The sequence below is a fragment of the Streptomyces sp. NPDC012510 genome (assembly GCF_042955065.1).
GTDB lineage: Bacteria > Actinomycetota > Actinomycetes > Streptomycetales > Streptomycetaceae > Streptomyces.
Genome location: NZ_JBIBEN010000007.1, coordinates 57,425 through 151,295, shown reverse-complemented (window position 1 = coordinate 151,295; position 93,871 = coordinate 57,425). Strand labels below are relative to the sequence as shown.

The window sequence follows — 93,871 nt, the reverse complement described above, 5'->3', positions numbered from 1 at the left end:
GTTGCCGACGGCCGTGTTGCCGACGCCGACCACGTTGACGCTGTTGCCGCAGGCGTTGACCGGCACGTTCACCGGAGCCTGGACGACGTTGCCGGAGGCCACACCCGGGGAGTCGCCGGTGTGGCCGTCGGCCTGGGAGCCGCCGCCGTGCGACGCACCGGAGCCGCCGCCGTGGTGGTAGCCGCCTCCGCCGTTGGAGCATTCGTTGCCGACGGCCGTGTTGCCGACGCCGACCACGTTGACGCTGTTGCCGCAGGCGTTGACCGGCACGTTCACCGGAGCCTGGACGACGTTGCCGGAAGCCACACCCGGGGAGTCACCGGCGTGTCCACGGGCCTGGGAACCGTCGTGGGACGAGCCGTGGCCGTGGCCGGCGTGCTTGCCGCCCCCACCGCCGTTGGAACACTTGTTGCCGGCGGCCGGGTTGAGCAGTCCGACCACGTTGACGGTGTTGCCGCAGACGTTGACCTCGGCCTCCACCGGCGCCTGCACGGTGTTGCCGGACAGCACGCCGGGCGAGTTGGTGGCGGAGCCCTGCGCGCCGGAGTCGGCGTGCGCGTAACCGCCCGCCGCGGCGAACACGCCGGACGCGGCCGCCACCGTCATGAGGCCTTTGCGGGTGACCTGTCGCATTACTGAATTACCTGCCTTAGCCCTATGTTCTGATCTTCTGCACCTTGTCGGGAGACCGATCGGCCCCGGAGTGCATGGCGCGCACTCCGGGGCCGACGGTTTTTCAGACCCTCACCGGGTGAGGCACAACGTCACTTGTTGATGCAGGTGTTGCCGAAGGCGGGGTTCAGCAGCCCGATCACCGAGATCGTGTTGCCGCACACGTTCACGGGGACGTGAACCGGCACCTGGACGACGTTGCCGGACGCGACACCCGGGGAGTGGACGGCGGCACCCTGGGCGCCGGCGTCGGCGACGGCCAGACCCGCACCCGCGAGAACCAGACCACCGGTGGCAGCCGCAGTGGCGACGACCTTCTTGAGCATTGTTCCTCCTTGTTGGCAAAGCGACCCCAAGTAGCGAGTCGCATCACCTGTAACGAGGAGGGAGTAATGGAGCTACGAGCTTATGGTCCGATTCACTCGACACGGTCGACCTTCGTACGCGTGGCCGAATAAGTCGGAACGCGATACGGAGGACGTGAATACGTCAGAGCCCCGATACGTCAGGACGCGTCGATGAAACGGTCGAGGACGCGCACGCCGAACTTCAGACCCTCCACCGGCACCCTCTCGTCGACGCCGTGGAACATGCCCGCGAAGTCCAGCTCCGGCGGCAGCTTGAGCGGCGCGAAGCCGAAGCCGCGGATGCCGAGGTCGTCGAAGGACTTGGCGTCCGTACCACCGGAGAGCATGTACGGGACCGCCTTCGCGGCCGGGTCCTCGGCGAGCAGCGCGGACTGCATGGCGTCCACGATCGCTCCGTCGAAGGAGGTCTCCAGCGCCTTGTCGGAGTGCACGTCCTCGCGCCGCACCTTGGGGCCGAGGATCTTGTCGAGGTCGGCGAGGAACTCCTCCTCGAAGCCGGGCAGGAACCGCCCGTCGACGTGCGCGGTGGCCTCGCCCGGGATGACGTTGACCTTGTAGCCGGCACCGAGCTGGGTGGGGTTGGCGGTGTTGCTGAGGGTCGCGCCGATGAGCTTGGCGATGCCGCCGAGCCTGGCGAGGGTGCCCTCCATGTTCTCCGGGTCCAGCTCGATGCCGAGCGCGTCGCCGAGCTCGTCGAGGAAGGCCCGGGTGGTCTTGGTGACCCGCACCGGGAAGGTGTGGCGGCCGAGGCGTGCGACGGCCTCCGACAGCTCCGTGATGGCATTGTCCCGGTGGATCATCGACCCGTGGCCCGCCGTGCCGGCCACGGTGAGCTTCATCCAGTGCATGCCCTTCTCGGCCGTCTGGATCAGATACAGCCGCCGCTGCTCGCTCACGGTGAACGAGAACCCGCCGACCTCGCTGATCGCCTCGGTGACGCCCTCGAAGAGATCGGCGTGGTTCTTGACGAGGTGCTTGGCCCCGTACGTGCCGCCGGCCTCCTCGTCGGCGAGGAAGGCGAGCACGATGTCGCGCGGGGGCTTGCGGCCGCTGCGCAGCCGGTCGCGGACGACCGCCAGCGTCATCGCGTCCATGTCCTTCATGTCGACCGCGCCCCGGCCCCACACACAGCCGTCCGCGACCTCGCCGGAGAACGGGTGGTGGGTCCAGTCCGCGGCGTTGGCCGGTACGACGTCGGTGTGGCCGTGGATGAGCAGCGCCGGCCGGGACGGGTCCTCGCCCTCGATGCGGGCCACCGTGGAGGCGCGGCCCGGGTGCGACTCGAAGATTCTCGGCTCCAGCCCCACCTCGGCGAGCTTCTCGGCGACATATTCCGCGGCCTTGCGCTCCCCCGGCCCCGAGTGGTCGCCGAAGTTGCTGGTGTCGATCTGGATCAGCTCTCGGCAGAGGTCGACGACCTCGTCCTCGCCGGTCACGCGCCTGCCCGTGTCCGTCTCGCTCACGCTGCTTCCTCCCGCTGTCGCTGCTGGTGGTTCCCCCCTCATCCTCCTCCTGCCCCACCGCTCGTCCCAAGACCGGGACCCACTGCTCACAAGCCGTTCACGCCCGGCCGCCCCGGGGACGGGGGTGATCGGGGGCCTCGGAAAGCCTGGTAATGTTTCCTTCGTCGCCGCGAGGGAAACCCCGCACGACAGACACCTTGTCCGGGTGGCGGAATGGCAGACGCGCTAGCTTGAGGTGCTAGTGCCCTTTATCGGGCGTGGGGGTTCAAGTCCCCCCTCGGACACATCGGCGAAGGCCGCGACCAACTGGTCGCGGCCTTCCGGCGTTTCGGGCGACAAAACGTGGGCGACATCTCTCCCGTTCGGCAAAAGACCAGGTCACAGGGTTCAGGTTCACGCCCCCGCGTCGCCCGGTGGATGCCTCCGCTTGGCCGACACGACAGGCCGTAGCCACCCGAGCACTACAGTATTGGGCTTGTTCGGCGCCATGACGGAACATCCCCAGGCAGACCTGGCGGCCCGTCGGTGCCCCCGGCTGGTCCGGGTTCGAGAGGCGAGGATCCGATGGCCGCCGTGTACGAGAGTCCCGACCTGGCGCTGCTCGACGGAGAGCTGACCGAGGGATTCGACGGGTCGGCGCGCTTCACCGCCGGTCCGGCCGCCTCGCCGCGCACGCTCGTGGACGTCTTCGAGGCGTCCGTGCGGTCGTATCCGGACGAGCCCGCGCTGGACGACGGAAAGCGGCGTCTCACCTACCGTGCCCTGGCCGCCGAGGTGGAGAACCTGAGGCGGAGGCTCGGGACCGCCGGGGTCGGCCGCGGCGACCGGGTCGGCGTGCGCGTGCCGTCCGGGACCAATGAGTTGTATGTGGCCATCCTGGCCGTCCTGGCGGCCGGCGCCGCCTACGTGCCCGTCGACGCCGAGGACCCCGACGAGCGGGCCGAGCTGGTGTTCGGGGAGGCGGAGGTGCGGGCGGTCATCGGAGCCGGGCACCGGCTGACCGTCGAGGGCGCGTCCGACCGGCCCGCCGCGCGCCCCGGGCTCGAACACGACGCGTGGATCATCTTCACCTCCGGGTCGACCGGGAAACCCAAGGGCGTGGCCGTGAGCCACCGCAGCGCCGCCGCGTTCGTGGACGCCGAGGCCGAGCTGTTCCTCGCCGAGGAACCCATCGGACCCGGCGACCGGGTGATGGCCGGTCTTTCCGTGGCCTTCGACGCGTCCTGCGAGGAGATGTGGCTGGCCTGGCGGTACGGGGCCTGTCTGGTGCCGGTGCCGCGCTCGCAGGTCAGGAGCGGCGCGGATCTGGGGCCCTGGCTGGTCGAGCAGGAGATCACGGTCGTGTCGACCGTGCCGACGCTGGCCGCGCTGTGGGAGCCCGAGACCCTCAACGACGTACGGCTGCTGATCTTCGGCGGTGAGGCTTGCCCGCCTGAGCTGGCGCAGCGGCTGGTGACGGAGGGGCGGGAGGTCTGGAACACGTACGGGCCGACCGAGGCGACCGTCGTCGCCTGTGCCTCGCTCATGTCGGGTGAGGAGCCCGTCCGGATCGGGCTGCCGCTCAACGGGTGGGAGCTGGCGGTGGTCGACGAGGCCGGAGTGCCCGTGCCGATGGGTGGCAGTGGGCAGTTGGTGATCGGTGGGGTCGGGCTCGCGCGGTATCTCGACGCCGAGAAGGACGCGGAGAAGTACGCGCCGCTGGAGTCGCTGGGCTGGGAGCGCGCCTATCGCAGTGGTGACCTGGTGAAGGCCGAGCCGGAGGGGCTGGTCTTCCTCGGGCGGGCCGATGAGCAGATCAAGCTCGGGGGCCGGCGGATCGAGCTGGGCGAGGTCGACGCCGCGTTGCAGGCCCTGCCCGGCGTCGCGGGGGCCGCGGCGGCCGTACGGACCGCGCGGAGCGGGAACCAACTGCTCGTCGGGTATGTGGTCACCCAGGACGGGTGGGACCGGGCGGCGGCCGTCGAGAGGCTGCGGGCGGAACTGCCGGCCGCGCTGGTTCCGCTGCTGGCGCCGGTGGCGCAGCTGCCGACCCGGACGTCCGGGAAGGTCGACCGGAACGCCCTGCCGTGGCCGCTCGCGGATCTGGACACCGCCGGGCCGGCCGAGGAGCTGTACGGGACCGAGGCGTGGCTGGCCGAGCAGTGGGCGGAGGTGCTGGGCGTCCCGGTCGGCGGCGCGGACGACGACTTCTTCGCGATCGGCGGCGGCAGCCTCGCCGCCGCCAGGCTGACGACCCGGTTGCGGAGCCGGTACCCGAGCGTCGCCGTGCTGGACATCTACCAGCGGCCGACCTTGCGGTCGCTGGCGCGGTATCTGGAGGAGTCGGGCGGGGAGGACGGCCCACGGCGGGCCGTGGCACCGGTGCCGGTGCGGGCGCGGCTGGTTCAGCTGGTGCTGCTCGTCCCGCTGTTCACGCTGCTCGGGCTGCGGTGGGTCGTTCCGCTGGCCGCGCTCGGGAATCTGCTCGGGCCGTACGCCTGGCTGCCGACCGCGCCCTGGTGGGCCGTGGCGGCCGGGGCGGTGCTGTTCTTCACCCCACCGGGGCGGCTCGCGGTCGCGGCCGGCGGTGCGCGGCTGCTGTTGCGCGGTGTCGAGCCGGGCCGGTACGCGCGGGGTGGAAGCGTGCATCTGCGGCTGTGGGCGGCCGAGCGGCTGGCCCAGTTCAGCGGGGCGACCTCGCTGACCGGCGTGTGGCTGGAGCGGTACGCCCGCGCCCTGGGCGCCAAGGTGGGCGCCGACGTGGATCTGCACACGCTGCCGCCGGTGACCGGGATGCTGAAGCTCGGGCGGGGTGCGGCCGTCGAGTCGGAGGTGGATCTGTCCGGGTACTGGCTGGACGGGGACCGGCTGGAGATCGCGCCCGTGAAGGTGGGCGCCGGTGCGGTCGTCGGGACGCGGAGCATGCTGCTGCCGGGGGCCAGGGTCGGCAAGCGGGCCGAGGTGGCGCCGGGGTCGGCGGTCGCCGGGCAGATCCCGACCGGCCAGCGCTGGGCGGGGGCGCCGGCGGTCAAGCTGGGCAAGGCCAAGCGGAACTGGCCCAAGGAGCGGCCGCGGCGGAGCCTGTTCTGGCGGGCGTCGTACGGCGTCACCGGGGTCGGGCTGACGGCGCTGCCGGTGCTCGCCGGGGTCGCCGCGCTGGCCGTGCTGAGTCTGTTCGTGGATCCGGACGCCGGGCTCGGCGGGGCGCTCGGGGGCGCGGTGGTCGGGCTGGTGCCGGCCACGCTCGCGTTCGGGGCGGCGTACGCGCTGCTGCTGCTCGTCGCCGTACGGCTGCTGAGCCTCGGGCTGTGGGAGGGCACGCATCCGACGCACAGCCGGGTCGGGTGGCAGGCGTGGACGGTGACGCAGTTGATGGACCGGTCCCGGGAGACGCTGTTCCCGCTGTACGCCGGGCTGGTGACGCCGGTGTGGCTGCGGTTGCTCGGGATGCGGATCGGCAAGGGTGCCGAGGTGTCGACCGTCCTCGCGCTGCCGAGTCTGACGACGGTCGGGGACGGGGCGTTCCTCGCGGACGACACGCTGACCGCACCGTACGAGCTGGGCGGCGGCTGGATGCGGATCGGGCGGGCGGAGATCGGGCGGCGGGCGTTCCTGGGGAACTCCGGGATGACCGCGCCGGGGCGTTCCGTGCCGGACGGCGGCCTCGTGGGTGTGCTGTCGGCGACGCCCAAGAAGGCGAAGAAGGGCAGCTCGTACCTGGGGCTGCCGCCGGTGAGGCTGCCCCGGTCGGCGTCCGGCGGTGACCGGAGCCGGACGTACGAGCCGCCCGCGCGGCTGCTGTGGGCGCGGGCGTTGGTGGAGCTGTGCCGGATCGTGCCGGTGTTCTGCTCGGCGGGGCTCGCGCTGTCGACGGTCGCGGCGCTGAGCCTGCTGGGCGGCTGGGCGTGGTTGCTGGGCGGGGTGGTGCTGCTGGGTGCCGGGGCCATGGGGTGTGTGCTCTCGATCGTCGCGAAGTGGCTGCTCGTGGGGCGGCACCGCGGGGGTGAGCATCCGCTGTGGAGCGGTTTCGTGTGGCGCAACGAGCTGGCGGACACCTTCGTGGAGGTGCTGGCCGTGCCGTGGCTGGCCGGAGCGGTGCCGGGGACGCCGGTGCTAAACCTGTGGCTGCGCGGCCTGGGGGCGCGGATCGGCAGGGGCGTGTGGATGGAGAGCTACTGGCTGCCCGAGACCGATCTGGTCACCCTCGGTGACGGGGCCACGGTGAACCGGGGGTGCGTCCTGCAGACCCACCTCTTCCACGACCGGATCTTGCGGACGGATACTGTGGAGCTCCGTGAGGGTGCCACCTTGGGCCCCGGCGGAATCGTCCTGCCCGGCAGTGTGGTCGGGGCCCGCACCACGTTGGGGCCGGCGTCGCTGGTCATGGCCGCGGAGTCCGTCCCGGACGACACCCGGTGGCTGGGCAACCCGATCGAGGCATGGCGCCGTTGAGGGCGGCTCGTGCGACGTCGGGGGGCGAGGGAGATCGTACGAGCGCGCAGCGGGGAGCAGAAGCGGCGGTGGCGGTGCAGCAGTCAGGTGGTCCGGACCCGTACTTCCCGGCGAACGGTGATTCCCGTTACCGGGTGCATCGGTACGAGCTGGCCGTGGACTACCGGCCGGGGCCGAACCGGCTGTCGGGCACCGCGCGGCTCAACGCCATAGCGGGCCGTGCCCCGCTCACCGAGTTCCAGTTGAATCTCGCCGACTTCAAGATCGGCCGGGTACGGGTCGACGGTCGGGCGCCGCACTACACGCACCGGGGTGGCCGGCTGCGTGTCCGGCCGGCGAAGCCGGTCCGGGCGGGGGCCGCGTTCACCGTCGAGGTCCACTGGGCGGGCAATCCCAAACCGGTGAACAGCCCGTGGGGCGGGCTCGGTTGGGAGGAGCTGACCGACGGGGCGCTGGTGGCGAGCCAGCCGGTCGGGGCGCCGTCCTGGTATCCGTGCAACGACCGGCCCGCCGACAAGGCCTCGTACCAGATCTCGGTCACGGCGCCGTCCGCGTACCAGGTGGTGGCGGGCGGGCGGCTGCTCACCCGTACGGCGAAGGCGTCCACGACGACCTGGGTTTACGAGCAGTCGGCGCCGACGTCCAGCTATCTGGTCGGACTGTCGATCGGCAAGTACCAGACGGTGCTGCTGGGTGATCCGGGGCCCGGTGGTGTGCCGCAGCACGGGCACATCCCCGCGCACCTGCTCACCGAGTTCGCGCGGGACTTCGCGCGTCAGCCGGCCATGATGGAGCTGTTCGAGGGGCTCTTCGGGCCGTACCCGTTCGGGGAGTACGCGGTGGTGGTGACCGAGGAGGAGCTCGATGTCCCGGTCGAGGCACAGGGGTTGTCGCTGTTCGGGGCCAACCACGTGGACGGGGCGCGGGGTTGGGAGCGGCTGGTCGCGCACGAGCTGGCCCACCAGTGGTTCGGCAACAGTGTGTCCATCGCGGACTGGCGGCACATCTGGCTGAACGAGGGGTTCGCCAAGTACGCCGAGTGGTTGTGGTCGGAGCGTTCCGGTGGACGTACGGCGCACCAACTGGCCGCCGCCGCCCACCAGAAGCTCTCGGCGCTGCCTCAGGACCTGCGGCTGGCCGACCCGGGCCGCAAGCTGATGTTCGACGACCGGCTCTACGAGCGCGGCGGCCTCACGGTCCACGCCGTGCGCTGTGCCCTGGGCGACGACGCGTTCTTCCGAATGCTGCGCGGCTGGGCGACAGTCCACCGCGGTGGCGCCGCGACGACGGCGGCCTTCACCGCACACGCCGCGCGGTACGCGGACGGGCCGCTGGACGCGCTGTTCACGGCGTGGCTGCACGAGGCCGCGCTGCCGCCGTTGCCGTCACCGAGGGACCCCGGGGTGCCGGCGCGCCCTCCGTATCCGCCCACCAACGCGGGTTTTGCGTAGGACCATGACGGGCGGCGGGCAGAATGACTGCATGTCATCGCGCCGCAGCAGCTCCAGGGCCAGGTCGAAGAGCTCGTCCAAGGGTTCTTCGACGGCTTCCTCCCAGGTCTCCTCGTCGGTCGCTCGCACCTGTCCCTGCGGGCTCCCCGAGGTGTACGAGTCCTGCTGCGGGCGCTATCACTCCGGGAGCGCGGCCGCTCCGACCGCCGAGGCCCTGATGCGGTCCCGCTACAGCGCCTTCGTCGTACGCGACGAGGGTTACCTCCTGCGCACCTGGCATCCCCGCACGCGGCCGGCCGAGGTCTCCTTCGACACGACCATGCGCTGGACCGGCCTCCAGGTGCTGGACACCCACGACGGCTCCCCCTTCCACACCACCGGCACGGTCACCTTCCGGGCCTCGTTCCGGGGCGGCGCGATGCATGAGCGCAGCCGGTTCGAGCGGGTGGACGGGGCCTGGGTGTACGTGGACGGGGAGTTCCTGGCCTAGGGAGAACTGGGGGCTGGTGAGGGGCTGTTGGGCGCCAGGATGTCGAGTTCCTGGAGGGCGCCGACGGTGATCTCCCGGGTGAGTCGTTCGGCGCGGGGGGCGTCGTGTTCGCGGATGGCCTCGGCGACCTGGACGTGGAGGGTGACGGCGGCTGGGTCGGGGTCGTCGAACATCACGTCGTGGTGGGTGCGGCCGGCGAGGACTTCCTCGACGACGTCGCCGAGGCGGGCGAACATCTCGTTGCCGGAGGCGTCGAGGATCAGGCGGTGGAAGGCGACGTCGTGGTGGAGGTACCCCTCCAGTTTGTGTCCGCGTGAGTGGGCGACCATGCCGATCGCACACTCGGTGAGTGCGGCGCACTGCTCGGCGGTGGCGTTGTGGGCGGCGAGGCCCGCCGCGACCGGTTCGACGGCCGAGCGCAGGACCGTGAGCGAGCGGAGCTGACGCGGGCGGTCGGCGCCGGCCAGCCGCCAGCGGATGACCTGGGGGTCGTAGACGTTCCACGCGGCGGACGGCCGGACGATCACACCGACCCGGCGGCGGGACTCGACCAGGTGCATGGACTCCAGGACACGGACGGCCTCGCGCATCACCGAACGGGACACCTCGAAGCTCTGGGCGAGTTCGTCCGTGCGCAGCACGCTTCCCGGCGGATACTCGCCCGCCGTGATCGCCGGTCCGAGGGTGTCCAGTACTCGGCCGTGCAGCCCTCGGCCCGGTGTGGTCATGGGGATCAGGGTACGAGGAGAACGGAGCGGGGAAAAAGTCAGACTTATTTGGGTCAGGGGCTTGAATTCATCGTATCTAATGGGTTTCAGTGTCGTCGGCGTCGGGTGACGTCTCAATGTCGACGTAGACGGTGAGGTAGCGATGCGTACCCCTCATGTCGTCGTGGTGATGGGCGTGGCGGGCACCGGGAAGACCACGATCGGCCCTCTGCTCGCGGCCCGGCTCGGCGTTCCGTACGCCGAGGGCGACGACTTCCACCCCCCGGCCAACATCGACAAGATGTCGGCCGGGACTCCGCTGGACGACGCGGACCGGTGGCCGTGGCTGGACGCCATCGGCGCCTGGGCCCACGACCGGGCCGGGCTCGGCGGGGTGGTCAGCTGCTCGGCACTCAAGCGCACCTACCGGGACCGGCTGCGGACGGCCGCGCCCGGACTCGTCTTCGTCCACCTCGTCGGTGACCGGGCGCTCATCGAGGACCGGATGTCCCATCGGCAGGGGCACTTCATGCCGACGGCGCTGCTCGACTCGCAGTTCGCCACGTTGCAGCCGCTGGAGGCGGACGAGGCGGGCGTCCCGGTCGACGTCTCGGGCGAGCCCGAGGAGATCGCCGAGCGGGCGGTCGCGGCGCTGCGGGACTGCGATCCGGCGTCGACGTAGGACCGCGCGTCGCCGTACGACTGCGGGTCCCTCGCCGTACGCCTGCGGGTGTCTCGCCGTACAACTGCGGTCTCGCCGTAGGACGGCGGGCCTTGCCGTAGGCCTGCTGCCCTCGTCCCTCCCTTCCCCTCCCCTCCACACAAGGATTCCTTCACCGTGACCAGACTCAATGTCGAGCTGCTGGCAGCGGACCCCGTCGAGCCGATCACCTCGGCGGGACACGCTCAACTGGGCATCGCCGTACTGGCGGGCATCGCCGTCATCGTCGTGCTCATCACCAAGTTCAAGGTGCACGCTTTCCTGGCGCTGACCATCGGCTCGCTCGCGCTCGGCGCGTTCGCCGGGGCGCCGCTGGACAAGGCGATCGCGAGCTTCACCACCGGGCTCGGGTCGACCGTGGCCGGGGTGGGCGTACTCATCGCGCTGGGTGCGATCCTGGGCAAGCTGCTGGCCGACTCCGGGGGCGCCGACCAGGTCGTCGACACCATCCTCGCCAGGGCCGGCGGGCGGGCGATGCCGTGGGCGATGGTGCTGATCGCCTCCGTGATCGGATTGCCGCTGTTCTTCGAGGTCGGGATCGTGCTGCTGATCCCGGTGGTGCTGATGGTCGCCAAGCGCGGGGGCTACTCGCTGATGCGTATCGGTGTCCCCGCCCTCGCCGGTCTGTCCGTCATGCACGGGCTGATCCCGCCGCATCCCGGGCCGCTGGTCGCGATCGACGCGGTGAAGGCCAACCTGGGGGTCACGCTGGCGCTGGGGCTGGTGGTCGCGATACCGACCGTGATCATCGCCGGGCCGCTGTTCTCGAAGTACGCGGCGCGCTGGGTGGACGTTCCGGTGCCCGAGCGCATGATCCCCGTGCGGGCCTCGGAGGAACTCGAGAAGCGGCCCGGGTTCGGCGCGACCATCGCGACCGTGCTGCTGCCGGTGGTGCTGATGCTGGCCAAGGCGCTGGTGGACATCATCGTGGACGACCCGGAGAACTTGGTCCAGCGGGTCTTCGACGTCGTCGGCTCGCCGCTGATCGCCCTGCTCGCGGCCGTGATCGTGGGCATGTTCACGCTGGGGCGGGCGGCCGGGTTCGCCAAGGGGCGGCTGTCCTCGACCGTGGAGACGTCTCTGGCGCCGATCGCCGGGATCCTGCTGATCGTCGGTGCGGGCGGCGGCTTCAAGCAGACGCTCATCGACTCCGGGGTCGGTCAGATGATCCTGGACATCTCCGAGGACTGGTCGATCCCCGCGCTCGTCCTGGCCTGGCTGATCGCGGTGGCGATACGCCTGGCGACGGGATCGGCCACGGTCGCCACGATCTCGGCGGCGGGACTGGTGGCCCCCCTCGCGGCGGACATGTCCACCACCCACACGGCCCTGCTGGTCCTCGCCATCGGTGCCGGCTCCCTCTTCTTCAGCCATGTCAACGACGCCGGGTTCTGGATGGTGAAGGAGTACTTCGGCATGAGCGTCGGGCAGACCATCAAGACCTGGTCCGTGATGGAGACGATCATCTCGGTGGTGGCAGGGGCGATCGTGTTGCTGCTGTCACTGGTCATCTAGTGCCCTGCCGCATGGGTTCGCCGGGTTGGCGGTGGAAGCGGGGCTACATCAGAGGCGATGGGTCTGAGCATCCCACGCAGGGTCAGGAAGAGATCGGAGCAGAGCCGGTGCGAGTGCGCTTGTAGCGCGCGGGTGTGGTGCCCACGTGGCGTGTGAAGTGTCGGTTCAGGTGGGCTTGGTCGTGGAATCCCACGGTTGTGGCGACCTCGGCGGGCCGGTGGCCGTCAAGGAGAAGTCGACGTGCCAGGTCGATGCGCTTGCCGGTGAGGTAGGTGTGTGGCGGCAGGCCGTATGCCTGTTTGAAGCAGCGGATCAGGTGGGTGGGGTGGGCGTGCAGTATGGAGGCGGCCTCGCGCAGGGATATACCGACGTGGATCCGTGAGTCCAGTAGCTCCCGCAGCTCGGTGGCGATTCGGCTTGCCTCACGCCCAGGTGCGCGGGGCTGGAACGCGTCGAGGTGGAAGTGGAGCCGTTCACGGACTCCTGTTGTTCGAACCGACGGGAACGCTCAACACCGGTGACGCAGGAGGGCCGATGACCAAGGCGGCCGAGACCCTCAGCTGACATGCAGGGCGCGTGGTGTCAGGCTGCGGCCTTGAGGGGGCGTCGGCCGCAGCGGATGCCCTTCTCACTGCGGATCCGGGCGCGTTCGCGGCGTTCGGCGGCCAAGACATCTCGGTGGCGGGCGTTGGCGTGGCGCCAGCGCAGTAGGCATGCAGGTTGTCCAGGATCACGTAGATGGGTGCGCCGTCGGGCCGGGCGGCGCGGATCGACCTCAGTGCCGCCGTCAGGGCTGAGCAGGCGGGGACGGCCTCCCGCCCACTGAGGGTCCAAGTAGGACAGGCCGATCCCGTTGCACCGGTGGATCACATCCCGGACGGTGTCTTTGTCGGCCTGCACCAGCTGGGCGATCACCGGCACGCGGTTCCCGCCGGCCGAGGCCAGCAGCATCATCACGCGTAGGTAGCGCACCGACCTCGTGCTGCCGTGGCGCACGATCTGCTGCCGCCCTTGCACCTCCTGGTCAGTCAGTCTGCGTACCCGCACAGGCTCGGCCACCCCACCTCCCAGCGGTCGGAACGGACGTCACCGCCCGTACAACCGCCCCAACCTCCAGCCCGGCGAACCTGTGCGGTCGCAGCACTGGAGACGAGCTCGGTACGACGGCGGATCCGGTGGTGGCGGGAGTCCGGCACGGAACGGATCCGTCGTCGTGGCTGAGCGCCGGGGCGCGGGGCTGACGGCGGGGCCGGGGCCCGCCCCCTGCCCGTCGTACGACGGCTCGTCGCCTCGTCCGCGCTACGGCCGCCACAGCGGGTGTTCGCGGTCCGCCCACCTCCGGCTCACCAGGCCCGTACGGAGACCTCGGCGGGCCTCCGGGTCGCCCAGCGCCATTCCGATGTGGCCTGCCAGGACGATGCCGATGGTCAGGGCCAGCCAGTCGTGGACAAAGGTGGCGCTGGTGCGCCAGACCAGGGGGGTGAGGTGGGTGAACCACATCATCAGGCCCGTGGCGAGCATGACGAGGGTGGCCCCGGCGATCCAGGCGGCGTAGAACTTCTGGCCGGCGTTGAACTTGGCGGCGGGGCGCGGGCCGGAGGCGCGGCGGCGGGCGGCGCGCAGCCAGAGGCGGTCGTGGGGGCCCCAGCGGTTCAGGTGACCCAGGTCGGCGCGGAACGCGCGGGAGAGGAGGCCCGCGAGGACCGGGAGGGGCAGGAGCAGGCCGGTCCACTGGTGGACCGCCACCACCAGGGCCCGGCGGCCGACCAGTTCGGCGAGGGCGGGGACGTAGAGGCAGGCCGCCGTCGCCACGCAGACGCCCATCAGGGCGGCCGTGGTGCGGTGGATCCAGCGTTCGGCGGGGGTGAAGCGGCGGACGCGAGTGCCGTCGACGGCGTCGACCGGCTGCGCTTCGAGTCGTGAGTTCATCGCCCCGCCCGTCCCCGTCGGACCGGCCGCGCTTCAGCTCGCGGATTCATCGCCCCATCGTCTCCGATCGGCCGCGCCGCGCGTCGCCGGTTCCTCGCCGTCCCTTTGACGGGCAGCGTCTCACGTCGCCGGTTCATCGTCCGGGCCCTCTCGACCGGCGGCCCTTCAGGGCATCGACTCAGCACGCCGGCCGTCTCCTTTGGCAGAACAGCACGGCATCGACTCACCACGCCGGCCCTCTCGACCGCCAGAACAGCACGGCATCGACTCACCACGCCGGCCCTCTTGGCCGGTGGCGCCCCACATCGCCGGTCCACCGTCCAATCCCCCGACCGGCGGCGCCCCACGACCCCGGCCCGCCGTCCCAACACCTCCACCGGCTGCGCTTCACGTCGTCGGTTCATCGTCGCGTCCGTTCGATCGGCCGACCCATGCGTCGATGTCGTAGCCGCGTTCCTCCCAGTAGCCGGGCTCGACCTTCTCCGTGAGTTCGATGCCGGAGAGCCACTTGGCGGACTTGTAGAAGTACATGGGGGCGACGTAAAGGCGTACCGGGCCGCCGTGGTTGTGGCCGAGGTCCTTGTCCTGCATGCGCAGGGCCACCAGGACGTCGGCTCGGCGGGCCTGCTCCAGGGTGAGGCTCTCGCTGTAGGCCCCGTCGAAGCAGGTGAAGCGGACCGCGCCCGCCGAGGAGCGCACCCCGGCCGCGTCCAGCAGCGCGGCCAGGCGTACGCCCTCGAACGGGGTGTCCGGCACCCGCCAGCCGGTCACGCACTGGACGTCGCGCACCATCCGGGTCTGGGGCAGGGCTCGCAGGTCGGCGAGGGTGTACGACCTGGGCCTGTCGACCAGGCCGTCCACAGTGAGCCGGTAGTTCTTCGCGGTCCTGCGGGGGACGGACGACGTCACCGAGTAGTAGCGGAAGCCTCCACCGTTGGGGAGCAGCCCGGTCAGGCCGGTGGGGTCCTTCTGGGCCGCCTCGCCGAGGAACGACTCCATGCCGCGTTGGAGGACGGGAGCGGAGACCACACCGAGGGCGCCGAGTCCGAGGGTGCCGAGGAGGATCCGGCGGCCGATGGGCGCACCGTGCCCCGTTTCCGTGCCGTCGGGGGTCTCCGGCGGCGCTTCCCTCGCTTCGGGATGTTCAGGGTTCACTCATCGATTCGAACATCCGCGAGCCCCGTCGGGCCAGGGTTCGCGGACGTCCGTCAGAAATCGGTAATCGTCGGCCCCTCGGGGCGGCCCCACCCCTCGGGTCAGCTGACCGCCTTCGCCGCCGCCCGGCCCGCCGTACGGCCGGAGAAGAGACACCCGCCGAGGAACGTGCCCTCCAGGGAGCGGTAGCCGTGGACGCCGCCACCGCCGAAGCCGGCGGCCTCGCCCGCCGCGTACACGCCCTCCAGCGGGTCACCGCCCTCGGTCAGGACGCGGGAGGAGAGGTCGGTCTCCAGGCCTCCAAGGGTCTTGCGGGTGAGGATGTTGAGACGGACGGCGATCAGCGGGCCCGCCTTGGGGTCGAGGATGCGGTGCGGGGTGGCGGTGCGGATGAGCTTGTCGCCGAGGTAGTTGCGGGCGCCCCGGATCGCCATGACCTGCAGGTCCTTGGTGAAGGGGTTGGCGACCTCACGGTCCCGGGAGACGATCTCGCGGCGCAGCTCCGTCTCGTCGATCAGCGGTTCCTCGGTGAGCGCGTTCATGCCGCGTACCAGGGAGCCGAGGTCCTTCTCGACGACGAAGTCGACCCCGTGGTCCATGAATGCCTTCACCGGGCCGGGGACGTCCGCGCGGGCCCGGATGAAGACGTCCTTGATGGACTTGCCGGTCAGGTCGGGGTTCTGCTCGGAGCCGGAGAGGGCGAACTCCTTGCCGATGATCTTCTGGTCGAGCACGAACCACGTGTAGTCGTAGCCGGTCTTCATGATGTGCTCAAGGGTTCCGAGTGTGTCGAAGCCGGGGAAGAGCGGGACCGGGAGCCGCTTGCCGCGTGCGTCCAGCCAGAGCGAGGACGGGCCGGGGAGGACGCGGATGCCGTGGTTCTCCCAGATGGGGTTCCAGTTCTGGATGCCCTCGGTGTAGTGCCACATGCGGTCGCGGTTGATGAGGTGCGCGCCCGTCTCCTCGGCGATGGCGAGCATCCTGCCGTCGACGTGCGCGGGCACGCCGGAGATCATCTTCTCCGGGGGGTTGCCGAGCCGCTGCGGCCAGTTGGCGCGGACGAGGTCGTGGTTGCCGCCGATGCCGCCGGAGGTGACGATCACGGCTTGGGCCTTGAGTTCGAAGGCGCCGGTGACGTTGCGGCTGCTGGCCTGGCCGCGTTCGATCTTCGAGGGCTCGAGGATCTCGCCGGTGACAGTGTCCACGGCCCCGGCGCTGCGCGACAGACCCGTCACGCGGTGCCGGAACCTGAGCTGGACCAGCCCCCGCGCCACGCCCTCCCGCACGCGCCGCTCGAAGGGTGCGACGAGGCCGGGTCCGGTGCCCCAGGTGATGTGGAAGCGGGGCACGGAGTTGCCGTGGCCGTTGGCGTCGTAGCCGCCACGCTCGGCCCAGCCGACCACCGGGAAGAAGCGGACGCCCTGCCGGTACAGCCAGGACCGCTTCTCACCGGCCGCGAAGTCGACGTAGGCCTCGGCCCACTTGCGCGGCCAGTGGTCCTCCTCACGGTCGAAGGCTGCCGTGCCCATCCAGTCCTGGAGGGCGAGGGCGTGGCTGTCCTTGATCCGCAGACGGCGCTGCTCGGGGGAGTCGACGAAGAAGAGGCCGCCGAAGGACCAGTGCGCCTGGCCGCCGATCGACTGCTCCGGTTCCTGGTCGAGGAGGATCACCTTGCGCCCCCTGTCGACGAGCTCCGCGGTCGCCGCGAGCCCGGCGAGGCCCGCCCCGATCACGATCACATCTGCGTCGTACGACATGGAGGACGTCCTCTCGGAACGGGTCAGGCAAGCGGGGGGTCGGGCCGCGGCCAGGGCAGGCCGGGCACCGCCCAGCGCTTTGTTACTGGCCGGTCAGCAGCTTGGGCATCTGATCCTTCGGCACGGGAGTGACCTAGTCAACTGCCCGGATGTGTCTCCTCTTACGGACAGCCTCCGGCCGGGTCATTAGAGTCCCGCGAACGAACACCTTGTCCGTTATGCCCCCTGTTGATCCCCTGAGGTACCCCAGCGTGTCGGTTCTCGTCCTGATCCTGGCCATGAGCGCCGCGTGCTGTCTGGGCTTCGGCTTCGTCCTTCAGCAACAGGCCGCCGCGCACGCCCCGCTGGGCGACTTCCTCTCGCCCCGGCTGCTCCTCGACCTGATCCGGGTGCCGGGCTGGCTCGGCGGGATCGGCCTGATGGTGTGCGGCATGGCGCTGGGCGCGGTCGCGCTCGGCGAGGGCGAGATCAGCCTCGTGGAACCACTTCTCGCCACCCACCTCGTCTTCGCGCTCGCCCTCTCGCGCCGGCGGACCCGGCAGCCGTTGGGACGCCAGGGCTGGGCCGGGCTGCTGCTGCTCGCCGGCGGGGTCGCCGCCTTCATCGTCGCCGGGCGGCCGGAGGGTGGTGCCGCGGTCGGCGGCTCCTTCCGGCAGTGGCTGATCATCGGCGTCATGCTGGGTCTGGCGCTGCTGTTCGCGGGCTGTGCCAAGCGGTCCCGGCGCAGTGCCGCGCCGGCGCTCCTGGCGGTCGCGGCCGGGCTGCTGTACGGCGTCCAGGACGCGCTCACCCGGGTCAGTGGGCAGCGGTTCACCGAGGCCGGGTGGGGCGGGCTGTTCACGGCGTGGCAGCCGTACGGGATCGTGCTCCTCGGTGTGAGCGGGCTGCTGCTGGTGCAGAGCGCGTTCGAGGCGGCGCCGCTGCGGATGTCGCTGCCGGCGCTGACCGCCGCGCAGCCGCTGGCCGGAATCGTGTGCGGGGTGGGATTCCTCGGGGACCGGTTGCGCATGGACGCCGGGGCGCTCGCCTGGGAGACGGCGGGGCTCGCGGGCATCGTCGTGGGGGTGGTGCTGCTCGGGATGCATCCGGCGATGCCGTGCGGCTCCGCCGGGGGGACGCGGGAGAACTCGGGGGTAGGGGCCGCCCAGCAGGTGCGGGTGAGTGGGGGCTGGTCGCGCACTTCCCCGCGCCCCTGAGCGTCGGGGCCGCGCGCACTTTTGCTTGGATGGGGACATGAGTGCTGCCGACGAGATCCTCGACATCGTGGATGAGAACGACCAGGTCATCGGGCAGGCCCCGCGTGGGGAGGTGTATGCGCGCGGGATGCGGCACCGGGCCGTGTTCGTACTGGTCCGGGACGGCGAGGGGCGGATCTTCGTCCACCGCCGGACGGAGACCAAGCTGGTCTTTCCGTCGCTGTACGACATGTTCGTGGGTGGGGTCGTCGGGGCGGGCGAGTCCTACGACGACGCGGCGTCGCGTGAGGCCGAGGAGGAGTTGGGGGTCGTCGGGTTGCCGCGGCCCGTTCCGCTGTTCAAGTTCCTGTACGACGACGGGGGCGGGCGGACATGGTGGTCGGCCGTGTACGAGGTGCGCTGGGCGGGGGCGGTGGATCCTCAGCTGGAGGAGGTCGCCTGGTATGGGTTTCTGGGGGAGGACGAGATGGAGCGGCGGTTGCGTGAGTGGGAGTGGGTGCCGGACGGGAGGGCGGCGTGGGAGCGGGTGCGGGGGCGGAGGCCTGGTGACGCCTAGAACCTCCAGGGGGAGGCTGTTCGGCGGGTGCGGGTGCGGGTGCGGGTGAGTGGGGGTTCTCGCGCGGTTCCCCGCGCCCCTGGAAAGCTGGGCTGCGCCCGCGCATTTCGGGCCGCGGGGCCGTGTCTGTGAGGGCCGCAGGGCCGTGACCGGGAGGGGCGCGGGGAACCGCGCGAGCAGGGCCCGCCCCTCCGCACCCGCCCTACGGCCTGCCCCCGCCCGCATGGGCGACTGAAGCCGACCGGTAGTGTCCGACACGTGAGCGAATTCATGCGGAACGTCCGGTTGTGGTTCGCCCCGGCGGAGATCCGGGAGGAAGGCCGTACACCCGACTACCGGTTCTCACTGGCGAACGAGCGGACCTTTCTGGCCTGGCTGCGGACCTCCCTCGCCCTGATCGGCGGCGGGTTCGCGGTGGATCAGTTTCTGCCGGACCTGCGCTGGGGCTGGCGCGTCGGGCTCGCTCTCGCCCTGTTGGCGGCCGGAGTGCTGTGCGCGTTCCGGGCGGTCAATCACTGGGTGCGGTGCGAGCGGGCGATGCGGCGCGGGGAGGATCTGCCGACGTCACGCTTCCCGGCGGTGCTCGGCCTGGTCGTCGCCGTCGTCGCCCTCGCAATGGTCGTGGTCGTCCTGCTCGGGTGGGTGGGGTGACCCCGGGCACCCGGACCGTCGAGCGGGACCCGGGGCTGCAGCCCGAGCGCACGCGCCTCGCGTGGCGCCGTACGACCCTCACGGGCGCCGCGGTCGCCGTGCTCGCCGCGAAGTCCGCGCTGCACGCAGGGCCGTCGGCGCCCGGCGTGATGGCCGGCGCCCTGTGCGCGGTGCTGTGGCTGGGCTTGTTGGGGCTCGCCCATCGGCGGATCGGCGCCCTGGCGGGGCCCCGACCCGCCGCGCTCACCCCCCGTATGGCGGGCGCGGCCGTTCTGTGCGCGGTCGCGCTCGCGGTGTGCGGCGCGGCGCTGGTGCTCTGAGACCCAGGCACTGGTTCCGGGGGTCCGGGTTCCGGGGGTCCGGGTTCCGCGGTTCCTGGGCAGCGGAGCAAGGGGGTTCCGGGATACCGAACCGAGGGCAAGGCTTGGTGCGCGCATGAGGCTTCGAATAGGTACGAGTGGGGTTTCTGTGACTAGCCTGGATAAGTCACCCCCGCACCACCGAAGGTGAGCACCATGACCACCCTGCACCAGGAACACCCCGTCCACGACCACGCCCATGGCCCGTCCTGCGGACACACCGCCGTGCGGCACGGCGACCACACCGACTACGCGCACGACGGGCATCTGCACCGTGAGCACTCCGGACACTGGGACGAGTGCGAGCCCAGCGGGCACACGGCGCACGACGAGCACGCCCACGAGCACGGCGAGGACTGCGGACACCAGGCGGTCACCCACGGGGACCACGTGGACTATGTGCACGACGGTCATCGGCACGCCGCCCACGACGGGCACTGGGACGACCACTGACGCGGGCCTCCGGCATCGACCGCTGACGGCCGACCACCGGCTCCGGCGCCCCACCTGCGCCGATTCCCCACACCCCGGATTCCCCCGGCTCATCGCCGACTGGCAGTCTCTGACCACCAGTCGGGGACGAGGCGGGGGATGAAGGGATCACGATGACCGCAGGAGAGCCGTACACCGTCGAGCTCGCGAGCGACGTGTACGCCTATGTGCAGCCGGACGGCGGATGGTGCCTGAACAACGCCGGATGGGTGAGCGACGGCACCGGCACACTGCTCGTGGACACGGCGGCGACCGAACGGCGCGCCCGTGCGCTGCACCGGGCCCTCGAGGAGACGACGGTTCCGGCGCCGATGCTCGTGGTCAACACCCACCACCACGGTGACCACACGTACGGCAACAAGCAGTTCATGCCGGCCACGATCGTCTCGCACACCGCCTGCCGCCGTGAGGCCATCGCCAGCGGACAGCATCTGCATCTGCTGTGGCCGCAGACCGACTTCGGGGACGTCCCCGTCCTGGCCGCGGACATCACGTTCACGGACCGTACAACCCTGCACGTGGGAGACATCGAGGCCGAGGTGATCCACCCGGGCATTTCGCACACCGTGGGCGACTCGTTCGTCTGGCTGCCGCACCGCCGGATCGTGTTCACGGGGGACCTGGTCTTCGAGGGCGGGACCCCGTTCTTCCTGATGGGTTCGCTCAGCGGTTCACTGCGGGCGCTGGAGATGCTGCGGGCGCTGGGCGCCGAGACCGTCGTACCGGGGCACGGGCCGGTCACCGACCCCGCGGCGTTCGACCGGGCCGAGCGGTACATCCGGTTCGTGGCCGATGTCGCCGAGACGTCCCACGCGGCCGGCCTCACCCCGCTGGAGGCGGCGCGCAGGACCGACCTCGGGGAGTTCGGCGAGCTGCGCGAGAGCGAGCGGCTGGTGGCGAACCTGCGCCGGGCCTACGCCGAGCTGGACGGGCACCCCGAGGGCGAGGGCGTGGACCCGTTCGCCGGGTTCATGGACATGGCGACCATCAACGGGGGCGAGATGATGACCTGTCACGCCTGACCGCCCGCATGCCGCGAGCATGACCACACGTCCGGAGCCTGATCGGACGTCCCGAGCAGGACCACACGTCCGGACCATGATCGGACGTCCGAGCGTGCCCACGCGTGACCCCGGAGCGATCGGCGGGCGGGTGCGGTGGTTCGGCCGCCCGTCGCGGGATCCGGCCTCGGCACGCACCGCGGTGCGGCCGGATCCTGTCGGGACTCGATCATTTCGGTGTTGCCCACTGGACGGCATACCGACCGGTCGGCATCATGAGTCGGGTCCCGGTAAACCGCGCGCGTAGGAGCGATGATGCACCCAGACCACCCGCCAGGTCTCGATCCCGACCGGCTCCGCGCCCTGCTCGACGCCGAGCGGCCCGGACTCGTGGGCGGTCCGCTCACCGGCCGGCTGATCGAGGGCGGACGGTCGAACCTGACGTACCAGGTCACCGACGGCACGGCCAAGTGGGTCGTACGTCGGCCGCCGCTGGGCCATGTGCTGGCGACCGCGCACGACATGAAGCGCGAGCACCGGGTGATCAGCGCACTGCACCCGACGAACGTGCCGGTGCCGCGCCCCTTGCTGCTGTGCGAGGACGAGGAGGTGCTCGGCGCCCCCTTCTACGTCATGGACTTCGTCGAGGGCACCCCGTACCGCACCGCCGAGCAGTTGGCCCCGCTCGGCGCGGAACGCACCCGGGCCGCCGTACTGGGGCTGGTCGACACCCTCGTCGAACTGCACGCGGTGGACCCCGCCGAGGTGGGCCTGGCCGACTTCGGGCGCCCGGAGGGCTTTCTGGACCGGCAACTGCGGCGCTGGGGCAAGCAGTTGGACGCGTCTCGCAACCGCGAGCTGGCCGGCATCGACGAGCTGCACGCTGCCCTGGGACGTCATCTGCCGCACTCCCCCGCCCCGGCCGTCGTGCACGGCGACTACCGGCTCGACAACGTGCTCCTGGGCGACGACGACCGGATCAAGGCCATCCTCGACTGGGAGATGTCCACGCTCGGTGATCCGCTCACCGACCTGGGCCTGCTGGTGATGTACAGCGTGCCGCTCGCCATGCCCGACTCGCCCGTCTCCACGACCGCGGCGGCCGCCGGGCACCCGGATCCGGCCGAGATCGTCGAGCGGTACGCGGCGCGCTCGGGCCGGAACGTCTCCTCGGTGTCCTGGTACACGGCGTTCGCGTGGTTCAAGCTCGCCGTGATCCTGGAGGGCATCCACTACCGCTACACACTCGGCCAGACGGTCGGCGACGGCTTCGACCGCATCGGCGACCTGGTCCCCGTCTTCATCGAACACGGCCTGACGACTCTCCGCGCCGGCTCCCAGGAAGGCTGACCCAGCATGGACTTCGCATTCGACGCCCGTACGGAGGAGCTGCGCGCCAAGCTCCTCGCCTTCATGGACGAGTACGTCTACCCGGCGGAAACCGTGGCCGAGGAGCAGCGGGCGGAGCTGCCCTCGCCGTGGGACGCGCCGGCCGTGGTGGAGGAGCTGAAGGCCGAGGCCCGCAGGCAGGGCCTGTGGAACCTGTTCCTGCCCGACTCCGAGTACGGGGCCGGGCTCACCAACCTGCAGTACGCGCCGCTCGCCGAGATCACCGGGCGTTCCCCGCAGCTCGCGCCGACCGCGCTGAACTGCGCGGCGCCCGACACGGGCAACATGGAGGTGCTGACCCAGTTCGGCGACGAGGCGCAGAAGAAGCAGTGGCTTCAGCCGCTGCTCGCCGGTGAGATCCGGTCGGCCTTCGCGATGACCGAGCCGGAGGTGGCCTCGTCGGACGCCACCAACATCACCACGTTGATCGAGCGGGACGGTGACGAGTACGTCATCACCGGGCGCAAGTGGTACATCTCCGGGGCGATGAACCCCGACTGCCAGATCTTCATCGTGATGGGCAAGACGGATCCCGGTGGGGCCGATGTCCGTCGTCAGCAGTCGATGGTCCTGGTTCCGCGTGACACTCCGGGTGTCACCGTGAGGCGGGCTATGCGGGTGTTCGGGTACGAGGACCACTACCACGGCGGACATGCCGAGGTGATCTTCGAGGGTGCGCGGGTGCCGGCGTCGAACCTGATCGGCGAGGAGGGCGGCGGTTTCGCCATCGCGCAGGCGCGGCTCGGGCCCGGGCGGATCCACCACTGCATGCGGCTGATCGGGATGGCGGAGCGGGCCATCGAGCTGATGTGCCGGCGGGCCGTGGCGCGGGAGGCGTTCGGCAAGTCGCTGGCCCAGCAGGGTGTGGTGCACAACTGGATCGCGGACGCGCGGGTGGCTGTCGAGCAGTTGCGGCTGCTGGTGCTGAAGACGGCGTGGATGATGGACACGGTGGGCAACAAGGGGGCGCACACCGAGATCCAGGCGATCAAGATCGCGACACCTAGGACAGTGGTGGACATCATCGACCGGGCGATCCAGCTGCACGGTGCGGGGGGTGTGAGCCAGGACTTCCCGTTGGCCGAGTTGTACGCGGGGGCGCGGACGTTGATGATCGCGGACGGGCCGGACGAGGTGCATCAGCGGTCGTTGGCTCGGCGGGAGTTGAAGCGGTACGTGTGAGGCCGGGGGCGCCTGAGAGCTCGGGGGTGCCTGTGGGCTGGCGGGTGCTGGTGCGTGGGGCTGGTCGCGCAGTTCCCCGCGCCCCTGAAAAGCAGGGGCTGCCGCCCCATGCTTTTCGGCCTGCGGCGGCCGTGGCTTTCAGGCCCGCCGGGGCCTGGCTTTCAGGGGCGCGGGGAACTGCGCGAGAAGCCCCACTCACCCGCAGTCGCCCATACACCCGCACCCCGAGCTATTGGGCGCCCGGGGCCTGAACGCGCCCTACGGCCGCAGCGCGCGCAGCAGGAGGTCGGCCAAATGGTCCGCGACCTCCTGGGGGGTCATCGGCCCGCCGGGGCGGTACCACGTCGACAGGTGGTGGACCGAGCCGAAGTGGTAGTCGACGACCAGGTCCGCCGGGGTCGCCTCGGAGAAGACCCCGGTCTCCTGGCCCTCTTCCACGAGCGCTCGGAAGCGTTCGTGGTAGCGGCGGCGCTCCGCTCGGACCTGCTTGTTCTTCTCCGGGCTCAGATGGTGCATGGAGCGGAAGAAGATCATCGCGTCGTCGAGGTTGTCGATGGTGGTGACGACGACATCGGCGGCCGCGCCCCGCAGCCGTTCCTCCACCGGCGCGTCGGCCCCCGCGAACGCGTCGAGCCGCTCCTGCTGGATGCGGAGCACACGCGCGTACACCTCGTGCAGCAGGTCGTCCTTGGAACCGAAGTAGTGGTAGAGCGCGCCCTTGGTGACACCGGCCGCCTCGACGATCTCCTGCACGGAGGTGCGGTCGTAGCCCTGCTCGGCGAAGAGCCGGGTGGCGGCGGCCAGCAGCCGCTGTGGGACGGGAGTACCGTCCGCGTCCGTCGTCCTGGGCACTGCCGCCACCTGCTTCCGGGTTTCTGTTGTGGCCTGGTGGTCGTCCGCCGGCCGCCGGTCGTTTCCCGACCGGCCGGGATCGGGGGCTCCCATCGAAGGATCATCCCACTCTCCCGCCCCCGCCCGCCGGGCAGGGCGCTCAGCCGGTCGTCTCCCACTTCTGCTGGATGTGGTTCATGTTCGTCAGCCAGCGGTCGGGGTCGGCGGCCCGCGCCTGGTAGAAACCGGCCACCTCGGGGTGCGGCAGGATCAGGAAGCGGTCCTGTTCGATGCCCTCGAAGAGCGCGTCGGCCACATCCTCCGGCTCGATCGCGGTCGGCGCGAGCACCAGGTCGCCCGCGCTGCCAGAGGCGGTCAGCATGTCGGTGCGCACTCCCTGGGGGCAGATCGCGTGGACCTTGATCCCCCGGTGCCGGTAGGTGAGGGACAACCATTCGGCGAAGGCGTACGCCCCGTGCTTGGTGACGCTGTACGGCGCAGCCCCGATCATCGTGAGCAGCCCCGCCGCCGACACCGTGGACACGAAACGCCCGCTGCCCCGTTCCAGCCACGCCGGCAGCAACGCGTGGGCCGCCCGGACGTGTGCCATCACGTTGACGTCCCAGGCGAGCGCCCAGACCTTCTCGTCGGCCGCTTCCGTGCCGCCGGAGGCGAGTCCGGCGTTCGCGCAGTACACGTCCACGGTCCCGCCGAGCGCGTCCCGCGCCGCCGGAACGATCGCCGAGGCGTCCCCGGGCACCGCGATCCCGCCGATCTCGTCGGCCACGGCCTTCGCCCGGTCCCCGTCCAGGTCGTTCACGACGACACGGGCCCCCTCCGCCGCGAACCGCCGCGCCAGCGCGGCCCCGATCCCGCCACCGGCCCCCGTGACGACCACGCCAGCACCCTGCACGGCTCCCACGATCGGTCTCCTTCGACGCGACGCACCAAGAACAGCCCATCAAGACAGCCAGACTAACCAGTCGGTATGTCACTGAGGAAGGGTGCCACCCACCCGAGGGGCACGCACGGCGTACCTGTTGTGCCGGTAGCCGGAGCAAGGCATACGTACGTGGCGTATGGCCATCATTCGCCGTTGGCAGGACCATGCGCCTGAGCGCACCACCAACGGGGCCGAAGGGGGCTCGTCATGGCGGATCCGGAAATGAGCGTGACTCCCTACTGGGAACTGACCTTCGACGCGGACGGCGACGTGGACACCGGTCAGCGGGACCGGCTGCTGGACGGTGTCGCCGGGCGCGGGGTCGTGGATCTGGTCGTCTTCGCGCACGGCTGGAACAACGACCGGTCCGGCGCGACCCGGCTCTACGGCCGCTTCCTCGAACCGTTCCCGGCGCTCGCCCCGGACGCGAGGCTCGGGTACGTCGGGGTGATGTGGCCCTCGATGCGGTTCTCGGACGAGCCGATCCCGGACTTCAAGCCGGTGCCCGCCCTCGCGCCCAGCCGTCCGGCGCTCGACAAGAACACCCGGCACGCGCTGTCGGAGGTCTTCCCCGGTCGGACCACCGTCGTCGAACAGCTCGCCCGGCTGCTGGAGCAACGACCGGACGACGGCGCCTCGCTGGAGATGTTCGGGCGGCTCGTGCGGTTGCTGGTGGAGATGGAACCGCAGGGACCGCAGGGCGCGTTCACCTCGGACACGATCGCAGAGGGGGTGCCGGAGGGCGCGCCCGGGATGCTGTGCCAGAACGCGGTGACGGTGTGCGCGGACTTCGCGGTGGCGCTGGCGGAGGTCGAGACCCCGGGGGTGCCGACCGGGGCCGCCGTCACCCCGCCCCAGGCATGGGACGGCGCCCACGAACTCCTGCGCCAGGCCACCTACTTCGCGATGAAGCGCCGGGCGGGGGCGGTCGGTGAGCGAGGGCTCGGGCGGCTGCTGGGACAGCTCGCGCGGACCTCGCCGGACGTGCGGGTGCACCTCGTCGGGCACAGCTTCGGCGCCCGTCTGGTGTCGTTCGCACTGCGCGGGCTGCCGGAAGGCGTGCGCTGTGTGAAGTCGGTGACGCTTCTTCAGGCAGCGTTCTCGCACTACGCGTTCGCGGCCCGGCTGCCGCACGACGACCGGGCGAGCGGAGTGCTGAACGGTCAACAGAGGCGGATCGACGGCCCGTTGGTGTGCTGCCACTCGAAACACGACTCGGCGCTCGGCACGATCTACCCGTTGGCCTCCCGGATGGCGGGCGACGCGCGCACGGTGCTGGGCCTGAGCGTGAACAGCCTGCTGGGCAGGAGATGGGGCGCCCTCGGCTACAGCGGGGTGCAGGCGGTCAAGGGCACCCGGTCGTTCAAGCTGGCCGACGCGCTCAAGGCCCAGCTGCCGACGGCGGGGTGCGTGAACATCGACGCCTCGGCCGTGGTCAGGCGGGGCGGCGCACCCTCCGGCGCCCACAGCGACATCTGCCACCGCGAGCTGGCCCGGGTGGTGCTGGCGGCGGGCCGTATCGCCTGATCCCGGCCCGCCGCCGTCACGCCTTCACCGGCTCTCACCGGCGTTCACACCGCCCCGCACCGGTGATCACCGGTGCGGGGCGTCGCTCACCGGTGCGAGGTGAACTCCACGACCTGCTGGTACGTCGGCCTGTTCTGCCAGCTGATCTTGTTGTGCTTGATGCCTCCCAGGGACTGGTGAATGATCGAGTCGGCGCACCACTGGTCGCCGGCCGAGCAGGAGGCATCGCCGGGATAGACCTGTGCGGCGGTCTTGCCGGCCGCCTCCTTGAGGGTGTCGATCAGGAGGCTGCGGCAGGCGCTGAGGCTGCCGCCGCCGCAGTACTCGTTCGCCAGCGGGCCCCGCACCGTCTCGCCCAGCACCGAGCGGAGGTCCTTGTCGACGTAGCTCCACCAGCCGTACTGGAAGGAGCTGCCGGCGTGCGAGCCGGTCGGGCCGTGCGCTGCCGACGGGGACTCGTCGATGGGCAGGTTGGCGGTCATGGCGGTGTACAGGTCGGTGCCGAGGCCGGGTTCGAACTGGGCCTTCACCAGCAGCGGCCACCAGGCGTCGAGGATGCGGATCGCCTCGGCGTTGGCATAGGTCTTGGAACCGGCGGACGTCTCCGTGCGCTTCGATCCGGAGGTGACCCAGGTCTGGAGCTTGTTGACGGCTGCCGCCGCCGTGGAGTCGGTGACCGTGCTGCTGTTGATCACCTTCAGCAGGTCGGGGACGACGTCCTCGGCCCGCAGGTCGGCCAGGCCCGCCTCAGCCATGGCCTTGGTCAGCGAGGCCCTGGTGACCCCACCGGCCGCGACCAGCCGCTTGACCCGGTCGTCGAGGAGGTTGCCCCGGTGGACGGAGCCGTTGCCCCAGGGGGCGGAGGGGTAGTCCTTGGCCTGCTTGTTGTTCCAGGAGACGTAGTAGTCCTGGTCGATGGAGTTGGGATGCTGGGAGGGCGGGGTGTAGTCGGCGACATTGGTCGTCGGATTCCAGTTGCGCCACTCGTACGCCGACCGCGCCCACGCCGGGAACTCGGGGTCGACGTTCGCGGCGCGGACCGGGTTGTCGCCGCTGTTGTAGTACGCGGTGTGAGCGGAGTCGGCGTAGAACCAGTTGAAGGTGTAGTTGATGTTCTGGACGGCCTTCTGGAAGGTCTCCGGGCCCGTGACGTAGTCAGGGTCGTTCAGCATCTGGAAGCCGATGATCGACTCGGCCTCGTTCATGTACGAGGAGCGCAGGGTGGTGTAGGCGACCTTCTTGCCGCCGACCGTGGCGCGGTGGGTGACGGGGCCGTACTTGGTGCGCCAGACCTGCATGCGGTAGGAGCCGGCCGGGGTGGAATCGGCCGTGGTGGGCTTCCAGGCGTTGGTCTGCTCGACCTTCTCCATCGGCGTGCAGGTGCCGTGGTACAGGTAGTGGACGTCGTCCTGGCACAGCTCGACGGCGTAGGCGTCGATGATGTCCTGGCCGGAGGTGGTGGCGCTCCAGGCGTAGTCCTGGCCCCGGCCGAGTTCGACGTACATGCTCAGGCCCGCGAAGGAGGCGCCGCGGGCGCTGATGCCCGGCCCCTGGATCTCCTGGAGCATCAGGAGCTGGGGTGCGAAGTAGCCGGTCTGGGGGCCGAAGACGGCGATGGGGTGGCCGCTCGCGGTGTGCTCGCCGCCGACGACGAGGGCGTTGGACATCCCGCGCCGGGCGGAGCTGAGGGCGCGGTCGGTGGCGACGGAGGAGAGGCCGGTGGAGGCCTTCGTGGCCGCGCTGCCGGTGCGGTCGTACACCAGGGGTTCCTCGGTGACGGCGCCGCTGTCGGGCAGGGCCATGCCCTGCGGATCGGCCGGCTTGGCGGCGTACGGGAAGCTGCCCTCATGGACGGTCAGGGCCGCCTCGGGGTCGTTGCGCTCACGGAAGGACTCCCAGACCTTGGTGCCCTCGGTGACGCCGTACTTCTCCTGGGCGGCCAGCAGGGACAGCGCGTTGTTGACCTCGCCGCCGCCTCCGGAGCCGAAGAGAGCGCCGATGACGGAGGCCAGGGCGACCAGGTCGGTGGGCTTGAACTTCTCGATGGTGCCGGCGTTGGTGACGGAGTCCTTGTGGCCGGTCAGGACGTACTCGCCGGGGAAGTAACGGCCGCTGTCGGAGGCGTCGATGTAGGCGTTGATGCCGGCGACGTAGGCGTTGACGTCGGCGAGGGCCAGTTGCCCGCGCTCACCGTTGGCGGCCACCGCCTTGTCGATCTGGGCCTGCAGGTCGGCCTCGGTGTAGGGGGCGTGACGCCAGAACTCCTGCTCCAGGCCCTGGTTGGACGGGGCGCCGCCCGCGAACGGGGTCAGCTTGCCGCGGCCGACGTGCCGGAAGACGTCCATCAGCCACAGCCGGTCCTGGGCGGCGGCGTAGCCCGCGCCGAACTCGGTGCCGTAGCGGGTGGTGCCCGTGATGTGCGGCACACCGGTCTTCTTGTCGCGGACGATCGTGACGTCGGTACGGCCGGCCGGCTTCAGGGTGGAGGCGACCTGGTCGGAGGCGACGCCGAAGGAGGCGTCGTTGAAGAAGGTGCTGATGGTGGAGTTGGTGAGGCCCGAATAGCCGGTGGCCAGGTTGTTGTAGGGCCCGAGTTGGTTGCTCGCGTTCTCCGGCATGGAGCCGAAGGCCTGGTTGAGCAGGATCTGGGCGAGGGTGGCGTTGCCGTTCTGGCCGGGCGGCAGGATGTCGGAGCACTGTCCGCCGCAGTGGTCGGTCACCGCTGCCGCCGTGACGGCGTCGGTGTCGGCGGCCGCCGCCGGGGAAGCCGGGGAAAGAGGCGACAAAAGACCGGCAACGAGTGCGCATATGGAGGCGGCCTTGAGGAACTCCGGGAATCTGTGGGGAGTTCTCAGTCTGTCGAGTGCGGTACGTGCGGTGCGTGAGGTGCGTGGGGTGCGCCAGGGCATGGCAGCTCCTCCTGAACGGGGGGTGGGCGGGATGTTACCGCCGGTATCCCCGAGTTTGAAGATGAACATGCGTCACGTTTCCGGGATCACCGCCGCACAGCCGTCGCACAGATGACGGACAGCGTGAACAGGTACTCAGAAGCAGTCGTAAGCACACAAGAAGAAGGCAAGAAGAGGCAGACGTAGGCAGGAACGGTTCGTGAACGGCTCAGCAGACGACTTATGGAGGTCATCGGAAATCGGATGGAGCCGAATCGCATGTCGATACGTCTATTCGGCGACGTCCCGACGACGACGCCGAAGTGACCGAAGTACAGGTGCAGGTGTGACGGAGGTGCAGGGCGATGGCCGGTTTCCGGAGTCTGGCAAGACAGGTGCGAGATCCCAGGTGTGACCTGGCACTGCGGCGTTATTCGCTGCGCAAGTGCCTCGAGCGGTTCGCCCCCTACGGGCATCGGGCGACCTGGGACCACTTGTGCTCGCGGGCCGGGTTCGGCCCCGAGGACCGCAACCCCGACCCGGCGCGGCTCGTGGCCGCACTGGAGGAGTTGGAGGAGGCCCGCTCCGTCTGGCTCGACTACGAGGTGGAGTTCGCGCAGCGCCGCAAGAAGGAGAAGCACGACGGGCTGCGCAGGCCGGGCAGTGTCGACGACTGGCACCGGCTGACCTGGGGCGGGTTCGGCGTCGCGTGGTGCGACGATCCCAAGGTCCATCCCCGGGAACCGATGGCGGAGGTGCTGCGCCGGCTCATCGCCGCGCTGGAGCGCGAACCGGGTTCGACCTGCCCGGTGTGCGAGGGCGAGCGCCTCGTATGGATGTACGACCTGGCCCACGAACCGTCCTCGGGCCCGGTCTGCACGGAGTGCGGAATCGTGGTGCCACGACCGGTGCTCACGCCCGAGGCCCTGGCGGAGTCCAGGCGCGGACGGCTGCTGGTCTCGGCGTAGCGCGGCGGGGGTGCGCCGGGGATGCCGCACCCCCGTGCATGTGTGTACGCAGGGCTCAGGGCCGCTTGACGTCCGTGTGGATGGCCAGCTTGAACTCGGCGAGGATGAGCGGTGTGGCCCGCTTGGTGTCCCCTCGGCCCCGCGCCGATGTCTTCAGGCCGAGCGGCATGCCCTTGTGCACGAACATCTGCCACATGTAGGTGCGGTACTGGCCGCCCCGGGTGGGCGCGGTGTCCGTGGTGCCCGTGGAGTTGTACTTGCTCGGCGTCATGCTCAGCGGATCACGCACGAAGCGGGCCCGGTACTCCAGTGTCCGCGCGTCCGCTTCCCAGAACACCATCGCGGACAGCAGGCCCCAGCCGTCGTGGCTGGGCCAGATCAGTCCGGAGCGCGGATCGGGGAACTTCGACGCGGTGGCGCCGCCGTGCGCCGGGTCGTGCATCTTCCAGGGGTCGTACGACTCCTCGGTCCTGTCGTACGGGAAGCGCACCAGGTGGTAGCCGTCCGGGTCATAGGTGATCCGCTGCACCCCCGAGTGCGCCTTCTCCCACTTCAGCGAACAGATGACGACGCTCATCCATGCTCCTTCCCTCGGTGGAGGGCATACCGCTCGGGCGGCCCCGGCAAAAGGCCGGCGTCCATACCAGGCGCAAAACCGCTCGCTCCACCCCTTTCCCGTACGGACAGTTGGGGGCGATGAAACAGCTCTGAGAGCACCCAGGACCGAGGAGAGAACCCGATGTCGACGCTGCGCGTCACCGCCGAAGTGCTGACGATCCACGACCACCCGAACGCCGACGCGCTCGAGCTGGCCCAGGTGGGTCTGTACCGAGCCGTCGTGGCGAAGGGCGCCTTCCGCACCGGTGACACCGCCGTCTACATCCCCGAGCAGTCCGTGCTCCCGCCCGCGCTGATCGAGGAACTGGGGCTGACCGGACGACTGGCGGGCGGCAAGTCCGACCGGGTGAAGGCGGTGCGGCTGCGGGGCGAGCTGTCGCAGGGCATCGTCTGCCGCCCCCGGGCGCTGGCGGACGTGGATCTGCCGGCCGCCGTCACGGCCGGCACGGACTTCGCGGAGCGCCTCGGCATCGTGAAATGGGTGCCGCCGATCCCGCCGACGATGAACGGTGACGTGGAGTCGGCGCCGGATCTGCTGCCCTGGGTCGACATCGAGAACATCCAGCGCTATCCCGACATCTTCACGCCCGGCGAGCCGGTCGTCCTGACCGAGAAGCTGCACGGGACGGCGTGCCTGGTGACGTACTTCGCCGAGGCCGGTCGCGTCCAGGTCTCCTCCAAGGGCTTCGGCGCCAAGCACCTGGCACTGCGGGAGGATCCTCGGAACCTGTACTGGCGTGCCGTGCGCGGACACCAGGTGGCCGAGGCCGCCTCCCGGCTCGCCGAGCGGCTCGGGGCACGCCGGGTCGGGATCTTCGGCGAGGTGTACGGAGCGGGGGTGCAGGACCTGACGTACGGCGCCGACGGGCGTCGCGACACGCTCGGATACGCCGTGTTCGACGTCTCGGCGGAGATCGACGGCCGGGTCCGCTGGCTGGACGCCACGGAGCTGTCCGAACTGCTCGACGGCGAACTGCCGCTGGTGCCCGTGCTCCACGAGGGGCCGTACACCGTCGACCGGGTCCTGGAGGTGGCCACCGGCCGGGAGACGGTCTCCGGCCGTGACCTGCATCTGCGCGAGGGTGTCGTGATCCGCCCGGCCGCCGAGCGGTACAGCCCGGTGACCGGCGGACGGGCCATCGCCAAGGCGGTCAGCCCGGCGTACCTGACGCGTAAGGGCGGCACCGAGTACGAGTAGGAGACGGGACGGACAGGCCGAAGACCCCCACGGGAACGTCGGGGGACCCGTGGGGCCCGGGAGCCCGGGAGCTGCTCAACGGCGGTTCCCGGGCTCCTCCCGTTCCTCCTCCCGCCGCGACGGCTCGCGGGTCCTCTGCCGTGCGCCGGGGGCCCTGCGCTCGACCATGAGGCGCGAGCCGCTCTGCCGTTCGCCGAAGACGTCGTCGGGGTTGGAGAGCACACAGGTGTCCAGGGACAGACAGCCGCAGCCGATGCAGTCGGTGAGGTGGTCGCGCAACCGGTTGAGCTGCTTGATCCGCTCGTCCAGCTCGGACCGCCAGACCTCGGAGAGATGGGCCCAGTCCTCATGGGTGGGCGTACGCTCCTCGGGCAGCTCGGCGAGCGCGTCGCGGATCGTGGCGAGCGGGATGCCGACACGCTGCGCGGCCCGTACGAAGGCGACGCGGCGCAGGGTGTCACGACTGTAGCGGCGCTGGTTGCCCGTGGTGCGGCGGCTGCTGATCAGCCCCTTGGACTCGTAGAAGTGCAGGGCGGAGACGGCGGCGCCACTACGGGCCGACAGCTGACCTACGGTCAACTCGTGGATCTTCTCAGGGATCTGGGGCACCCCTCCGACCCTACCCACACCCGGAAGGGTCGTGGTCCGTTGACAGGGACCGCACGGCCGACCATGCTAAGCAGTCGCTTAGACACTTGGGACCAGGGAGGCCTTAGACATGGCAGAGCCGAGGATCTTCACGTCCGCCGAGGAGCTGAAGGCGGCGGTGGGTGAGCAGCTGGGCCACAGCGACTGGCTGGAGGTCGACCAGAAGCGGATCGACCTCTTCGCCGAGGCGACCGGTGACCACCAGTGGATCCACGTGGACCCGGAGAAGGCCGCCGCGGGCCCCTTCGGCACGACCATCGCCCACGGTTATCTGACCCTGTCGCTGCTGCCGTTGTTCGTTCCGCAGGTGCTCAAGGTCGACAACGTGAAGATGGGCGTCAACTACGGCACCAACAAGGTCCGTTTCCCGGCGCCGGTACCGGTCGGCTCGCGACTGCGCGCCACGGCGACCCTCCAGGAGGTCACGGAGGCCGGCGGGGGCGTCCAGGTCACGGCCGCGGTCGTGGTGGAGCGCGAGGGCGGGGACAAGCCGGTGTGTGTGGCGGAGTCGGTGTCCCGGTACTACTTCTGAGCCGATGGCGCTCGGAGCTGTGGCGCGGCGTTCGCGACCGCCGCGCCACGGGTGCGCGCCCTTCCCCGGTGCTCGGACCTCCCCCTCCGACGTCGGCTGCGCCCTTACCCGGGTGCCACGGCGCGGCCGGTCTGCGGCGAGATCATTCCCGCGCACAGGCCACGGGCCGTCAGGCCCTGTGCGATACGCGGGATCGCCGCGCGCGCGTTCGCGGACCAGTCGTGCATGAGGATGATCTGACCGTTGGTGAGCCGGGCGGCGGCCTGCACGATCGCGTCCGCGCCGGCGCCGTTCCAGTCCTGGGAGTCGACGTTCCAGAGGATCTCGGTCAGGCCGTACCTGGTCGCGACCGACCTCACCGTCGCGTTGGTCTCGCCGTACGGCGGCCGGAACAGCTTCGGGGTACCGCCGCCCGATCCCGCGACGGCCTGCTGGGTGCGGGAGATCTCCGAGTCGATCTGCGCCTGGGTCAGCCGGGTCATGTGCGGGTGGGTGTAGCTGTGGTTGGCCACCCACATGCCGGCGGCGACCTGGGCCCTGACCAGGGACGGATTGGCGGCGGCGTACTGGCCCTGGTTGAACATCGTCGCCCGCAGCCCGTTCTGCCTCAGCGTGGAGAGCAGGGCCGAGGTGCTCCCGGAGGGGCCGTCGTCGAAGGTCAGGCCGACGTATCCGTTACAGGCGGCGGCCTGCTCCGGTGCCGCCGCGGCGGCCGTGAGCGTGAGGGGGACGGTGCAGGCCAAGGCCGTCGTGACGACGGCCCACCGTTTCCCCCGGTGAGGGAACGAGCGGCGCGGCACCGTGCTCACGGGGCCACCGTGATGCTGGAGTTGCCGCTGCTCCGGTACCCCTCGGTGGCCATGATCATGTAGTACCTGAAGCTGCCGAGGGGCATCCCGGCACGGGCCCAGGCGTCGAAGTGATTGCCGGTGGTGATGCTCCCGCCGGTCCGCTTCGACTGACGGACGCTCCAGTACTGGTCGAAGGTGCGAACGCCCTCGACGGACGGGGCGTTGTACCGCGTCGTCCGGTAGATGTCGTACGTGCCGCCGTCGCTGGTGACCGTGCCCTTGTACGCTCCCGTGGGCCGGTAGGTGCCCCAGTTGTCGACGATGTAGTACTCGACGAGCGGACTGGCCGTCCAGCCGTAGAGGGTCAGGTAGGCGTTGCCGGACGGGTTGAACGTGCCGGAGTACCTCACGGTCCTGCGGGAGCCGTTGCTCCATCCCTTGCCGGCGACGAAGTTCCCGGTGTTGCGCCAGGAGGTCCGGTAACTGCCGCCGGAGGCCAGGGTCATGGAGACGGTGCCGGGGGCGTCGGTCCAGAACGAGAAGTAGAAGCCGTTGTCGATGCCGGTCCGGTTGCTGGTGACGACCGTGTCCGCGTGGGCGGTGCCGGGCAGGGCCACCGTGGTCGCGGCGGCCAGCGCGGTCGTACACAGACCGCCCAGGAAGAGCCTGCGGCTCGGGGGCGGAGTGGGAGTGGGAGCGGGTGCGGGTGTGTCGTTCATCGCGCGCGTCCTCCTCGGGGCTCGCGGGGGTTCGCCCTGTCATCCCGGAGTGTTGGCCTGCCCCTGTCAACTGTCAATGCATTCGGCATCACATCCGAAACATTCGCCGACTACACCAGCGACAACCCGCCAAGACCCCCGGGAAGAGGATCCGACGCACGGCCTCCATCTCCGAATGTTTCGAAGTGCGAGCCGATCGCCGGAATCACTTGCTCGCGCCCACCATCCGCAGGACGAGATCCGCGTACAGCGCGCCGACCTCGTCGGGGGTGCGCGGACCGTTGACGTTGAACCAGCGGGCCACGTCGATGCAGAGGGAGAGGATGGCGACCGTGGTACCACGGACATCGGGGACGTCGAAGTCGCCGGTGGCGACGCCGTCCTCGATGATGCCGCGTACGGCCGCGTCGTTCTCTCGGCGGAGGGTGACGATCTCGGCGCGGGCGTCGGGGCCGAGCGCGTCGAGTTCGTACTGGACCACGCGGGCGACCGTGTGCTGCCCGGCGTGCCAGCGGACGAAGGAGCGGACGGCCTCGGCGAGGCGGTCGGCCGGAGTGCCCTCGGACTCGGCCGCCGTGCGCAGCACGTCGAGGGCCTTCTCGTGGCCGATGCGGCTGATCCGGTGGAGCAGCTCTTCCTTGGTCTTGTAGTGGATGTACAGCGCGGCGGGGCTCATGCCCGCGCGGCCCGCGATGTCACGGGTCGTGGTGGCGTGGTAGCCACGCTCGGCGAAGGCCTCCACGGCGGCCACCAACAGCCGCCGGGCCGCGTCCGGATTGACCTCGCCCCACGGCTGCGGTTCGCCGCCGGCCGTCTCCTCCGCCGTACTCATCGCTCGCCCGTCCCTTCCGATGGCTGGACTCCACCATACCGCCGATAGGTGAGCGAGCGCTTAGAAGGCCCGCTCAGAGCCATGGAGGGCCGGGGTGCTGCCCCGCTCAGAGCCATGGAGGGCCAGGATGCTGCCCGCACAGGGGGCTCGAGGCCTGTCAGAGCTTCTCGAAGGGGTCGTGGTCCGCGAGGAGCTTCTCCAGCCTGGCCTGGTCCACCCGGCTGACGATCTGCCCGGCCTCCTGCCGGTCGCGGATCACCTTGGCCAGGGTGAAGGACGAGGTCACCAGGTAGAGGACCGCGATGGCCAGGAACGCACGGACCCAGGTGTCGGCGTCGAGGTTGTAGATGCCGACGGTGGTGGCCGCCATGGCGACGGCGAAGGACGCGACGGCCTGGCCGTAGAAGGCCGCCGTGCTCTGCTGCTTGACCGGTGTCTCACTCATGGGGACATGGTCGGGCGGATGTGGTTCGGGCCACATCCGTTCGGATACTCAGATCCGCGCCCGGGGTGCGCCCGCGTACTCAGAAGGCCGACACGCCGGTCAGCGCGCGCCCGATGAGCAGTTTCTGTATCTGGCTGGTGCCCTCGTAGAGGGTCATCACGCGGGCGTCGCGCAGCAGTTTTCCGACCGGGTACTCGTCGATATAGCCGTAGCCGCCGAAGACCTGGAGGGCGTTGTTCGCGGCGCGTACGGCGGCCTCGGAGGCGAAGAGCTTGGCCTTGCTCGCCTCGGTGGCGAAGGGCCGGCCCCGGTCGACGAGGTCGGCCACCCGCCAGGTGAGCAGCCGGGCGGCGTCGACGTCGACCGCGATGTCGCTGAGGAGCTCCTGGACGAGCTGGTGATGGGCGATGGTCTTGCCGAACTGCTCGCGTTCCCCGGCGTGCCGGACCGCCGCGTCGAGCGCGGCCTGGGCGATGCCGACACAGCCGGCGGCCACCGACATCCGGCCCTTGGCGAGCGCGGACATGGCGACGGTGAAGCCCTTGCCCTCCGGGCCGAGCAGAGCGGAGGCAGGGACGCGGACCTCGTCCAGGACCAGTTCGGCGGTGGCCTGGCCGCGCAGCCCGAGCTTGCCGTGGATGGGGCGACGGGTCAGGCCGGGGGTGTCGGTGGGGACGAGGAAGGCGGAGACACCCCGGTGGCCGGGGGCGTCGGTGGAGCGGGCGAAGAGGAGGACGACATCGGCCCAGGTGCCGTTGGTGATGAACATCTTGGTGCCGCTGATGACGTAGTCGTCGCCCTCGCGGACGGCGCGGGTGGTCAGGTTGCCCGCGTCGGAACCGGTACCGGGTTCGGTGAGGCCGAAGCAGCCGACGTACTCCCCGGCCGTGAGCCCCGGCAGCCAGCGGCGCTTCTGCTCCTCGTCGCCCCAGGCGGCGATGGTCTTGGCGACGAGACCGAGGGAGACGGAGACGATGCCGCGCACGGAGGAGTCGCCCCGGCCGAGCTCCTCGGTGACCAGGCAGTACGCGAGATGGTCACCGCCACAGCCGCCGTACTCCTCGTCGACGGTCAGGCCCAGGAAGCCGACCTCGCCCAGCTTCCTCACGAGGGACCGGTCGACGTTCTCGGCGCGGTCCCAGGCGATGACGTGCGGGGCGATCTCGCGCTCCACGAAGTCCCGCGCGAGTCGGCGCACTGCGGTCTGCTCCTCGCTGAGCTCCAGATTCACGTCGGCCCACCCCCTACGAGATCATGCACGGGCATATCCGTTAACGTTTGAATTAGCACTGCTAGTTTTATGTCACAGCCCTACTATGTGCGCCATGGCCCGACCGCGCAAGCCTTTGTTGAGCACCGACCGCATCGTGGAGACGGCGCGGGAACTGATCGACGCGGAAGGGCTGGCGGCGGTCTCCACGCGACGGCTCGCCGCCGAGCTGGGTGTGAGCGGGCCCTCCCTCTACAACCACTTCCGCACCATGGACCAGATCCTCGAGGCCGTGGCCGACTCGGTGAGCGCCCAGGTGGACCTGTCGATGTTCGAGGACGGACGGGACTGGCGCACCGCGCTGCACGACTGGGCCGTCTCCTACCGGGCCGCCCTGCGGGACCATCCGAACATCGTGCCCGTCCTCGCGCGCGGACCCGGGCGACGGCCGGCGGGCCTGCGGGTCGCCGACGTCGTGTTCGGGGCCATGGTGGAGGCGGGGTGGCCTGCGGCGCAGGCCACGTCCATCGGGGCGTTGATGCGGTACTTCATCATGGGGTCGGCCATCGGGTCGTTCGCCGGGGGGTTCGTGGGCGACGAGAGCGCGTACGACCCGGCCGACTATCCACACCTCGGGCAGGCGCATCTGCTGGCGGAGCACCAGGAGAAGGTGGACGAGCGGGCCTTCGAGGTGGGGTTGCTCGCGCTGCTGGACGGGCTGACGGTGCAGTACGAGGCGGCGGTGCGGCGGGGGTCCTAGGGGGTGGCTGCGCCGCTGCCGGGTGAGGCCGAGTACGCCTGCCGCGCGATGCGGGGGTGGGTGCGGGTCCGAAAACCGCGAGCGTTCGTCGCCCTCCCCCACCTAGCCTCGATGTCATGTCGAACACTTCGTCCAGCTCACCGGTGTCGTCCACCCGCAAGGTCGAACTGCTCGCGGCGGGGGCGGCCGTCGTCACGGTCGTCCTGTGGGCGTCGGCGTTCGTGTCGATCCGGAGTGCCGGGGAGGCGTACTCGCCGGGGGCGTTGGCGCTGGGGCGGTTGCTGGCCGGGGCCCTGGCGCTGGGGGCGATCTGGATGGTGCGCCGGGAGGGAATGCCACCGCGTGCCGCGTGGCGGGGGATCGCCGTGTCCGGGGTCCTGTGGTTCGGGTTCTACATGGTCGCGCTGAACTGGGGCGAGCAGCAGGTCGACGCGGGCACGGCGGCGCTCGTGGTCAACATCGGGCCGATCCTCATCGCCCTGCTCGGCGCCCGGCTGCTGGGCGACGCCATGCCGCCCAGGCTGCTCGTCGGCATGGCGGTGTCGTTCGCGGGCGCGGTCGCCGTGGGCCTGTCGATGTCCGGCGAGGGCGGGGCCTCGGTGCTGGGCGTCGCCCTGTGTGTGCTCGCCGCCGTCGCCTACGCGGCCGGGGTGGTCGCCCAGAAGCCCGCACTCGGATCGGCGAGCCCGCTCCAGGTGACCACCTTCGGCTGTCTCGTCGGGGCGGTGGTGTGTCTGCCGTTCGCCGGGCAACTGGTGCGGGAGGCGGCCGACGCACCGGTCTCCGCGACCCTCAACATGGTGTATCTGGGCGTGTTCCCGACCGCGCTGGCCTTCACCACCTGGGCCTACGCTCTGGCCCGTACGACCGCGAGCCGGATGGGCGCGACCACGTACGCCGTGCCCGCGCTGGTCGTCCTGATGTCCTGGCTGGCTCTGGACGAGGTCCCGGGCCTGCTCACGCTGGCCGGGGGCGCGCTGTGCCTGGCGGGTGTGGCGGTGTCCCGGTCCCGGGCACGTGGGAAGGGAACGGCCGACGCGACGGCGACCGGGGCGGAGGCCGGGACGGAGGCCGGGGCCGGGCCCAGGGGTGCGGTCCAGGGGGCGCGGACCGGGCGACCGACGACTGAGGACTGAGGGGGCTAGCCTGCCCTCGGTTCCAGAGGCTGTTCCTCGGTTCGCGAATCCGCCCTCCTCGCGAGGATCCTGATCGACACCAGGGCGATCAGCGAGAGTCCGATGATGTAGGCCGACACCGCCATGGACGTGCCGGTGGCCTCCAGCAGGAGGACCATCAGGAACGGGGCGAGGCCGCCGCCGAACACGGCCGCGATCTGGTAGCCGAGGGAGGCGCCCGTGTAGCGCATCTCGGGGGTGAACAGCTCGGCGAACAGGGCGGCTTGGGGTCCGTACATGATGCTGAGGAAGCAACTGGCGACGAAGGTGCCGACGGCGAGCCACAGCAGGGAGCGGGTGTCGATCAGCAGGAAGAGCGGGACCGCCCACAGGGCGATGCCGGCCGCGCCGATCGCGTAGATCCGGATCCTGCCGACACGGTCGGAGAGGGCCGCCGCGGCGGGGATCAGCACCAGCTGGGTGAGGCTGACGCAGAGGGAGACCGCGAGGACCGCGCTGCGCTTCATGTCGAGTTCGCGGGTGGTGTAGTCGAGGACGCCGGTGATGAGGATGTAGAAGGTCGCGGTGTTCACGGCGAAGGAGCCGCCGGCCAGGAAGACCGTGCCGAGATGTCCGCGCAGGATCGTCTTGAGCGGGGAACTCTTCTCTCCCTTCGCCTTCTGCGCCAACTCCCGTTCCGCCGCCCGGAACTCGGGGGTCTCCTCGACGTGACGGTGGATGTACCAGGCGAGGCCGAGGACGAACAGGCCGACCAGGAAGGGCACGCGCCAGCCCCAGGCGGAGAAGGCCGAGTCGCTGGTGGCCGCGCCCACGACGAGGAACATCGTGTTGGCGCTCACCACGCCGATGGGGACGCCGAGTTGGACGAAGCTGCCGTACACCCCGCGCTTTCCCTCGGGGGCGTACTCGGTGGCCAGCAGCATCGCGCCGCCCCACTGGGCTCCGACGGCGACCCCCTGGGCGACCCGGAGGAGGACGAGCAGGACCGGAGCGGCGATCCCGATCGTCTCGTACGTGGGGAGGAGGCCTATGCCGGTGGTGGCCAGGCCCATCAGGGTGAGGGCGAGGACCAGCATGGGCTTGCGGCCCCGTTTGTCACCGAGGTGACCGGCGACGACTCCCCCCAGGGGGCGGGCGAGGAAGCCGACGGCGAACGCGGCGAACGCGGCGAGGACCCCTGCGGAGGAGCTGCCCGCCGGGAAGTAGAGATCGCCCAGGACCAGGGCCGCGGCTATGCCGAAGACGAAGTAGTCGTACCACTCCACCGCCGAGGCGAGCGCCGCGGCGGTGGCCACCTTGCGGTGGCTCTGAGGGCGGGAGGTGGTGGCGGGAGCGGAAACGGGAGCTGTGTCCATGCGAGCACACTCCGGTGGGTGCGGGGACGTTCCCGGGAACATACTGACCGGACGGTATGCCGGTCAACGGTCGTGCGTGGTTCAGTTCGGGGGGTTCTTCATCCGCGGGTGGGTGGGGGCTACGGGACCGACCCCCGCCCACCCGCAGCCGAATCAGAACGTCACCAAAGCCCTGCCGCCCTTGCCCGCCCGCATGTTGTCGAAGGCCGCCGGGATGTCAGAGAGGGAGATACGGTCGGTGACCAGGGCGGGGAGGTCCAGGCGGCCGGCGTTGACGTGGTCCGCGAGGACGGGCACGTCGCGCGCCGGGTCGGAGTTGCCGTAGACGCAGCCTGCGAGGGTGCGGCCCCAGTGGAAGATCTCCAGCGCGTTGAAGGTGACCTGCTGGTCCTTGCCGCCGATGCCGACGACGGTCGTCCGGCCGCCGCGGCGGGTCGACTCCCAGGCCGTGCGGATGGTGACCGCCCGTCCGACGCACTCCACGGCGACGTCCACGCCCTGTTTGCCGGTGAGCGCGCGGATCTCCCGGGCGGTGTTCTCGGAGGCGACCACGTACTCCGTGGCCCCCGCCGCGCGGGCCAGTTCCTCCTTCGCCGGGGAGACGTCCACGGCCACGATCCGGGACGCGCCGGCGATCCGCGCGGCCTGGAGCGCGGCCAGTCCGACGCCGCCCGCCCCGAACACGGCGACGGTCTCGCCCTCCCGGACCCGCGCCGAGTGGTGGACCGCGCCGTAGCCGGTGAGGACGGCGCAGCCGAGCAGTGCCGCGTCGGTGAGCGGAACCCCGTCCGGCGCGGGGAGCACACACCCGGCGGAAACGACCGTCTCCTCCGCGAACGCGGCCACGTTCAGACCGGGGTGGAGGTCGGCGCCGTCGGAGGCGCGCCGGGCGTAGACGTTCCCGGAGCCGAGCAGCGCGTTCGCGCACAGCCAGACCTCGCCGAGCGAACAGGCATGGCAACTCCCGCAGGAGGGCGCCCAGTTGAGGACGACGCCGTCGCCGGGCGAGACATGGGTGACCCCGTCGCCGACCGCCACGACGGTGCCCGCGCCCTCGTGGCCGAGTACGGCGGGCACCGGCACCCGCATGGTGCCGTCGGACAGCGACAGGTCGGAGTGGCAGACCCCGGCGGCGGCGAGCCGCACTCGGACCTGGCCGGGCCCGGGGTCCGGCAGCTCGATCTCGGTGATCTCCAACGGGGCACCGACGGCGGGCAGTACGGCGGCTCGAACGGCCATGGGGACGACTCTCCTACTGGTTCGCCTGGAACCCGGTCAGAACTGAAGGGACTTGGTCTGCAGGTACTCGGCCAGGCCGTGCGTGCCCAGCTCGCGCCCCACTCCCGACTGCTTGTAACCCCCGAACGGGGCCAGCGGGTTGAAGCGGCCGCCGTTGATGTCGACCTGACCGGTGTCCATGCGGCGGGCGAAGGCCACGGCCTCGCTCTCGTCGCCGGCCCAGACCGCCCCGGCCAGTCCGTAGACCGTGCCGTTGGCGATCCGCAGGGCGTCGGCCTCGTCCTCGTAGCGGAGGATCGACAGGACCGGGCCGAAGATCTCCTCCTGGGCGATGGTCATGTCCCAGGTCACGTCGGCGAACACGGTGGGGCTGACGTAGTAGCCCCGCTCGCGGGGGGACTCGGGGCCGCCGGCGACCAGGCGGGCTCCCTCGGCCACGCCCTTGTCGATGTACCCCCGCACCCGTTCCCGCTGCTTGGCGTTGACCAGCGGGCCGATGCGGTCGCCGTACTTCGCTGCGGCGGCCTCGGCCAGGGCGACGGCCTCGTCGTACTGGGAGGTGTGGACGAGCATGCGGGTCCAGGCGCTGCACGTCTGGCCGGAGTTGGACATGACGTTGGCGACGCCGACGCCCACCGCCTTGGTCAGGTCGGCGCTCGGGAGGATCACGTTGGCGGACTTGCCGCCGAGTTCCAGGGCCACCTTCTTGATGGCGGCGCCGGCGGTCGCGGCGATGCGCCGGCCCACCGCCGTGGAACCGGTGAAGGACACCAGGTCGACGCCGTCGTGCTCGGCGAGCGCCTGCCCGGCGACCGGGCCCAGGCCGGTGACCAGGTTGAACACTCCGGCGGGCACGCCCGCCTCGTGCACGGCCTCCGCGAAGAGCTGGGCGGTCAGCGGGGTGTCCTCGGCCGGCTTCAGGACGACCGTGCAGCCCGCGGCGAGGGCGGGGGCGACCTTGGCGACGATCTGGTGGAGCGGGTAGTTCCAGGGGGTGATCGCGCCGACGACACCGATGGGCTCGTGATGGACGGTGGAGTTGCCCACCCGCTCCTCGAACGCGTGCTTCGCGGCCAGTTCGGCATAGGAGCCGGCGACCGCGATCGGCAGGTCCGCGTGCACCTTCTGGGAGAACGGCAACGGTGAGCCGAGCTCCGCCGTCACCGTCTCGGCGATCTCCTCACGGCGCGCGGCGAGCACGTCGCGCAGCGCCCCGATGAGCGCGCCCCGCTCGGCGGGCGGGGTGGCGGCCCAGCCCGGGAGGGCCGCACGGGCGGCGCGCACGGCGGCGTCGACATCCTCGGCGGTGCCCGCAGGCACCCGGTCGATCACCTGCTCGTCGGCCGGGTTCACGACCTCGATCGTGTCGGTACCCGCTGAGGGTCGCCAGGTACCACCGATGTACATGCCGTCGTGTGCCTTCATCGCGCTGCCTCCCGGGCGGAGCCGTTTCGTCCGCCCCAAAAACTAGCCCTGATAGTTTTCCGGCACCAGGCCTCCGGGGAGTGAGGCAGGACTCGTCGGCGGCGCCGGGGGTCGGGAGCCGCCTCGCCTCAGAAGTCGACCCGCTTCCTGTCGTCGACCCGCGCCACGGCCTCCTGCGCGAACTCCTTGCGATAGTCGCCGCGAATCTCCTCGATCTTCCGGTCGCTCGCGACGGCCGCCGACACCGGATACAGCAAGATCAGTTCGTACGACCGCTCCTTCTGGATGGTCCCGCTCGCGTCCCGCCACTGTCCGCGCCCCTCCTGCACGGTCAGCCCGTCGGGGAACCCGGGCGTGACCTCCCGGTCGACGAAGTCCGTGAACTGCTCGTCGGTGACGTCCGGACCGCCGTCGGGCCGCTCGGTGCCGAAGAAGAGCCGGGTCTCGGTGTACGGCGTGCCGCGCGCCGGGGCGGCCATGGAAGAGGCGGGGTGGGCGGCACCGGTCCTCCCGGTGACGGCGTCCCCGGTGAAGGTGGCGTACGCGGTGGGGGCGACACCGACCGCCAGCAGACAGGCGGCCACCGCGACGGCGACTCGGGGGCCGAAGCCGGTGCGGACGCGGGTGCGGAGGCGGGTGCCGAAGCCGGTGCGGACGCGGGTGCCGAAGCCGGTGCGGGGGCGGGGGCCGGGGAGCGTGTGACCGCGGGGCTCCGGGCGTGGGCGGGTGCGGGTGCGATTGCGGCTGCTGGGGTGGGTGGGACGGTGCGGGCGGGTGGAGTGCGAGGTCATGCCTCCATCCCTAACGGGATCACCGGCTCCCGATCCGTGGGCCTCGCCGGGGACGGGCGGCGCGTGCGTCCGTACGCCCCCGGGGCCCGCCGGGACGCGGGTCACGCGCCCCTGACGCCTGTTCACGGCTTGCGCGCGGGCTCCCGGGTGGTGGTGAGGTGGGCGAAGACGACGACGTTGCTCGCGTAGCCCTTCCGCCGGTCGTACACCCCGCCGCAGGTGATCAGGCGCAGCTCGGGACGGTCACGGGGGCCGTACACCACCTGGCTGGGGAAGCGGTCCTTCTCGTACGTCTGCACGGCGTCCACCGTGTAGACGGCGGTGCGGCCGTCGGCTCGCAGGACCTCGACGATGCGGCCGGGTTTGATCATCCCCAGCGCGGCGAAGACGGCCGGACCCCTCCGGGTGTCCCGGTGGCCGACGACGACCGCGGTGCCCGGACCGCCGGGTGCGGGTCCTTCCGCGTACCAGCCGACCAGCTTGGGCTTGTCGTGCGGAGGCGCGGGCAGCCGGCGCCGGCCGTCGAGGTGGAGCTCCGTGACCGGGGCCTTGATGCCCAGATAGGGGATGGAGACGGTTTTCGCCGGTGAGGGCGGGAGTGTGCGGGGCTTGGCCGGCAGTGGTGGCTCGACCGGTGCGGCGGGGTCGGGTCGCGCGGGCCGGGCCGGGGCCGGCAGCGCGGGTTCGGTGGGCGTCGGCCCGTCGGGGGCGGTGGGCGCCGGTCCCGTGGGCTCGGTGGGGGGCGGCACCATGGCTGTGGTGCGGGCGGGCCACGTCGGCTCGCCGGGCCACGGGCTCAGCCGCGCGGTCGGCTCCGCCCGCTCGGTCGGCTCCGTCCGCTCGGTCGGCTCCGCCCGCTCGGTCCGGCCCGTCCGCTCGGTGGGTGTGGTCCCCGGGGTTCCGGCACGGGAGGGCGGGGGTGAGGGGTACAGGGGTGCCCGGTCGCGCGGCGCACCCGCACCGCGCGACCCGGTGTCGGCCCGGGCGGTGCCGGCCTCCGCGGGGTCGGGCCGCTCCCGCTCTTCCGCCAGGTGGATGCCGCCCACCACCAGCGCGACGGCCATCACGGCCGTGCGCGTCAGGCGGTAGGCGCGCGTCCGGTACCAGGGCCTCGGTCGGCGTCTACGCCGCGCCATCGGCGCGACGCCGGCGCAGCCGCAGATAGCCCACCCCGCCGACCGCGGCGAGACCCACGGCGGCGGCACCCGCGACCGGCGTGAAGTCCTGGGTCATGGCGAGGCCCCCTCCTCCGGCCGGGACCGCGCCGTCGGGGCCGGCCGGGACGGCGCCGTCGGGGCCGGCGAGCGGGCATTCGACCCGGAAGGTCTTGCGCCCCTCCTCGACCGGCGCGACGAGGGTCCTCCAGGTCAGCACGTACTCCCCGTCGGGGAGCCGCACGGCATTCTCGGGCGCCACGGGAGTGCTGTGCCCGGCGCCGTCGGCCGCGAGTGTGATCTCACCCGTGGCGATGGGGTCGGTGGCCTGGTTGGGAGGCTGTCTGTCGATCGTCCAGCTGATGCGCTGCGACGGGGTGACGTCCGTGGGGAAGTTGAAGGCGGCGAGATAGAAGTCGCAGACCAGCGGCTGGTTGCGCTGGTTGTCGAACGGGAAGCCCACCTTGTGGATCACGACGTCGGGGTCGCCCGGGGCGGCGACGGCGGCCGGTGCCGTGATCAGGCTGGCTCCCGTGACGGTGAGTGCCGCGAGGACGGCGGCGGCACTCACGCGCACTCCGGCGGGGCGCGGGCGGGACGAGGTGGACATGCAGAACCTCCGAGTCAGACGATTTTCACACAAATCGCTCTTTCGCCTGACTCTCTGTCACATCACACCGGGCACGGGGGGAGCCGCGCCCGACGCACCGTCAGATATCCCCCTTCCGGCCCAGGCGGGCACCGGGCTGCGCACCCTTCGCCCTCGCTTTCGCCCTCGCCTTCGCCTTCGCTCTCCCCTCCCGCTTCGCCGGCTCGGGCCGCCCCCGCCCGGGCTGCGCGGGCGAGCGCAGGGCGATGACCGACGACACCAGCAGCAACGCGCCGAGCATCACGAACGGCGCGGCCACACCCGCGACACCGGCGACGAGCCCCGCGGCGGCGGGCGCCCCGGCCTGCCCCAGCCGGTTTCCGGTCAGCCGCAGCGCGAGGGCGGTGGAACGGGCGTCGTCCGGCGCGGCCTGCACCACCGTCGTCATCGACAGCGGCTGCCCGACCCCGAGGCAGAAGCCGAGGGCGGCGAGGATCAGGGCCAGCGCCCACACCGGCACCGGCAAGGCGATCCCTGCGCACAGCACGGCCCCGAGGACGCAGGTGACGGTGAGCAGCGCCGTCCGGCCGAGCAGCCGCAGCATGGGCGTCATCACGAGGCGGCACGCTATGGTCGCCGCCGCGCGCAGGCTCAGCAGGAGGCCTATCACCGAGGGCGCGATGCCCCGGTGCTCCCCGACCACCGGCAGATACGCGGTGAGGATGTCGGTCGCCGACAGCACGGCGAGGCTGATGAAGATGCCTCCCGGTACTCCCCTGGTGCGCAGGATGCGGTGCACGGGGACCTGTTCGCCCCGCGCCGTACGGGACTTGGGCTCGACCGGACGCTCTATCCGCCACAGCGACGTGAACGCTACGGCCGCCCCCGCACCCGCGACCACCAGCGCCAGGGCGCTCGTGCGGGCCATGTCCGTGCCACCGATCAGGGCACCGGCGGCGATCGGGCCGATGAGCTGGCCGAGGGAGGCGCCGATGGTGAAGTGACCGAAGTTGCGGTCGTGTTCGCGCGGTGCGGACTGGCGGGCGACCAGTGACTGGGCGCCGATCACGAAGGAGAGGTGGCCGAGACCCATCACACCGCTCCATACCGCCATCGCCGGCAGCGAGTTCGCCAGACCGCTCATCGCGCAGCCGCCGGCTATGAGGACGACGCCCACGGGGAGCAGGGGCGCGCAGCGGCCCTGGTCGGTACGGCGGCCGAGCGGGACGGCGGCGAACAGCGGGAGCAGGGCGTAGACCCCCGCGATCACACCGACCGCCCGCTCGTCGGCGCCCAACGCGAGGGCCCGGTAGGACACGGCGGGCCGGGCCATCGACACCGCCCCCTGCGCGAAGCTGAAGGCGATGACGAGGCGGAGCAGCCAGCCGCGGTTCCTACCGGGCCTCACGATGAGGTCCTCCTACAAGGATGAGCGCTCCGGTGCGAACGGGTCGGGTTCCACGGTCAGATGATGCCGAAGAGGATGCCCGCGGCGAGGATGATCAGCGAGGTCACGGCCGCCCACTTCACCACGAACCTGGTGTGGTCGCCGAACTCGACCTTGGCCATACCCACCAGCACGTACACGGCCGGCACGAGCGGGCTCGACATGTGCAGCGGCTGGCCGACGAGCGAGGCGCGGGCGATCTCCAGCGGCGAGACACCGTGGGCGGCGCCGGCCTCGGCGAGGACCGGCAGGACGCCGAAGTAGAAACCGTCGTTGGACATGAAGTAGGTGAGCGGCAGGCTCAGGAAACCGGTGACCAGAGCCATGTGCGGGCCCATGCCGGAGGGGATGCCGTCGACGATCCACTTGGCCATCGAGTCGACCATGCCGGTGCCCTGGAGGACGCCGGTGAAGACGGCGGCGGCGAAGACCATGCCGGAGACGTTCAGGACATTGTCGGCGTGGGCGGCGAGGCGGGCCTTCTGGTCGGGGATGTGGGGGAAGTTGACGGTCAGCGCGAGCGCGGCACCGAGGATGAACAGCACCGGGATCGGCAGCCACTCCATGATCATGGCGGTGAGCAGCGCGACCGTGAGCAGCGCGTTGAACCAGTACAGCTTGGGGCGCAGCGTCGGGCGGTTGGGGTCCAGGCCCTGGAGGCGGACGTCGTCCGCGTCGTCGTCCTCGGCGTCGGTGCCGGAGCCCGCGCCACCCGTGGTCTTCGTCGTACGGCCCTTGTCGTCGCCGGAGCCGGCGGCGGCGGACGAAGCGCCCGCGCCGACCAGCACGGTCTCCTCCGACTCGGACTTCTCCTCGTCCTTGACGATCTTCTCCTGCTCCAGCACCTCGTCGAGGCTGAGCACCCCGAGGCGCTTGCGCTCCCGCAGGCCGAGGCCGTAGGCGAGGATGAAGACGAAGAGCAGGCCGACGAGGAGCGCCGGGATCATCGGGACGAAGATGTCGGCGGCGTCGAGCTTGAGCGCGGTGGCGGCGCGGGCGGTCGGGCCGCCCCAAGGCAGGGTGTTCATCACGCCGTTGGCGGTGGCGGCGACACCGGTCATCACGACCAGGCTCATCTTCAGGCGCTTGTACAGCGGGTACATCGCCGAGACCGTGATCATGAAGGTGGTCGAGCCGTCGCCGTCCAGCGAGACGATCGCGGCCAGCAGGGCCGTACCGACGACGATGCGCAGCGGGTCGGCCTTGCAGAACTTCAGGATGCCTCGCACGATCGGGTCGAAGAGACCGACGTCGATCATGAGGCCGAAGTAGACGATGGCGAACATCAGCATCGCGGCGGTGGGCGCGAGGTTGCCCACCCCTTCGATGACGTAGTCGCCGAGGTGGGCACCCTTTCCGACGAACACACAGAAAAGTGCCGGGATCAGTACGAGCGCCGCGATCGGCGACATCTTCTTCATCATGATCAGGACCAGGAAGGTCGCGATCATGGTGAAGCCGAGGATGGTCAACATGTGGATACCTAACGTTCGCCCTTGAACTCCCACCAGGGCACCGGCGGTGCGACGACGTTAGGGCGGCTCCACAAGCGTTAACAAGACGTTGACATGCGAGCAATAAGCGCAGAACTCCTGGTCACAGCGTTGCGCCTGCTCGGGACAGCTCCACGGATATGCCATTGAGGACCGCGTTGCCGGACAGCGGGTCGAGCAGGGAGCCGTCGAGGAGCTGGTTGACGTTCACCCCGGGGTCGATCGCGGCGTGGCTCATCCGGGTGCCGGGACGGTCGTGTCCCCAGCCGTGCGGAAGGCTCACGACGCCCTGTCGTACGGCGTCGGTGACCTCGACGGGAGCGGTGACCTCTCCCCCGGCGCCCTTGATGCGTACGGCGTCCCCGTCGGCGATTCCTAGGCGTTCGGCGTCGTCGGGGTGGAGGTGCAGGGTGCAGCGGTTGCTGCCGCCGGTGAGGGCGGGGATGTTGTGCAACCAGCTGTTGTTGGAGCGCAGATGGCGGCGGCCGATGAGGACCAGACCGTCCGGGCGCTCCCGCAGGGCGGCGCGCAGTCTCGGCAGATCGTCGACGATCGGCTGCGGCAGCAGTTCGATTCTGCCGCTGACCGTCTTCAGCGGCTGCGGCAGACGCGGCTTCAGCGGCCCGAGATCGATGCCGTGCGGGTGGGCGAGGAGCTTGTGCAGGGTCAGGCCGTCCGGGTCGGCGCCGAAGCCGTCGCCGTACGGGCCGAGGCGCAGCATCATGTCGAGCCGGCGCTCGGGGCCGCTCTCGCCCGTGAGTTGGGCCGCGAGCTCCTGCGGGTCCCTGCCGTGGACGGGTGAGTGGGCCTCCTTGACGGCCTTGCCCAGGGTCTGGCCGATGACCAGGTCGTCGACGGCGGAGGGGTCGGCGCCGTGCATACCGGTGGCGGCGAGGGTCAGCCGGGCGAGGATCTCCGTCTCGGCCATGCGGCCGGCTTCCAGAGGAACGGCCGCCCGGTTGTAGCGGACCTGGTTGTGCACGGCGAAGGAGTTGAAGGCGAAGTCGAAGTGCGGGGCCTGCGAGGGTGGCGGCGGGGGCAGTACGACATCGGCGTGGCGGGCGGTCTCGCCGAGGTACGGGTCGACACTGACCATGAAGTCCAGGGAGCCGAGGGCCTTGTCGAGGCGGTCGCCGTCGGGGGCGGAGAGCACGGGGTTGGCGGCGACGGTGATGAGGGCGCGGACGGGGCTGCCCTCGGGCGTGGCGGTGTCGATCTCCTCGGCGAGCGCGGACAGCGGCAGTTCGCCCTTGGCCTCGGGGTGGCCGCTGACCCGGCTGTGCCAGCGACCGAGGGCGAAGCCGCGGCCGGGTCCGGCGGGCCGGGGGGTCCTGTCCGTCGCGGAGTGCGGGAACAGGGCGCCGCCGGGCCGGTCGAGGTTGCCGGTGAGGATGTTGAGCACGTCGACCAGCCAGCTCGCGAGGGTGCCGTGCGGGACGGTGCAGCTTCCGATGCGACCGTATACGGCGGCGGTGGGCGCGGCGGCCAGTTCCCGGGCGAGCGCGCGGACGGTGCCGGCGTCGACGTCACAGGCTCCGGCGACGGCCTCGGGGCTGAACTCCCGTACAGCGTCGGAGAGTTCCTCGACCCCCTGCACATGCGCGGCGAGGCCCTTCAGGTCGACGAGGTCCTCCTCGAAGAGGACGTACGTCATCGCCGCGAGCAGCATCGCGTCCGTGCCGGGGCGGATCGCCACGTGCCGGTCGGCGAGCTTGGCCGTCCGCGTCAGGCGCGGGTCGACGACGGTGAGGGTGCCGCCGCGCGCCTTGAGGGCCTTGAGCTTGCCGGGGAAGTCGGGGGCGGTGCACAGACTGCCGTTGGACTCCAGGGGGTTGGCGCCGAGGAGCAGCAGATGGTCGGTGCGGTCGAGGTCAGGCACGGGGATGGCGTGGGCGTCGCCGTAGAGCAGTCCGCTGGAGACGTGCTTGGGCATCTGGTCGACGGTGGAGGCGGTGAACAGGCTGCGGGTGCCGAGGCCGGCGAGAAGGACCGGCGGGTAGAGGGCGCCGGCCATGGTGTGGACGTTCGGGTTACCGAGAACGACGCCGACGGCGTGCGGCCCGTGCGCCTCGACGACGGGCCTGAGGCCGGCGGCGACGGCGTCGAAGGCCTCCTCCCAGGTGGCCTCCCGCAGTTCCCCGTCCTGGCGGACCAGCGGGGTGCGCAGCCGGTCGGGGTCCGCGTCGGCGGCCCCGAACGAGGCGCCCTTGGGGCAGATGAACCCCTTGCTGAACACGTCGTCGCGGTCCCCGCGGGCATGGGTGACGCGGGTGCCCTCGATGGTGAGGGTCAGCCCGCAGGTCGCCTCACAGAGGGGGCAGACGCGCAGGGCGGTGTGGGAGTCGGTGGTGGTGGACACGGGTCCTCCCGGAGGGGGCGGCGGCGGTGACGCTCGGACGGTCGCCGCGAGGAAGGCACGCGACGCCGAGGCCGAGCATACCGAGCGGTATGCGACTCCGGGAGGCCCCACCGCGAGTCGGCCGGGAAACGGCGGGACCTCCGGCACGCGCGCCGCCGGCAAGCACACCGGCCCAGGAACACGCCGGCCCCGAAGCGTGCCGAACAAGGACGCGTGCCGACCCAGGAACGCACGAGGCCATGACGCACACCGGCCCAAGACGCACGCCGCTCCAAGACGCGTGCCGGTCCAGGAGCGAGTCAGTCCAGGAGCGGGTCAGTCCAGCACGCGCGCCAGATACGCCCGCAGCAGTTCACGCATCTCCTGGATGATCCGCTCGTCGCCACCCGGGGAAACCCGGAAGGCGAGATGGATGAGGGTGTCGGCGGTCTCGACGGCGATGAGGAAGGTACGGCGGAGATCCTCGTCGGGGGCCCGGTCGATGAACGCGGAGAGCAGTTCGGACAGGCGGTCGGCGACCCGGTGGTTGGGCTCCTGACGGCCGCCGCCTACCGGGATCTGGTTGCCGAAGTCGATGAGGGCGAAGCCTGGGGCGTTGCGCTTCATGTCGAGGTACTCGTCGAGGACGGCGTCCATCGCGGTGCGCCAGTCCCGCCCGCCCGTCGCCTGGAGGCGGCGGGTGACACCGTCGGTGAAGCGGTCCAGGTTGCGTTCGGCGAGCGCGTCGGCCATCGCGCGCTTGTTGCCGAAGAAGCGGTAGACGGAGCCGATGGGCACACCCGCGCGCAGCGCCACCGCGCGCGTGCTCAGCGCGTCGTAGCCCACCTCGTCGAGGAGATCGGCGCAGGCGTCGAGGATCCTGGTCAGTCGTTCGGCACTGCGCCGCTGCACGGGTGCGCGGCGCAGGGAGGTCGCCTGGGACACGGGCTTCATGATGCCTTTCCGCCTAGGTCCGATGAGCTGTTCCGATGAGCTGTCCGAATATCAGTACGGCCGGTACCGCCGATCCCGCTCAGCAGTGGAGCGACATGGACGACGAACATCCGCACGCCCACAGCCTGCCCGGAGACTAGAGCACCGCACTGACAGGACGGATCCCCTCCCGGTCCGGTTCTCCCGCTCCGCCCGATGCACCCGATCTGTCGACGCCCCGTGGATGTCCGGTTGCCGCCCTGCCCCCGACTCCGGTTGCCGCCCTGCCCCCGACGTCCGGTGCCGCCCTGTCCCCTTGCGCCCGCACCGGCCGAATCCTACGGTGAAGCATAGGAATCAGGAGCGCGAGGGAGCGGGCATGAGCGGGGACGCGAGGAAGACGGCCGAGGGGCTGCGGTACCTCTCCGGTTTCGGGAACGAACACGCCTCGGAGGCCGTGCCGGGCGCATTGCCGCAGGGCCGCAACTCCCCGCAGCGCGCCCCGCTCGGCCTGTACGCGGAGCAGCTCAGCGGCACCGCGTTCACCGAGCCGAGGGCGCACAACCGCCGCTCCTGGCTCTACCGGATCCGCCCCTCGGCCGCGCATCCCGCGTTCACCCGCACGGACAACGGCACGCTCCGCTCGGCCCCCTTCACCGAGACGGTCCCCGACCCCAACCGCCTCCGCTGGAGCCCGCTCCCCGAGCCTCCGGCGGGCACCGACTTCCTGCGAGGGCTGTGGACGCTCGGCGGCAACGGCGACGCGGCGCAGCGCGCGGGCATGGCCGTGCACCTGTATCACGCCAATTCCGCCATGGAGCGTGTCTTCAGCGACGCGGACGGCGAACTGCTGATCGTCCCCGAGGACGGCGGCCTCCTCCTGCGCACGGAGTTCGGACTGCTGCACGCGGAGCCCGGCGAGATCGCCCTGATCCCCCGGGGCGTCCGTTTCCGCGTCGACCTCCTGGACGCCTCCGCCCGGGGTTATGTCTGCGAGAACTACGGTGCCGCCTTCCGCCTCCCCGACCTCGGCCCGATCGGCGCCAACGGCCTGGCGAACCCGCGTGACTTCCGAGCACCGGTGGCCGCGTACGAGGAGGCCGAGGGCCCGGTGCAGGTGGTCAACAAGTTCTGCGGGAACCTGTGGAGCGCCACATACGACCACTCGCCCCTCGATGTCGTCGCCTGGCACGGGAACCTCACGCCGTACGTCTACGACCTGCGCCGTTTCAACGTCATCGGGACGATCTCGTACGACCACCCGGATCCGTCGATCTTCACGGTGCTGACGTCGCCGTCGGACACCCCGGGCCTCGCCGGGGTGGACTTCGTGGTCTTCGCACCGCGCTGGCTGGTCGGCGAGGACACGTTCCGGCCGCCGTACTTCCACCGGAACGTGATGAGCGAGTACATGGGCCTGATCGAGGGCGCGTACGACGCCAAGGCGGAGGGGTTCGTGCCCGGTGGCGGCTCGCTGCACACCATGATGTCGGCGCACGGACCGGACCGGGAGACCTTCGACAGGGCGAGCGCGGCGGAGCTGGCGCCGCAACGGGTCGACGACGGGCTGGCCTTCATGTTCGAGACGCGCTGGCCGATCCTCACGACCGCGCAGGCGGCTCGGGCGGAGCACCTCCAGCAGGGGTACGACGAGGTGTGGTCCGGACTCCAGCGCCACTTCGGCCCGTTGCACTGAACCTGTCCCGCCGGGTACGGATACCGTCGTGACCTCATTCGCTCCGGACTCGATCGTCCTGAACCGCAAACTGCCGCTCTGGTATCAGGTGTCGCAGTCCCTGCGCGCCTCGATACTCGGCCGCTCGCCCCAGGCTCCCCTGCGGCTGCCCACCGAGGAGCAGTTGGCCGGGCACTACGGGGTGAGCGTGCTGACCATGCGGCAGGCGCTGAAGGAGCTGGAGGACGAGGGGCTGATCACCCGGCACCGCCGGCGCGGCACGTTCATCGAGCCGAGCGCGCGGCGGGGCTCGCCCGTACGGCTCCTCGGTTCGGTGGACGCGATCGTGGCCCAGCAGTCGGGCATGACGACGGAGCTGCTGGACCAGGGCAGCCTCCCCCTGCCGGGTGAACTCTCGCAGTACTTCCCGGACTTGACCGAGGTGGCCACCTTTCACCGGCTGCGCGGCGACGAGAGGACGGGCGAGCCCACCAACCACGCCCGCAACTACGTCCGCCCCGAGCTGGCCGAACGCATCGACAGCGACGATCTGCTCCGCTGGCCGATGACCAAGGTCCTGCGCGATGTCGTGGGTGTGGACATCGCCCGGATCACCGACACCGTCGAGGCCCGCATCGCAGACCCGGAGACGGCCCGGCTCCTGCGGGTCCCGCTGCTCAGCCCGATCCTCCACTACACGGGCGTCACCTACGACGAGTCAGGCAGCGTCCTCGACGTGGCGGTCATCCACTACCGCGGCGACCGCTTCTCGTTCACCGTGACCCTCGACGCCCACTGACGAGGTCGTACGATGCCCAGCGTGACGCACGACGACGCTCCGCCGCTCGCGGACCTCATGCCGTGGTCCGTCGCACCGCCACGGCTGGGCCGGGGCTGGCCGACGGCCCCCGACGCGGCCTCCCTGAAGGCCCGCTGGGACACCCTGGTGAAGGCAGAGGGACCGGACCGCGAGGCCCTGTTCCTCCCCACCCGCTCCCGTACTCTCACCTCGGCGGTGACCCAGTTGCCGGGCCAGTCCAGCGCCACCGGCAGGCTGGCCCGCGAGTCGGGCCCCTGCCCCGAGCCCGTACGGGTCCTGGCCGCCCCGTACGACGAGCAGTGGCTCATCCCCGACCACCGTCTGATCGACTCCGCCCGCCCCGAGCTGTGGCGGGTGGCGGACGAGCGGCAGGTCTTCGTGGTCGAGCAGACTGTCGCTCCGGGTACCTCCGGCCCCCTGCTCCTCGCGTCGTCCCTCCTCCCGCTCGCCCCGGTCCGCGGCCCACGCGTCGGCCGCGTCCGCCCGCTGTACCGCCGACCCGGCGGCCTGGAGCCGAACCTGGCCCCGGGGCTCGCGGAGTACGTCGGCGAGCGGCTCGGCGGCGCCCCCGTCGAGGCGCTCGATATCCTCGCCTGGACCCTGGTGGCCGCACGCCCCGGTCCGAACCGCGTCGAGGTCCCCCTCACCGCGGACCCGGAGGTCTGGTCCCGGGGCGTCGGACTGGGCCGCCGTGCCCTCTGGCTGATGCGCCGGAACGGCGACCGCCCGAAACTCCCCGGTGGCCGCCGCCCCTACGTCCGTGCCCCGCTCCCCTCCCGCCCCGTGGAGCTGGTCCACGACCGCGACGAGGAGGCCCTTCTCATCGACGAGGGCCGCATCTCCCCCGTCCCCGCCGAGGCCTGGGACTTCCAGGTGGGCGGCGTGCGCGTCCTGGAGGAATGGTTCACCCGCAGAACGGGGCAGGCGGAGCCGGGCACGCTGGAGGCGATCCGCCCACCGACCTGGCCGCAGAGCTGGACGTCGGAGCTGCTGGAGCTGATCACCGTGCTCACGTTGCTGGCGGAACTGGAGTCGACCCAGGCCGAGTTGACGGTCGAGCAGCCGATCACGACGGCTGATCTGCGCCGGGCGGGCGTACTCCCGGTCCCGGAAACCGCCCGCAGACCCGCCTCCGTACTGGACCACCACGAGGAGGGCCCGGAGGGCCAGGGCACGCTTCTCTGAGGAGCCCGGGCACGAGGCTTCTGCTTGCCTCTACGGCGCGAACGAATCCAGCACCCTCCCCAGCATCCACTCGAAGGCGGCCTCCATGTCGATCGGCCCCGAGTCCTCCATGAACGCCGCCGCCATACGCGGGTACGCCCCGGAAGCGATCTGACTCCCGAGGTAGGCGATCCGCACCTCGTTCTCCCGCTCCTGCGACCACGGCAGTGAACGCACCCGCTCCGCCGCCGCCAGCTCGGTCGAGACATAGGTCGTCACACACCCGTTGAGCATCCCCAGAAGCTGCATCTTGGTCCCGTACGGCGCCTCCAGCGGGTCCATGCAGGCCAGACAGTGCTCCAGATACCGCAGCGCGTTGGGGCTGAACCCGTAGACCGGTGACATCAGCCGCGGCATCCAGGGGTGCCGGCGCAGCAGGGCCCGCGTCTGATGGGCCACCCGCCGCAGGTCGGCCCGCCAGTCCCCGCTCGGCTCCCACAGCTCGTGCTCACCGCCGACCGCGTCGACCATCAGCTCGTGCAGGTCCTCCTTGCGCGGCACGTAGTTGTACAGCGACATCGTGCCGCAGCCCAGCTCGGCCGCGACGTGCCGCATGGACACCGCGTCGAGGCCTCCCACATCGGCGAGGCGCACGGCCGCCGCCGCGATGTCCGCGCGGGTGAACGCGGGCCTCGGGCCTCGGCCGGTGCGTTCGGGGCGCGCCCAGATCACTTCGGGTCGGGCCGCTCGGCCAGCCATCGATCATCACCTCGGCCACCATCCTAGTTACGTACAGCGTACGTAATGCGCTATGGTCACCCTCATGACTACTACGTACGCTGTACTTAGTGAGGGTCTAGAGAAGCGTTTCGGGGACGTCCATGCCGTGCGCGGTCTCGATCTGGCCGTGGAGGAGGGCACGGTGGTCGGGATGCTGGGCCCGAACGGGGCGGGCAAGACGACGGCCGTACGGTTGCTGGCGACGCTGCTGCGGCCGGACGCGGGGTCGGCGCGGATCGCCGGGCACGATCTGGTGCGGGAGCCGGGGGCGGTGCGCGCGGCGATCGGGGTGACCGGGCAGTACGCGTCGGTGGACGGAGACCTCACCGGACGGCAGAACCTTCGGCTGTTCGCGCGGCTGCACCGGGTCCGTGACACGGCGGGCCGCGCGGCCGAACTCCTCGACCGCTTCGACCTGACCGAGGCCGCCGACCGGCCGGCCTCCACCTACTCGGGCGGCATGCGCCGCCGGCTGGACCTCGCGGCCAGTCTCATCCGGAATCCGGCGGTGCTCTTCCTCGACGAGCCCACCACCGGCCTCGACCCGGTCAGCCGCAACCAGACCTGGGACGCCGTGCGCGCCCTGAAGGCGGAGGGGACGACCGTGCTGCTGACCACGCAGTACCTGGAGGAGGCCGACCAACTCGCCGACCGGATCGTGCTGATGGACCGGGGCCGGATCGCGCACAGCGGCTCTCCGCCCCGACTCAAGGCGCTCATCGGATCGTACGCGGAGGTCGTCGTGGCCCACCCGGACGCGATGACCGCCGCGGCGAGTGTCCTCGACCAACTGACCGGCACGGAACCGTCCTTCGACCACGACCGGCACACCGTCGGCGTGATCGCACTGGACCCGACGCTCACACTCCCCCGGCTGGTGCGGGAACTCGACGCGGCGGGCGTGCCGTTGCTCGACGCGAGCCTGCGCCCGCCCACCCTCGACGATGTGTTCCTCCGCCTCACCGAGGGCGCCCCGGCAGACCTCAGCGACCTCGAGGAGCGTGCGGCATGAGCGCGTTGGCGTACGACGGCACGGCGATGCTGGGCCGGCAGCTGCGGCGGGTCCGCAACAACCCGGGGCTGCTGATCCTCACCCAGACCATGCCCGTCTCGATGCTGCTGTTCTTCGGGTACGTCTTCGGCAGCGCCCTCGCGGTACCGGGTGAGGAGTATCGGCGGTTCCTGGTCCCCGGCCTGCTGGTGGCGACGGCGGCCGGCGGGATCATGACCGGTATGTTCCAGGCCGCTCAGGACACGCACCGTGGCGTCATGGACCGCTTCCGTACGCTGCCGATGAGCCGGGCCGCCGTACCGCTCGGGCAGGCGGCGGCCGATGTGGTCGTCACGGCCGCCGGGACCGTGCCATTCCTGCTGGTCGGGCTCGCGGTGGGCTGGCGGATCGAGGGGAGCGCCCTCGCGGCGGCCGGGGCGTTCGCGCTGTTGCTGCTGTTCCGGTTCGCGGCCGTGTGGATCGGCATCTTCCTGGGCCTGCTGACCCGCAACGAGGAGGCGGCCGGCCAGCTGGGCGGCGCGACCTTCCTGCTGCCGCTGCTCTCCAGCGCGTACATCCCGACCGAGGGTCTGCCGGGCTGGCTGCGCACGGTCGCCGAGTGGAACCCGATCAGCGCGGTGACCACGGCCTTGCGCGACCTCTTCGGCAACGCGCCCGTGCCCGACGGCGCCGCCTGGCCGGTGGCGCACCCGGTCGCCGGGTCGCTGATCTGGTGCGCGGTGCTGCTCGCGGTGTTCGTACCGCTCGCCGTCCGCACCTACGCGGCGGGACCCAGGTGACCTCCGGCCCGTTCGGGGGACGGGCCGGACCCCGCCGACCCTGGCGCGCGTGACACGCGGCACTCCCCGGTGACAACCGCGCCCCGGCGGGGACATGATCCACGGCATGCGTCCAGCCTGCCGCCCGCTCCGTACGACGCGTACCCCACGGCGGACGGCGGGCGGGCGCTGCTGTCGGTGCGGAACGACCGGGAGTGGCGGCGGCTGGCCCGACAGGTGCTGGGGCGGCCGGAGTTGATGGGCGACCCGGCGTTCGCGACGAACGCGGCGCTGCGCGGGTCGCCCGCCGGTGGGGGCGTACGGACGAACTGATCGCGCGGGCGCTGGGGGTGCTGCACGCCGACGAGGCGGTGGCGCGTCTGGAGGCGGCGGGGATCGCCTGTGCGCGGCTCAGGGACGTCACGGAGGTGGCGGGACATCCGCAGTCGGCGGCCCGGGACCGGTGGCGGGAAGTGGGTGCACCGGTGGGGCCGCTCAGGGCGTTACTGCCTCCCTCCCCCATTTCTCGACTTCGCTCGAACCAGGGGAACGCATCGCTGCCGGGCGGGGACGAGGCGCGGATGGGTGCGGTGCCCGCGCTCGGGGAGCACACCGAGTCGCTGCTGCGTGCCGTGGGGATGGCGGACGACGAGATCGCAGCGCTACGCCGGGACGGTGTGCTTGGCTGAGCGCGGGCCCTCGCGGGGAAAGCCCTTGGTGCGGTGGTGCTAGCGGCTGCCGAACAGCGAGCGGCGCAGCCTCTTCAGGGGGGCGAACAGCGAGACCCTGCCGAGGCGCGTGTCCTTGCGGCCGCTGCGCTCCTGCGGGGAGCGTGACGTTATCTCGCGCATCAGCGAGGTCGCCTCGGCCGCCTCACGCTGTGGCACGGCTGGGCCGCTCAGCACCGAGAGATGGCGGTCGAGGCGCGAACTGGTCGCGCTGCTCCCGCAGGTGATCGCAGGGACTCGCGCCCTGCGCACTGTTATCTGTTCCATGTCACTCCCCACCCGTACGAGTCCACCCGGCCCGGGCAGCGTAACCATATCGCCCCGTTGGAGCACTCGGGAATCACAGTCCTGGTATTCACCTACCCAGTAAGGGCGTTGTTGATTACTCTCCGAATCCGACCGAATCCAGGGCGAGTTGGACAATCGGCTGGCTGGTGGGCTGTGGTGACCCACCGTCGGGTTCGACGGTCACGGCGAGTGACGTCGCGTCGGTGCTCATTCCGCTCGTGACCAAGGGCGTGTCGCCGTCGAAGAGCCCCAGGGAGCGCGGTTGCACGTCAGGGCGCATGAGCCAGAGCTGGTGCACCTGACCGTCCGAGAGGTCCTCGAATCCGCTGAGGGTCACGATCGCGCTCCCCTCCTCGGCGGAAGCGATCACTCCGATTTGATGGCCCTCCGCGTCCCGGTCGCTGGTGGCGCGGGCGTCCGGCGCGGCGAGAACGTGGGCGATCTCACTCGCCTGTGCGCGCTCGGCGGCCAGTCGGTCCTGAGCCCGGTTCGCCTGGACGGCGAAGAGGGACGCCACGACGAGCGCGGCGGCCGCCGTGACGGTGGCCAGCGGGACGAACAAGGAGCGCATACGGGGCGCACGGGCGCGCGACTTCGGCGGCGGCGCGGTGCCCCACACATGCGGCGGCAGATGCTGCTGGGGGCGTGCCTGGGCCGGAGCGGCCTGCGGTGTGCTGCGTACGGCGGCGAGGACCCGGTCGCGCATCGCCGCCGGCGCCGGGGCGGCGGTCGACCAGGCGAGCCGGACCGCGTCCTCGGACAGGGCACGCACCTCGGCGGGACAGCGGTCGCAGCGCTCCAGATGTCTCTCGAAGCGACGCCGCTCGTCGGGGTCCAGGGCGTCGAGCGCGTAGGGAGCGGCGAGCGAGTGGAGGTCCTCGCGGCGGAACAGTCTCATGCCGCGCCTCCCCCGGGCCGGCCGATCAGGGCGCTCATGCGACTCCTCCCAGGCATTCGCGCAGCCGTGTGAGTCCGTCGCGCATACGGGTCTTGACCGTGCCGAGCGGCAGGGAGAGCCGCTCGGCCACTTCACGGTAGGTGTAGCCGTCGTAGTAGGCGAGGGTGACCGACTCGCGCTGGAGGGTGGTGAGCCGTTCCAGGCAGTGGCGCACCCACTGGCGTTCGAGTCCGGCCTCGACCTCCTCGGCGACCTGGTCGAACGCGGGGTGGTGGTTGCGCCGTCCCTCGCGCTGCTCGCGCTCGGTGGCGGCGCGGGCGCTGCGCACCCGGTCCACCGCGCGCCGGTGCGCGAGGGTGAGTATCCAGGACAGGGCGCTGCCGCGAGCGGGGTCGAACCGGCCCGCGGAGCGCCAGAGTTCGAGCAGCACCTCCTGAGCCACCTCCTCCGACTGCGCCGGGTCCCGCACGACCCGGCGGACCAGCCCGAAGACCGGGCCGGACACCAGTGCGTACAGCTCCTCGAACGCGCGTTGGTCGCCTCCGGCCACCCGGACCAGAAGCTTGTCCGCCTCCACTCGCCCTCCCTCGCCTCCGGCCGAGCGCGGCCATCCCCGCGCGTAAGGCATTCGCAACCGACCCACCTCCGGATGGGGTTACGGATCAGCCTGCCCAAAACGCGGGTCGCCGGTCGACCCATCCGAACATCGGATCAACGAATCGCGCTCTCCACTGAAACAACCTTTCAAACGCGCCGTAAGAACGTTTGGGATTCGACCAATCCACCCTGCCGACCGCACCGAATGGCGTTCGTCAGGCAAGTTGGGACAGAGGACGGACGGCATGACGACACCTACTTCCAGGAGCGGCGCGGGACGGCGGAGCATCGCGTCCCTCATCTGTGCTTCGCTGGCCGCCGGAGGACTCGCGGCCGCCGGCGTGACCGTGCTGGAGCCGGGGGCGGCCTCCGCCTCCAGCCACCGGGAGGCCCCGCTGATCTCCGGGGAGCCCCAGTTCGACAACACCGACGTGTACGCGTTCGTCAGCCCCGACAAGCCGGACACGACGACCGTCATCGCGAACTGGATCCCCTTCGAGGAGCCCGCGGGCGGACCGAACTTCTTCACCTTCTCCGAGGACGCGGAGTACGACATCCGCGTCGACCAGGACGGCGACGCCCAGGAAGACCTCATCTTCCGGTACACGTTCCGGACGAAGACGAAGAACGACAAGACCTTCCTGTACAACACGGGCGTCGTGGAGAGCCTCGACGACCCTGACCTGAACATCACGCAGACGTACGACATCGACCTCATCAAGCTGAAGAACCGCCGGGCGGTCTCCAGGACCAAGCTCGCGGACGACGTGTGGGTGGCGCCGTCGAACGTCGGCAAGGCGTCGATGCCGGACTTCAGGAAGCTGCGCGACGAGGCCGTGTACAAGACGGCGAGCGGGGTGACCACGTACGCCGGCCAGGCCGACGACCCCTTCTTCCTGGACCTTCGGGTCTTCGACCTGCTGTACGGCGGTGACCTCTCCGAAGTCGGGCGGGACACGCTCAAGGGCTACAACGTCAACTCGATCGCCCTTCAGGTCCCGAGCGACGCGCTCGTCCAGTCCAAGGACCAGCCGATCGTCGGCATCTGGTCGACGACCCAGCGCCAGGGCGCCGACGGCCAGTACCACCAGGTCTCGCGCCTGGGCATGCCGCTGGTGAACGAGGTCGTCAACCCGATCGCGGACAAGGACAAGTTCAACGCGTCCTCGCCGGCGGACGACGCCCAGTTCCTGAAGAACGTCACCGAGCCCGAGCTGCCGAAGCTCATCGAGGCGATCTACAAGATCCCGGCGCCGAAGACGCCGCGCAACGACCTCGTCGACGTCTTCCTGAAGGGCGTCGAGGGCCTCAACCAGCCGCCGCACGTGACCCCGTCGGAGCAGTTGCGCCTCAACACCTCCATCGAGCCCACCGCGAAGCCGAAGCGGCTCGGTGTGCTGGACGGCGACAACCAGGGCTTCCCGAACGGACGCCGGCTCACCGACGACGTGATCGACATCGCGCTGCAGGTCGTCGAGGGCGAACTGGTCGACGCCCCCAACGACCTGGGTGACGCGGTCGACAAGAACGACAAGAAGTTCGGCAAGTCCTTCCCGTACGTCGGTCTGCCGACGGCCGGTTCGCGCGGCAAGACCGTCAAGGGCAACACGACGAACAACGTGCGCAGCGCGCTCGGCGGCGGTGTCGAGGCGAGCGGCATGGACGACACCACGCTGATCGCGACCTCGGCCGGCGCCGGCGCGGCCGGTGTGCTGCTCATCGGCACGGGCCTGCTGTGGTGGCGCCGTCGCAACGACCGCGCGTACTACTAGTCCGCCCCGACCGGGCCCTCCCCCATCGGGCCCGGTCCACCGTGACCGGCGCGGCCCGCTCGTATCCATCCCCATGGTGCGGGCAGCGCCCCACGACCACGATCACCGCACTCGGCAAGGATGTTGAGGAGAGGGCATGCCCCCGCGTACGAACGAGAGCGCGTCGCAGGACGGGCGTCCGCGTCCCGGCGAGGGGGCTCCCGAGGACGACCGGCGCGACCTCGCCGGGTCCGGCCCCGGCTCCGGCCCCGCGTCCGACGCCGGGTCCGACGCCGGGTCCGGCCCCGAGCATGGCGACACCGCCGAGCACAGCTCCACCGCCGAGTACGGCTCCACCGACGACCCGGCATCCGACGCCGAGCCGGGCCCACAACACGGCCGCACCAGCGAGTCCGGCCCCGTGACCGGTCCGGCGCCTGACGCCGGGTGCGGTCCTGAGCGCGACGACATCACCGAACCCGGCACGCAGTCCGGCGTGTCTCTCCCCGGGCGGCCCGCCGAGCCCGATCGCCGGCCCGAACCCGAGCCGGCCCGGCGGCGGCTGCTGCGGCTGACCGCGTGCGCGGCCGCGCTTGCCGTCGCGTTCACCGGGTTCGCGGTGGCGCTGGGTGCCCGGGACGACGACCGTACGGTGTCCATGTCGACCTCGCCCGGTGTCCCGGCGGCGCAGCTCGCCGGTGGTGACCTCGACACGTCGGTCAAGGCGCTGCAGGCCCATCTCAGGGAACAGCCCAAGGACTTCGGCTCCTGGTCCACGCTGGGTCTCGCCTATGTCGAGCAGGCCCGCGTCAAGGGCGACCCCTCCCGCTACCCGCAGGCGGAGAAGGCCCTGGGGCGTTCGCTGGAGCTGCGACCCGACAACGACCCGGCGCTCGCGGGTCTCGCCGCCCTCGCCGCCGCTCGGCACGAGTTCGAGGACGCCCTGCGGTACGCCGACCGGGCGCTGAAGGAGAACCCGTACAGCGAACGGGCGTTGTGCAGCCGGATCGACGCCCTCGTCGAACTCGGCCGCTACGACGAGGCGCTCACGGCGGTACGACTCGCCGACACCCGCCGCCCCGGCATCCCCGTGTTCACCCGTTACGCCTACGTCCACGAACTGCGCGGCGACGTGAGGACCGCACGACGGGTGCTGGAGAAGGCGCTCGACTCGGCGGTGACCAGGGGCGACATCGCCTACGTGGCCACCCAGCTCGGTCAACTCGCGTGGAAGCAGGGCGACTACAGGGCCTCGCTCGACCTTTACGCCCGCGCCCTCGGCGCCGACGACACCTACCTTCCGGCGTTGGAGGGCCGCGCCCGCGCCCAGGCCGCCAGCGGTGACACCGCCGAGGCGATCCGCGGCCTTGAGCAGGTCGTGTCCGGCTACCCGCTGCCGGGACCGCTCGTGGTGCTCGGCGAGCTGTACGAGGCGAAGGGCGACAGGACCAAGGCGGGCGACCAGTACAGGCTGGTGGACGCCTACACGGCCATCGCCCGCTCCAACGGCGTCAACGCCGACCTGGACACCGCACTCGCCGCCGCCGACCACGGCGACAGGAAGGCCGCGCTCAAGGCCGCCGAGGCCGAGTGGAAACGCCGGGAGACGGTCCACACGGCGGACGCCCTCGCCTGGGCGCTGCATGTCAACGGCCGCGACGAGGAGGCCCTGCCGTACGCCCGCCGGGCCACCGCCACCGGATACGCGGACGCGACGTTCCTGTATCACCGGGGCATGGTCGAGTACGCGGCCGGCGACAAGCAGGACGCCCGGACCTCACTGAAGGCGGCGCTGGACCTCAACGCCGGCTTCTCACCGCTCGGCGCGGCCGAGGCCCGCACGACCCTGAAGGCCCTGGAGGCCGTCAAGTGACCCTGCCCCGGCGCATGTTCGCCTCCTGCACGGCGGTCTTCCTGGCCGCTTGCGCGCTTGTCCTCGTCCCCACCGGGAGTGCGAGCGCCCACCCGCTCGGCAACTTCACCGTCAACCGGTACGACGGTCTGGTCGCCGCCCCGGGACAGCTCAGGATCTTCCATGTCGAGGACCTGGCGGAGATCCCGGCGACCCAGGCCGCGCCCGCCGTCGAGCGGCAGGGGAAGGAGAACTGGGCCCGGGAGCGGTGTGAGAAGGCCACCGAGGGCAGTGAGGTCACGGTCGACGGACGTGCCGTCGAGGTGACGCTCAGGTCCAGCGGGGCCGAGGAGCGGCCGGGCCAGGCGGGGCTGAAGACGCTGCGCGTGGAGTGCCGGCTGACGGCCGCGCTGCCGGACCGGGCAGCCGACGTACGGTTCCACGCCGCCGTGGACTCCGGTCCCGGCTGGCGCGAGGTCACCGCCCAGGGCGACCGGATGACACTGACCGGGTCGGACGTGCCCGAGGAGTCGGTGTCGAAGCGACTCACCGACTACCCGGTGGAGTTGCTGCAGTCACCGGAGGACACGGCGACGGCCTCCCTCCAGGTGGAGCCCGGCGGCCCGGCGCTGTCCGAGCAGCGGAGCGACGCGCCCGGCGCCTCGATCCTGCCGCGCGGCGCGGACCGCTGGACCCGGGCGCTGGACGACCTGGTCTCCAGCCAGGACCTCACCCTCGGCTTCGGCGCCCTGGCCTTCGGGATCGCGATGTTCCTGGGCGCCCTGCACGCGCTGGGCCCCGGCCACGGCAAGACCCTGATGGCCGCTACGGCCGCCGCCCGCGACCGGGCCCGGATGCGTGACGTCCTGCCCATGGCCGCGTCCGTGACCGTCACCCACACCCTGGGCGTGGTAGCCCTCGGCCTCCTCGTCCTCGCCGGCTCCGCCGCGGCCCCGGCCGTGATCACCTGGCTCTCCATCGCCAGCGGCCTCTTCGTCCTGGCGGCGGGCGTGACACTCGCCCGCCGGGCATGGCTGAACCGCAAGCTGGCGCTGGGCCATGGGCACGAGCAGGGCCACACACACGGCCACGAGCACGGGCACGGGCACGGGCACGATCACGGCCACGAGCACGGCCATGACCACGGGCATCACCACGACCACAGTCAGGAGCACGGGCACTCCCACTCCCACGCCCATGGGCACGGGCACGGGCACGGACATGAGGGCGACCACTCCCCCACGCACGACCACGCACCCGAGCCCGACCGGGAGCTCGTACTCGCCCACGCCCAGGCCCCCACACACACCCACGCGCACGGCGAAGCCGACCCTCACGGCGAAGCCCACCCGCACAGCCACACCCCCGCCCCCCAGCACGACCCCGGTCGCGACCACAAGCACAGCCACAGCCACAGCCACAGCCACAGCCACGGCCACGACCACGACCACGACTCCCCCGCCGAAAAGCGCTCCCTCTTCGGCGGCGGCATCACCCACACCCACGGCGGCTTCACCCACACGCACCCCACCGCGCCCACCCTGCGAGGCACGATCCTGCTCGGTTTCGCGGGCGGGATGGTGCCGAGCCCCTCGGCCGTGGTCGTGCTGGTCGGCGCGGCGGCGCTGGGGAAGGCGTGGTTCGGGCTGCTGCTCGTGCTGGCGTACGGCATCGGGCTGGCGCTCACGCTGACGGCGGCCGGTTACGCCGTGGTCAAGGCGGGCGGCTGGGTGACGCGGATGCTGGACAAGGGCGAGGGCCGGCTCGGCGGGCCGACGGCAGCGCTGATGCGCAGGACCGTACCGCTGGCGTCGGCGTTGCTGGTCGTCGCCCTCGGGGCTGGTTTGGTGTTCAAGGGGGCGGCATCCGCGTTCCTCTGAGCTACTTTTGTGGAGAAAACGCACGGAGCGGAGATTGCACGTGGCTGCGAGGGACGGGGGAGGTCCGTGTCCGAAGAACCGGGCAGTGAACGTGTGATCGCGGGCCGCTACCGGCTGCTGACCCCGCTGGGCGAGGGCGGCATGGGAACCGTGTGGCGGGCCCGCGACGAGGTTCTGCACCGTGAGGTCGCGGTCAAGGAGGTGCGGGCGCCGGGCGGTATCCCGGTGTCCGACGTCGAGCGGATGTACGCCCGTCTGGAGCGGGAGGCGTGGGCGGCCGCCCGGGTCGCCAACCGCAACGTCGTCACGGTGTACGACGTGGCCGTGGAGGACGGCCGCCCCTGGATCGTGATGGAGCTGGTGCGCGGGCTCTCGCTCGCCGACCTCCTGGACGCCGAGGGCCCCCTCCCCCCGCAGCGCGCCGCCCACATCGGCGCCGAGGTCCTGGCCGCGCTGCGCGCCGCGCACGAGGCGGGGGTCCTGCACCGGGATGTGAAACCGGCCAACGTGCTCATGTCCAACGACGGCCGGGTCGTTCTCACCGACTTCGGTATCGCCATGGTCGAGGGCAGTTCCGCGCTGACGATGACCGGCGAGGTCATCGGCTCCCCCGAGTTCCTCGCCCCGGAGCGCGCGCTGGGGCGTACGCCGGGTCCCGAGTCGGACCTGTGGTCGCTCGGTGTGCTGCTGTACGCGGCGGTCGAGGGCAACTCCCCCTTCCGGCAGGACACTCCGCTGAGCACCCTGCGCGCGGTGGTCGACGAGGAACTGCCGCCGCCGCACCGCGCCGGCCCGCTCGCTGCGGTGATCGAGGGGTTGTTGCGCAAGGATCCGGCCGAGCGGATCTCCGCCGGGCATGCGGAACAGGATTTGCGGATCATCGCCGCCGGGGGCACCCCCTCCGGGGGCGGCACCCCGCGCTCCGACACGGTCGCGTCCGCCCCTTACCGCCCGACGGCCGCCGACTCCCCAAGTCCGGGCGCGCGCACGGCCCCCGGGGCCGGCACCCACCGGTTCGGGCCCCCGCAACCGGCCCCGGCCGCCACGACCCACCCGTCCGCGGTGCCCGCCGGACAACCGGACCGCAACCGTCGTGCCCTCGTCTTCCTCATCGCCGGTATCGCGGCGATCGCCTTCGCCGTCGCCGGACTCACCTACACGCTGCTCAACAGCGACGACGGCGGGAACGACGGGAACCCCACCAACGGCGAGGGCACCGTGGGCGGCACGAACGACCAGACGAGCGACGGGGGTACGGGCGAGGAGCCCGGCGGTGGCGAGACGACGAGCGAAGACGGCGAGACCCCCTCGAAGACCCCTGACGACGAGGGGACGACCAGCGAGCCGCCCGCCCGGTCCGTGAAGGTGACGGTCGAGGGCGCGAACACCGAGTACTCCGGTGCCTGTCCGCCGTCGGACGCCGAGGCGCCCACCTTCACGGCGACGTTCACCGTCGGCAGCCTGCCTGTGGAGGTCGACTACCGCTGGGTGGCGAAGAGCGGGGAGGTCGAGGACCCCGGCTGGAAGACGCTGTCGTTCGAGTCCGGTGGTGAGAAGACCCGGCAGGACCAGGTCGTCGTCTCGACGTCCGAGAGCTTCACGGACGAGATCAGCGTCGAGGTGCGGGGTCCGGTGTCCACCCGGTCCAACACCGTCGCGCTCTCGGTGACCTGCGAGGGGGAGGCCCCGACCACGGGCGGGACCTCCCCCTCCGACTCGGAGAACTCCGAGGAACAGAGCTATCAGGACGACGAGGCGGGAGCGCTCGACCGGGCGGCCGTCAGGCCGCGTTCCTGAACACCGGCAGATAGCCGCCCGACTGCCCCGCGGCCTTCGGGTGGTAGGACTCGCCGACGTTCAGCAGGTTGAGGCTGTGCAGCCACGCGCTGCCGGAGCACAGTTCGTGCCCGGTGAAGGCGGGGCGGACGTCGCCGAAGGTGAAGCCGTGGTCGGCGGCGCGCTTGGCGATGGCGGTGTTCAGGTAGTCCGCCGCGTTGTTGATGGCGGACCGCTTGGTCTGGGACAGGCCGGCGCAGGTGCCGCCCAGCTGGTAGAAGCGGGGGTAGCCGAGCACGACCACATGGGCGGCCGGTGCCTTCGCGCTGATCGCCGAGTAGACCTTGTCCAGTTGGCCGGGCAGCGTCGAGTCGACGTACGCCTTGGCCGTGTTGATGCGTGAGACGCAGGAACTGTCGGACTGCAGGACGCAGGTGGACATCACGTCGGCGAAGCCGGCGTCGTTGCCTCCGACCGTGATCGAGACCAGTCCGGTGTTCGGGCCCAGCGGCCCGAGTTGACTCGCCAGAACATCACCCGTTCGGGCGCCCGAGCAGGCCGTGAAGTCGAAGGACGAGGGAGCGTTGGCGGTCGCCCAGAGGTACGGGTAGGCCTTCGTGCTGCGCTTGCAGTCGCCGCTCGAGGAGAGGTAGCTCCCCGCGCCGACACCCGAGGAGTAGGAGTCGCCGAGCGCCACATAACCGGTGGCGGCGGCCTGTGGGGATGCCTGGGGGGACGCCTGCGCCGTCGTGGCCCCGGTGAGGGCGACGCCGACGGCGAGGAGGAGCGAGGACATGCATGCCGCAAATCGGGAACGTCTCATGGAACCTCCCTATAGCAGGATCTCTGCCTCAACCGTCGTAGCAACTACGCGTGTTGATTGGAAGTGTTCATGTCAATACTTTCCCGCTCGCAACAGAACGTACCCACCTCCTTCACCCCTCGTTTCATTACACCCATGTGACAGAAACATGACAACTACTCAACTCCCTTGAGCCACGCCCGTAGAGAACCCACTCTGCTTACAGCCGCGAGCGGAACGCGACGCTCCAGGCCGTGAGTGCGACCCCGCACGCACCCCCCACAGACGCGCGCCTCACCCGGGCACGCGCCGCCTATGAGGAGGACTCCCTCGTAATGGCACAACTGCGTATCAAGAACATGCGAGTCGCCGCCGTCACCACCATGGCGACCGCCGCCCTGCTCGGCGGCCTCACCACCCTGCCCGCCCAGGCCGCCCCGGCCGAGGGCAAGGTGCTCGCGGCCGGCTCCCCCACAGCGATCAAGGACAGCTACATCGTCACGCTCAAGAAGGGCGCGGGCCTCAAGACCGCGTCGAGCGCGGGCAAGGACCTGGTCGAGGAGTACGGCGGCACGGTGAAGCGGACCTTCAAGTCCGCGCTCAACGGCTACGCGGCCGAGCTCTCGGCGGCGGAGGCGAAGAGACTCGCCGCCGACCCCGAGATCGCCTCCGTCGAGCAGGACCAGGTCTTCACCGTGGACGCCACCCAGCCCAACGCCCCCTGGGGCCTGGACCGCTCCGACCAGGCGTCACTGCCGCTCTCCGGCACGTACACCTACCCGGACAGCGCGGGCAGCGGTGTGACGGCGTACGTCATCGACACCGGCGTGCGCATCTCGCACTCCCAGTTCGGCGGCCGGGCGGTCAACGGCTACGACGCCGTCTCCAACGACAACGTGGCACAGGACGGCAACGGCCACGGTACGCACGTGGCCTCCACGATCGCGGGCTCCACCTACGGCATCGCCAAGAAGGCGAAGATCGTGGCCGTCCGCGTGCTGAACAACGCCGGCTCGGGCACCACGGCCGGTGTCGTCGCGGGCATCGACTGGGTGACCGCCAACCACAGCGGCCCGTCGGTCGCCAACATGTCGCTCGGCGGCGGTGCCTCCACCGCCATCGACACGGCCGTCCGCAACTCCATATCCAGCGGTGTGACCTACGCCGTCGCGGCCGGCAACAGCAGCGCCAACGCCTCCTCGTACTCCCCGGCCCGGGTCACCGAGGCCATCACGGTCGGCGCGACCACCAGCACGGACGCCAGGGCGAGCTACTCCAACTACGGATCGGTTCTGGACATCTTCGCCCCGGGTTCGTCGGTCACGGCCGGCTGGCACACCAGCGACACCGCGACCAACACCATCTCGGGCACCTCGATGGCCACCCCGCACGTCGCGGGCGCGGCCGCCGTCTACCTGGCGGGCCACACCTCGGCCACCCCGGCCCAGGTCGCCACGGCCCTGACCTCCGGCGCCGTCACCGGCAAGGTCACCAGCCCCGGCACCGGTTCCCCGAACCGTCTGCTGCAGATCGTCCCGTAAACCCCACGAGGACGACCGCTCCGCTGTGAACGGAAGTTTCCCTGGAGGCGCGGTATGCCTCCAGGGATTCTTCGTGGGCGGGCACCGCTGTCTTCGCCGGTGCCACGCACAGCGGCTCACGGTCGCTCGTGGCACGTCTCGACGTATTGACTCCTCCGCGCCCGCTGAGCGACATTGAAGCCCGGCATCCGGCGCTTCAGGGGGCAAAGTCGCCAATGCAGACCATAGGTATCAAGCCATCTCTGTCCGGCAGTGGCGGTCCACTGCTGGCCGGCGTGGCCGTCGCCGTCGCGGGGGTCGGCGCGGTGCTCGCGTTCGCCGACTCGGATTCGGTGCTGCGCGGCCCGTTCACCCTGTTCTTCCTCCTTGTCGCGCCAGCAGCCGCCATCGGAGCCGTACTGCGCGGACTGGAGCCGTTCGGCCGGGTCGTGGCGTCCGTCGCGGGCGCGATCGCGGTGAACCTCCTCGTCGCCCAGGGCATGATCGCCACCCACTCGTGGTCGGTGACCGGTGGGATCACGGCCGTGACCGTGATCAGCTCGCTCGTCATCCTGCCGAGTCTGGTACGGCGCCTCGGCGCCCGTACGGAGAGAAGACGGACCTGAGACGTGGACATCAGTGTGTACCGCCCCGGCGAACTGACCGCCGCCGACCGGGCGGCCTGGACCGCTCTGCAGTCGAAGGCCCATCTGCACGGCGCGCCCGAGCTGGCGAACCCGTTCCTGTCCCCGGAGTTCGCCCTCGCGGTGGGCCGCTGCCGGCGCGGGGTGCGGATCGCGGTCGTACGGGAGGACGGTGAACCGGCGGCCTTCTTCCCGTACCAGAGATCCACCGTCGGGGTGGGCAGGGCCGTCGGCCTCGGCCTCTCCGACTGCCAGGGCGTGGTCCACCGCCCCGGCTTCACCTGGGACGCCCAGGAACTGCTGCGGGCCTGCGGGCTCGCGGTGTGGGAGTTCGACCATCTGGCGGAGGGGCAGACGCCGTTCGCGGCGCATGTGACCGGCACCTTCCCGTCCCCGGTGATGGACCTGGAGCAGGGCTACGAGGCCTACCTCGGCCAACTGCGGGCCGCCGGCTCGGGGAAGTTCATCCGGTCCACGTTCGCCAAGGAACGCCGGCTCGGCCGCGCGGTGAACGAGGTGCGCTACGTGCACGACGAGCGCGACCCCGGTGTCCTGCGCACGCTGATGGCCTGGAAGTCGGCGCAGTACCGCAGGACGGGTCGCGGCGACCGCTTCGCCCACCCGTGGATCATCCGGCTGGTGCACCAGCTCTTCCACACCCGCTCCGACTCCTTCGCCGGCCAGTTGTCGGTGCTCTACGCGGACGACAAGCCGATCGCGGCCCACTTCGGGCTGCGTTCCGAGCGGGTGCTGACGTGCTGGTTCCCGGCGTACGACCCGGCGTTCTCGAGGTTCTCGCCGGGGCTGCTCCTGCATCTGCACATGGCCGAGGAAGGCGCCGCCGACGGTATCGCCTACCTCGATCTGGGCCGGGGCCAGAAGCAGTACAAGAACTCCCTGAAGACACGGGAGATCTCCGTGTCGGAGGGGTGGGTCACCCGACGCCATCCGGTGGCGCTCGGGCACCGGGCTCGGCGAGCCCCGGTCCGGGCGCTGCGCAACACCGTTCTGGCGCGGCCGGAACTGTTCGAACCGGCCGACAGGCTCCTCAAGCGGATGGGAAGAATCCGGTCGGGAGGTCAGGTAACGGACACAACAACGAAAACGTGAGGCCTGGTACTAGGCCTTGCCATACGGGCTCAACCATCAATACCGTCTTACATCGTTGTACATCCACCCGCATCGGTCCGTCGGCGCACGCTCCAAGGGGAGGGCTCGAGGAGCGCGACGGTCCGGCGCGGGGCGCGGTAGGGGGGTGCCGTGCTCGGTGGCCGCACTGGTCGCCGAGTCGTGCCGCGCGACCGACTGCCGAGTCGGACAGTCGGCCGGCTTTTGCCAGCTCACCCGGCATGCACGGAGATCGATTTCGCGTGCCGTGAGTGAGAACCCCCCTTTCGAACCGGACCAAGGCCGGACCACCCGGGGGCGGGTGGTTCACCGGACGAGAGGGACCAGACTCATGAGCTCAGTTCTGCGCCCGGCGGTATCCGAATCCGAAGCTGAACCCGATACCAGGGGCGTCGAGACGTCGGCGCTCGCCAAGTACCGGCCGATCTCCAACCACCTGGCCATCGCGCCACCGGTGAGTGTGGTGATCCCCGCCATGAACGAGGCGGAGAACCTTCCGTACGTCTTCAAGACGCTGCCCGGCTGGATCCACGAAGTGGTCCTGGTCGACGGCAACTCCACCGACAACACCGTCGAGGTGGCCCGCGAGCTGTGGCCGGACGTCAAGGTCGTCCCGCAGCAGGGCAAGGGCAAGGGGGACGCCCTCATCACCGGCTTCGAGGCGTGCACCGGCGACATCATCGTGATGGTCGACGCGGACGGCTCGGCCGACGGCCACGAGATCGTGTCGTACGTCTCCGCCCTCGTCTCGGGCGCGGACTTCGCCAAGGGCTCCCGCTTCGCCAACGGCGGCGGCACCGACGACATGACCCTGATCCGCAAGCTCGGCAACTGGGCGCTGTGCACCACCGTCAACCGCAAGTTCGGCGCCCGCTACACCGACCTGTGCTACGGCTACAACGCGTTCTGGCGGCACTGTCTGGACAAGATCGACCTCGACTGCACCGGCTTCGAGGTGGAGACCCTGATGAACATACGGGTCGTCAAGGCGGGCCTGAAGGTGCAGGAGATCCCCAGCCACGAGTATCTGCGCATCCACGGGGCGAGCAATCTGCGGGCCGTGCGCGACGGGCTGCGCGTGCTCAGGGTGATCCTGCGGGAGCGCTCCAACCGGCGCGCCCTGCGCCGCCGTTCGCACGCCACGATGCTCACCGCCGGTCGGGGAGAGGTGTCTTGAACGAGCCGACCGTCTCGGTCGTGATCTGTGTGTACACCGAGGACCGCTGGGAGGACATCCTCGCGGCGGTCTCCTCGGTGCGCGCCCAGTCACGGCCGGCCCTGGAGACGCTCCTGGTGGTGGACCACAACCAGGTCCTCCTTGAGCGTCTGACCAAGGAGTACAAGGAACACCAGGAGAGCGGTGACATCCGGGTGCTCGCCAACGCGGGCCCCCGCGGGCTGTCCGCGGGCCGCAACACGGGCATCGCCGCCTCCTACGGGGAGATCATCGCCTTCCTCGACGACGACGCCGTCGCCGAGCGCGACTGGCTGCGTTACTTCGTCGAGGGGTACGCCGATCCCCGGGTCATGGCCGTCGGCGGCCGTACGGTGCCCATCTGGGCGTCCGGCCGCCGTCCGGCCTGGTTCCCGCAGGAGTTCGACTGGGTGGTGGGCTGCGCCTACAAGGGGCTGCCCGGCGGTGTCGCCGAGGTCCGCAACGTCCTCGGCGGCAACGCCTCGTTCCGCCGCACCGCCTTCGACGCGGCCGGGGGCTTCGCCACGGGCATCGGCCGCGACGGGGACAAGCGCCCGCTGGGCTGCGAGGAGACGGAGCTGTGCATCCGTCTCTCCCGGGCACGGCCGGACGCGGTCCTGCTGCTCGACGACCGTGCCGTGATCCACCACCGGGTGCCCGGCGCGCGGGAGCGCTTCGGGTACTTCCGCACGCGCACCTACGCCGAGGGCCTGTCGAAGGCGCTGGTGGCGCGGAGCGTCGGCGCCGGCAAGGGGCTGGAGTCGGAGCGCCGGTACACCACACGGGTGCTGCCCGCAGGGGTGGCGCGCGGCCTGCGGGACGCGCTGCTCGGCCGTGCGGGGGGCGCGGGACGCGCGGGCGCGATCGTCGCGGGGGTGGCGGCGGCGGCCGGGGGGTACGTTGTCGGGAGCGTCCGGGCCCGCAGGGGTGAGGTCACGTTCTCCGTCGGCGGAATCCCGGGCGGCACGGCCGGCGAGGGGAGCGAGGGGGGCTCGTCATGACGGAATCAGCGACAGCGGCGGCGGCCGTGCCGATCCTGATGTACCACGCGGTGTCCACCGCGCCGAACGACGCCACGAGGGACCTGTCGGTGACCCCGGAGGCCTTCGCGGAACAGATGGCGCTCATCGACGACCTGGGCCTCACCCCCGTCGACACGGCGGATCTGGCGGCCGGTTGGCGCCTGGGGCGCCCGCTCCCCACCCGGCCCGTCCTGGTCACCTTCGACGACGGCTACGAGGGCGTGCACCGCCACGCCCTGCCCGTCCTCGTCAAGCACGGCTTCCCGGCCTCGCTGTTCGTCACCACGGCCTGGATCAAGGGCCCGTACGACGACGGCGGCGCCCTCGACGCCATGCTCGACTGGGACCAGGTACGCGAACTCGGCGGCCAGGGCGTCGAGATCGGCGGCCACAGCCACACCCACCCGCAGCTCGACATGCTCGACGACGACCGGCTCCGGTTCGAGCTGCGGCGCTGCCGGGAGATCGTCGCCGACGAACTGGGCACCCGGCCCGCCTCGTTCGCCTACCCGTACGGCTACTCCAGCCGCCGGGTGCGCGTCGCGGTGCGGGAGACGGGGTTCGGCCAGGCGCTCGCGGTCGGCAACGCGCTCGCCCGGCGCGCGCAGGGCCCGTACGCGCTGCGACGGGTGACCGTGCGGCGCTCCACGGGAATCGCGGAGTTCGAGCGGCTCGTCGAGGGCCGTGCGATCGCCCGCGACTTCGCCCGGGACCGTGCCCTGACCAAGGGGTACGCCATGGTCCGAAGAGCACGACAGGTCCGGAAGGCCATCCGTTCCCGTGTCTGACACGACGACCACCACGGCCGGGCAGGCCGAGACCGGTACGACCGAGGAGACCGAGCGGAAGTCCGGTGCCGGCCGCAGGCTGCGGTTGCCCGGCCTGGGCAAGGGGGCGGGGGGCGACCAGCTGTTCCGCAACGCCTATGCCCTGATGCTGAACACCGGTATCTCGGCCGTGCTGGGCCTCGGCTTCTGGCTGGCCGCCGCCCGCTACTACACCGAGGCTTCGGTCGGTCAGGGCTCCGCCGCGATCGCCGCGATGAAGCTCCTGGCCGGGCTCACCGCGCTGACGCTGACCGGCGCCCTGGCCCGGTTCATCCCGGTCGCGGGGCGCGGCACCGGACGGCTGATCTTCCGTACGTACGCGGGCAGTGCGGTGGTCGTGGCGCTCGCGGCGGGCGTGTTCCTGCTGACGCTGGGCCTGTGGGGGTCGTCGTACCGCTTCCTGCACGACCCGGTGAACGCCGTGTTCTTCGTGCTCGCGGTGGTCGCCTGGTCCACGCTGACGCTCCAGGACGGGGTGCTCACCGGGCTGCGCAGCGCGGTGTGGGTGCCCGTGGGCAACACCGTGTTCTCGGCGGTGAAGCTGGTGCTGCTGGTGGGGTTCGCCGCCGCGATCCCGACCATGGGTGTGTTCGTGTCCTGGGTCGCGGCGATCGCGATGTCGGTGCTGCCGCTGGGCTGGCTGGTGTTCCGGCGGCTGATCCCGAAGCATGTGCAGGCCACCGAGGACCACGCGCGTCCGCCGTCGTGGAGGGAGATCGGCCGCTTCCTCGCGGGCGACTACACCGGCTCGCTGTTCTCTCTCGCGGTGGTCTACCTGGTGCCGGTGATCGTCGCCGCCCAGGTGAGCTCCGCCGACAACGCGTACTTCTACATCACCACCACCATCGGCGGCACGGTCAATCTGCTCGCCATCAACATGGGCGCCTCGCTGACCGTCGAGGGTGCCCACGACCCGGCCCGCCTCGCCTCCAACACCCGGGCGGCGCTGAAGCGGATGGCCCGGATCATGCTGCCGGTGTGCGGCGTGCTGTTCTTCGGGGCGCCGTGGATCCTGGCGGTCTTCGGGCAGGGCTACGCGGACGCGGCGACGCCGCTGCTGCGCTGGTTCGCGGTGGGCGCCGTGCTGCGGGTCGTGATGGAGACGTACTTCGCGGTACTGCGCGCCCAGAGCCGTACGGCCGGACTGGCCTGGCTGCAGGGCCTGCTGTGCGCCCTGGTCCTCGGCCTGACCCTGCTCCTGCTCCCCCGCATGGGCCTGACCGGCGCGGGCGTCGCCGAGATCTCCAGCCTCGCGGTGATCGTGCTGATCGCCGCGCCCAGGCTGTTCCGGATCCTGCGTACCGCCGGGCCCGCCGAGGTGCCCCCGGGCGCGGCGCCGGACGGTGACCTCGCCGACCTGGGCCGGGTGGCCTCCGCCGCCAGGAGGCAGAGCGGCGCCTGGTCCCGGCGGCTCGACTCCGACACTCTCGCGCTCGGCGTCCAGGTCGACTTGGACCATCTGGAGCGCCGCCCTGACGTACGGCCCGGCCCCGGCACCCCGCCCGCCGGAACCGCGTCCGTGCGCGAGGACCACCGGCCGGCCTGGGCCCAGGACCGGCCGACCCGCCGGCTCGGGATGCCACCGGCGTTCGGGCTGCCCGTGACAGAGCGTGGGCCCGTCTCGGAGTCCTCCCCGGGACCGGCGGGGGCCCCGGAGGCGGACGCCCCGTTCGAGGAGGCCGAGCAGGCGCTGCGCGAGGTCGCCCCCGTACGTGAACCGGAGGTCGCGCGCCCTGCCGTACCCGAGCGGCCGAGGCCGCCCGCGCGGGAGGCATCGTCCGTGCCCCCGCGACAACGGTTGTCGCACCCCGCGATCACCGCTGCGGCCCTGGGCTTCCTGCTGCTCTGCGCGCTCGGGCTCTACTGGCTGCCCGCTCTCGCGCTGGACGACTCGGACCTGGACCGCATGGGCGGGCTCGGCCTGGTCTCCGTGCTGCCCACGCCGACACTCGTCGGGGCGGCGCTGCTGGCCACGGTGTTCGCCTCGCTGCTGTGGCCGGCCCGGGAGCACCGGGTCCTGCTGCTGATCACGCTGCTGGCCACCGTGTTCTCCCTGCACGCGCTGCCCGCCGTGATCGAGACGGAACCCCGGTTCGCGACGGCCTGGCAGCACCTGGGCTTCATCGACTACATCGACCGCACCGGCTCGGCCGTACCCGACCTGGACGCCCGCTGGAGCTGGCCGGGCTTCTTCGCGGCGGCCGCGTTCGTCGCCCGGGCCTGTGGGATCACGGACTTCACCGAGATCATCCGCTGGTGGCCGACGGCCGTCCAACTCCTCTATCTGCCCCCGCTGTTCCTCCTCACCCGCCATATGCGGGCGGGCTGGCGCGCCAAGTGGACCGGCATCTGGATCTTCGTCCTCGGCGGCTGGGTGGGCCAGGACTACTTCTCCCCGCAGGGCTTCACCTACCTCCTCTATCTGGCCTTCGTCGCGATCCTCCTCGTCTGGTTCCGCGCCCCGCACATGCTGTGGGGCGGGGTGCGCCCGGGCGAGGCCGAGGTGGAACCCACCGACCGCCGGCAGCGAGCCGTTCTGCTCATGGTCCTGATCGCGCTGTTCGCGGCGACGGTCCCGGCCCACCAGCTCACCCCGTTCGTGATGCTGGGCGTCCTCGCGGCCCTCGTCGTGGTCGGTCGCTGCGAACTGCGCGGCCTGCCGATCCTGTTCGCCGTGATGGTCGCCGTCTGGGTGGGCTTCCTCGCCGAGCCGTACTGGTCCGGTCACTTCGACGAACTCTTCGGCGGCGTCGGCGGCGTCGGCGGAAATGTCACCTCCTCCGTCTCCGGCCGTATCGGCGAAGGCAGTTCGACCCACAAACTCGTCCTCTACGCGCGCGTGGCCCTCGCCGGCCTGGTCATGCTCCTGGCCTGCTACGGCTTCTGGCGCCGCCGCCGGAACAAGTACCGTGAGCGCTCCCTGCTCGTCCTGACCTTCGTGCCGTTCCTGGGCTTCGGCATGCAGTCGTACGGCGGTGAGATGGCCCTGCGGGTCTTCATGTTCGCCCTGCCAGGCGCCGCGCTGCTGGCCGGCCTCGCCCTCTTCCCGCGCACCGGCGCCACCGCCGAGGAACGCGACAAGGACCGCAGGAGCCTCGCCCCGCTGGCCGCCCTGTTGGCCGGCCTCGTCCTGATCGGCGGCTTCCTGGTCGCCCGCTGGGGCAACGAGCCCTTCGAGCGGGTCCGTCCGGGCGAGGTCGCCGCCATGGAGTACGTCTACGCCCACGACGAGCCGACCGTACGGCTGCTCTGGTTCAGCGACGACCCGGTGAACAACGTGACGCCTGCGATGCCGTGGGGCGCCCGGGACATGGAGAAGGTCGAGTACGTGCCGACGCTCGCCCCGAGCGACCCGGTCCTGGTGTCCGGCGTGGTCAAGGCGCTGAAGGACGCTGGAGCCAACTCCTACCTGATCGTCAACCGCAGCCAGGTCACCAACCTCCAGATGAACGCGGGCTACCCCGGGAACTGGGAGCCGAGGCTCATCCGGAACCTCGACGGGCGCCCGGAACTGAAGCGGGTCTTCGCCAACGCCGACGCCACGGTCTTCGCCCTCCGCGAGCAGACCGGGAAGGCCCCCGCCCCCGACCCCGGCCCCATCGGTCCCCAGGTCACCTGGACGCCCTGGTCGGTGGTGGGCGGCCTCGCCGCGATCGTCCTGGTCCTCCTGCTGAGCGTCCGCGAGGTGGTCCGCGTGGCCGTCCGCCCGAGCATCCGTCAACTGCGGTGGCTCCAGAGCAGCTTCTGGTTCAGCCTGCCGCTCCTGGCACTTCTGCTGGCGTCACTGGTGCAGAGGTTCCTGACGATGGGCGCGTCATGAGGTGGCGCGGCCCTCTTCACGTGCCTCGCACCGTGGTCACCTCTTGAGCCACTTCACCTCGTACGCGCCCATGTCGAACCTCTCGCCGTCGATGTCCGCGCTGATCCCGCGGTCGAGCGTGTTGACCACCAGCACGGCCTTGTCATCGGCCAGCACCCGGACATTGGGTTTGTCGTCGGCCGCCACGGACACCGTCTCGTACCTCGTCCCCGGCGGGAACTCCTCGTTGAAACGGGCCAGCAGTTCGTACATGGGCAGCGCCTCACCGCCGTCGCGCGTGTCCGTCGGGGTCCACAGGCACCCGGGGCACTTCCCGCTCTTCTCCTCCGGGTTCCAGTAGAACCCGGAGGTCGCCCCACCCCGGGCCATGGCCATCAGCCCGGAGGCCTGCACGGCGGCGCGACGGTTCTCGGACCAGCCGTGGCGGTTGTCGTCACCGTCGGCGGGCTCGACGTAGTACTCGGCCCACCACAGCGGCAGACCGTCGGAGCGCTCCCGCACCCACTCGCTCACGGCGGTGAACTTGTCGGTCGCCGCGAACTCGTCGGGCAGCATCTCGTCGTCCCTGGTGTAGCTGGACCCGTCCACCACCACGAAATCCGCGCCGGCCTTGTTCTCGTTCCAGTAGTCGAAGGCGTCGAGGATCCGCTGGTCCATGGCGCCCCACGGCCCCTTCAACGACGTGGACGCGTCCTGCCTCTGCCGTGGATCGAGGCTGTCCATGACCAGGTACGGCCCGCCGACCATGATGTCCTCGTCGACCTTCTTCAGAGCCGCGTGGACGAGGTTGTACAGCTCGGTGTACCCCTCGTAGTCCCAGCGGGCCTCCGCGTCGTTCCAGAAGCCCTTGAACTCGTTCCAGACGATGAAGTGCCGTACGTCGGGGTACCGCTTGGCGACGGTCGCGGCGAGCGCGGCGTAGTCCGCGAAGTGCTCCGGCTCGGGCGCGGTCTCCAGCGAGGCCTGACTCCAGTTCGTGTTGTCCGCGCCGGCCTCGCCGCCTTTCATCCAGTCCGGCGCGCAGCACAGGGTGATGACGGGCGTGCCACCGGTGGCGCGGACGAAGTCGACGCGCCGGTCCATCTCCTCGAAGTCGTAACGCCCCTCGACGGGCTCGGGGTTGGAGGCGCCCCAGCCCATGATGTGCTGGATCTGCGGCAGGGGCTGTTCCCCGAGGCGTTTCTGGACGCGCTCGACGGCGGACGCGCTGCCCTCGTCGGCGCTGAACTGGGTGTGGGTGAAGCCCCAGCCCACGTCGGGGCCGATGTCCCCGGGCGGGGTGGCGGGTGTGCCGTGCACCTTGTCGCCGTCGGGCGAGGTGCCGGCGGTGCTGCCGCCGTTCCCGGGAAGCGTGGTGAGCAGGGTCACGACCAGGGCGAGCACGGCCGCCCCCACCCCGAGAAGGGCGGTGAGCCGCCACCGCTGTTCCCCCGAATTCCACCCATGACATCCCATCATGGGCAACAGTAACCGCGCGGGACGGTGGTAGGGGAGCTTCCGCCGGTGAACTCCTGCGCGATCGGACGAGGTGTGTGCACGGGGGCGCGGAACCCGGCGTGCGCAACCGGCGCACCACGGTCGGATCAGGGGCGGACACACCCGGCGCACTGCGGAAAGCGGGTGCACGGAGAGCCCTCGGTGACGGATCATGGCGGCATGTCTGCCAACCCACACGACGCACTGCCGATCCGGCTCAACGTCGACGACAGCGACTCCCCGTCCGATGTCGTCGACGCGCTGTTCCTCGGCCGTTTCGCGACGGGCGAGCAGCCGTACGCGCACGCGGCGAACATCGACCGGGTGCGCTCCGGGGCCACCTTGCTGCCACCGGGCGCCCGGGTGCTGCGCGCCGCGCGGGACGACGACCGCAGCGCGACCCTCGCCGAGGGCGACGGCTGGACGGTGCTGGTCTCCCGCTGGAACCGGGGCGCGGACGTCACGGTGACCGCGACCACCGCCGAGCTGGCGGAGAAGGTGCTCGGCCAGGCGACCGACGGCGCGGCCGACGAGCCCGAGCCGCAGCCGGAGAACGTGACGATGGGCTTCTGGTACGTCTCGCCGCGCCGGGGCCCGCACCGTACGACCCGGCAGATCTCGGCGGGCACCTGGGAAGAGGTGCGCCCGAACTACACGGCGCCGGTGGCGGACGCGATGGACCGCCTGATGAAGACGACCCCGGAGGACATCGCGGGCCGCCTCCTGCTGCTGCACGGTCCGCCCGGCACGGGCAAGACCTCCGCGCTGCGCACGCTGGCCCGTTCCTGGCGGGACTGGTGCCAGGTGGACTGCGTCCTGGACCCCGAGCGGCTCTTCTCGGACGTCGGCTATCTGATGGACATCGCGATCGGTGAGGAGGACTCCTCCGGCAAGGGCCGCTGGCGGCTGCTGCTCCTGGAGGACTGCGACGAGCTGATCCGGGGCGAGGCCAAGCACACGGCGGGCCAGGCGCTGTCCCGGCTGCTGAACCTGACGGACGGCCTTCTCGGCCAGGGCCGCAACGTCCTGGTGGGCGTCACCACCAACGAGGACCTGGAGCGCCTCCACCCGGCCGTGGTCCGACCCGGCCGGTGTCTCGCCCGGATCGAGGTGGGCGCCCTGACCCGCGCGGAGGCGGTGAACTGGCTGGGCACGGACGAGGGCGTGGGCCGCGAGGGCGCGACCCTGGCGGAGCTGTACGCCCTGCGTCGCGGCACGTCACCCACCTCGCTCCCCGAGCCCCGGGGCGGAACGGACGCGGGCCTGTATCTGTAAGGCGCACCCCGGAGTGCTTTGATGGATGTATGACCCTGTTCGTCGGAACGTCGGGGTGGCAGTACAAGGACTGGCGGGGCGCCCTCTATCCGGAGGGCTGCCCCACCCGGCTCTGGCTGGAGGAGTACGCGGCGCGCTTCGCCACGGTGGAGATCAACAACGCGTTCTACCGGCTGCCCGCGCGGGAGACCTTCGAGGCGTGGCGGGCGCGGGTGCCGGAGGACTTCGTGGTCGCGGTGAAGGCGAGCCGGTACCTGACCCACATCAAGCGGCTACGGGACCCCGAGGAGCCGGTGAGCCGCCTGATGAGCCATGCGGAGGGCCTCGGTGACCGCCTGGGGCCGGTCCTGCTGCAGCTCCCGCCGACGCTCCGGGCCGACGCGGAGCTGTTGGACACCTGCCTCGGCTGCTTCCCCTCCCGCACCCGCGTCGCGGTCGAGCCCCGCCACGACTCCTGGTGGACCGCTGAGATCCGTGAGGTCCTGGAGTCCCACGAGGCGGCCCTGTGCTGGGCCGACACCCACTCCCGCCCGGCGACCCCGCTCTGGCGCACCACCGACTGGGGCTACCTCCGCCTCCACCAGGGGCGAGCCCGTCCCTGGCCCCACTACGGCGCCCGAGCCCTGACCACCTGGAGCCACCGCCTCGCCGAGACCTGGCCCACCACCGCCGACCTCTACGTCTACTTCAACAACGACCCGCACGCGGCGGCCGTGCGGGACGCGATGGCATTCGCACGGGCGGCGAGACAGGCCGGCCTGAGCCCGACGCGCACGCCGGACCACCTGGCACGGGCCTAGCCATCGAACGCGACTCCAGCCGGCACGCACTCGGTCGCCTGACGCCCACTCCAACCAGCACGCACTCGGTCGCCTGACGCCCACTCCAACCAGCACGCACTCGGTCGCCTGACGCCCACTCCAACCAGCACACGATCGGTCGCCTGACGCCCACTCCAACCAGCACGCACGCGGTCGCCGGCCACCCGGGAGGGCCTGGCCTGGCCCGACCCGCTCGCGCTGCTGCTGCTCCCGGCGCTCGCCCCTTCTCCGCCGTGACGGCACTCAGCCACGGCGGCACGTCCCGGGGCGGTGCCGGACCGCTGCGAACCCCCGGCGGAACGCTCTACTCCGCGTACGCCGCCCGCAGGGCATCCCGGGCCGCGGCCAGGGCATCCGCCTCGCTCAGCCCCAGTCGGCGTACCCGCTCCGCGTACGCCCCCGCGGCTGACGCCGCCTCACGCTCCGCGGCCGAGCCGGCGGCAGCGACGAACGTTCCGTTGCGCCCCCGCGTCTCGATCACCCCGTCGGTCTCCAGCGCGCGGTACGCCTTGGCGACGGTGTTGGCGGCCAGCCTCAGCTCCTCGGCGAGCCCCCGTACCGTGGGCAACCGGTACCCCACGGGGAGCGCCCCGGACCGGGCCTGTTCCGAGATCTGGGCGCGCACCTGCTCGTAGGGCGCCGCCCCCTCTTCGATGCGAATCTTCAAGGTCACGCGGCGATTGTCCCGTACCCGCGGGAAATTCGGAGGCAGCCGGCCGTGCGCCCCGCGTAGCGTGCGCTCACATGACACCGATCGTGCGCGACCTCCGTGCCGCCGACCCCGTGGACGCCGAGGCCTTCGCCGAGGTGAGACGACGGGCCCTGCCCTTCATGGTCAGCACCGCCGAGTCCCTGCTCCATGACGCCACGCACGCGACTCCCGATGCCCACTACCGGCAGCTCGTCGCCGAGGCCGACGGCGAGGTGATCGGCACTGTGCAGATGGGCATCGCCGACGACAGCCCCGTACCTGGCCAGGGCTACCTGAACGTGTACGTGCACCCGGAGCACCTGGGCCGGGGCGCCGGAACCCTGCTGGTGCGCACCGCCGAGGAACGGCTGACGGCGGTGGGGGCGAAGCGGCTGCTCTCCTGGGTGCTGGACACCCCGGAGAACCGCGCGTTCGCCGAGCGGCGCGGCTACACACCCAGCCGCTCCGCGCACTTCCTCCGCCTGGACCTGGCGCACGGCACCCTCCCTCCGCCTCGGACCCCGCCGGAGGGCGTCGAGCTGCGCACCGCCGCCGACTTCGCCGACGACCCGCGTCCCCTGTTCGCCCTGGACGCAGAGGCATCGGCGGACGAACCCGGCGACCTCGACGCGTTGTTCGACGACTACGAGCTGTGGCTCGCGGAGACCTACCACCACCCGCTGCTGGACCACGGACTGAGCACGGTCGCCGTCGTGGACGGCACACCCGTCGCGTTCACCGCGGCCCGCACGGACGGCCGGGACCGCTACTTCACCGGTATGACGGGCACCGCCCGCGCCTTCCGCGGCCAGGGTCTGGCCAAACTCACCAAGAACGACTCCCTGCACCGCGCCCGGGCCGCCGGCTACCGGGAGGCTTTCACCGGCAACGACAGCGACAACGGGCCGATGCTCGCGGTCAACAAGTGGTTCGGGTACGAAGTGTGTGCGACGGAGGTGCGTCATGTCCGCGAACTCGGGTGACTCCCACGAGGAGTTGGACGTCGTCCTGCTCAAGGCGGGCCGTACGAAGATCCGTTACCCCGCACGGCTGCTGAGCGACGACGGCACCCGGATCTCCGTCCACGCCTCCTGGGCGAGCCCGGGCGTACGGGACTTCGGGTTCGCGCGATTCGGGCCCGGCGATGTCTTCACCGAGTACTACTGGCGCGACCGGTGGTACGCCGTGAAGGAGGTCCGTGACGCGCGGGGCGGGCTGAAGGGCTGGTACTGCGACGTCACCCGCCCGGCCACCTTCGCCGACGGACAGCTCGTCGTGGAGGACCTCGATCTGGACCTGTGGCGCTCCGCCGACGGCAGGACCGTACTGCGGTTGGACGAGGACGAGTTCGAGGAGAGCGGCCTCAGGGAGAGTGACCCGGAGGCCGCGGCGGCCGCCGTGGCAGCCCTCGACGAACTGGAGGTGTTCGCCACCTCCGAGGGCGGCCTGGAGACACTGCTGGCGTAGACGGTCGCCGCGCACGGGGAGTCGCCGCCGGCGTGCCGGTCACCGACGGGCCAGTACCGCGTACCGCTCGTCCTCGACCTCCTTCCCCCACAGCGGGGAGTTGTCCCCCAGCCACTCCACCACCGCGTCGGACACCAGCGGCGCGACCAGCTCGTACAGCCGGTCGGCAGGTATGCCGACCGGGCTGATCGTGCCCCAGACGCCCTCGACCAGCACGAGCCGGCCGCCGGGCCGGAGGAGGCCGCACCAGCGGCGCAGCACTCGCCCGGGGTCGGGCAGGGCCCACAGGACATGGCGGACGAGGACCACGTCGAACCGCTCCTCCCCCACGGGCGGAGCCGACGCGTCCCCGACCAGGAACACCGCGGGGCGTCCGGCGGCTTTGCCTCGGGCGAGGGCGACCATGGCCGGAGAGGCGTCGATCCCTGTCACCCGGTGTCCCTGTTCGGCCGCGAGCAGTGACAGGCTGCCCGTGCCGCAGCCGAGGTCCAGTACATCCGAGGCATGGGGTGGCAGCCAGTCCCGCAACCGGGCCGCCCAGGCCTCCCGGACGACGGGATCACGCAGGCCGTGATCGGGTTCGTCGTCGAACGTGGCGGCTTCCGCGTCCCAGTCGACGGCCGCCGAGGGGTCGTTCGCCGCCGGGTTCCCGGCTGTTCGAGGGGCTCGGGAGGTTTCACCGTCGTCGATGTTGGTCATGCCGCCAGAGTGACACCTGCCACTGACAGTCCTGATGGTGACAGCCGCCACTGACAGAGCACGAACGATGAGGAACGCTCCCGGAACAGGTCTATCTCCGTGAAATCGCGGAACACGGTAGACGCAAGGAGGCAGCCATGCGCCGTACGACCGTGCAGAAGCCCCTGAGGAAGTCCCCGTCCCGCCGAGTGCGGGACGAGGCCGAGGAACGCCCCGTCGAGCGTCGGGAAGTGCGGAAGGACATCGCGCGCACCTGGTGGCCGGACGGCTGAGCGCCCCGCGGCTCCGGCCGCCCGACGCCCCCGGCGCGCGGACGCGCACGGGGGCTCAGTCACCGCCCGGGCTGTGGAAGGGTGCGGTGCAGCAGGTCCAGCAGAGCGACCCAGTGCCGTTCCGTCGCCTCGGCGTCGTAGGAGGCGGTGTCGGCCTGGGTGTAGCCGTGGGCCGCGCCCGTGTAGACCTCGGTGCGGTGGCGGACGCCCGCCTCGGTGAGGGCCTTGTCCAGCCGGTCGATCTGCTCCGAGGGCAGGGACGGGTCCTGGTCCGCGTGGCCGAGGTACACCTCGCCGGTGATCCGGGCCGCCGCGAGATGCGCGCTGTCGGGGTCGTCGGTCGCCAGACGGCCGCCGTGGAATCCGGCCGCCGCGGCGACCTGCTCCGGGAAGGCCCCGGCGGTGAGCAGCGCCAGCCGGGCGCCCATGCAGTAGCCGGTGATCCCCACGGGCCCGTCGGCGGCCCGCGGGCTCTCGGCCAGCCACCTCAGGTACGCCCCCGCGTCCCGGAGCGCGAGCTCCGGCGTGAGCGTCAGCACGACCGGCAGGATCCGGTCCCACAGCTCGGGACGTGCTCCCGGGTCGATGAACTCGGGCAGATCGAACACCGGGGCCCGTCCCGAACGGTGGAAGAGATTGGGTACGAGGACCGTGTATCCGGCACGGGCCAGCCGGTCGGCCATGGCCCTCAGATGCGGTCGCAGTCCGAACGCGTCCATGTAGAACAGTACCGCCGGATGTGAGGCGTCGTCGTCGGGATGGACGAGATAGGCGTCGGCCGTACCGTCCTCGGTGACGATGTCCACAGATGTTCCACGCACGGCGGTCATGGCCGCTCCTCTTCGCCTCGACTGACGTTCCAACTGGCGCGAAACCGGATTGTTCCGCACCCGGGTAAGAAACGGATCACCGGCCCGCACGGGAACCCGCTTCCGCGTTCCCTCGGGGCCGGCTTGCCGATCGCCCTCCGGCGCCCGGGCCCCACCCGGAGCCGTCCAGGACCGCGTCGAAGAGCACCCCATGCCCGCCGCCGTGCGACGACCGGCGGCCGTACTCGCACGTGTCAGCCGACGACCGAGAGACAGGTCGTCGGTGTGGCATGGGCGGGGTCGAGGGCGTTGGCGACCTCGTGGAACGCGATGCGGTCGAGGAGGCCGATCGCCGCGTGCTCGGAGAGGTCGAGCGCGCAGAGGTCCTGGATGAGGATGTTGCGGACGTTCGGCCCGTCGAGGAACTGGGTCCGGTACGGCGTGACCACCTCGTCGTACTTGGTGGCGAGGACCGTGTAGGCGACACCGGGCACGGTGTCGCCGCCGGCGTTGAGCCTGGTCATGAAGGCGGACCCGGCCACCTGGTCGGCGAGGGCGGGGGTGGCGCTGGACAACAGGTCGCCGGCGCCGGGGAAATACTCCAGGAGCCCGGTGAGCCCGTTCAGCGTGGTGCCGTGGTTGGAGGGCGCGATACCGACGAGGGCGTTCACCTCGGCGGCTCCGCCGAGGAACTTGAGGTAGTAGCGGGGCATCATGCCGCCCTGCGAGTGACCGACGAGGTCGGCCTCGGCGGCGCCGGTCGCGGCGAGCACCTTGTCGACGAAGGCGTCGAGCTGCTCCGCCGACTTGTCGATGGGGCCGAGTCCGTGGAAGAACGCGACGCCGGGGAGTTGCCCGTAGTCGAGGGAGTAGACGCAGTAGCCGCGGTTAACGAGATACGGCGCGAGGCCGAGCCAGTTGTCGACGGAGTTCGCGAACGTTCCGTGGACGAGGACGACGGGTCGGGGGTGGGCGCTGGAGGGTTCGCAGGAGTAGTCGTTCCAGCCACGGCTGGGTGCGGCGGCCGTGTCGGCGGCTTCGGCGGCGGTGACGGGGAAGACGGTCGCAGCGGCGGCCAGGCACAGGGCGGCCAACGGTCTGAGCAGGCGCTTCCAGGGCAGCATCGAGTGATCTCCTTGCGGCTCAAGGGACATGCGACGACGTTCGCCCTGTGATCCGGATCACGAGGATGCTGTTCTTCTCCGCCAAGTTACGAGCGAGTAGCAAAAGTGGGAAGTTACGCGACAGTAAAAACTTCAAGTGACGGTCGCGACACTGACATGTGACGCCGAACCGTCACCAGGTGGGCCGAACGGGACCGTTGGGCGCGATCCGCAGCAACCCGTCTCGCAACGCCCGCACTTCACCCTCCCCGCCGAGCACCTCCACCCACGCCTCGACCACCTCGGCCGCCGCCCCCTCCGCCGCCCGCGCACAGGCCCAGCCCCGTTCGGTCAGCACGATCAGCCGGGCACGGGCGTCCTGGGGATGCGGTCGCCGCTCGACGTACCCCTTGCGCACAAGCTCGTCGACCAGCTGGCTGGCCGCCTGCTTGGTCACCCCGAGATGGACGGCAAGATCGGTGACCGTCGCACCGTCCGGGGCAAGCCGGGTGAACGCGAACCCGTACGAGGGCCGCACCTCGAAGCCGCGGGCGGCGACCCCTTCGTCGATACGGCGCGTCAGATCACCGGCGGCGGCAAGGAGGGCGGCGGTCAGAGCCATGGCTTCGGAGTTCTGCACGCCTGCATTGAAACACCTTGACGGATCAGTCAAGTAGCTTGACCATATAGGTCAAGTAGCTTGACTATCTACCGACAGACATCCGACTTGCACCCGAAGACTTCGACAGGTCGCAGAAGGTTCCCGGAGGCCCACATGCCCATAGTTCGTCCGTCCGAGGCCGTGGTACACGAGATCCACGGTGCCCGTTTCGTCTCGTACGCCACTCCTCTCACCGGCAGCACGGAACTGGCCGCCTGGCGGGGCGAGATCCCCGCGGGGACCAAGGCGCCCGCGCACACGGTCAGCAAGGAGGAGATCCTTCATCTGCTCGTCGGTGAACTGCTGGTCACCCTCGACGGCCGCACCGACCGCGTCACCGCGGGCGACACCCTGATCATCAACGCCGGCGCGACCCTCGCCGTCGAGAACCCGACGTCGGAGACCGCCGTCACCTGGGTCACCACCTCCCTCGGCCTGGAGGCCGAGCTGGCCGATGGCACATGGATCGTGCCGCCGTGGGCGAACTGATGCCCCGAATGAGTCACGCCGCCAGCGTCCCCGGTATCACCGCGTGCGGGCCGAACTTCGCGCGGACCCGGTCGGCGACCTCCTCGATGCGGCGGACTTTCTCGTCGACGGGGTCGAAGGCGAGCTGGTGGGAGGCCTGGTCGGCGGGGGTCAGGCCTTCGGCGCGCAGGGCGATCGCGCGGACGCGGGCGCGCTGGAGGCCGAGGGCGTCGTACATGGCGTAGGCCACCGAGGTCAGCGCCGGGGAGTGGGCGGTCGGCTCCTTGAGGGTGCGGGTGCGGGTCGTCGAGGACCGGTCGGCGTAGCGGACGGTGAGGGTCAGGGTGCGGCAGACCTTCTCCAGGGCGCGCAGCCGTGAGCCCAGCTCCTCGGCGCCGGCGAGCAGGGCGCGGCGGTGCCGGTCCGGGTTCAACTCGTCCTGGGGGAAGGGTTGTTCGCTGGCCAGCGAGCGGGCGACGGCGTTCGGTACGACCCGGCCCCGGTCGACGCCGTTCGCCTTCTCGTGCAGGTCGCGGCCGGTCCGCGCGCCGACCAGGCGCTGCAGCGTGGACAGGGGCGCGCAGGCGACCCCGCCGAGGGTTTCGAGGCCGTACTCGCACAGGGTGCGGGCGGTCGCGGTGCCGACGCCGGGCAGCGCGGCTACGGGCAGTTCGGCGAGGAAGTCCACGACGAGGTCCTCGGGCACCGCGCACGGCGCCCCGGGCGCCGCCGCCCCCAGCGCCAGCCGCGCCGTCAGCGGTCCGGGACCGGCGCCGATCAGACAGTCGACGCCGTACAGCGCGAGGGCACGGACCCGGATCAATCGGGCCAGTTCCTCGGCGTCCCGGCCGAAGTACCGTTCGGCGCCCCGGAGATCGGCCAGCGCCCCGTCCGGTGGCAGCGCCTCCACGACCGGGGTGAAGTCCTCGACCAGGCCGAGGAGACCGGGCAGGGCGGCCTCGTACCCCGACGGCAGCTGGAAACGTACGCAGAAGATCGTCATCCCGCACTCCCTGGACTCTGGTGCCACAACTTCCGTATCCGAGAAGGACCTTGTGAGGGCTCTTCGCCCGCGGGCCGCAGATCGGCCCATGGATGCATCCGGTAACCGGTGGACATGCGGATACGGCGGTCGGTGTCGCCGCGTCCAGGGGCGCCACCGGCGTCCGCGGGCGCCGCCCCGTCCGTCGAGGCCCCGGTGTCCACGGGGGCCATGGGCGCCGCCAGCCGGGGCGCCACCGCGTCGAGGCCGCCCTCGCGCCGTAGCTCCACCAGCTCGGCGAGGTTCCAGGCGGCCGCGCCCACCACGCTGAGGCTGCGCGGGCCGCGCCGCTGCACCACTCCGCGCACCAGCAGCAGCCAGGAGTGGAAGACGGTGTGGGCGCAGGTGTCGTGGGAGTCGTCGAAGAAGGCGAGGTCGACCAGGCCGGTGCCGTCGTCGAGGGTGGTGAAGACGACCCGCTTGCCGGAGCGGATCGGCGGGGTCTGGGTCGCCGCCTTGGCGCCCGCGACCAGCACCGTCTCTCCGTGCCGCGCCGTGCGCAGCCGCCGCGCCGGCACCACGCCCAGCTCGTCGAGGAACGCCCGGTGGTCGTCCATCAGATTGCGTGAGACGTCCATCGACAGCACACCCAGCTCGGCGCTGAGCCGCTCCGCCGAGGAGAGGTCGGGCAGCCCGGCCGACGCGGTCCTCCGTCCGCCCGCGAGCGGCAACTGGCCGCCGCCCGCGCCCCGGGCGCCCCGGTGCAGCTCGGTCAAGTGCAGTTGCAGATCACGCCGGTTCGCGCCGAACGCGTCCAACGCGCCGATCTGGGCCAGCCTCTGAGCGAGCGGGCGGCTGGGCCGCGCCCGCTCCCAGAAGTCCAGCAGCGAGGCGTACGGCTGCCCGTCCGCGATCCGCGTCGCCTCGGCCTCGCTGATGCCGTGCACATCGGAGAGGGCCAGCCGCAGCCCCCAGGCCTTGCCTCCCCTCGCCCCTTCCGGCCCCGGCCCCTCCGATCCCCGTTCCTCCGATCCCCGTACCTCCGATCCCGGCCCCGGTCCCGGCCCCTCCGATCCCGGTTCTTCCAGCCTCTCCGACTCCCCCGATTCAGACACCAGTTCGATACGGTGGGCGACCGCCGACCGGTTCACATCCACCGGCAGGACCGGCACCCCGCGCCGCCGCGCGTCCGCCAGCAGCAGCCGCTTCGGGTACATCCCGGGGTCGTGCGTGAGCAATCCCGCATAGAACGCCGCCGGGTGATGCGTCTTCAGCCAAGCCGACTGGTAGGTCGGCACCGCGAAGGCGACCGCGTGTGCCTTGCAGAACCCGTACGACCCGAAGGCCTCGACGATCTCCCAGGTCCGGGCGATCGTCTCGGCGTCGTACCCCTTGGCGGCCGCGTGCTGTGCGAACCAGACCCGGATCCGCCCCTGCGACTCGGGGTCGGAGAGTCCGCGCCGCACCCGGTCCGCCTCGTCCCGGCCGCAGCCGGTCATGATGTCGACGATGTGGATGATCTGCTCATGGAAGACGACGACCCCGTACGTCTCGTTCAACGGCGCCTCCAGGTCCGGGTGCGGGTAGCGGACCGGTGCCCGCCCGTGCCGGGCCGCGATGAACGGCCGCACCATGTCGGCGGCGACCGGACCGGGCCGGAACAGGGAGATGTCCACCACCAGGTCGTGGAAGGCGGCCGGCTGGAGCCGCCCCACCAGGTCCCGCTGACCCGGCGACTCGATCTGGAAGCAGCCCAGGGTCTCGGTGGAACGGATGAGCCGATACGTCGCCGGGTCGCCGGGGCCGCGTTCGAAGTCGAGCGCGTCCAGGTCGACCCGCTTCCCCGTCGCCCGTTCCACCTCCGCCACCGCGTGGGCCATCGCCGACTGCATCCGCACGCCCAGCACATCGAGCTTGAGCAGCCCGAGGTCCTCGACGTCGTCCTTGTCGAACTGGGACATGGGCAGCCCCTCGCCGCTGGTCGGCATCACCGGCGTACGGGCGAGGAGGGAGGAGTCGGAGAGGAGCACTCCGCAGGGGTGCATGGCGACTCCGCGAGGGAGTGCGTCGAGCGCCTCGACCAGCTCCCACAGGCGGCCGTACCGCTCCTTCTCCCCCGCCAGCTTCCTCAGTTCCGGGAGTTCTTCGAGCGCCGCGCGCGCGTCACGGGCCCGGATGTGCGGGAAGGACTTGGCGATCCGGTCGATGTCGGCGGGGTCCAGGGAGAGCGCCGCGCCCACGTCACGGACGGCGTGGCGGACGCGGTAGGTCTCCGGCATGGCGACGGTCGCGACCCGTTCCGTGCCGAACCGGTCGATGATCGCGCGGTAGACCTCCAGGCGACGCGCGGACTCCACGTCGATGTCGATGTCGGGCAGCACGGTCCGCCGTTTGGACAGGAACCGCTCCATCAGCAGGCCGTGTTCGACGGGGTCGGCGTGGGCGATACCGAGGAGGTGATTGACGAGGGAGCCGGCGCCGGAGCCGCGCGCCGCGACCCGGATGCCCATCTTCCGTACGTCGTCGACGACCTGGGCGACCGTCAGGAAGTAGGAGGCGAAGCCGTGGTACGCGATGACGTCCAGCTCCTGGTGCATACGGTCCCAGTACGCGCGCCGGGGATCGTAGCCGAGCCGCACCATTCCGGCCGCCGCCCGTGAGGCCAGCACCCGCTGGGCGGTACGACGGCCCGCGCCGACGAGATGCGCCTCGGGGAAGTGGACGGTGCCGAGCCCGAGGTCGTCCTCCGGGTCCACCAGGCACTCGGCGGCTGCGGCCCGGGTCTGCTCCAGCAGGCGGTAGGCGGTGTCACGGCGGTAGCCGGCGGCCTCGACGACCCGCTCGGCGACGGCCAGCATGGCGCCCGCACCCTTGAGCCAGGCCTCGCCGGAGTCCAGCTCGCCCCGGGGGTCGACGGGGACGAGCCGCCGCGCCGCGTCCAGGACGTCGGCGACCGGGCCCATGCCAGGGTCGGCGTACCGGACCGCGTTGCTGAGCACCGGCCGTATCCGCTGCTCGGCGGCGAAGCCGACGGTACGGGCGGCCAGCCGGAGGGAGCCGGGGCCGGTGCCCGTGCGGCCGTGCCACACCGCCTCCAGCCGCAGGGCGTCACCGTACGTCTCCCGCCAGGGCACGAGAAGCTTCGCGGCGCGGTCGGGGCGCCCGGCGACCAGCGCGCGCCCCACGTCGGAGGTGGGACCGAGGAGCACGGTCAGGCCCTCGGCGGCACACTCCTTCCAGGGCAGCAGAGGTGGCCCCTCGCTGGCCGTATGCGCCGACGAAACGATTCTGCAGAGCTCGGCCCAGCCTTTTGCGCCCTCCCGGGCGAGGAACGCCACTCGAGGGGTCGACTCGTCGACGAAGGCGCCACCGCGCACCGGAGCGCGCCGCCGCGCCGTCCGCCGCACGGCGGGCGCGGGGGCCTCCACCGCCAGCTCCACCCCGAACAGCGGACGGATCCCCGCGCTCGCGCAGGCCTTGGCGAACCGGACGGAGCCCGCGAGGGTGTCCCGGTCGGTGAGCGCGAGGGCGTCCATGCCCCGTTCGGAGGCACGCTCGGCCAGCCGCTCCGGGTGCGAGGCGCCGTAGCGCAGGGAGAACCCGGAGGCGGTGTGCAGATGCGCGAATCCCGACAACCCGCACCTCCCGCACTCGATCACCCATTCGGCTCGAACATCAGTTCACAGCCTCCTCGCCTCCACCATAGACCACTTTTCGAACTTCTGTACGATGACCATTCGGCCCCGCCCCACCTGCGCAAACGTCACCCGCCCCGGACCGTGGGCGCGGGCGTCCGGGTGGCCCGCTCGATCGCGCAATTCGAGGGCGACGACATCACCGGCCTCCTGCTGGGGGCTCTCGGCCTGGGCAACGGCAGGGGCCGCCATCACCGTGGTGATGGCGGCCCTGAGGAAG

82 protein-coding genes, 1 tRNA gene and 2 pseudogenes are annotated in these 93,871 nt (G+C 71.2%); 43 read left to right on the top strand and 42 right to left on the bottom strand.

The genetic code is table 11. The features are described 5' to 3' along the window. From ACFY9I_RS15515 to ACFY9I_RS15505, 3 genes are all read right to left on the bottom strand, one after another. Nucleotides 1-633 (bottom strand): chaplin family protein (locus ACFY9I_RS15515; protein ID WP_391001752.1); only part of this gene is annotated, 633 nt, incomplete at its 3' end. 131 nt (nt 634-764) lie between these two features. Continuing rightward, on the bottom strand, nt 765-998 hold the full coding sequence (gene chpH, locus ACFY9I_RS15510; protein WP_391001750.1) for a chaplin ChpH: 234 nt from the start codon (nt 996-998) through the stop codon (nt 765-767). A gap of 179 nt (nt 999-1,177) precedes the next feature. After that, nucleotides 1,178-2,503: a M20/M25/M40 family metallo-hydrolase gene (locus tag ACFY9I_RS15505; protein ID WP_391001748.1), complete on the bottom strand. Its 1,326-nt coding sequence runs from the start codon at nt 2,501-2,503 to the stop codon at nt 1,178-1,180. A 199-nt stretch (nt 2,504-2,702) separates the two neighbouring features. Here ACFY9I_RS15505 and ACFY9I_RS15500 point away from each other — a divergent pair. From ACFY9I_RS15500 to ACFY9I_RS15485, 4 genes are all read left to right on the top strand, one after another. Next, nucleotides 2,703-2,787, top strand: a tRNA-Leu gene (locus tag ACFY9I_RS15500). A gap of 280 nt (nt 2,788-3,067) precedes the next feature. Then, entirely contained in the window at nt 3,068-6,934 is a 3,867-nt protein-coding gene (locus ACFY9I_RS15495) for a Pls/PosA family non-ribosomal peptide synthetase (protein ID WP_391001746.1), read from the top strand. A 68-nt stretch (nt 6,935-7,002) separates the two neighbouring features. Then, on the top strand, nt 7,003-8,385 hold the full coding sequence (locus ACFY9I_RS15490) for a M1 family aminopeptidase (protein ID WP_391001744.1): 1,383 nt from the start codon (nt 7,003-7,005) through the stop codon (nt 8,383-8,385). A 31-nt stretch (nt 8,386-8,416) separates the two neighbouring features. Beyond that, nucleotides 8,417-8,875, top strand: coding sequence for a YchJ family metal-binding protein (locus tag ACFY9I_RS15485; RefSeq protein ID WP_391001742.1), 459 nt, complete (start codon nt 8,417-8,419; stop codon nt 8,873-8,875). Here ACFY9I_RS15485 and ACFY9I_RS15480 read toward each other — a convergent pair. After that, a complete protein-coding gene (locus ACFY9I_RS15480) occupies nt 8,872-9,603 on the bottom strand; it encodes an FCD domain-containing protein (RefSeq protein WP_391001740.1) in 732 nt (243 codons plus the stop codon). The two genes, ACFY9I_RS15485 and ACFY9I_RS15480, sit on opposite strands and share 4 nt — an antisense overlap. 142 nt (nt 9,604-9,745) lie before the next feature. Between ACFY9I_RS15480 and ACFY9I_RS15475 the strand changes: the two genes are divergently transcribed. Then, entirely contained in the window at nt 9,746-10,264 is a 519-nt protein-coding gene (locus ACFY9I_RS15475; protein WP_391001738.1) for a gluconokinase, GntK/IdnK-type, read from the top strand. A gap of 156 nt (nt 10,265-10,420) precedes the next feature. Further along, on the top strand, nt 10,421-11,818 hold the full coding sequence (locus ACFY9I_RS15470) for a gluconate:H+ symporter (protein WP_391001736.1): 1,398 nt from the start codon (nt 10,421-10,423) through the stop codon (nt 11,816-11,818). Nucleotides 11,819-11,900: 82 nt separating this feature from the next. Here ACFY9I_RS15470 and ACFY9I_RS15465 read toward each other — a convergent pair whose 3' ends face one another. From ACFY9I_RS15465 to ACFY9I_RS15445, 5 genes and pseudogenes are all read right to left on the bottom strand, one after another. Beyond that, nucleotides 11,901-12,104 (bottom strand): helix-turn-helix domain-containing protein, encoded by a 204-nt coding sequence (locus ACFY9I_RS15465; protein WP_391002117.1) that lies wholly within the window; start codon nt 12,102-12,104, stop codon nt 11,901-11,903. A gap of 500 nt (nt 12,105-12,604) precedes the next feature. Beyond that, nucleotides 12,605-12,877 (bottom strand): annotated as a pseudogene (locus tag ACFY9I_RS15460) (helix-turn-helix domain-containing protein); the annotation flags it as partial. A gap of 240 nt (nt 12,878-13,117) precedes the next feature. Beyond that, nucleotides 13,118-13,747 carry a cytochrome b/b6 domain-containing protein gene (locus tag ACFY9I_RS15455; RefSeq protein WP_391001734.1) on the bottom strand — a complete coding sequence of 210 codons (630 nt, stop codon included), beginning with the start codon at nt 13,745-13,747 and terminating at the stop codon, nt 13,118-13,120. Nucleotides 13,748-14,134: 387 nt separating this feature from the next. Further along, nucleotides 14,135-14,902, bottom strand: coding sequence for a molybdopterin-dependent oxidoreductase (locus ACFY9I_RS15450; protein ID WP_391001732.1), 768 nt, complete (start codon nt 14,900-14,902; stop codon nt 14,135-14,137). Nucleotides 14,903-15,003: 101 nt separating this feature from the next. Next, nucleotides 15,004-16,659, bottom strand: a complete 1,656-nt coding sequence (locus ACFY9I_RS15445) for an FAD-binding dehydrogenase (RefSeq protein WP_391001730.1) — start codon at nt 16,657-16,659, stop codon at nt 15,004-15,006. Nucleotides 16,660-16,910: 251 nt separating this feature from the next. On the opposite strand from ACFY9I_RS15445, the gene ACFY9I_RS15440 reads away from it, so the two are divergent. The 8 genes from ACFY9I_RS15440 to ACFY9I_RS15405 all read left to right on the top strand — a co-directional run bounded on the left by ACFY9I_RS15440 (nt 16,911) and on the right by ACFY9I_RS15405 (nt 23,485). After that, nucleotides 16,911-17,855, top strand: coding sequence for a DMT family transporter (locus ACFY9I_RS15440; protein WP_391001728.1), 945 nt, complete (start codon nt 16,911-16,913; stop codon nt 17,853-17,855). A gap of 37 nt (nt 17,856-17,892) precedes the next feature. After that, nucleotides 17,893-18,411 carry an NUDIX domain-containing protein gene (locus tag ACFY9I_RS15435; protein ID WP_391001726.1) on the top strand — a complete coding sequence of 173 codons (519 nt, stop codon included), beginning with the start codon at nt 17,893-17,895 and terminating at the stop codon, nt 18,409-18,411. A gap of 258 nt (nt 18,412-18,669) precedes the next feature. Continuing rightward, complete coding sequence (locus ACFY9I_RS15430) at nt 18,670-19,062, top strand: DUF202 domain-containing protein (RefSeq protein ID WP_391001724.1); 393 nt, start codon at nt 18,670-18,672, stop codon at nt 19,060-19,062. Then, complete coding sequence (locus ACFY9I_RS15425; RefSeq protein ID WP_391001722.1) at nt 19,059-19,382, top strand: DUF202 domain-containing protein; 324 nt, start codon at nt 19,059-19,061, stop codon at nt 19,380-19,382. The genes ACFY9I_RS15430 and ACFY9I_RS15425 overlap by 4 nt, the downstream gene beginning before the upstream one ends. A gap of 195 nt (nt 19,383-19,577) precedes the next feature. After that, the gene (locus ACFY9I_RS15420) at nt 19,578-19,874 is read left to right on the top strand and encodes a hypothetical protein (RefSeq protein ID WP_391001720.1); all 297 of its coding nucleotides are present in this window, start codon (nt 19,578-19,580) and stop codon (nt 19,872-19,874) included. A 152-nt stretch (nt 19,875-20,026) separates the two neighbouring features. Beyond that, entirely contained in the window at nt 20,027-20,935 is a 909-nt protein-coding gene (locus ACFY9I_RS15415) for an MBL fold metallo-hydrolase (protein ID WP_391001718.1), read from the top strand. Nucleotides 20,936-21,229: 294 nt separating this feature from the next. Beyond that, the gene (locus ACFY9I_RS15410; protein WP_391002115.1) at nt 21,230-22,264 is read left to right on the top strand and encodes a phosphotransferase; all 1,035 of its coding nucleotides are present in this window, start codon (nt 21,230-21,232) and stop codon (nt 22,262-22,264) included. A 6-nt stretch (nt 22,265-22,270) separates the two neighbouring features. After that, nucleotides 22,271-23,485, top strand: a complete 1,215-nt coding sequence (locus ACFY9I_RS15405) for an acyl-CoA dehydrogenase family protein (protein WP_391001716.1) — start codon at nt 22,271-22,273, stop codon at nt 23,483-23,485. A 258-nt stretch (nt 23,486-23,743) separates the two neighbouring features. On the opposite strand, the gene ACFY9I_RS15400 is transcribed toward ACFY9I_RS15405, so the two are convergent. Together ACFY9I_RS15400 and ACFY9I_RS15395 are read right to left on the bottom strand one after the other, a co-directional pair. Then, nucleotides 23,744-24,337: a TetR family transcriptional regulator gene (locus tag ACFY9I_RS15400; protein WP_391001714.1), complete on the bottom strand. Its 594-nt coding sequence runs from the start codon at nt 24,335-24,337 to the stop codon at nt 23,744-23,746. A 139-nt stretch (nt 24,338-24,476) separates the two neighbouring features. Beyond that, nucleotides 24,477-25,241, bottom strand: coding sequence for an SDR family NAD(P)-dependent oxidoreductase (locus ACFY9I_RS15395; RefSeq protein ID WP_391002113.1), 765 nt, complete (start codon nt 25,239-25,241; stop codon nt 24,477-24,479). Nucleotides 25,242-25,466: 225 nt separating this feature from the next. Here ACFY9I_RS15395 and ACFY9I_RS15390 point away from each other — a divergent pair, with 225 nt between their 5' ends. Continuing rightward, nucleotides 25,467-26,786: an alpha/beta hydrolase gene (locus ACFY9I_RS15390; protein ID WP_391001712.1), complete on the top strand. Its 1,320-nt coding sequence runs from the start codon at nt 25,467-25,469 to the stop codon at nt 26,784-26,786. Nucleotides 26,787-26,872: 86 nt separating this feature from the next. On the opposite strand, the gene ACFY9I_RS15385 is transcribed toward ACFY9I_RS15390, so the two are convergent. Continuing rightward, a complete protein-coding gene (locus ACFY9I_RS15385; RefSeq protein WP_391001710.1) occupies nt 26,873-29,695 on the bottom strand; it encodes a penicillin acylase family protein in 2,823 nt (940 codons plus the stop codon). Nucleotides 29,696-30,039: 344 nt separating this feature from the next. Here ACFY9I_RS15385 and ACFY9I_RS15380 point away from each other — a divergent pair, with 344 nt between their 5' ends. Further along, nucleotides 30,040-30,642 carry a hypothetical protein gene (locus ACFY9I_RS15380; protein ID WP_391001708.1) on the top strand — a complete coding sequence of 201 codons (603 nt, stop codon included), beginning with the start codon at nt 30,040-30,042 and terminating at the stop codon, nt 30,640-30,642. A gap of 55 nt (nt 30,643-30,697) precedes the next feature. Here the strand turns inward: ACFY9I_RS15380 and ACFY9I_RS15375 are convergent, their stop codons facing one another. Then, the gene (locus ACFY9I_RS15375; protein ID WP_391001706.1) at nt 30,698-31,219 is read right to left on the bottom strand and encodes a hypothetical protein; all 522 of its coding nucleotides are present in this window, start codon (nt 31,217-31,219) and stop codon (nt 30,698-30,700) included. 162 nt (nt 31,220-31,381) lie between these two features. On the opposite strand from ACFY9I_RS15375, the gene ACFY9I_RS15370 reads away from it, so the two are divergent. Beyond that, entirely contained in the window at nt 31,382-32,458 is a 1,077-nt protein-coding gene (locus tag ACFY9I_RS15370; protein WP_391001704.1) for an RNA ligase (ATP), read from the top strand. A 75-nt stretch (nt 32,459-32,533) separates the two neighbouring features. On the opposite strand, the gene soxR is transcribed toward ACFY9I_RS15370, so the two are convergent. Further along, complete coding sequence (soxR, locus tag ACFY9I_RS15365) at nt 32,534-33,067, bottom strand: redox-sensitive transcriptional activator SoxR (RefSeq protein ID WP_391001702.1); 534 nt, start codon at nt 33,065-33,067, stop codon at nt 32,534-32,536. A gap of 109 nt (nt 33,068-33,176) precedes the next feature. On the opposite strand from soxR, the gene ACFY9I_RS15360 reads away from it, so the two are divergent. Beyond that, entirely contained in the window at nt 33,177-33,638 is a 462-nt protein-coding gene (locus tag ACFY9I_RS15360; protein ID WP_391001700.1) for a MaoC/PaaZ C-terminal domain-containing protein, read from the top strand. Nucleotides 33,639-33,742: 104 nt separating this feature from the next. Here ACFY9I_RS15360 and ACFY9I_RS15355 read toward each other — a convergent pair whose 3' ends face one another. From ACFY9I_RS15355 to ACFY9I_RS15335, 5 genes are all read right to left on the bottom strand, one after another. Further along, nucleotides 33,743-34,447 (bottom strand): polysaccharide deacetylase family protein, encoded by a 705-nt coding sequence (locus tag ACFY9I_RS15355; RefSeq protein ID WP_391001698.1) that lies wholly within the window; start codon nt 34,445-34,447, stop codon nt 33,743-33,745. Beyond that, entirely contained in the window at nt 34,444-35,148 is a 705-nt protein-coding gene (locus ACFY9I_RS15350; protein ID WP_391001696.1) for a glycoside hydrolase family 11 protein, read from the bottom strand. Before ACFY9I_RS15350 ends, ACFY9I_RS15355 begins: the two co-directional genes overlap by 4 nt. Before the next feature lie 205 nt (nt 35,149-35,353). After that, nucleotides 35,354-35,980 (bottom strand): TetR family transcriptional regulator, encoded by a 627-nt coding sequence (locus tag ACFY9I_RS15345; protein ID WP_391001694.1) that lies wholly within the window; start codon nt 35,978-35,980, stop codon nt 35,354-35,356. Nucleotides 35,981-36,137: 157 nt separating this feature from the next. Further along, nucleotides 36,138-36,425 (bottom strand): YiaA/YiaB family inner membrane protein, encoded by a 288-nt coding sequence (locus ACFY9I_RS15340; RefSeq protein ID WP_391001692.1) that lies wholly within the window; start codon nt 36,423-36,425, stop codon nt 36,138-36,140. A gap of 79 nt (nt 36,426-36,504) precedes the next feature. Further along, nucleotides 36,505-37,656: an acyl-CoA dehydrogenase family protein gene (locus tag ACFY9I_RS15335; RefSeq protein ID WP_391001690.1), complete on the bottom strand. Its 1,152-nt coding sequence runs from the start codon at nt 37,654-37,656 to the stop codon at nt 36,505-36,507. 94 nt (nt 37,657-37,750) lie between these two features. On the opposite strand from ACFY9I_RS15335, the gene ACFY9I_RS15330 reads away from it, so the two are divergent. Then, nucleotides 37,751-38,395 carry a TetR/AcrR family transcriptional regulator C-terminal domain-containing protein gene (locus ACFY9I_RS15330; RefSeq protein WP_391001688.1) on the top strand — a complete coding sequence of 215 codons (645 nt, stop codon included), beginning with the start codon at nt 37,751-37,753 and terminating at the stop codon, nt 38,393-38,395. A 116-nt stretch (nt 38,396-38,511) separates the two neighbouring features. Next, nucleotides 38,512-39,531: an EamA family transporter gene (locus ACFY9I_RS15325; RefSeq protein WP_391001686.1), complete on the top strand. Its 1,020-nt coding sequence runs from the start codon at nt 38,512-38,514 to the stop codon at nt 39,529-39,531. 5 nt (nt 39,532-39,536) lie between these two features. On the opposite strand, the gene ACFY9I_RS15320 is transcribed toward ACFY9I_RS15325, so the two are convergent. From ACFY9I_RS15320 to ACFY9I_RS15275, 10 genes are all read right to left on the bottom strand, one after another. After that, nucleotides 39,537-40,886: an MFS transporter gene (locus tag ACFY9I_RS15320; RefSeq protein ID WP_391001684.1), complete on the bottom strand. Its 1,350-nt coding sequence runs from the start codon at nt 40,884-40,886 to the stop codon at nt 39,537-39,539. A gap of 153 nt (nt 40,887-41,039) precedes the next feature. Next, nucleotides 41,040-42,125: a zinc-binding dehydrogenase gene (locus ACFY9I_RS15315; RefSeq protein WP_391001682.1), complete on the bottom strand. Its 1,086-nt coding sequence runs from the start codon at nt 42,123-42,125 to the stop codon at nt 41,040-41,042. 36 nt (nt 42,126-42,161) lie between these two features. Next, a complete protein-coding gene (locus tag ACFY9I_RS15310; RefSeq protein WP_391001680.1) occupies nt 42,162-43,550 on the bottom strand; it encodes an aldehyde dehydrogenase family protein in 1,389 nt (462 codons plus the stop codon). 128 nt (nt 43,551-43,678) lie between these two features. Further along, nucleotides 43,679-44,134 carry a DUF3574 domain-containing protein gene (locus ACFY9I_RS15305; protein WP_391002111.1) on the bottom strand — a complete coding sequence of 152 codons (456 nt, stop codon included), beginning with the start codon at nt 44,132-44,134 and terminating at the stop codon, nt 43,679-43,681. A 329-nt stretch (nt 44,135-44,463) separates the two neighbouring features. Beyond that, a complete protein-coding gene (locus ACFY9I_RS15300; protein WP_391001679.1) occupies nt 44,464-45,477 on the bottom strand; it encodes a class F sortase in 1,014 nt (337 codons plus the stop codon). Beyond that, nucleotides 45,464-46,105 carry a hypothetical protein gene (locus ACFY9I_RS15295; protein WP_391001677.1) on the bottom strand — a complete coding sequence of 214 codons (642 nt, stop codon included), beginning with the start codon at nt 46,103-46,105 and terminating at the stop codon, nt 45,464-45,466. Before ACFY9I_RS15295 ends, ACFY9I_RS15300 begins: the two co-directional genes overlap by 14 nt. 100 nt (nt 46,106-46,205) lie before the next feature. Then, nucleotides 46,206-47,492, bottom strand: a complete 1,287-nt coding sequence (locus tag ACFY9I_RS15290; RefSeq protein WP_391001675.1) for an MFS transporter — start codon at nt 47,490-47,492, stop codon at nt 46,206-46,208. A 56-nt stretch (nt 47,493-47,548) separates the two neighbouring features. Beyond that, nucleotides 47,549-49,006, bottom strand: coding sequence for a citrate:proton symporter (locus ACFY9I_RS15285; protein ID WP_391001673.1), 1,458 nt, complete (start codon nt 49,004-49,006; stop codon nt 47,549-47,551). Between the two features lie 121 nt (nt 49,007-49,127). After that, entirely contained in the window at nt 49,128-51,383 is a 2,256-nt protein-coding gene (locus ACFY9I_RS15280) for a molybdopterin-dependent oxidoreductase (protein ID WP_391001671.1), read from the bottom strand. Nucleotides 51,384-51,698: 315 nt separating this feature from the next. Further along, nucleotides 51,699-52,316 (bottom strand): TetR family transcriptional regulator, encoded by a 618-nt coding sequence (locus tag ACFY9I_RS15275; RefSeq protein ID WP_391001669.1) that lies wholly within the window; start codon nt 52,314-52,316, stop codon nt 51,699-51,701. A 358-nt stretch (nt 52,317-52,674) separates the two neighbouring features. On the opposite strand from ACFY9I_RS15275, the gene hmgA reads away from it, so the two are divergent. Genes hmgA through ACFY9I_RS15260 form a run of 3 tightly spaced genes read left to right on the top strand, consistent with a single transcriptional unit; the run spans nt 52,675 to nt 55,975 of the window. Continuing rightward, nucleotides 52,675-53,991 carry a homogentisate 1,2-dioxygenase gene (gene hmgA / locus ACFY9I_RS15270; protein WP_391001667.1) on the top strand — a complete coding sequence of 439 codons (1,317 nt, stop codon included), beginning with the start codon at nt 52,675-52,677 and terminating at the stop codon, nt 53,989-53,991. A gap of 28 nt (nt 53,992-54,019) precedes the next feature. Continuing rightward, complete coding sequence (locus ACFY9I_RS15265; RefSeq protein ID WP_391001665.1) at nt 54,020-54,769, top strand: UTRA domain-containing protein; 750 nt, start codon at nt 54,020-54,022, stop codon at nt 54,767-54,769. Nucleotides 54,770-54,781: 12 nt separating this feature from the next. After that, nucleotides 54,782-55,975 carry a type ISP restriction/modification enzyme gene (locus tag ACFY9I_RS15260; RefSeq protein WP_391001663.1) on the top strand — a complete coding sequence of 398 codons (1,194 nt, stop codon included), beginning with the start codon at nt 54,782-54,784 and terminating at the stop codon, nt 55,973-55,975. A 30-nt stretch (nt 55,976-56,005) separates the two neighbouring features. Here ACFY9I_RS15260 and ACFY9I_RS15255 read toward each other — a convergent pair whose 3' ends face one another. Further along, the gene (locus ACFY9I_RS15255; RefSeq protein ID WP_391001661.1) at nt 56,006-56,713 is read right to left on the bottom strand and encodes a TetR/AcrR family transcriptional regulator C-terminal domain-containing protein; all 708 of its coding nucleotides are present in this window, start codon (nt 56,711-56,713) and stop codon (nt 56,006-56,008) included. Nucleotides 56,714-56,777: 64 nt separating this feature from the next. Between ACFY9I_RS15255 and ACFY9I_RS15250 the strand changes: the two genes are divergently transcribed. From ACFY9I_RS15250 to ACFY9I_RS15240, 3 genes and pseudogenes are all read left to right on the top strand, one after another. Further along, the gene (locus tag ACFY9I_RS15250; RefSeq protein WP_391001659.1) at nt 56,778-57,746 is read left to right on the top strand and encodes an ATP-binding cassette domain-containing protein; all 969 of its coding nucleotides are present in this window, start codon (nt 56,778-56,780) and stop codon (nt 57,744-57,746) included. Beyond that, nucleotides 57,743-58,525, top strand: a complete 783-nt coding sequence (locus ACFY9I_RS15245) for an ABC transporter permease (protein ID WP_391001657.1) — start codon at nt 57,743-57,745, stop codon at nt 58,523-58,525. Before ACFY9I_RS15250 ends, ACFY9I_RS15245 begins: the two co-directional genes overlap by 4 nt. Before the next feature lie 126 nt (nt 58,526-58,651). Then, a pseudogene (locus ACFY9I_RS15240) lies at nt 58,652-59,193 on the top strand (CoA transferase); the annotation flags it as partial. Between the two features lie 39 nt (nt 59,194-59,232). On the opposite strand, the gene ACFY9I_RS15235 reads toward ACFY9I_RS15240, so the two are convergent. The 3 genes from ACFY9I_RS15235 to ACFY9I_RS15225 all read right to left on the bottom strand — a co-directional run bounded on the left by ACFY9I_RS15235 (nt 59,233) and on the right by ACFY9I_RS15225 (nt 60,995). Continuing rightward, nucleotides 59,233-59,499 carry a hypothetical protein gene (locus tag ACFY9I_RS15235; RefSeq protein WP_391001655.1) on the bottom strand — a complete coding sequence of 89 codons (267 nt, stop codon included), beginning with the start codon at nt 59,497-59,499 and terminating at the stop codon, nt 59,233-59,235. A 115-nt stretch (nt 59,500-59,614) separates the two neighbouring features. Next, nucleotides 59,615-60,418, bottom strand: coding sequence for an anti-sigma factor domain-containing protein (locus ACFY9I_RS15230; RefSeq protein WP_391001653.1), 804 nt, complete (start codon nt 60,416-60,418; stop codon nt 59,615-59,617). Between the two features lie 34 nt (nt 60,419-60,452). Further along, entirely contained in the window at nt 60,453-60,995 is a 543-nt protein-coding gene (locus ACFY9I_RS15225; RefSeq protein WP_391001651.1) for an ECF RNA polymerase sigma factor SigK, read from the bottom strand. Between the two features lie 265 nt (nt 60,996-61,260). Between ACFY9I_RS15225 and ACFY9I_RS15220 the strand changes: the two genes are divergently transcribed. The 4 genes from ACFY9I_RS15220 (at nt 61,261) to ACFY9I_RS15205 (ending at nt 68,295) form a co-directional block, all read left to right on the top strand. Further along, nucleotides 61,261-62,787 carry a DUF4331 family protein gene (locus ACFY9I_RS15220; protein ID WP_391001649.1) on the top strand — a complete coding sequence of 509 codons (1,527 nt, stop codon included), beginning with the start codon at nt 61,261-61,263 and terminating at the stop codon, nt 62,785-62,787. Between the two features lie 136 nt (nt 62,788-62,923). After that, nucleotides 62,924-64,639, top strand: a complete 1,716-nt coding sequence (locus ACFY9I_RS15215) for a tetratricopeptide repeat protein (protein WP_391001647.1) — start codon at nt 62,924-62,926, stop codon at nt 64,637-64,639. Between the two features lie 14 nt (nt 64,640-64,653). Then, a complete protein-coding gene (locus tag ACFY9I_RS15210) occupies nt 64,654-66,498 on the top strand; it encodes a nickel transporter (protein WP_391002109.1) in 1,845 nt (614 codons plus the stop codon). 66 nt (nt 66,499-66,564) lie between these two features. Further along, nucleotides 66,565-68,295, top strand: coding sequence for a protein kinase (locus ACFY9I_RS15205; RefSeq protein WP_391001645.1), 1,731 nt, complete (start codon nt 66,565-66,567; stop codon nt 68,293-68,295). Here the strand turns inward: ACFY9I_RS15205 and ACFY9I_RS15200 are convergent. Next, nucleotides 68,279-69,097 carry a GDSL-type esterase/lipase family protein gene (locus ACFY9I_RS15200; protein ID WP_391001643.1) on the bottom strand — a complete coding sequence of 273 codons (819 nt, stop codon included), beginning with the start codon at nt 69,095-69,097 and terminating at the stop codon, nt 68,279-68,281. The genes ACFY9I_RS15205 and ACFY9I_RS15200 overlap by 17 nt on opposite strands. 314 nt (nt 69,098-69,411) lie before the next feature. On the opposite strand from ACFY9I_RS15200, the gene ACFY9I_RS15195 reads away from it, so the two are divergent. The 7 genes from ACFY9I_RS15195 (at nt 69,412) to ACFY9I_RS15165 (ending at nt 79,232) form a co-directional block, all read left to right on the top strand. Beyond that, entirely contained in the window at nt 69,412-70,617 is a 1,206-nt protein-coding gene (locus tag ACFY9I_RS15195) for a S8 family serine peptidase (RefSeq protein WP_391001641.1), read from the top strand. A gap of 215 nt (nt 70,618-70,832) precedes the next feature. Next, a complete protein-coding gene (locus ACFY9I_RS15190; protein WP_391001639.1) occupies nt 70,833-71,222 on the top strand; it encodes a hypothetical protein in 390 nt (129 codons plus the stop codon). 3 nt (nt 71,223-71,225) lie between these two features. Continuing rightward, on the top strand, nt 71,226-72,350 hold the full coding sequence (locus ACFY9I_RS15185; protein WP_391001637.1) for a GNAT family N-acetyltransferase: 1,125 nt from the start codon (nt 71,226-71,228) through the stop codon (nt 72,348-72,350). A gap of 349 nt (nt 72,351-72,699) precedes the next feature. After that, entirely contained in the window at nt 72,700-73,545 is an 846-nt protein-coding gene (locus tag ACFY9I_RS15180; RefSeq protein ID WP_391001635.1) for a glycosyltransferase, read from the top strand. Continuing rightward, nucleotides 73,542-74,564 (top strand): glycosyltransferase, encoded by a 1,023-nt coding sequence (locus tag ACFY9I_RS15175; protein WP_391001633.1) that lies wholly within the window; start codon nt 73,542-73,544, stop codon nt 74,562-74,564. The genes ACFY9I_RS15180 and ACFY9I_RS15175 overlap by 4 nt, the downstream gene beginning before the upstream one ends. Beyond that, nucleotides 74,561-75,373 carry a polysaccharide deacetylase family protein gene (locus ACFY9I_RS15170; RefSeq protein WP_391001631.1) on the top strand — a complete coding sequence of 271 codons (813 nt, stop codon included), beginning with the start codon at nt 74,561-74,563 and terminating at the stop codon, nt 75,371-75,373. Before ACFY9I_RS15175 ends, ACFY9I_RS15170 begins: the two co-directional genes overlap by 4 nt. Next, nucleotides 75,366-79,232 (top strand): lipopolysaccharide biosynthesis protein, encoded by a 3,867-nt coding sequence (locus ACFY9I_RS15165; protein WP_391001629.1) that lies wholly within the window; start codon nt 75,366-75,368, stop codon nt 79,230-79,232. Before ACFY9I_RS15170 ends, ACFY9I_RS15165 begins: the two co-directional genes overlap by 8 nt. Nucleotides 79,233-79,268: 36 nt before the next feature. Here the strand turns inward: ACFY9I_RS15165 and ACFY9I_RS15160 are convergent, their stop codons facing one another. Further along, on the bottom strand, nt 79,269-80,687 hold the full coding sequence (locus tag ACFY9I_RS15160) for a xylan 1,4-beta-xylosidase (RefSeq protein ID WP_391002107.1): 1,419 nt from the start codon (nt 80,685-80,687) through the stop codon (nt 79,269-79,271). Nucleotides 80,688-80,888: 201 nt separating this feature from the next. Between ACFY9I_RS15160 and ACFY9I_RS15155 the strand changes: the two genes are divergently transcribed. Then, nucleotides 80,889-81,983, top strand: coding sequence for a DUF5925 domain-containing protein (locus ACFY9I_RS15155; protein WP_391001627.1), 1,095 nt, complete (start codon nt 80,889-80,891; stop codon nt 81,981-81,983). A gap of 29 nt (nt 81,984-82,012) precedes the next feature. Continuing rightward, complete coding sequence (locus ACFY9I_RS15150; RefSeq protein ID WP_391001625.1) at nt 82,013-82,783, top strand: DUF72 domain-containing protein; 771 nt, start codon at nt 82,013-82,015, stop codon at nt 82,781-82,783. 325 nt (nt 82,784-83,108) lie between these two features. Here the strand turns inward: ACFY9I_RS15150 and ACFY9I_RS15145 are convergent, their stop codons facing one another. Then, nucleotides 83,109-83,477, bottom strand: a complete 369-nt coding sequence (locus ACFY9I_RS15145; RefSeq protein WP_391001623.1) for a GntR family transcriptional regulator — start codon at nt 83,475-83,477, stop codon at nt 83,109-83,111. Nucleotides 83,478-83,548: 71 nt separating this feature from the next. Here ACFY9I_RS15145 and ACFY9I_RS15140 point away from each other — a divergent pair, with 71 nt between their 5' ends. Both ACFY9I_RS15140 and ACFY9I_RS15135 read left to right on the top strand, forming a co-directional pair. Next, nucleotides 83,549-84,478 carry a GNAT family N-acetyltransferase gene (locus ACFY9I_RS15140; RefSeq protein WP_391001621.1) on the top strand — a complete coding sequence of 310 codons (930 nt, stop codon included), beginning with the start codon at nt 83,549-83,551 and terminating at the stop codon, nt 84,476-84,478. After that, nucleotides 84,459-84,962, top strand: coding sequence for a DUF402 domain-containing protein (locus tag ACFY9I_RS15135; RefSeq protein WP_391001619.1), 504 nt, complete (start codon nt 84,459-84,461; stop codon nt 84,960-84,962). The genes ACFY9I_RS15140 and ACFY9I_RS15135 overlap by 20 nt, the downstream gene beginning before the upstream one ends. Before the next feature lie 39 nt (nt 84,963-85,001). Here the strand turns inward: ACFY9I_RS15135 and ACFY9I_RS15130 are convergent, their stop codons facing one another. Further along, nucleotides 85,002-85,661, bottom strand: a complete 660-nt coding sequence (locus ACFY9I_RS15130) for a methyltransferase domain-containing protein (RefSeq protein ID WP_391001617.1) — start codon at nt 85,659-85,661, stop codon at nt 85,002-85,004. 137 nt (nt 85,662-85,798) lie between these two features. On the opposite strand from ACFY9I_RS15130, the gene ACFY9I_RS15125 reads away from it, so the two are divergent. Beyond that, on the top strand, nt 85,799-85,933 hold the full coding sequence (locus ACFY9I_RS15125; RefSeq protein ID WP_391001615.1) for a hypothetical protein: 135 nt from the start codon (nt 85,799-85,801) through the stop codon (nt 85,931-85,933). Nucleotides 85,934-85,992: 59 nt separating this feature from the next. Here the strand turns inward: ACFY9I_RS15125 and ACFY9I_RS15120 are convergent, their stop codons facing one another. The 3 genes from ACFY9I_RS15120 to ACFY9I_RS15110 form a co-directional block, all read right to left on the bottom strand. After that, nucleotides 85,993-86,763 (bottom strand): dienelactone hydrolase family protein, encoded by a 771-nt coding sequence (locus tag ACFY9I_RS15120; RefSeq protein ID WP_391001614.1) that lies wholly within the window; start codon nt 86,761-86,763, stop codon nt 85,993-85,995. Nucleotides 86,764-86,996: 233 nt separating this feature from the next. Beyond that, nucleotides 86,997-87,866, bottom strand: coding sequence for an alpha/beta fold hydrolase (locus ACFY9I_RS15115; RefSeq protein ID WP_391001612.1), 870 nt, complete (start codon nt 87,864-87,866; stop codon nt 86,997-86,999). A 172-nt stretch (nt 87,867-88,038) separates the two neighbouring features. Then, nucleotides 88,039-88,485 (bottom strand): MarR family transcriptional regulator, encoded by a 447-nt coding sequence (locus ACFY9I_RS15110; protein ID WP_391001610.1) that lies wholly within the window; start codon nt 88,483-88,485, stop codon nt 88,039-88,041. Between the two features lie 135 nt (nt 88,486-88,620). Between ACFY9I_RS15110 and ACFY9I_RS15105 the strand changes: the two genes are divergently transcribed. After that, nucleotides 88,621-88,995 carry a cupin domain-containing protein gene (locus ACFY9I_RS15105; protein ID WP_391001606.1) on the top strand — a complete coding sequence of 125 codons (375 nt, stop codon included), beginning with the start codon at nt 88,621-88,623 and terminating at the stop codon, nt 88,993-88,995. Nucleotides 88,996-89,008: 13 nt separating this feature from the next. Here the strand turns inward: ACFY9I_RS15105 and ACFY9I_RS15100 are convergent, their stop codons facing one another. Both ACFY9I_RS15100 and ACFY9I_RS15095 read right to left on the bottom strand, forming a co-directional pair. Then, entirely contained in the window at nt 89,009-89,977 is a 969-nt protein-coding gene (locus ACFY9I_RS15100; RefSeq protein ID WP_391001604.1) for a hypothetical protein, read from the bottom strand. Continuing rightward, nucleotides 89,974-93,591 carry a DNA polymerase III subunit alpha gene (locus ACFY9I_RS15095; protein WP_391001602.1) on the bottom strand — a complete coding sequence of 1,206 codons (3,618 nt, stop codon included), beginning with the start codon at nt 93,589-93,591 and terminating at the stop codon, nt 89,974-89,976. Before ACFY9I_RS15095 ends, ACFY9I_RS15100 begins: the two co-directional genes overlap by 4 nt. Between the last annotated feature and the right edge of the window lie 280 nt (nt 93,592-93,871).

What these genes read in the sequence shown, in the direction of transcription:
- chpH (WP_391001750.1), bottom strand. Translation starts at nt 998, where the DNA reads ATGCTCAAGAAGGTCGTCGCCACTGCGGCTGCCACCGGTGGTCTGGTT.
- ACFY9I_RS15495 (WP_391001746.1), top strand. Translation starts at nt 3,068, where the DNA reads ATGGCCGCCGTGTACGAGAGTCCCGACCTGGCGCTGCTCGACGGAGAG.
- ACFY9I_RS15485 (WP_391001742.1), top strand. Translation starts at nt 8,417, where the DNA reads ATGTCATCGCGCCGCAGCAGCTCCAGGGCCAGGTCGAAGAGCTCGTCC.
- ACFY9I_RS15480 (WP_391001740.1), bottom strand. Translation starts at nt 9,603, where the DNA reads ATGACCACACCGGGCCGAGGGCTGCACGGCCGAGTACTGGACACCCTC.
- ACFY9I_RS15475 (WP_391001738.1), top strand. Translation starts at nt 9,746, where the DNA reads ATGCGTACCCCTCATGTCGTCGTGGTGATGGGCGTGGCGGGCACCGGG.
- ACFY9I_RS15455 (WP_391001734.1), bottom strand. Translation starts at nt 13,747, where the DNA reads ATGAACTCACGACTCGAAGCGCAGCCGGTCGACGCCGTCGACGGCACT.
- ACFY9I_RS15445 (WP_391001730.1), bottom strand. Translation starts at nt 16,659, where the DNA reads ATGTCGTACGACGCAGATGTGATCGTGATCGGGGCGGGCCTCGCCGGG.
- ACFY9I_RS15435 (WP_391001726.1), top strand. Translation starts at nt 17,893, where the DNA reads ATGAGTGCTGCCGACGAGATCCTCGACATCGTGGATGAGAACGACCAG.
- ACFY9I_RS15420 (WP_391001720.1), top strand. Translation starts at nt 19,578, where the DNA reads ATGACCACCCTGCACCAGGAACACCCCGTCCACGACCACGCCCATGGC.
- ACFY9I_RS15415 (WP_391001718.1), top strand. Translation starts at nt 20,027, where the DNA reads ATGACCGCAGGAGAGCCGTACACCGTCGAGCTCGCGAGCGACGTGTAC.
- ACFY9I_RS15410 (WP_391002115.1), top strand. Translation starts at nt 21,230, where the DNA reads ATGCACCCAGACCACCCGCCAGGTCTCGATCCCGACCGGCTCCGCGCC.
- ACFY9I_RS15405 (WP_391001716.1), top strand. Translation starts at nt 22,271, where the DNA reads ATGGACTTCGCATTCGACGCCCGTACGGAGGAGCTGCGCGCCAAGCTC.
- ACFY9I_RS15390 (WP_391001712.1), top strand. Translation starts at nt 25,467, where the DNA reads ATGGCGGATCCGGAAATGAGCGTGACTCCCTACTGGGAACTGACCTTC.
- ACFY9I_RS15385 (WP_391001710.1), bottom strand. Translation starts at nt 29,695, where the DNA reads ATGCCCTGGCGCACCCCACGCACCTCACGCACCGCACGTACCGCACTC.
- ACFY9I_RS15380 (WP_391001708.1), top strand. Translation starts at nt 30,040, where the DNA reads ATGGCCGGTTTCCGGAGTCTGGCAAGACAGGTGCGAGATCCCAGGTGT.
- ACFY9I_RS15375 (WP_391001706.1), bottom strand. Translation starts at nt 31,219, where the DNA reads ATGAGCGTCGTCATCTGTTCGCTGAAGTGGGAGAAGGCGCACTCGGGG.
- ACFY9I_RS15370 (WP_391001704.1), top strand. Translation starts at nt 31,382, where the DNA reads ATGTCGACGCTGCGCGTCACCGCCGAAGTGCTGACGATCCACGACCAC.
- ACFY9I_RS15360 (WP_391001700.1), top strand. Translation starts at nt 33,177, where the DNA reads ATGGCAGAGCCGAGGATCTTCACGTCCGCCGAGGAGCTGAAGGCGGCG.
- ACFY9I_RS15350 (WP_391001696.1), bottom strand. Translation starts at nt 35,148, where the DNA reads ATGAACGACACACCCGCACCCGCTCCCACTCCCACTCCGCCCCCGAGC.
- ACFY9I_RS15345 (WP_391001694.1), bottom strand. Translation starts at nt 35,980, where the DNA reads ATGAGTACGGCGGAGGAGACGGCCGGCGGCGAACCGCAGCCGTGGGGC.
- ACFY9I_RS15340 (WP_391001692.1), bottom strand. Translation starts at nt 36,425, where the DNA reads ATGAGTGAGACACCGGTCAAGCAGCAGAGCACGGCGGCCTTCTACGGC.
- ACFY9I_RS15330 (WP_391001688.1), top strand. Translation starts at nt 37,751, where the DNA reads ATGGCCCGACCGCGCAAGCCTTTGTTGAGCACCGACCGCATCGTGGAG.
- ACFY9I_RS15325 (WP_391001686.1), top strand. Translation starts at nt 38,512, where the DNA reads ATGTCGAACACTTCGTCCAGCTCACCGGTGTCGTCCACCCGCAAGGTC.
- ACFY9I_RS15320 (WP_391001684.1), bottom strand. Translation starts at nt 40,886, where the DNA reads ATGGACACAGCTCCCGTTTCCGCTCCCGCCACCACCTCCCGCCCTCAG.
- ACFY9I_RS15315 (WP_391001682.1), bottom strand. Translation starts at nt 42,125, where the DNA reads ATGGCCGTTCGAGCCGCCGTACTGCCCGCCGTCGGTGCCCCGTTGGAG.
- ACFY9I_RS15310 (WP_391001680.1), bottom strand. Translation starts at nt 43,550, where the DNA reads ATGAAGGCACACGACGGCATGTACATCGGTGGTACCTGGCGACCCTCA.
- ACFY9I_RS15300 (WP_391001679.1), bottom strand. Translation starts at nt 45,477, where the DNA reads ATGGCGCGGCGTAGACGCCGACCGAGGCCCTGGTACCGGACGCGCGCC.
- ACFY9I_RS15295 (WP_391001677.1), bottom strand. Translation starts at nt 46,105, where the DNA reads ATGTCCACCTCGTCCCGCCCGCGCCCCGCCGGAGTGCGCGTGAGTGCC.
- ACFY9I_RS15285 (WP_391001673.1), bottom strand. Translation starts at nt 49,006, where the DNA reads ATGTTGACCATCCTCGGCTTCACCATGATCGCGACCTTCCTGGTCCTG.
- ACFY9I_RS15275 (WP_391001669.1), bottom strand. Translation starts at nt 52,316, where the DNA reads ATGAAGCCCGTGTCCCAGGCGACCTCCCTGCGCCGCGCACCCGTGCAG.
- hmgA (WP_391001667.1), top strand. Translation starts at nt 52,675, where the DNA reads ATGAGCGGGGACGCGAGGAAGACGGCCGAGGGGCTGCGGTACCTCTCC.
- ACFY9I_RS15260 (WP_391001663.1), top strand. Translation starts at nt 54,782, where the DNA reads ATGCCCAGCGTGACGCACGACGACGCTCCGCCGCTCGCGGACCTCATG.
- ACFY9I_RS15255 (WP_391001661.1), bottom strand. Translation starts at nt 56,713, where the DNA reads ATGGCTGGCCGAGCGGCCCGACCCGAAGTGATCTGGGCGCGCCCCGAA.
- ACFY9I_RS15250 (WP_391001659.1), top strand. Translation starts at nt 56,778, where the DNA reads ATGACTACTACGTACGCTGTACTTAGTGAGGGTCTAGAGAAGCGTTTC.
- ACFY9I_RS15245 (WP_391001657.1), top strand. Translation starts at nt 57,743, where the DNA reads ATGAGCGCGTTGGCGTACGACGGCACGGCGATGCTGGGCCGGCAGCTG.
- ACFY9I_RS15235 (WP_391001655.1), bottom strand. Translation starts at nt 59,499, where the DNA reads ATGGAACAGATAACAGTGCGCAGGGCGCGAGTCCCTGCGATCACCTGC.
- ACFY9I_RS15230 (WP_391001653.1), bottom strand. Translation starts at nt 60,418, where the DNA reads ATGAGACTGTTCCGCCGCGAGGACCTCCACTCGCTCGCCGCTCCCTAC.
- ACFY9I_RS15220 (WP_391001649.1), top strand. Translation starts at nt 61,261, where the DNA reads ATGACGACACCTACTTCCAGGAGCGGCGCGGGACGGCGGAGCATCGCG.
- ACFY9I_RS15215 (WP_391001647.1), top strand. Translation starts at nt 62,924, where the DNA reads ATGCCCCCGCGTACGAACGAGAGCGCGTCGCAGGACGGGCGTCCGCGT.
- ACFY9I_RS15210 (WP_391002109.1), top strand. Translation starts at nt 64,654, where the DNA reads ATGTTCGCCTCCTGCACGGCGGTCTTCCTGGCCGCTTGCGCGCTTGTC.
- ACFY9I_RS15200 (WP_391001643.1), bottom strand. Translation starts at nt 69,097, where the DNA reads ATGAGACGTTCCCGATTTGCGGCATGCATGTCCTCGCTCCTCCTCGCC.
- ACFY9I_RS15195 (WP_391001641.1), top strand. Translation starts at nt 69,412, where the DNA reads ATGGCACAACTGCGTATCAAGAACATGCGAGTCGCCGCCGTCACCACC.
- ACFY9I_RS15190 (WP_391001639.1), top strand. Translation starts at nt 70,833, where the DNA reads ATGCAGACCATAGGTATCAAGCCATCTCTGTCCGGCAGTGGCGGTCCA.
- ACFY9I_RS15180 (WP_391001635.1), top strand. Translation starts at nt 72,700, where the DNA reads ATGAGCTCAGTTCTGCGCCCGGCGGTATCCGAATCCGAAGCTGAACCC.
- ACFY9I_RS15170 (WP_391001631.1), top strand. Translation starts at nt 74,561, where the DNA reads ATGACGGAATCAGCGACAGCGGCGGCGGCCGTGCCGATCCTGATGTAC.
- ACFY9I_RS15160 (WP_391002107.1), bottom strand. Translation starts at nt 80,687, where the DNA reads ATGGGATGTCATGGGTGGAATTCGGGGGAACAGCGGTGGCGGCTCACC.
- ACFY9I_RS15155 (WP_391001627.1), top strand. Translation starts at nt 80,889, where the DNA reads ATGTCTGCCAACCCACACGACGCACTGCCGATCCGGCTCAACGTCGAC.
- ACFY9I_RS15150 (WP_391001625.1), top strand. Translation starts at nt 82,013, where the DNA reads ATGACCCTGTTCGTCGGAACGTCGGGGTGGCAGTACAAGGACTGGCGG.
- ACFY9I_RS15140 (WP_391001621.1), top strand. Translation starts at nt 83,549, where the DNA reads ATGACACCGATCGTGCGCGACCTCCGTGCCGCCGACCCCGTGGACGCC.
- ACFY9I_RS15135 (WP_391001619.1), top strand. Translation starts at nt 84,459, where the DNA reads ATGTCCGCGAACTCGGGTGACTCCCACGAGGAGTTGGACGTCGTCCTG.
- ACFY9I_RS15130 (WP_391001617.1), bottom strand. Translation starts at nt 85,661, where the DNA reads ATGACCAACATCGACGACGGTGAAACCTCCCGAGCCCCTCGAACAGCC.
- ACFY9I_RS15125 (WP_391001615.1), top strand. Translation starts at nt 85,799, where the DNA reads ATGCGCCGTACGACCGTGCAGAAGCCCCTGAGGAAGTCCCCGTCCCGC.
- ACFY9I_RS15120 (WP_391001614.1), bottom strand. Translation starts at nt 86,763, where the DNA reads ATGACCGCCGTGCGTGGAACATCTGTGGACATCGTCACCGAGGACGGT.
- ACFY9I_RS15115 (WP_391001612.1), bottom strand. Translation starts at nt 87,866, where the DNA reads ATGCTGCCCTGGAAGCGCCTGCTCAGACCGTTGGCCGCCCTGTGCCTG.
- ACFY9I_RS15105 (WP_391001606.1), top strand. Translation starts at nt 88,621, where the DNA reads ATGCCCATAGTTCGTCCGTCCGAGGCCGTGGTACACGAGATCCACGGT.
- ACFY9I_RS15100 (WP_391001604.1), bottom strand. Translation starts at nt 89,977, where the DNA reads ATGACGATCTTCTGCGTACGTTTCCAGCTGCCGTCGGGGTACGAGGCC.